107 protein-coding genes and 1 pseudogene (1 of these 108 cut by a window edge) are annotated in these 115,343 nt (G+C 59.5%); 53 read left to right on the forward strand and 55 right to left on the reverse strand.

Features of this window, described 5'->3' with window-relative positions; all coding sequences use genetic code 11:
* Positions 1–338: 338 nt before the first annotated feature.
* The 7 genes from F8N62_RS06065 (at position 339) to F8N62_RS06095 (ending at position 8,001) form a co-directional block, all read left to right on the forward strand.
* Entirely contained in the window at positions 339–1,463 is a 1,125-nt protein-coding gene (locus tag F8N62_RS06065; protein WP_150710092.1) for a colicin E3/pyocin S6 family cytotoxin, read from the forward strand.
* 15 nt (positions 1,464–1,478) lie between these two features.
* Positions 1,479–1,718: a pyocin S6 family toxin immunity protein gene (locus tag F8N62_RS06070; RefSeq protein ID WP_150710093.1), complete on the forward strand. Its 240-nt coding sequence runs from the start codon at positions 1,479–1,481 to the stop codon at positions 1,716–1,718.
* Positions 1,719–2,147: 429 nt separating this feature from the next.
* Positions 2,148–2,540: a hypothetical protein gene (locus tag F8N62_RS31735; protein ID WP_224791341.1), complete on the forward strand. Its 393-nt coding sequence runs from the start codon at positions 2,148–2,150 to the stop codon at positions 2,538–2,540.
* 328 nt (positions 2,541–2,868) lie between these two features.
* Complete coding sequence (locus tag F8N62_RS06080; RefSeq protein WP_150710094.1) at positions 2,869–3,345, forward strand: formate dehydrogenase subunit gamma; 477 nt, start codon at positions 2,869–2,871, stop codon at positions 3,343–3,345.
* Complete coding sequence (locus F8N62_RS06085; RefSeq protein ID WP_191632349.1) at positions 3,342–4,904, forward strand: formate dehydrogenase beta subunit; 1,563 nt, start codon at positions 3,342–3,344, stop codon at positions 4,902–4,904. Before F8N62_RS06080 ends, F8N62_RS06085 begins: the two co-directional genes overlap by 4 nt.
* Positions 4,901–7,783 carry a formate dehydrogenase subunit alpha gene (fdhF, locus tag F8N62_RS06090; RefSeq protein WP_150710095.1) on the forward strand — a complete coding sequence of 961 codons (2,883 nt, stop codon included), beginning with the start codon at positions 4,901–4,903 and terminating at the stop codon, positions 7,781–7,783. Before F8N62_RS06085 ends, fdhF begins: the two co-directional genes overlap by 4 nt.
* Positions 7,780–8,001 carry a formate dehydrogenase subunit delta gene (locus tag F8N62_RS06095; RefSeq protein ID WP_150710096.1) on the forward strand — a complete coding sequence of 74 codons (222 nt, stop codon included), beginning with the start codon at positions 7,780–7,782 and terminating at the stop codon, positions 7,999–8,001. Before fdhF ends, F8N62_RS06095 begins: the two co-directional genes overlap by 4 nt.
* Positions 8,002–8,135: 134 nt before the next feature.
* Here F8N62_RS06095 and F8N62_RS06100 read toward each other — a convergent pair whose 3' ends face one another.
* Positions 8,136–8,504 (reverse strand): PH domain-containing protein, encoded by a 369-nt coding sequence (locus F8N62_RS06100; protein ID WP_150710097.1) that lies wholly within the window; start codon positions 8,502–8,504, stop codon positions 8,136–8,138.
* A gap of 157 nt (positions 8,505–8,661) precedes the next feature.
* Between F8N62_RS06100 and F8N62_RS06105 the strand changes: the two genes are divergently transcribed.
* A complete protein-coding gene (locus tag F8N62_RS06105; RefSeq protein WP_150710098.1) occupies positions 8,662–10,584 on the forward strand; it encodes an alkaline phosphatase D family protein in 1,923 nt (640 codons plus the stop codon).
* Positions 10,585–10,715: 131 nt separating this feature from the next.
* Here F8N62_RS06105 and F8N62_RS06110 read toward each other — a convergent pair whose 3' ends face one another.
* Complete coding sequence (locus F8N62_RS06110) at positions 10,716–11,891, reverse strand: acetylornithine transaminase (RefSeq protein ID WP_150710099.1); 1,176 nt, start codon at positions 11,889–11,891, stop codon at positions 10,716–10,718.
* A 102-nt stretch (positions 11,892–11,993) separates the two neighbouring features.
* Between F8N62_RS06110 and F8N62_RS06115 the strand changes: the two genes are divergently transcribed.
* Together F8N62_RS06115 and F8N62_RS06120 are read left to right on the forward strand one after the other, a co-directional pair.
* Positions 11,994–12,899, forward strand: coding sequence for a LysR family transcriptional regulator (locus F8N62_RS06115; RefSeq protein WP_150710100.1), 906 nt, complete (start codon positions 11,994–11,996; stop codon positions 12,897–12,899).
* 63 nt (positions 12,900–12,962) lie between these two features.
* Positions 12,963–13,976 (forward strand): sensor domain-containing diguanylate cyclase, encoded by a 1,014-nt coding sequence (locus F8N62_RS06120; RefSeq protein WP_150710101.1) that lies wholly within the window; start codon positions 12,963–12,965, stop codon positions 13,974–13,976.
* 16 nt (positions 13,977–13,992) lie between these two features.
* On the opposite strand, the gene msrA is transcribed toward F8N62_RS06120, so the two are convergent.
* On the reverse strand, positions 13,993–14,700 hold the full coding sequence (gene msrA, locus F8N62_RS06125) for a peptide-methionine (S)-S-oxide reductase MsrA (RefSeq protein ID WP_150710102.1): 708 nt from the start codon (positions 14,698–14,700) through the stop codon (positions 13,993–13,995).
* 62 nt (positions 14,701–14,762) lie between these two features.
* On the reverse strand, positions 14,763–15,281 hold the full coding sequence (msrB, locus tag F8N62_RS06130; RefSeq protein WP_150710103.1) for a peptide-methionine (R)-S-oxide reductase MsrB: 519 nt from the start codon (positions 15,279–15,281) through the stop codon (positions 14,763–14,765).
* 150 nt (positions 15,282–15,431) lie between these two features.
* Here msrB and F8N62_RS06135 point away from each other — a divergent pair, with 150 nt between their 5' ends.
* The 4 genes from F8N62_RS06135 (at position 15,432) to F8N62_RS06150 (ending at position 20,255) form a co-directional block, all read left to right on the forward strand.
* Entirely contained in the window at positions 15,432–16,142 is a 711-nt protein-coding gene (locus F8N62_RS06135) for a response regulator transcription factor (RefSeq protein ID WP_150710104.1), read from the forward strand.
* A 2-nt stretch (positions 16,143–16,144) separates the two neighbouring features.
* Positions 16,145–17,617: a sensor histidine kinase gene (locus tag F8N62_RS06140; RefSeq protein WP_150710105.1), complete on the forward strand. Its 1,473-nt coding sequence runs from the start codon at positions 16,145–16,147 to the stop codon at positions 17,615–17,617.
* A 141-nt stretch (positions 17,618–17,758) separates the two neighbouring features.
* Positions 17,759–18,463, forward strand: a complete 705-nt coding sequence (locus F8N62_RS06145) for a hypothetical protein (protein WP_150710106.1) — start codon at positions 17,759–17,761, stop codon at positions 18,461–18,463.
* A 367-nt stretch (positions 18,464–18,830) separates the two neighbouring features.
* Positions 18,831–20,255 carry a PLP-dependent aminotransferase family protein gene (locus F8N62_RS06150; RefSeq protein WP_150710107.1) on the forward strand — a complete coding sequence of 475 codons (1,425 nt, stop codon included), beginning with the start codon at positions 18,831–18,833 and terminating at the stop codon, positions 20,253–20,255.
* A 106-nt stretch (positions 20,256–20,361) separates the two neighbouring features.
* Here F8N62_RS06150 and F8N62_RS06155 read toward each other — a convergent pair whose 3' ends face one another.
* From F8N62_RS06155 to F8N62_RS06200, 10 genes are all read right to left on the reverse strand, one after another.
* Complete coding sequence (locus tag F8N62_RS06155; RefSeq protein ID WP_150710108.1) at positions 20,362–21,162, reverse strand: N-acyl homoserine lactonase family protein; 801 nt, start codon at positions 21,160–21,162, stop codon at positions 20,362–20,364.
* A gap of 13 nt (positions 21,163–21,175) precedes the next feature.
* Positions 21,176–22,135 carry a diiron oxygenase gene (locus F8N62_RS06160; RefSeq protein ID WP_150710109.1) on the reverse strand — a complete coding sequence of 320 codons (960 nt, stop codon included), beginning with the start codon at positions 22,133–22,135 and terminating at the stop codon, positions 21,176–21,178.
* Positions 22,136–22,200: 65 nt separating this feature from the next.
* Positions 22,201–22,959 carry a TauD/TfdA family dioxygenase gene (locus F8N62_RS06165; protein WP_150710110.1) on the reverse strand — a complete coding sequence of 253 codons (759 nt, stop codon included), beginning with the start codon at positions 22,957–22,959 and terminating at the stop codon, positions 22,201–22,203.
* A 21-nt stretch (positions 22,960–22,980) separates the two neighbouring features.
* A complete protein-coding gene (locus F8N62_RS06170; RefSeq protein ID WP_150710111.1) occupies positions 22,981–23,853 on the reverse strand; it encodes a branched-chain amino acid aminotransferase in 873 nt (290 codons plus the stop codon).
* 24 nt (positions 23,854–23,877) lie between these two features.
* Positions 23,878–25,218, reverse strand: a complete 1,341-nt coding sequence (locus tag F8N62_RS06175; protein WP_150710112.1) for a KamA family radical SAM protein — start codon at positions 25,216–25,218, stop codon at positions 23,878–23,880.
* A gap of 33 nt (positions 25,219–25,251) precedes the next feature.
* Entirely contained in the window at positions 25,252–25,908 is a 657-nt protein-coding gene (gene yfcF / locus F8N62_RS06180; protein WP_150710113.1) for a glutathione transferase, read from the reverse strand.
* 203 nt (positions 25,909–26,111) lie between these two features.
* Positions 26,112–26,579: a cupin domain-containing protein gene (locus tag F8N62_RS06185; RefSeq protein WP_150710114.1), complete on the reverse strand. Its 468-nt coding sequence runs from the start codon at positions 26,577–26,579 to the stop codon at positions 26,112–26,114.
* 82 nt (positions 26,580–26,661) lie between these two features.
* Positions 26,662–27,159: a RidA family protein gene (locus F8N62_RS06190; RefSeq protein WP_191632350.1), complete on the reverse strand. Its 498-nt coding sequence runs from the start codon at positions 27,157–27,159 to the stop codon at positions 26,662–26,664.
* Between the two features lie 49 nt (positions 27,160–27,208).
* Positions 27,209–28,489 carry a biotin carboxylase gene (locus tag F8N62_RS06195; RefSeq protein WP_150710115.1) on the reverse strand — a complete coding sequence of 427 codons (1,281 nt, stop codon included), beginning with the start codon at positions 28,487–28,489 and terminating at the stop codon, positions 27,209–27,211.
* A gap of 42 nt (positions 28,490–28,531) precedes the next feature.
* Positions 28,532–29,632, reverse strand: coding sequence for an MFS transporter (locus F8N62_RS06200; RefSeq protein WP_150710116.1), 1,101 nt, complete (start codon positions 29,630–29,632; stop codon positions 28,532–28,534).
* 148 nt (positions 29,633–29,780) lie between these two features.
* Between F8N62_RS06200 and F8N62_RS06205 the strand changes: the two genes are divergently transcribed.
* Positions 29,781–31,190 (forward strand): PLP-dependent aminotransferase family protein, encoded by a 1,410-nt coding sequence (locus F8N62_RS06205; protein ID WP_150710117.1) that lies wholly within the window; start codon positions 29,781–29,783, stop codon positions 31,188–31,190.
* Positions 31,191–31,457: 267 nt separating this feature from the next.
* On the opposite strand, the gene cyoE is transcribed toward F8N62_RS06205, so the two are convergent.
* The 14 genes from cyoE to F8N62_RS06275 all read right to left on the reverse strand — a co-directional run bounded on the left by cyoE (position 31,458) and on the right by F8N62_RS06275 (position 44,524).
* Positions 31,458–32,345 (reverse strand): heme o synthase, encoded by an 888-nt coding sequence (gene cyoE / locus F8N62_RS06210; protein ID WP_150710118.1) that lies wholly within the window; start codon positions 32,343–32,345, stop codon positions 31,458–31,460.
* An 11-nt stretch (positions 32,346–32,356) separates the two neighbouring features.
* Positions 32,357–32,692 (reverse strand): cytochrome o ubiquinol oxidase subunit IV, encoded by a 336-nt coding sequence (gene cyoD / locus F8N62_RS06215; RefSeq protein WP_150710119.1) that lies wholly within the window; start codon positions 32,690–32,692, stop codon positions 32,357–32,359.
* Positions 32,693–33,319 (reverse strand): cytochrome o ubiquinol oxidase subunit III, encoded by a 627-nt coding sequence (locus F8N62_RS06220; RefSeq protein ID WP_150710120.1) that lies wholly within the window; start codon positions 33,317–33,319, stop codon positions 32,693–32,695. It abuts the gene before it with no gap.
* Between the two features lie 3 nt (positions 33,320–33,322).
* Entirely contained in the window at positions 33,323–35,353 is a 2,031-nt protein-coding gene (gene cyoB, locus F8N62_RS06225) for a cytochrome o ubiquinol oxidase subunit I (RefSeq protein WP_150710121.1), read from the reverse strand.
* Positions 35,354–35,356: 3 nt separating this feature from the next.
* The gene (gene cyoA / locus F8N62_RS06230; RefSeq protein ID WP_150710122.1) at positions 35,357–36,301 is read right to left on the reverse strand and encodes a ubiquinol oxidase subunit II; all 945 of its coding nucleotides are present in this window, start codon (positions 36,299–36,301) and stop codon (positions 35,357–35,359) included.
* Positions 36,302–37,128: 827 nt separating this feature from the next.
* Positions 37,129–37,638, reverse strand: a complete 510-nt coding sequence (locus tag F8N62_RS06240) for a disulfide bond formation protein B (RefSeq protein ID WP_150710123.1) — start codon at positions 37,636–37,638, stop codon at positions 37,129–37,131.
* Positions 37,639–37,919: 281 nt separating this feature from the next.
* On the reverse strand, positions 37,920–38,696 hold the full coding sequence (locus F8N62_RS06245; protein WP_150710124.1) for an ABC transporter substrate-binding protein: 777 nt from the start codon (positions 38,694–38,696) through the stop codon (positions 37,920–37,922).
* A gap of 308 nt (positions 38,697–39,004) precedes the next feature.
* Entirely contained in the window at positions 39,005–39,841 is an 837-nt protein-coding gene (locus F8N62_RS06250) for an IS3 family transposase (protein ID WP_224791344.1), read from the reverse strand.
* Positions 39,838–40,140 (reverse strand): transposase, encoded by a 303-nt coding sequence (locus F8N62_RS31740; RefSeq protein ID WP_224791342.1) that lies wholly within the window; start codon positions 40,138–40,140, stop codon positions 39,838–39,840. The genes F8N62_RS06250 and F8N62_RS31740 overlap by 4 nt, the downstream gene beginning before the upstream one ends.
* A gap of 109 nt (positions 40,141–40,249) precedes the next feature.
* Positions 40,250–40,702 (reverse strand): molybdopterin synthase catalytic subunit MoaE, encoded by a 453-nt coding sequence (moaE, locus tag F8N62_RS06255; RefSeq protein WP_150710125.1) that lies wholly within the window; start codon positions 40,700–40,702, stop codon positions 40,250–40,252.
* A gap of 3 nt (positions 40,703–40,705) precedes the next feature.
* On the reverse strand, positions 40,706–40,948 hold the full coding sequence (locus F8N62_RS06260) for a MoaD/ThiS family protein (protein WP_150710126.1): 243 nt from the start codon (positions 40,946–40,948) through the stop codon (positions 40,706–40,708).
* A complete protein-coding gene (gene moaC / locus F8N62_RS06265; protein WP_150710127.1) occupies positions 40,945–41,418 on the reverse strand; it encodes a cyclic pyranopterin monophosphate synthase MoaC in 474 nt (157 codons plus the stop codon). The genes F8N62_RS06260 and moaC overlap by 4 nt, the downstream gene beginning before the upstream one ends.
* 237 nt (positions 41,419–41,655) lie before the next feature.
* Positions 41,656–43,050, reverse strand: a complete 1,395-nt coding sequence (locus F8N62_RS06270) for a PhoH family protein (protein ID WP_150710128.1) — start codon at positions 43,048–43,050, stop codon at positions 41,656–41,658.
* A 349-nt stretch (positions 43,051–43,399) separates the two neighbouring features.
* Complete coding sequence (locus F8N62_RS06275) at positions 43,400–44,524, reverse strand: polysaccharide deacetylase family protein (RefSeq protein WP_150710129.1); 1,125 nt, start codon at positions 44,522–44,524, stop codon at positions 43,400–43,402.
* Positions 44,525–44,779: 255 nt separating this feature from the next.
* Between F8N62_RS06275 and yaaA the strand changes: the two genes are divergently transcribed.
* From yaaA to F8N62_RS06360, 16 genes are all read left to right on the forward strand, one after another.
* The gene (gene yaaA, locus F8N62_RS06280) at positions 44,780–45,559 is read left to right on the forward strand and encodes a peroxide stress protein YaaA (protein ID WP_150710130.1); all 780 of its coding nucleotides are present in this window, start codon (positions 44,780–44,782) and stop codon (positions 45,557–45,559) included.
* An 821-nt stretch (positions 45,560–46,380) separates the two neighbouring features.
* Positions 46,381–47,697, forward strand: coding sequence for a nucleotide sugar dehydrogenase (locus F8N62_RS06285; protein WP_150710131.1), 1,317 nt, complete (start codon positions 46,381–46,383; stop codon positions 47,695–47,697).
* A 254-nt stretch (positions 47,698–47,951) separates the two neighbouring features.
* A complete protein-coding gene (gene alg8 / locus F8N62_RS06290; RefSeq protein ID WP_412071965.1) occupies positions 47,952–49,433 on the forward strand; it encodes a mannuronan synthase in 1,482 nt (493 codons plus the stop codon).
* 36 nt (positions 49,434–49,469) lie between these two features.
* Positions 49,470–50,639, forward strand: coding sequence for an alginate biosynthesis protein Alg44 (locus F8N62_RS06295; protein ID WP_150710133.1), 1,170 nt, complete (start codon positions 49,470–49,472; stop codon positions 50,637–50,639).
* A 9-nt stretch (positions 50,640–50,648) separates the two neighbouring features.
* A complete protein-coding gene (algK, locus tag F8N62_RS06300) occupies positions 50,649–52,160 on the forward strand; it encodes an alginate biosynthesis TPR repeat lipoprotein AlgK (RefSeq protein WP_150710134.1) in 1,512 nt (503 codons plus the stop codon).
* Positions 52,157–53,641 (forward strand): alginate export family protein, encoded by a 1,485-nt coding sequence (locus tag F8N62_RS06305; RefSeq protein ID WP_150710135.1) that lies wholly within the window; start codon positions 52,157–52,159, stop codon positions 53,639–53,641. The genes algK and F8N62_RS06305 overlap by 4 nt, the downstream gene beginning before the upstream one ends.
* Positions 53,642–53,667: 26 nt before the next feature.
* The gene (gene algG, locus F8N62_RS06310; protein ID WP_150710136.1) at positions 53,668–55,242 is read left to right on the forward strand and encodes a mannuronan 5-epimerase AlgG; all 1,575 of its coding nucleotides are present in this window, start codon (positions 53,668–53,670) and stop codon (positions 55,240–55,242) included.
* Between the two features lie 10 nt (positions 55,243–55,252).
* Positions 55,253–56,701, forward strand: coding sequence for an alginate O-acetyltransferase (locus F8N62_RS06315; RefSeq protein ID WP_150710137.1), 1,449 nt, complete (start codon positions 55,253–55,255; stop codon positions 56,699–56,701).
* Between the two features lie 7 nt (positions 56,702–56,708).
* Complete coding sequence (locus F8N62_RS06320; RefSeq protein ID WP_150710138.1) at positions 56,709–57,830, forward strand: mannuronate-specific alginate lyase; 1,122 nt, start codon at positions 56,709–56,711, stop codon at positions 57,828–57,830.
* A gap of 205 nt (positions 57,831–58,035) precedes the next feature.
* Positions 58,036–59,601 (forward strand): MBOAT family O-acyltransferase, encoded by a 1,566-nt coding sequence (locus F8N62_RS06330; RefSeq protein ID WP_150710139.1) that lies wholly within the window; start codon positions 58,036–58,038, stop codon positions 59,599–59,601.
* An 11-nt stretch (positions 59,602–59,612) separates the two neighbouring features.
* Positions 59,613–60,788 carry an alginate O-acetyltransferase gene (locus tag F8N62_RS06335; RefSeq protein ID WP_150710140.1) on the forward strand — a complete coding sequence of 392 codons (1,176 nt, stop codon included), beginning with the start codon at positions 59,613–59,615 and terminating at the stop codon, positions 60,786–60,788.
* Positions 60,789–60,802: 14 nt separating this feature from the next.
* Positions 60,803–61,468, forward strand: coding sequence for an alginate O-acetyltransferase AlgF (locus F8N62_RS06340; protein ID WP_150710141.1), 666 nt, complete (start codon positions 60,803–60,805; stop codon positions 61,466–61,468).
* A 240-nt stretch (positions 61,469–61,708) separates the two neighbouring features.
* Positions 61,709–63,160 carry a mannose-1-phosphate guanylyltransferase/mannose-6-phosphate isomerase gene (locus F8N62_RS06345; protein WP_150710142.1) on the forward strand — a complete coding sequence of 484 codons (1,452 nt, stop codon included), beginning with the start codon at positions 61,709–61,711 and terminating at the stop codon, positions 63,158–63,160.
* A gap of 235 nt (positions 63,161–63,395) precedes the next feature.
* Complete coding sequence (locus F8N62_RS06350; protein WP_150710143.1) at positions 63,396–63,860, forward strand: multidrug transporter; 465 nt, start codon at positions 63,396–63,398, stop codon at positions 63,858–63,860.
* Positions 63,861–63,893: 33 nt separating this feature from the next.
* Complete coding sequence (locus F8N62_RS06355; protein WP_150710144.1) at positions 63,894–64,718, forward strand: SDR family oxidoreductase; 825 nt, start codon at positions 63,894–63,896, stop codon at positions 64,716–64,718.
* Positions 64,719–64,855: 137 nt separating this feature from the next.
* Entirely contained in the window at positions 64,856–65,251 is a 396-nt protein-coding gene (locus F8N62_RS06360; protein ID WP_150710145.1) for a DUF4440 domain-containing protein, read from the forward strand.
* A 144-nt stretch (positions 65,252–65,395) separates the two neighbouring features.
* Here the strand turns inward: F8N62_RS06360 and F8N62_RS06365 are convergent, their stop codons facing one another.
* The 4 genes from F8N62_RS06365 to F8N62_RS06380 all read right to left on the reverse strand — a co-directional run bounded on the left by F8N62_RS06365 (position 65,396) and on the right by F8N62_RS06380 (position 70,378).
* Positions 65,396–66,244, reverse strand: a complete 849-nt coding sequence (locus F8N62_RS06365) for an HlyD family secretion protein (RefSeq protein WP_150710146.1) — start codon at positions 66,242–66,244, stop codon at positions 65,396–65,398.
* A 10-nt stretch (positions 66,245–66,254) separates the two neighbouring features.
* Positions 66,255–66,455, reverse strand: a complete 201-nt coding sequence (locus F8N62_RS06370) for a DUF1656 domain-containing protein (protein WP_008010624.1) — start codon at positions 66,453–66,455, stop codon at positions 66,255–66,257.
* Entirely contained in the window at positions 66,445–68,637 is a 2,193-nt protein-coding gene (locus tag F8N62_RS06375) for an FUSC family protein (protein WP_150710147.1), read from the reverse strand. The genes F8N62_RS06370 and F8N62_RS06375 overlap by 11 nt, the downstream gene beginning before the upstream one ends.
* 229 nt (positions 68,638–68,866) lie before the next feature.
* On the reverse strand, positions 68,867–70,378 hold the full coding sequence (locus F8N62_RS06380; RefSeq protein ID WP_150710148.1) for an efflux transporter outer membrane subunit: 1,512 nt from the start codon (positions 70,376–70,378) through the stop codon (positions 68,867–68,869).
* Positions 70,379–70,645: 267 nt separating this feature from the next.
* Between F8N62_RS06380 and F8N62_RS06385 the strand changes: the two genes are divergently transcribed.
* The 3 genes from F8N62_RS06385 (at position 70,646) to F8N62_RS06395 (ending at position 73,504) form a co-directional block, all read left to right on the forward strand.
* Positions 70,646–71,614 carry a LysR family transcriptional regulator gene (locus F8N62_RS06385; protein ID WP_150710149.1) on the forward strand — a complete coding sequence of 323 codons (969 nt, stop codon included), beginning with the start codon at positions 70,646–70,648 and terminating at the stop codon, positions 71,612–71,614.
* A gap of 225 nt (positions 71,615–71,839) precedes the next feature.
* Complete coding sequence (locus F8N62_RS06390) at positions 71,840–72,814, forward strand: 2-hydroxyacid dehydrogenase (RefSeq protein ID WP_150710150.1); 975 nt, start codon at positions 71,840–71,842, stop codon at positions 72,812–72,814.
* Positions 72,815–72,994: 180 nt separating this feature from the next.
* Positions 72,995–73,504 carry a DUF2165 family protein gene (locus F8N62_RS06395; RefSeq protein ID WP_150710151.1) on the forward strand — a complete coding sequence of 170 codons (510 nt, stop codon included), beginning with the start codon at positions 72,995–72,997 and terminating at the stop codon, positions 73,502–73,504.
* A 28-nt stretch (positions 73,505–73,532) separates the two neighbouring features.
* Here F8N62_RS06395 and F8N62_RS06400 read toward each other — a convergent pair whose 3' ends face one another.
* Complete coding sequence (locus F8N62_RS06400) at positions 73,533–74,435, reverse strand: DMT family transporter (protein WP_150710152.1); 903 nt, start codon at positions 74,433–74,435, stop codon at positions 73,533–73,535.
* Between the two features lie 136 nt (positions 74,436–74,571).
* On the opposite strand from F8N62_RS06400, the gene F8N62_RS06405 reads away from it, so the two are divergent.
* Entirely contained in the window at positions 74,572–75,447 is an 876-nt protein-coding gene (locus tag F8N62_RS06405; RefSeq protein WP_150710153.1) for a helix-turn-helix domain-containing protein, read from the forward strand.
* Between the two features lie 111 nt (positions 75,448–75,558).
* Here the strand turns inward: F8N62_RS06405 and F8N62_RS06410 are convergent, their stop codons facing one another.
* The 8 genes from F8N62_RS06410 to F8N62_RS06445 form a co-directional block, all read right to left on the reverse strand.
* The gene (locus tag F8N62_RS06410; RefSeq protein ID WP_150710154.1) at positions 75,559–77,988 is read right to left on the reverse strand and encodes a TonB-dependent siderophore receptor; all 2,430 of its coding nucleotides are present in this window, start codon (positions 77,986–77,988) and stop codon (positions 75,559–75,561) included.
* A gap of 193 nt (positions 77,989–78,181) precedes the next feature.
* A complete protein-coding gene (locus F8N62_RS06415) occupies positions 78,182–79,168 on the reverse strand; it encodes a FecR family protein (protein ID WP_150710155.1) in 987 nt (328 codons plus the stop codon).
* Entirely contained in the window at positions 79,165–79,728 is a 564-nt protein-coding gene (locus tag F8N62_RS06420; RefSeq protein ID WP_150710156.1) for an RNA polymerase sigma factor, read from the reverse strand. Before F8N62_RS06420 ends, F8N62_RS06415 begins: the two co-directional genes overlap by 4 nt.
* Before the next feature lie 4 nt (positions 79,729–79,732).
* The gene (locus F8N62_RS06425) at positions 79,733–80,059 is read right to left on the reverse strand and encodes a DUF3325 domain-containing protein (RefSeq protein ID WP_150710157.1); all 327 of its coding nucleotides are present in this window, start codon (positions 80,057–80,059) and stop codon (positions 79,733–79,735) included.
* Positions 80,060–81,640 carry a PepSY-associated TM helix domain-containing protein gene (locus tag F8N62_RS06430; RefSeq protein WP_150710158.1) on the reverse strand — a complete coding sequence of 527 codons (1,581 nt, stop codon included), beginning with the start codon at positions 81,638–81,640 and terminating at the stop codon, positions 80,060–80,062. It abuts the gene before it with no gap.
* Complete coding sequence (locus F8N62_RS06435; protein ID WP_150710159.1) at positions 81,637–81,930, reverse strand: DUF3649 domain-containing protein; 294 nt, start codon at positions 81,928–81,930, stop codon at positions 81,637–81,639. Before F8N62_RS06435 ends, F8N62_RS06430 begins: the two co-directional genes overlap by 4 nt.
* 359 nt (positions 81,931–82,289) lie before the next feature.
* The gene (locus F8N62_RS06440) at positions 82,290–82,697 is read right to left on the reverse strand and encodes an HPF/RaiA family ribosome-associated protein (RefSeq protein WP_150710160.1); all 408 of its coding nucleotides are present in this window, start codon (positions 82,695–82,697) and stop codon (positions 82,290–82,292) included.
* Positions 82,698–82,910: 213 nt separating this feature from the next.
* A complete protein-coding gene (locus F8N62_RS06445) occupies positions 82,911–83,858 on the reverse strand; it encodes a LysR substrate-binding domain-containing protein (RefSeq protein ID WP_150710161.1) in 948 nt (315 codons plus the stop codon).
* Between the two features lie 135 nt (positions 83,859–83,993).
* Here F8N62_RS06445 and F8N62_RS06450 point away from each other — a divergent pair, with 135 nt between their 5' ends.
* The 3 genes from F8N62_RS06450 (at position 83,994) to F8N62_RS06460 (ending at position 87,371) form a co-directional block, all read left to right on the forward strand.
* On the forward strand, positions 83,994–85,370 hold the full coding sequence (locus F8N62_RS06450) for an L-serine ammonia-lyase (RefSeq protein ID WP_150710162.1): 1,377 nt from the start codon (positions 83,994–83,996) through the stop codon (positions 85,368–85,370).
* A 63-nt stretch (positions 85,371–85,433) separates the two neighbouring features.
* A complete protein-coding gene (locus tag F8N62_RS06455) occupies positions 85,434–86,735 on the forward strand; it encodes a serine/threonine transporter (RefSeq protein WP_150710163.1) in 1,302 nt (433 codons plus the stop codon).
* Between the two features lie 318 nt (positions 86,736–87,053).
* Positions 87,054–87,371, forward strand: coding sequence for a DUF3509 domain-containing protein (locus tag F8N62_RS06460; protein WP_150710164.1), 318 nt, complete (start codon positions 87,054–87,056; stop codon positions 87,369–87,371).
* Here the strand turns inward: F8N62_RS06460 and F8N62_RS06465 are convergent.
* The gene (locus F8N62_RS06465) at positions 87,368–87,868 is read right to left on the reverse strand and encodes a phosphate-starvation-inducible protein PsiE (protein WP_150710165.1); all 501 of its coding nucleotides are present in this window, start codon (positions 87,866–87,868) and stop codon (positions 87,368–87,370) included. The two genes, F8N62_RS06460 and F8N62_RS06465, sit on opposite strands and share 4 nt — an antisense overlap.
* Before the next feature lie 359 nt (positions 87,869–88,227).
* Here F8N62_RS06465 and F8N62_RS06470 point away from each other — a divergent pair.
* Positions 88,228–88,482: pseudogene (locus F8N62_RS06470) on the forward strand (YebG family protein); the annotation flags it as partial.
* Positions 88,483–88,743: 261 nt separating this feature from the next.
* Here F8N62_RS06470 and F8N62_RS06480 read toward each other — a convergent pair.
* Positions 88,744–89,763 (reverse strand): Glu/Leu/Phe/Val dehydrogenase family protein, encoded by a 1,020-nt coding sequence (locus tag F8N62_RS06480; RefSeq protein ID WP_150710167.1) that lies wholly within the window; start codon positions 89,761–89,763, stop codon positions 88,744–88,746.
* 173 nt (positions 89,764–89,936) lie between these two features.
* On the opposite strand from F8N62_RS06480, the gene F8N62_RS06485 reads away from it, so the two are divergent.
* Complete coding sequence (locus tag F8N62_RS06485) at positions 89,937–90,740, forward strand: SirB1 family protein (RefSeq protein ID WP_150710168.1); 804 nt, start codon at positions 89,937–89,939, stop codon at positions 90,738–90,740.
* 112 nt (positions 90,741–90,852) lie between these two features.
* On the opposite strand, the gene maiA is transcribed toward F8N62_RS06485, so the two are convergent.
* From maiA to hmgA, 3 genes are read right to left on the reverse strand one after another with little or no spacing between them, the layout of a single operon-like run.
* Positions 90,853–91,488 (reverse strand): maleylacetoacetate isomerase, encoded by a 636-nt coding sequence (gene maiA / locus F8N62_RS06490; RefSeq protein WP_150710169.1) that lies wholly within the window; start codon positions 91,486–91,488, stop codon positions 90,853–90,855.
* A gap of 12 nt (positions 91,489–91,500) precedes the next feature.
* Positions 91,501–92,805, reverse strand: a complete 1,305-nt coding sequence (gene fahA / locus F8N62_RS06495) for a fumarylacetoacetase (protein WP_150710170.1) — start codon at positions 92,803–92,805, stop codon at positions 91,501–91,503.
* Between the two features lie 3 nt (positions 92,806–92,808).
* Positions 92,809–94,113, reverse strand: a complete 1,305-nt coding sequence (hmgA, locus tag F8N62_RS06500; protein ID WP_150710171.1) for a homogentisate 1,2-dioxygenase — start codon at positions 94,111–94,113, stop codon at positions 92,809–92,811.
* A gap of 165 nt (positions 94,114–94,278) precedes the next feature.
* On the opposite strand from hmgA, the gene F8N62_RS06505 reads away from it, so the two are divergent.
* Positions 94,279–95,073 carry an IclR family transcriptional regulator gene (locus F8N62_RS06505; protein WP_150710172.1) on the forward strand — a complete coding sequence of 265 codons (795 nt, stop codon included), beginning with the start codon at positions 94,279–94,281 and terminating at the stop codon, positions 95,071–95,073.
* Between the two features lie 67 nt (positions 95,074–95,140).
* On the opposite strand, the gene F8N62_RS06510 is transcribed toward F8N62_RS06505, so the two are convergent.
* From F8N62_RS06510 to F8N62_RS06550, 8 genes are all read right to left on the reverse strand, one after another.
* Positions 95,141–95,467, reverse strand: coding sequence for a hypothetical protein (locus tag F8N62_RS06510; protein WP_150710173.1), 327 nt, complete (start codon positions 95,465–95,467; stop codon positions 95,141–95,143).
* A gap of 148 nt (positions 95,468–95,615) precedes the next feature.
* The gene (locus tag F8N62_RS06515) at positions 95,616–98,171 is read right to left on the reverse strand and encodes a helix-turn-helix transcriptional regulator (RefSeq protein ID WP_150710174.1); all 2,556 of its coding nucleotides are present in this window, start codon (positions 98,169–98,171) and stop codon (positions 95,616–95,618) included.
* Positions 98,172–98,311: 140 nt separating this feature from the next.
* Complete coding sequence (locus F8N62_RS06520) at positions 98,312–99,679, reverse strand: DUF1329 domain-containing protein (RefSeq protein WP_150710175.1); 1,368 nt, start codon at positions 99,677–99,679, stop codon at positions 98,312–98,314.
* Between the two features lie 23 nt (positions 99,680–99,702).
* Complete coding sequence (locus tag F8N62_RS06525) at positions 99,703–101,496, reverse strand: DUF1302 domain-containing protein (protein WP_150710176.1); 1,794 nt, start codon at positions 101,494–101,496, stop codon at positions 99,703–99,705.
* A gap of 508 nt (positions 101,497–102,004) precedes the next feature.
* The gene (locus F8N62_RS06530) at positions 102,005–102,916 is read right to left on the reverse strand and encodes an SDR family oxidoreductase (protein ID WP_150710177.1); all 912 of its coding nucleotides are present in this window, start codon (positions 102,914–102,916) and stop codon (positions 102,005–102,007) included.
* Between the two features lie 314 nt (positions 102,917–103,230).
* Entirely contained in the window at positions 103,231–104,133 is a 903-nt protein-coding gene (locus F8N62_RS06540) for an alpha/beta fold hydrolase (protein ID WP_150710179.1), read from the reverse strand.
* Complete coding sequence (locus F8N62_RS06545) at positions 104,133–104,915, reverse strand: class II aldolase/adducin family protein (protein ID WP_150710180.1); 783 nt, start codon at positions 104,913–104,915, stop codon at positions 104,133–104,135. Before F8N62_RS06545 ends, F8N62_RS06540 begins: the two co-directional genes overlap by 1 nt.
* 103 nt (positions 104,916–105,018) lie before the next feature.
* Positions 105,019–105,474, reverse strand: a complete 456-nt coding sequence (locus F8N62_RS06550) for a flavodoxin (RefSeq protein ID WP_150710181.1) — start codon at positions 105,472–105,474, stop codon at positions 105,019–105,021.
* Between the two features lie 102 nt (positions 105,475–105,576).
* On the opposite strand from F8N62_RS06550, the gene F8N62_RS06555 reads away from it, so the two are divergent.
* Both F8N62_RS06555 and F8N62_RS06560 read left to right on the forward strand, forming a co-directional pair.
* Positions 105,577–106,035, forward strand: a complete 459-nt coding sequence (locus F8N62_RS06555; RefSeq protein WP_150710182.1) for a PAS domain-containing protein — start codon at positions 105,577–105,579, stop codon at positions 106,033–106,035.
* 72 nt (positions 106,036–106,107) lie between these two features.
* Positions 106,108–106,713 (forward strand): hypothetical protein, encoded by a 606-nt coding sequence (locus F8N62_RS06560; RefSeq protein WP_150710183.1) that lies wholly within the window; start codon positions 106,108–106,110, stop codon positions 106,711–106,713.
* Here the strand turns inward: F8N62_RS06560 and F8N62_RS06565 are convergent, their stop codons facing one another.
* Positions 106,714–107,673: a MerR family transcriptional regulator gene (locus F8N62_RS06565; protein WP_150710184.1), complete on the reverse strand. Its 960-nt coding sequence runs from the start codon at positions 107,671–107,673 to the stop codon at positions 106,714–106,716.
* Between the two features lie 210 nt (positions 107,674–107,883).
* Here F8N62_RS06565 and F8N62_RS06570 point away from each other — a divergent pair, with 210 nt between their 5' ends.
* The 10 genes from F8N62_RS06570 to F8N62_RS06615 all read left to right on the forward strand — a co-directional run.
* On the forward strand, positions 107,884–108,453 hold the full coding sequence (locus F8N62_RS06570) for an antibiotic biosynthesis monooxygenase (RefSeq protein WP_150710185.1): 570 nt from the start codon (positions 107,884–107,886) through the stop codon (positions 108,451–108,453).
* Positions 108,454–108,590: 137 nt separating this feature from the next.
* Positions 108,591–109,301, forward strand: coding sequence for a dihydromonapterin reductase (gene folM, locus F8N62_RS06575; protein ID WP_150710186.1), 711 nt, complete (start codon positions 108,591–108,593; stop codon positions 109,299–109,301).
* Positions 109,302–109,321: 20 nt separating this feature from the next.
* Entirely contained in the window at positions 109,322–109,897 is a 576-nt protein-coding gene (gene folE, locus F8N62_RS06580) for a GTP cyclohydrolase I FolE (protein ID WP_150710187.1), read from the forward strand.
* Positions 109,898–109,899: 2 nt separating this feature from the next.
* Positions 109,900–110,271, forward strand: a complete 372-nt coding sequence (folX, locus tag F8N62_RS06585) for a dihydroneopterin triphosphate 2'-epimerase (RefSeq protein WP_150710188.1) — start codon at positions 109,900–109,902, stop codon at positions 110,269–110,271.
* 68 nt (positions 110,272–110,339) lie between these two features.
* Positions 110,340–110,636 (forward strand): DUF1244 domain-containing protein, encoded by a 297-nt coding sequence (locus tag F8N62_RS06590; protein ID WP_150710189.1) that lies wholly within the window; start codon positions 110,340–110,342, stop codon positions 110,634–110,636.
* Entirely contained in the window at positions 110,629–110,967 is a 339-nt protein-coding gene (locus F8N62_RS06595; protein ID WP_150710190.1) for a HopJ type III effector protein, read from the forward strand. Before F8N62_RS06590 ends, F8N62_RS06595 begins: the two co-directional genes overlap by 8 nt.
* Before the next feature lie 425 nt (positions 110,968–111,392).
* Positions 111,393–112,643: an aspartate aminotransferase family protein gene (locus F8N62_RS06600; protein ID WP_150710191.1), complete on the forward strand. Its 1,251-nt coding sequence runs from the start codon at positions 111,393–111,395 to the stop codon at positions 112,641–112,643.
* 234 nt (positions 112,644–112,877) lie between these two features.
* Positions 112,878–113,852 carry an amino acid ABC transporter permease gene (locus F8N62_RS06605; protein ID WP_150710192.1) on the forward strand — a complete coding sequence of 325 codons (975 nt, stop codon included), beginning with the start codon at positions 112,878–112,880 and terminating at the stop codon, positions 113,850–113,852.
* 65 nt (positions 113,853–113,917) lie between these two features.
* On the forward strand, positions 113,918–114,646 hold the full coding sequence (locus F8N62_RS06610) for an amino acid ABC transporter ATP-binding protein (RefSeq protein WP_150710276.1): 729 nt from the start codon (positions 113,918–113,920) through the stop codon (positions 114,644–114,646).
* Positions 114,647–114,693: 47 nt separating this feature from the next.
* Positions 114,694–115,343: the 5' portion of a transporter substrate-binding domain-containing protein gene (locus tag F8N62_RS06615; RefSeq protein WP_150710193.1), read on the forward strand. The gene runs 184 nt beyond the window's last position; 650 of the gene's 834 nt are visible here — the first part of the coding sequence; the start codon lies at positions 114,694–114,696; the stop codon falls past the right edge of the window.

A 115,343-nucleotide genomic window follows, 5' to 3' on the forward strand; every position in this document is an offset into this window, starting at 1 on the left:
ACCCGGTAGGAGCTAGCTTGCTCGCGATGATAGTAGCCATTCAGCGGGAATGGTGGCTGCCTTGCGTTTTTCGCGAGCGAGCTCGCTCATACATGGGGTTGTGTTTGGATTCGGGGTTTTGGGTTAGCTGGTCTGGCGCTTGCGTGAGCAGGCTCGCTCCCTCAGAGAGACGATGATGGCCTTCATGATTATCGGTTTTAACTTGGTGCGTTTCACAGCACGCTGCGGATCTTACGTTTCTCGTAGAGTTTGAAACTTCAGGTTACCTAGTCAAATTGACTGGAAAGCGAGCTGACCGACAATCTCCTGTCTCGAGACGAAGTCACACAGGGATTGTTATGACCGAGGAAAAACGAAAAAAGGATCCTTTTGACGACATTTGGAGCCGGAACCGTCCGAATGGTGGTGGCTCGTGGGCCGCCTGGAATCCGCCCCCTGAGCCAGTGAGGGAATACATCCCCAAAGATGAATGGCCAATTCCCAAGGAACATTCAGATCCAGTGTTTGCCAAGTGCTGCACACCTGAGAACTGGGGGAGCACTCACCCCGGCAGCCACTCGATGCCCGCCTCAGAATTTGGCAAGGTCATGCTGGCTGGGTCGATGCTTGTCCCGTCGGCGGCACAAGCTGCCGGACTCGCACTAGGCTTCGACGCTGTACTGGGGCGCATAGCGGGTGGCGGCATCATGCAACAAGGGTTCACCTGGGCATTGCGCGGAAGCCCTGCCGGCGTGTTTGTGCTGGGCATGCTCCCAACCAAAATGGGCGACGGCACGCTCTATACCGACGATCAGCTACGCAACCTGACCCGCGCTCCCACCCGCGTACGCTTTCAGTTTCGCCGCGATGTTGAAGGCGTGTTGCAGGTTTACGGCATCCATACCGGCCCGTCAGGGGATGACACTGTGCGAACGGTGCAGGCCAAGTGGAACGACACCAAGACCGCGATAGAAGCCGAGCTAAATAGCGCCGTTATCCTGTGGACACCTCGAGGACGATCAGGCATACCGCCAATGGTCCATCCTGACGCCATCAACAGCCAAGGCACCATCCTCGTACACCCGATTCCGGAAGGAACAGATTCCCAGATCGAAGGCTATCCGGCAGGGGACGACATAGAAACCGAGGACTACATTCTTGTATTTCCGGCAGACTCCGGCCTGAGTTCGCTGTACCTAGTGTTTTCGCGACCTATTGGCGGTGGCGATATCCAATACCACAAGCCGCCATTGGGGTTGCCAGCATTCCCGGATACGTTCCCTGTTAAATCCAAAAGCAGCGTCCAGGGTGGTGGGGGTAAACGTAGCCGTTGGAAAGATCGAAAGGGCCGGATATATGAGTGGGATAGTCAACACGGCGCGGTTGAAATGTACGACTCACAGGGGAAACATCTTGGAGAATTCAATCCAGAAACGGGTGAACAAACCAAGCCTGCAAAGCCAGGCAGAACCACGCCAAAATAGGATATGAGGTGAATTATGTTTTTATGGATTAGCGGTTTTTTAAAAGGTGACGATGAGGATGACTCGCTGAAATACGACCACACCGTCCTGCCAGAGTTTGAAGCGGCTGTAATGGAGGTTCTTGGCTGGGACAGCCTTGTTGGGAGCCCCGATGGGGAATGGTTACTTACCAGCAATCAAGTGGAGAAGATTGCCTTATTGATCAATGAGCCCTTGCCGACCGCGCTAGACCTGTTCATTGGTGTGCGGGCGTAGCCAACTTGCGGGCAACCTCATAGTAAGCCTGTCTAGATGAATTGGTGGCACGACCACGATGCCCGTCAGGTAGGACCAGGAATACGCCCAAGTTGAACACGCGCCTGAAATTGGCGAACCGATAGCCACATCACTCCGATTTAATTCGGAGAAATGCACATCAAGCTACGCAGGGCACTTGTAGAAGCGAGCTTTCTCGCGAAGATTGCGGCCATTCAGCGGGGCAGTGGCGGCTTAAGTTTTTCGCGAGCGAGCTCGCTCCTACAGGGGGTGGTTGGAACGGTTTTGGAGGAGTTGGCTTAGGCAACTTCCATGTTCCATAAACAAGAAGGCCCGAATGTAATGCCGGACTAAGCCAGCACCAGAGGATCGGGCGCGATTGGGGTTGATGGTGTCGAAGCCTGATGACCACGTCAATGCCGACATCACATGAAATGCTGGTTTGTGCCGATACGCTTTCGCGAGCAGGCTCGCTCCCACAGGGTTGGTGCCTTGGTTGGGATTTGGGGTGACGATCAGCTCAGCGCGAATGCAGAAAGTTCGACGACGAAACTGGTGTTGGAACAAACCAGCAGACCCAACAAGGAAAGTAGCACCATGAAACACGTGATTATGGGAGTTCCCGAAGGTGAAGATTTCGCTACCTATGAAATGGAGATATTGGTTTCCGTCGCGGACCTGACGCCAATCATGGGCTGGGCGAAGGACGATGACTGCGTATATGACTACCACCTTACCGCAGACCAAATCAGCGCAATCGAGCAGCTCTGCGCCCTAAAATTACCCACCCATCTGATGCTGTTTCTGACCTGCAGCGCCTGATATACATCACCCATCGACAAGCCCTTCGGGCATTAGGCCAGTGAGCAAACGCCCCGCGCCCCACTCATCTAGACTTAATGGATAGTCGTAGGCAGAACCGAACACGTCGCTTTGGTGCAGTTAAACCATAAGCGCCGTGGCAAGCTGCCCTTTATGCCCGGTAGAGGTGCGGCGAAGACCGCATCGGGTACAACAAGATGCCCGCCAAGGGTGCCCTGGCCAACGGCCTGAAAATGCCACGATTCCGTGACGTGGTGTGAGTGCCGCAGCCGACACTTTCGGACGACCGACAACCATCTGGTTTGTCCGTGACCGTGAGGATTGCTGTATGCCTGATGAGATGTTGCACCTGCCGATGGTCAGCGGTGTGCTGGAGCGCCATAAGGGCTTGCCCGGCGCGTTGTTGCCTATTCTTCATGAGATTCAGGCGGGCCTCGGTTACATCCCCGATTCCGCTGTTCCCGAGATTGCTCACGCCCTGAACCAGAGTCAGGCCGAGGTTCGCGGGGTGATCAGTTTTTACCATGACTTCCGTACCGCGCCGCCGGCCCGACACATTCTGCGTTTGTGTCGGGCGGAGTCGTGCAAGAGTCGCGGCGCCGAGCAGTTGGCGGCGCAGTTGCGCGAGCGTCTGCAACTGGACGATCACGGCAGTAGCGCCGATGGCAGCATCAGTTTGCGCCCGGTGTATTGCCTTGGCGCCTGCGCCTGTTCGCCCGCTCTGGAGCTGGATGGCCGGGTGCATGCGCGGCTGAGTGCCGAGCGGCTGGATGCGTTGCTTGATGCTTGTCGGGAGGACGCATGATGCCGTGCTTCTATTTGTCCGCTGATTCGCTTGCCTGTGCCGTCGGTGCTGATGACGTGGCGCTGGCGTTTGCCGCCCAGGCCGAGGAGCGCAAGCTGCCACTGGATTTTCAACGCACCAGTTCTCGCGGCCTGTATTGGCTGGAACCGCTGCTGGAGGTGGACACGCCGCAAGGCCGCATCGGCTTCGGGCCGTTGACCGTCGCCGATGTGCCGTCCTTGCTGGACGCGCTGCAAAGCGAGCCTTCCGCTCATCCACTGGCCTTGGGTCTGGTGGAAGAGTTGCCTTATCTCAAGTCTCAACAACGCCTGCTGTTCGCCCGCGCCGGGATTACCCGGCCGCTGTCGCTGGACGATTACCGGGCCCACGGCGGTTTTGAAGGTTTGCAACGGGCCATCGCCATTGGCGGCGAGCAGACCGCGACTGCGGTGTTCGATTCAGGCCTGCGTGGCCGTGGCGGCGCGGCGTTTCCGGCCGGCATCAAATGGCGCACGGTGCGCGCCACCCAGGCGGCGCAGAAGTACATCGTGTGCAACGCTGACGAAGGCGACTCCGGCACCTTCGCCGACCGCATGTTGATGGAAGGCGACCCCTTCCTGCTGATCGAAGGCATGGCGATTGCCGGCATTACCGTCGGCGCCACCTTCGGCTACATCTATGTCCGCTCGGAATACCCAGATGCCGTGGCCACCCTGCGTGCAGCGCTGAACATCGCCCGTGAAGCAGGTTACCTCGGCGCCAACGTCGGCGGCAGCGGTCAAGCCTTCGATATGGAAGTGCGCGTCGGGGCCGGCGCTTACATCTGCGGCGAGGAAACCGCGCTGCTGGATTCACTCGAAGGCAAGCGCGGGATCGTTCGCGCCAAGCCGCCAATTCCCGCGTTGAAGGGGCTGTTCGGCCTGCCGACGCTGGTACACAACGTGCTGACCCTGGCCTCGGTGCCGCTGATTCTGGCCAAGGGTGCGCAGTTTTATCGCGATTACGGTATGGGCCGTTCCCTGGGCACCATGCCCTTCCAACTGGCGGGCAATATTCGTCATGGCGGTCTGGTGGAACGGGCTTTTGGCCTGACCCTGCGCGAACTGGTGGAAGACTACGGTGGCGGTACCGCCAGTGGTCGGCCGCTGAAGGCTGCGCAGGTTGGTGGGCCGCTCGGCGCCTGGGTGCCACCGTCGCAGTTCGACACGCCGCTGGATTACGAGGCGTTTGCCGCCATCGGCGCGATGCTCGGTCACGGTGGTGTGGTGGTGGCGGACGACAGTCTGGACATGGCGCACATGGCACGCTTTGCCATGCAGTTCTGCGCCGAGGAATCCTGTGGCAAATGCACGCCCTGCCGCATTGGTTCGACCCGCGGCGTGGAGGTGATCGACCGGCTGCTGGCCGCGCCAGATCAGGCCGGTCGTGATCAGCAGGTGGTCATCCTCAAGGACCTGTGCGACACCCTGCAATACGGTTCGCTCTGCGCGTTGGGCGGGATGGTCTCCTTTCCGGTCGCCAGCGCCCTTAAGCACTTCCCCGCCGACTTCGGCTTGCAAGCCTCGGAGGCCGATCAATGATCACTCTCTTCGATCCGAAAACCGATATCGATCTGGGCACGCCGGCCCGCGACAGTCAGGTGCAAGTGACCCTGAACATTGATGGCCGCAGCATCAGCGTGCCCGAAGGCACCTCGGTGATGCGCGCCGCGGCGCTGATGGGCACCACCATTCCCAAACTGTGTGCCACCGACAGCCTGGAAGCCTTCGGCTCCTGCCGCATGTGCCTGGTGGAGATCGACGGCATGCGCGGCTATCCCGCGTCTTGCACCACGCCGGTCACTGAAGGCATGACCGTGCACACCCAGACGCCGAAGCTCGCAACGCTGCGGCGCAACGTCATGGAGTTGTACATCTCCGATCACCCGCTGGATTGCCTGACCTGTTCGGCCAACGGCAACTGCGAGCTGCAAACCGTTGCCGGCCAGGTCGGCCTGCGCGAGGTGCGTTACGGCTATGAAGGCGACAACCATCTGGCCGACGTGAAAGACACGTCCAATCCCTATTTCGACTACGACCCGAGCAAGTGCATCGTCTGCAACCGCTGCGTGCGCGCCTGCGAAGAAACCCAGGGCACCTTTGCCCTGACCATCACCGGGCGCGGTTTTGAATCGCGGATCGCGGCGGCCGGCGGCGAGAACTTCCTCGATTCCGAATGCGTGTCCTGCGGCGCCTGTGTGCAGGCGTGCCCGACCGCGACGCTGATGGAGAAAAGCGTTGTGGAACTCGGGCAACCGGAACGCAGCGTGATCACCACGTGCGCCTATTGCGGCGTGGGCTGCTCGTTCCGCGCCGAGATGAAAGGCGACCAATTGGTGCGCATGGTTCCGGACAAGAACGGCCAGGCCAACCACGGCCACTCTTGCGTCAAAGGGCGCTTTGCCTGGGGTTACGCGACGCACCCGGATCGCATCACCACACCGATGATCCGCAAACACATCAGCGACCCGTGGCAGGAAGTCAGCTGGGATGAGGCGGTGACCTACGCCGCCAGCGAATTCCGTCGGTTGCAGCAAACATACGGCCGCGATTCGATTGGTGGCATCACCTCCAGCCGCTGCACCAACGAAGAAACCTATCTGGTGCAGAAACTGGTGCGTGCTGCGTTCGGCAACAACAACGTCGACACCTGTGCGCGGGTCTGCCACTCGCCGACCGGCTATGGCCTGAAACAAACCCTCGGCGAGTCCGCCGGCACCCAGAGTTTCGATTCGGTGATGAAGGCCGACGTGATTCTGGTGATGGGCGCCAACCCGAGCGACGCCCACCCGGTGTTCGCCTCGCAGCTCAAGCGCCGTCTGCGTGAAGGTGCGCGGCTGATCGTCATCGATCCACGACGCATCGATCTGGTGGACTCGGTGCACGCCCGCGCCGAACTGCATCTGGCCCTGCGTCCGGGCACCAACGTCGCCATGCTCAACGCCTTGGCCCATGTGATCGTCACAGAAGGTTTGCTCAATCAGGCCTTTATCGACGCCCGTTGCGAAGGCGCCGATTTCACCCGCTGGAGCGAGCTGGTCAGCCGTGCGGAAAACTCGCCGGAAGTCATTGGCCCCCTCTGCGGCGTAGAACCTGCCGACATCCGCGCAGCGGCTCGTCTGTATGCCACTGGCGGCAACGCGGCGATTTATTACGGCCTGGGCGTGACCGAGCACAGCCAGGGCAGCACCGCGGTGATGGGCATCGCCAACCTGGCCATGGCCACCGGCAACATCGGCCGCGAAGGCGTGGGCGTGAACCCGCTGCGTGGGCAGAATAACGTTCAGGGTTCCTGCGACATGGGCTCCTTCCCCCACGAGTTGCCCGGTTACCGGCACATCTCCAACGAAGTGGTGCGGGCGCAGTTCGAGCAGGCGTGGAACGTGACATTGCAACCCGACCCGGGCCTGCGTATTCCGAACATGTTCGAGGCAGCGCTGGGCGGCAGTTTCAAAGGCTTGTATTGCCAGGGCGAAGACATCGCCCAGAGCGACCCAAATACCCAACACGTCACTGCGGCCCTGTCGGCCATGGAATGCGTGGTGGTGCAGGACATTTTCCTCAACGAAACAGCGAAATTCGCCCACGTGTTCCTGCCGGGCAGTTCGTTTTTGGAAAAAGACGGCACCTTCACCAACGCCGAACGGCGCATCTCACGAGTGCGCAAGGTCATGGAACCGCTGGGGGGCAAGGCTGACTGGGAAGGCACGGTAGCGCTGGCCAATGCACTGGGCTACCCGATGAACTACACCCACCCGTCGCAAATCATGGATGAAATCGCCAGCCTGACGCCGACGTTCACCAACGTCAGCTACGCCGAACTGGAACGCCACGGCAGCCTGCAATGGCCGTGCAACGCTGCGGCACCGGACGGCACGCCAACCATGCACATCGAGGAGTTCGTGCGCGGCAAGGGCCGATTCATGCTCACCGGCTACGTGCCCACTGAGGAAAAGGTCAATAACCGCTACCCACTGCTGCTGACCACCGGGCGCATTCTCAGCCAGTACAACGTCGGCGCCCAGACCCGGCGCACCGAGAACGTCGCCTGGCACGACGAAGATCGTCTGGAAATCCATCCCACCGACGCCGAAAGCCGTGGCATCAACGAAGGTGACTGGGTCGGCATCGGCAGCCGCGCCGGGCAGACCGTGCTGCGTGCGCGGGTTACCGAACGGGTCGCGCCGGGCGTGGTGTACACCACCTTCCACTTCCCTGAATCGGGGGCGAACGTGATCACCACCGACAACTCCGACTGGGCCACCAACTGTCCGGAGTACAAGGTCACCGCCGTGGAAGTCAGCCGCGTCTACCACCCTTCCGAGTGGCAAAAACGCTACCAGGCATTCAGTGACGAACAGGACCGTTTGCTCAAGGATCGCCGTCAGGCCCGTGGCGCCAAAGCGGAGGTGCGCCGATGAGCACGGCCAATCTGATCAAAATGGTAAACCAGATCGCCCAATACTTCGCCAATGAGCCAGACCAGCAACAGGCCGTGCTCGGCGTGCGCAATCATCTGCAGATGTACTGGACGCCCGGCATGCGCAAGGAATTGCTGGCCTGGCAGACGGAGCATCAAGGGGCAGACTTGCACCCATTGGCGCAGGCGGCGGTCAGCGGGGCGGGTTGGGAGGCTTAGACTCCACAATCTTGCTCATGGCTGAAAAACCTGTGGGAGCGAGCTTGCTCGCGATAGCGTCAGTTCAGTCAGCACTCATGCTGAATGTACTGCCCTCATCGCGAGCAAGCTCGCTCCCACAGGGGTCTGCGTGTTCAGAGCAGATGCTGAGAGATCAGCTTTGAAATTTCCACCATCGACGTTCTGCCGGTGAATTCAAACTTCACCCTCCCCAACGACGAAAAATAAATCTCCAACTCCGAATCCAGGTCAAAAGTCCCCGACGTTTCCACCGAGTACGCCACGATGTTTTTGTACGGCAACGAAGTGAAGTCTTTCTTGCTGCCGGTCAGGCCCTGCACGTTGACGGCGATGATGCGTTTGTTGGTAAACACCACCCCGTCGCGCATGGATTTGTAGGAGTCGATGACCTTTTCTCCCTCCAACAGCAGTGCGGTGACGCGTTCTGCGTATTCGTCGTTTTGCTTGAGTTTGAAGAAGCCTTTGTTGTTGAAGTCGATCATTTGCCGTTCCATTCCTGAATGTTAGGTACTGTAGCCTGCATTGCCAATTCAGCAGTTGACCACTTCTTCAACCACCCGCGCCACACATTGCACGGCAGGCATCGGCAGCCACCTGCGTTATGATCGGCGACCTGTGCGCCAAGAGTCTCGAACCTGGATGTCCGAATCATCGCTGCTGCCTGAAAATGTCGCCCCACTGCCACCGGTCCTGGCCGGCCCGATTTTGCGGCGGCTCGAACCTGCCCGCCTGGTACTGTGGCTCGCAGGATCACGGGAATTGTCCCTGACCCTGCGTCTGCAAGATCGCGACGACATCCGCCTGGATGCCGGGCAATGCACGATCATCCAGATCGGCACTCACGCGTTCATCCATTTGATCGATGTGCCGCTGGACACTGCCCTGCCCTGCGACACGTTGATCGAATACGACGTGCTGATTGATGACGCCGAGATGGGGATCGCCGAATGGGCACCGCATCTGCTGTATGGCGACGCACGCTGTCCGAATTTTGTTTTGCGCTCGCGAATTGATCAGTTGCTGCATGGCTCCTGTCGCAAACCGCACCATCCCGCCACCGACGGACTGCTCTGCGTTGATCGCTTGCTGGCTTCGCAACATGAGCCTGCGCAACGGCCGGCATTGTTAATGATGAGCGGCGATCAGGTTTACGCCGACGATGTCGCGGGGCCGATGTTGCGGGCGATTCATTCCTTGATCGAGCGGTTGGGATTGTTCGGCGAGTATCTGGAAGGCGCCGTGGTCAGCGACAGCGCCAAGCTCTACGCGCACGAGGCCAGCTATTACCATCGTGCGGATTTGTTACCGGCGCTACAGAGCAATGAAACCCTGCGTGAGCGATTTTTCGGCGGCGCGCGTAAGCCGATTTTCACCAGCAGCAGTGCCGATAATCATCTGGTGACCTTCGCCGAAGTCATGGCGATGTACATGCTGGTGTGGTCGCCGACACCCTGGACGCTGATCGCACCGAAACCGCCGAAGCTGATTCCCGAACGCCGCGAGCGTTATGCGCTGGAGCAGACGCGCATCGATGGCTTCAAGGCGGGGCTTGGCGGTGTCGCCCGTGCCTTCGCGCATCTGCCGTGCCTGATGATTTTCGATGACCACGACATTACCGATGACTGGAATCTCTCCGCGCAATGGGAGGAAACAGCCTACGGCCATCCGTTCTCAAAGCGCATCATTGGCAACGCGCTGACTGCTTATATGTTGTGCCAGGGCTGGGGCAACAATCCGGATGCGTTTGGTGCATTGCTGGAGAAAACCGCCGGATTGATTTCGACCGGGGACGACCAGTATCTCGACAGCCCGGTGCAGGACGGCCTGATTGACGAGCTGTTGAAATTCCAGCGCTGGCATTACGTGCTGCCGACCAGCCCGGCGATGGTGGTGCTGGACACCCGCACCCGGCGTTGGCGGAGTGAGATGACCCTCAAGCAACCTTCGGGTCTGCTGGACTGGGAAGCTCTCAGCGAGCTGCAACAGGAACTGCTCGATCACCCGTCGGCGATCATTGTGTCGCCGGCGCCAGTGTTCGGGGTCAAGCTGATCGAGACCGTGCAAAAGGTCTTCAGCTGGTTCGGGTATCCGCTACTGGTGGACGCCGAAAACTGGATGGCCCACCGCGGTGCGGCGCAGGTAATCCTGAACATTTTCCGACACTCGCGTACACCGGGGAACTACGTGGTGCTGTCCGGGGATGTGCATTATTCCTTCGTCTACGAAGTGCTGATCCGCCATCGCAAGGCCGGGCCGCGGATCTGGCAGATCACCAGCAGCGGCATCAAGAACGAATTCCCGCCTGCGCTGCTGGAATGGTTCGACCGCCTCAACCGCTGGCTCTACTCGCCGCGCTCACCGCTGAACTGGCTCACCAAGCGCCGACGGATGCGCATCGTGCCACATGTTCCGGAGCATGCCGAGGCGGGTGAACGGCTGTGGAATTCGGCGGGGATCGGGCAGGTGTTCTTTAATGAAAAAGGGCAACCGCAGGCAATATTTCAGCACAACTCGAATGGTTCGCCGAAGACGCGGATGGTTGCGCCTGAGGTTGACGGCTAAGACAGAGCGTTGGAACGATCCCGTAGGAGCTGCCGAAGGCTGCGATCTTTTGATCTTGATTTTGACGGAGGCGATGAAAGATCAAGTTCAAAAGATCGCAGCCTTCGGCAGCTCCTACAAGGGCGATGGTGTCAGGTCGCACTTACCGCCCGACAAACCCCTCTGACAATCATCTCCACTTCCCGCTCATCAATCGTCAGCGGCGGCAACAGGCGGATGGTTTTGCCCCGTGTCACGTTGATCAGCAATCCGTGGTCCCGGGCGGCAATCAAGGTCAGGTCGCGAATCGGTTGCTTGAGTTCGATGCCGATCATCAAGCCCTGTCCGCGTATCGCCAGCACGTTCGGGTTATCCGCCAATTCACTGCGCAATCTGGCCATTAAGCGTTCGCCCTGTACTCGGGCGTTTTCCAGCAGGTCTTGTTCTTCGATGATGTCCAACACGGTGCAACCGACGCGGCAGGCCAACGGGTTACCGCCGAAAGTGCTGCCGTGGCTGCCGGGGGTGAAGAGTTCGGCGGCTTTGCCCCGAGCGAGGCAGGCGCCGATGGGAATGCCGTTGCCGAGGCCTTTGGCCAGGGTCATGACGTCGGGAACGATGCCTTCGTGCTGAAACGCAAACCATTGGCCAGTGCGACCGATGCCCGTCTGGATTTCGTCGAGCATCAGCAACCATCCACGCCGGTTGCACAGATCACGCACCGCTTTGAGGTAACCCGAGGGCGCCGGTTGCACACCGCTTTCACCCTGAATCGGCTCCAGCAGAATCGCCACGATGCGCAGGCCGTAAGCCTGCTGCACCTTGTCCAGTGCCTTTAGGTCGCCGAACGGGACTTTGACGAAATCCCCCGGTAACTCGTTGAAACCCAGGCGAACAGCCGGGCCATCGCTGGCGGACAGCGTGCCGAGCGTTCGCCCATGAAAAGCATTCTCCATGACCACCACTAAGGGTTTCTCGACACCTTTGCGCCAGCCATACAGCCGCGCCAGCTTCAGCGCGGTCTCGTTCGCTTCGGCGCCGGAGTTGTTAAAGAACGCCCGCTCCATGCCCGCCAACCGGGTCAATTTCTGCGCCAGCCGTTGTTGCCAGTCGATGCTGTAGAGGTTGGACGTGTGCAGCAAAAGGCCGGCCTGTTCACTGATCGCTGCGACAATTTTTGGGTGGCAGTGACCGACATTGGTCACGGCCACGCCCGACACCGCGTCGAGGTATTCACGACCGGCCTGATCCCACAGGCGCGTGCCCAGGCCTTTGCTGAAACTCAGCGCCAAGGGTTGGTAAGTGTTCATCAGGCAGGCGGCGGTCATGACATCCAGCTCCATCAATAGTCGGTGTTTTTGCAGTATGGTTAGCCACCTGAGCTGGATAAACGCTGCAACACTTCAATCATTTTAAAGTCGAGCTTGATAATGGATTTGTTCCAGGCAATGACCGTTTACGTCAGAGTGGTGGAATCCGGCAGCATGACGGCGGCCGCTTTTCAGTGCGAAATGTCCACCACCATGGTGGGAAATCATCTGCGGGCACTCGAGCAACGCTTGGGTGTGCGCTTGATCAACCGAACAACGCGACGCCAGCGGCTGACGGAATTTGGCACTGCGTATTATCAACGCTGCCTCGAAGTGCTGGGGCTGGTGGCCGAGTCCGAGCGCCTCGCCGAACAAGCCCTCGACGAACCGAGCGGCACCCTTCGCATCACCGCCCCCCTCACCTTTGGCACGGAAAAACTGGCGCCGGCGCTGAGCGAATTCGCTCTGCTGTGTCCGCGCGTGAAACTGGACGTGGTCCTCACGAACCGACGCCCGGACCTGCTCGAACACGGGTTCGACGTGGCGTTCCGCCTGGGCAACATGGAACAGACCAACCTGATCGCCCGTCCACTGGTCGATTACACCCTGACCATGTGCGCCTCGCCGCATTACCTGATGCGCCGGGGCAACCCGCAAACACCGGAGGACCTGCGTCACCACGACTGCCTGTCTTTTGCCTATCCGGAGGGCGATGACTGGCACTCGGTGGAAAAAGAATGGCGCCTGAGCGGCCCAGAAGGCGAGGTCTCGGTGGCGGTCAGCGGCTCGATGTTGATCAACAGCTCAGCGGGATTGCATCAAGCGGCACGCACCGGCATGGGCATCGTGTTATTGCCTGATGCTTTGGTGGAGCAAGACCTGGCGGACGGAAAACTGGTGGCGTTAATGCCTGATTACTTGCCACCGAGTCGACCAATGAGCCTGATGTACGCTCAGGATCGCTACCGTTTGCCAAAACTACGCAGTTTCGTCGGCTTCGCCATACGGATGTGGGGCAAACACTAGCCGGCTGAGCATGGCATCGACTAATCTCCCGACAGCAGGTCACTTTGGTCAGGGAGAGCAGAGATGGGTGGGGCCTCGGATATTGAAGCGGTGAAGTTCAATCTGTCGGATTTGAACGAAGATATGCTGCACACCATTCTGGAACTGGTCAGTGACGGCATCTGGGACTGGAACGCCAATACCGGATTTGTGTACCGCAACCCGGGCTGGTACGAAATGCTCGGCTATACGCCTCACTCCCTCGACAACACGGTGTTCACCTGGGAATCAGTCATACACCCCGATGATTACCCGCGGGTGATGGCCGTATTTGACGACTACCTGAACCAGCGAGCTCCCGGTTATCAAGCCGAGTATCGCTGCCGCACGCAGGATGGCGGTTATACCTGGATTGAAGATCGTGGCTACGTGCTGGCGCGCAATGCCGACGGTTCGGTGGCGCGGATGGTTGGCGCGCACCGCAGCATCGATGACAAGAAGCGCCTGTTCGAAACGCTTGAGCTCAGGAATCAATCCCTCGAAGCCATCGTCGAAGAACGCACTCGCGAATTATCCCGGGTCAATCAGCAGTTGCAGATTCAACTCGAAGAAAACCGCAAACTGGCGGAAACCGACGCACTGACCGCCATCGCCAATCGATACCGTCTGAGCAAAGCCCTGCCTCAAGCCTGCGAACGCGCTCAACGTTTCCGAGAGCCGTTGTCGCTGATTGCCATGGACATCGACGACTTCAAGAACATCAACGATCACTACGGCCATGCCCTCGGTGATGCCGCGTTGGTGCGAGTGGTCGAGAGCGTGAGGCGCTGTGTACGCGACGGCGATTTGCTGGCGCGTTGGGGCGGTGACGAGTTCGTCATGCTCCTGCCCAATACCCCATTGGCCGACGCCAGAATCCTCGCGCAGAAAATCCGCGATAGCCTCGCCAGCGTGCCGCCGGTGGGTGATTTTCGACTGACCCTCAGCTTTGGCGTGGTCCAGCGCTTCGAGGAAGAACAACAGACCGGGTTGCTGGCGCGGGCGGATCAGGCGCTGTATCGGTCGAAAGTGGCGGGCAAAAATGTGATATCGGCGTAACGGCCTTCACCGTCACTCACAGGCCCGCCTTCACCAATACCGGTTTCTCTTGATACCGCTCCGGATACAGCTGCTTCAACTGCGCCACCTTCGGCAAGTCGTTGATCACGATGTACGGATAAGTCGGGTGCTCGGTCAGAAAATCCTGATGCTCCTCTTCCGCCGGGTAGAAGCCGTTGTAGGTCTCCAGTTTGGTGACGATGGGTTTGTTGAATGACTTAGCGGCATCCAGCTGGGCAATGTAGGCCTGAGCGATACGCTGTTGCTCGCTGTTCTCCGGAAAAATCGCCGACCGGTACTGAGTACCGCGGTCTGGCCCCTGGCGGTTGAGTTCGGTCGGGTTGTGAGCCACTGAGAAGTAGATTTGCAGCAACGTGCCGTAACTGACCTGGGTCGGGTCGTAGGTGACCTCGACGGCTTCCGCGTGACCGGTATCACCGCCACTCACGCGCTCGTATTGAGCGGTGTTGGCCGTACCACCCGCGTATCCGGAAACGGCGTTCTTCACGCCTTTGACATGCTGAAACACGCCTTGCACGCCCCAGAAGCAACCGCCGGCAAAAACCGCGGTTTCGCTACTGGCCCGGGTGGTTTGGTCGAGGGTCGGTGCGGGAAGGATGACCGCGTCTTCGGCGGCACCGAAAGAGAGCGCCGAGCATTGGCCGATAACGCCAGCGGCGGCCAGCCCCAACAGGGTGCGACGCCAGTTGGACGGGATTTTCATGAGGCTGACTCCTGGATGAGTAAAGCGGCTGTCGGTCGAGCGTCGTATGTTGGAACAGGCAATCAAACCGCCTGCGGTTTGAAGGTCATTGCCAAACCGTTCATGCAGTAACGCAGTCCGGTGGGCTTGGGTCCGTCGTCGAAGACATGCCCCAGATGGCCGCCGCAGCGTCGACAATGAACCTCTTCGCGCAGCACGCCGAAGGATCGGTCCTGACGGGTCGCCACGGCCTTGTCCAGCGGCGCCCAGAAACTCGGCCAACCGGTACGGCTGTCGAACTTGGTGTCGGAGGAGAACAACGGCAAATCGCATCCGGCACAGGCAAAGCTGCCGCTGCGGTGTTCGTTGTTCAGCGCGCTGCTGTAGGCCCGTTCGGTGCCCTCCTCACGCAGGATTTCGTACTGCTCGTCACTCAGCAGGGCACGCCATTCGCCGTCGCTGTGCGTCACCTCGAAAACTTCCTCGGCACTGGCCTCGCTGACCAGTGCGGTACTGGCGGAAAATTTTGGCAATACACCGATGACCATCGCTGCAGCCCCCAGCCCGCCGCTCGCTAACAGAAATTGTCGCCGTGAAAACATGGCCGTCTCCAAAATCCAAAGTGCCTTTCATGGAACACAGCCTAGGCTTTGGTTGATCGCCAAATCCTCACGGGAAGTTAAACAATTCGTGATAACTCTGGCCCTGAAAAACCCGCACAATGCGCTCATTGCGCCGAAGGATTGAGCTTGATGGAACAGACCAAACGCGTCCTCGTGGTCGAGGACGACCTGCATATCGCCGACCTTATCTGCCTGCATCTACGTGATGAGCAGTTCGAGGTGGTGCACTGCGCCGATGGCGATGAAGGCATGCGCTTGCTGCAGCAAGGAAGCTGGGATGCACTGATCCTCGATCTGATGCTGCCGGGTGTCGACGGCCTGGAAATCTGCCGCCGCGCCCGCGCCATGGCCCGCTACACGCCGATCATCATTACCAGTGCGCGCTCCAGCGAAGTGCACCGGATATTGGGCCTGGAACTCGGTGCCGACGATTACCTGGCCAAACCTTTCTCCATGCTGGAGCTGGTCGCCCGGGTCAAAGCGCTGCTGCGCCGGGTCGATGCCATGGCGCGCAACCTGAAAATGGACGCTGGCGGTCTGATCATCGACGGGCTTTCCATCGACCCGATCACCCGCGATGTAGCCCTCGACGGCAAGCGCCTCGACCTCACGCCCCGGGAGTTCGATCTGTTGTATTTCTTCGCCCGGCAGCCCGGCAAGGTGTTCTCGCGCATGGACCTGCTGAATGCCGTGTGGGGTTACAGCCATGAAGGCTACGAGCACACGGTCAATACCCACATCAACCGCCTGCGCGCCAAGATCGAGACCGATCCGGCGCAACCGGTGCGCATCCTCACGCTGTGGGGCCGTGGCTACAAATTCGCGTCCAGGGAGGAATAGTGATGAGGCTGACCCTGACTCAGCGGCTGTCGTTGGTGTTTGCCGTGTTGCTGCTGGTGTGCTGCGGCACGTCAGCCTGGATGCAGGTGCGCTCCAACAAGATGCATGAGCAGGAAGTGGTGCAGGGATTGTCGCGGGATCTGGCGCAACACATCGCCCGGGACACCGTGCTGATGGACACCCAGGGCCTGATGCCCGAGGCGGTGCGCGACCTGTTCAGCAAACTGATGCTGGTCAATCCCAGTGTCGAGGTCTACCTGCTCGACACCGAGGGCAAGATCGTCGGCAGCGCGGCGCCCGAAGGCCGGATTCACCGGGAACGGGTCGATCTCGCACCGATTCGACAATTGCTCAAGGGCGATACCTTGCCGATTCTCGGTGACGACCCGCGCAGCGTTGACGCTCGCAAGGTGTTCAGCGCCGCGCCGCTGAAGGTCGACGGCAAGCCGGCCGGTTATCTGTACGTGGTTTTGCTCGGTGAAGACCACGATCGCCTGGCTGAACGGGGCGCCACCAGCGCAGCGCTCAACACTGCCCTGCTGTCTATCGGGTTGGTCGCATTGCTGTGTTTGATAGCCGGCCTCACGGCATTCGCGCTGATCACCCGACCCTTGCGCCGCCTGACCGAAACCGTCAGCCGGTTCGACATTGACGGCGTCCCCGCCACACCACTGCCACCAGCGCCGGCGGAAACCACCGCCGACCACGATGAAATCGCCATCCTCGACACGACTTTCCGGCAGATGCAGGCGCGACTCAGCGAGCAATGGCGTTCATTGACCCGCCAGGACCAGGAACGCCGCGAACTGGTGGCGAACATTTCCCACGACCTGCGGACACCCTTGGCCTCGCTGCACGGTTATCTGGAAACTTTGTCGCTCAAGGACGCCACGCTGTCCCCCGCCGACCGTCGCCGCTACCTCGGCATCGCCCTGGATCAAAGCCGCAAGGTCGGCGGTCTGGCGCAATCGCTGCTGGAACTGGTGCGCCTGGAACATGGTTTCGTGCAGCCGGTGCTGGAGCGCTTTTCCCTGACCGACCTGGTGCAGGACATCTTTCAGAAATTCGAGCTCACTGCCGAGTCGCGTCAGGTCGAACTGAAGGCCGATTTTGCCCCCGGCGTTGCGGCCGCCTGCGCCGACCTCGGTTTGATCGAACGCGTACTCACCAACCTGTTCGACAACGCCCTGCGCCATACCCCGCAAGGAGGAGAAATCGAACTCAGCCTGCGTCCGCAGGGACAATTTGTTGAAGTCACCGTCAGCGACACCGGCCCCGGTATCGCGCCCGAACTGCGCGAAGGGCTATTCCTGCGCCCGTTCACCATTGGCGGTGCCCGGCGTGATGGCGGGCTCGGACTGCGAATCGTGCATCGGATCCTGCAACTGCACGGTCGCGACATCCAGCTGATCGACGTGCCCGGACGGGGCGCGACCTTTCGCTTCACCCTGCCGGTGGACCCATACACCGCGTAGGAGCTGCCGAAGGCTGCGATCTTTTGATCTCTGTGTCGACAGCCCCGTGACAACGCCGCCCCGGTCCAATAGATTAGGCGGCCTAAAAAGGCCCAGTGCTTTCTCGCCTCAACTCAAGTTAAAAGAAGTAGTGAAATTTCAATGTCCGATTCCAATACCGCTGAATCCGTAGTCACCTTGTCGTCCAAAGCGGAATACGAAAACTCCATCAATCTTTCACAGCACCTGCCCCAGGCAAAAACCATCAGCGAGATGGTTCTGGACGCGTTCCAGTCCACTCGGGAAAGCGACCAGATTCGCGAGCTGCGCGCCGCGATTCGCCAGGCTCATGACCGCTTCGATGACGATAAAGCCTATGAACTGATGGGCGAACTCAAGCAACTCAAGGACGCCGAAGCCGCCGATATCGCGGCGCTTGAAGACCTGAGCAGCAAATTTTCCATCGGGCGGATTCTCTCCAGCTTCAAGGACGATCCGGCGTTTCAGGAGATCGTTTACGGTCTGGCGTTGAAAGTGCTGAACCAGACCCATCAAGCCATCAGCAACCCGAGCAGTGGCAAGAGCAAAACCGCGCGCGCCAAGAAAGATGTCGAGGTGTTCACCATCAGCAAGGACGGCGTCAGTGTCACGCTGCCGCTGCGCACGCCGCGCTCGCGACTGAACGTTGACCGTGAAGCGCTGGAGTTCCTCGGCTTTACCTTCGTCGGTGAAGGCGATGAAGCCGAGCTGGAAAGCGAAACGTTCCTGGACAGCGCCGGCACCGAACACGCGGTCAACCGCAAGAACATCATTGCCGCGCTTCAACAGCAAATCGCGTTCGATGGGTACAGCATCGCTGCGCAGTAACACCCATGATGCTGCTTATCTGTGGCGAGGGGATTTATCCCCGTTGGGCGGCGCAGCCGCGCCACCCGGGTCGCTCGTGTTTGTTAAGTAAACCGCATTCACCGGATTCACGACGGCTGCGCCGCCGAACGGGGATAAATCCCCTCGCCACAGGTAACGCATTTGCTCACCTGAAAACACAACATTAAGCCCCGCCGTAGAGCGGGGCTTTTTATTGCCCGCGATTCCGGCAAAAGCACGATTACTCTCTGTGTATCGACGCCAGACAAACACTTCCCTTCACCCTTGAGCACCACGGGTCCGCCTGCGGGGAACGTCAACTCACTTTCCAGCCCAAGACTTCAGTGGTGCAATTGCTGAGGTCATCATGCACCCGACTCCCTTGTACCGTCAGTTAGCCAACCACTACCTCGACGCGATCCGCAGCGGCACCTTGAAAACCGGTGAACGCTTTCCCTCCATTCGGCTGATGATGGAGAAACACGCGGTGAGCCTGTCGACCGCTGTGCAGGTGTGCCGGGAACTCGAAGAATGCGGCGTCCTCGAAGCGCGGCCGCGCTCCGGCAACTACATTCGCCAGCCCGACACCCTGCCCAAAGCGGTCGCTCACCCCCCGCCTCTCGACACCGGGATGTATGTCGGCATTCACGAACAGATTTCATCAGTGCTCAGCGCCAGCCAGCGAGCGGCAATCAGGGTCAATTTCGCCAGCGCCTGCTGCCCTCCGGAACTCTATCCGTTGAAAGTCCTGCAAGATCACATGATCAAAGCGCTGCGTCAGGATCAAAGGTTGCTCGGTGTGCCAGGCCCGACCTGCGGCAGTCTGGTGTTGCGCAATATCCTCGCGCGACGGGCACTGACAACGAAGGCCCACCTGAGCGCAGAAAAAATGGTGATCACCTGCGGCGCCACCGAAGCGCTCAACCTGGCGTTGCGTGCGGTCACTCAACCCGGTGACACCGTGGCGGTGGAGTCACCGACCTGTTTCGGCCTGCTGCAAATCCTTGCAAGCCTGAACCTGCACGTGCTGGAAGTCCCTGCGACGGCCCACGCCGGCATCAATCTGCTGGCGCTCGAACAACTGTTGCAAGGGCCGCAACGGGTTCAAGCGCTGATCGTCATGCCCAACCTGCAAAACCCGCTCGGCAGCGTCATGCCTGACGCCAACAAGGCCCGACTCGTGCAACTGTGTGCCGAGCACGGCACAGTGCTGATCGAGGACGACACCTACGGCGACCTGGTGGATACCGAGCAGCCGTTATCGACGCTCAAACACTGGGACCGCAACGACAACGTGATCTATTGCGCCTCGCTGAACAAAACCCTGGCACCCGGCATTCGTCTGGGCTGGATCAGCGCCGGGCGCTGGCACGATCGCGTGGCAATGCTCAAACATGCGCAGTCCCGAGGTTGTGAAGCGCTGTCGCAACTGGCGGTCATTGCATTCATGGGAACGCCCTCTTACGAGCGCTACTTACGTCGTTTGAGGAAAATCCTCACACGACAACGACAACAAATGAGTGCGGCGATTACTCGCCACTTCCCACCGGGCACCTGCGTGACCACCCCTCGTGGCGGAACGCTACTGTGGGTGGAGTTGCCTCGGCATTTTTCTTCCATGGCGTTATTTCATGAGGCGCTCAAGGTCGGCATCCAGATTTCACCTGGGGATATCTTTTCCAATACCCGGCGCTTCGACCATTTTGTGCGCATTGGTTGCGGGGCGCCGTATTCGCCGAAGATCGAGGAGGCGATAGCAACCCTTGGCCTACTCCTCCATAACCAGGGTTAACCACATTCCCCGTAGGAGCTGCCGAAGGCTGCGATCTTTTGATCTTGATTTCCATGTTAAAGGTCAAAAGATCGCAGCCTTCGGCAGCTCCTACGGGGGGCCGTCATCAAGCCGGGGGTTGGTGCAGGCAGATGATGTGTGGATCGTCATTCCAGTGCGGGAAGCGTTCGGCGATCAGTGGATCGTGGCCAGGGATTACGTGGTCTTCGCTGTCGGCCAAACGGTCGATTTCGATGAACGCCTCAAGCGTCTGCGCCAGATCATCCAGAATCGGAAACGGACTGCGCTCGCGAATGTTCGCCCACAAATGCGCCGCATCCGACGCGAGGACAATCCACCCGCGCCCGGTATTCACGCGCACCACCTGGCTTCCAGGCGTGTGCCCGCCCACCGGGTGCAAGGTCACACCGGGAATCACCTCGACAGAGCCGTTGTGCAAACGCATCCGGCCATCGAACAGCGGTGGCAGCGCCGACATCACATCCTCGACCTCGTAGGTTTTATTCACCGTACGATGGGCCATTTTCGGCCCGGTGCAGAAGCGCAGCTCCGCTTCCTGCAAATGCACCGTGGCTTTTGGAAACAAGCCCAGATTACCGGCGTGATCCCAGTGCAAATGGGTCAGGATCAGGTTCTCGACATGCGCCGGATCGATGTCCAATTGACGTAGGGATTCTTCCGGCAGGCGATACATCTGACGGTTGCGCCGATGGGCCGTGGCCGGTTGAAAACAAGTGTCGACCACAATAACCTGCTGTTCATTGCGAATGACCCAGAAGTAGTAGTCCAGAGGCATCGGTGCGTTCGGATCACCGCAGCACGCGTCGTACAGAAAGTTCTCCCGGGCAGTGCGCTGGGCATTGGCGCCGACACGGATGGCGAACACTTCGTACACGGGAATCGACATATTCACCTCCCGATCAGGCCACTGCTGCGGCGTTAAGGGTTGGACGGAAGTCGAAATCGATCTGGTCGCTAATCCCCAGATCCTGCGCCAACCGGTGCAGGCCACTGTAGTCACGCATGATCGTCGCGTTCTTGTTGCTCTCGCGGGTGTCGGCAATGATCAACGCGGCGTCTTCGACCCCAAGCTGCGTCAGAATCGCCTCCCACATCGAGTAGTCCTGGGCGACAAAAGCACTCAGCGCCACCGACAATGTCTGTGCGAAAAATGCCCGCTGAGGCGGTTGCATGTTGGCGTACATGACCTTCGCCACTTCAGCGAGAATCTTGCTGTGGGCGTATTCGTCGCGGTTATGCAGTTCGGCCACACGGCGGTTTTGCGGCTGAATGCTCTGGTCGTCTGCGAGCAGATCCAGATAGGCGTTGACGCTGATCTCGGCCACCACCGCAAAGGTGATCGCCGCAAGATCGCGTTGCCACTGCTCGGGCAGTTCTTCGCGCAACGCCACAAGACGCAGATAGGTCACCGACGGCGGCAAATCCAGGTCCTGATCCAGCGCCCGCTCTTCCTTGGTTCGCTCGATGGCACGCAGGTGCATGAGCGTGTGGTAGTGCTCGTCGATCAGCGTCTGCTGCATCGCTTCGCGAAAATGCCAGTCGTTTTTGCCCAGGTACTGGTTGGCGATGACGCTCAGCGCAGGGTTCACCACGTGCTCTTCAGCCGTGACCGTACGCAGGTTGTAGCCGATCCAGCCCCAGGTCAGCACGCTGCTTTTGAGCTCATCGCTCAGCGCCTGGAATGTCGGGTGATGAAAAAACGGCACCATGCACTCCGGATAATCCGGGCGTGTCGGATCGAACTCTTCGCTGACCGCAGCCTTGTCCGGCGCGCACACCGTGGCTCTTTTGGTCCAGGCCTGATTGAGCCGTACGACCAGTTGATGATCGACCCTGGCGATCTCGATTGCTGTTTGCATGACGCGTACCTGTAGGACGCGTACCCGCCGAGGGGTACGCCGATTAAATGGTGGTGACGGATGATTCAGGCCAGCCAGTAGCGGGTCAGGTTGCGCGCGGGGTCAGTGTATCGACTGCGGGCGTGGATCATTCGCCAGTTGTCCCAGATCAGCATGCACCCGTCGGGAATCAGCACGGGCGTGTTGTGCTGCACGAAATAGTCCTCACCGAGTACCGCGAACCTGGCAAGGGGCGATGAGTTGTTCGCCACTTTCGAGTGTTCCAGATCCTCCTTGGAAGGATTCACATCGCCGTAGTGAAACTGGTTATAGCTGAAGCGGAAAATATCCCCGCCCTCTGTAGGCGTGAGGATGTACTCCTTGACCCGCCGCTGCCCCGCTTCACCGGGTTTGGCGGTCGCCACGAATTCCACGGGAGTGTCGTCGATCCATTCGCGCAACTCGGGCTCGGTGCGCTCTAGAAATGCCAGAAACTCAACCCCGTCGACCAAGCCGGTATGGCCACCGCCACACGTTGCCTGGTGATGGCAATGCAGCGCCAGATAGCGCGGCGGTGGCCCATAGACCGGCGCTTCAGTGTGCGGGCCAATGCCGTTCATGCTCTGGGAGTACGGCAAATCTTCGTACCCCGGTTTGCGGGTGATGGCAAAAGCGGTCTGCCCATTGAATTGCGGAATGATCTGACCGAACTCCTGCAACGTGCCGACGACATCGTAGGCAAATTCAGCGGGCGTCAGCACCGTCCAGCCCCGTGACGACAATTCGTCATGGCGATGGCCCAGTGAAACGTACGGTGTGGACGCAACAATCCCTTGATCTGACATGGTGGTGTTCCTGGCGGTTGATCAGGCGTTAACGGTTGAGGTGTAAGCGGCAATGAAGTCGCGGCAGGCGCTGCCCGGTCGATAGCGGTGCTCGTCGATGCTCTGCACGGGGGTGATTTCAGCGGCCGTGCCCGTCAGAAAACACTCATCGAAATCGCCAAGCTCCGTAGGAAGCAGGGTGCGTTGGAGCACTTGGTAATCCAGCGCCGCGGCCAGTTCGATGACGGTCTGGCGGGTGATGCCATTGAGAAAGCAATCGGGCAGTGGCGTGTGCAGCGTGCGGTCTTTGATGAAGAACACGTTGGCGCTGGTGGATTCGGCGACGTGCCCACGCCAGTCGAGCATCAGCGCATCGTGATAACCGTTGTTTTCGGCGTCGTGCTTGCTCAGTGTGGCGATCTGATAGTGACCCGACGCCTTGGCTTCAAACGGGCTGCTGCTCGGCGGTGGACGTCGCCACTGCGCAGTCTTCAAACGGATGCCGGCCATGTGTCCCGCCGGGTCGAAATAACTGGGCCATTGCCAACAGGCAATCGCCACGTGCACGCGGTTGAAGCGCGCCGAGGTAGAAATCATTTCGCTGCCGCGCCACGCCACCGGCCGCAGATAACCGTCGACCACTTTGTTGCGTTGCAGCAGTTCATGGCTGGCCGCCTCCAGTTCGGCCAGTGCGTAAGGAATCGCGAAATCCATCAATTGCGCCGAGCGGTACAGGCGCTCGCTGTGTTCGCGCAGTTTGAAAATCTTGCCGTTATAGACGCGTTCCCCTTCATACACCGTGCTCGCGTAATGCAGGCCGTGGCTCAGCACGTGAATGCGCGCCTGGGACCACTCGACGAACTCACCGTCGAGCCAGATAACTCCCTCTCGCTGATCAAACGGGATCACACTCATATCCATATCTCCAGATGAATCGTCCTACGCCGTTTCGAGCAGGACCGGTATCAATTCGGGCACTGCAACAGGCTCCGGCTGAAAGAAAAACGCACGTTCCCCGAAGGCCGGACGCAACTCGTCGAACCAGGTTGCCTGCGGATCGAAACGCGCATAGAAGGTGCGCAGCACCCATTGCGGGTCGCGTGCTTGAAGAAATTGCAGCACGAAGACTTTTTCCCCGGCGACCGTCTCGATGCCATTGATCAGCACCTTGCCGTAGAAGGTGCTCATGGACGGCCCGCGCACGGTGCGCGCCAGCCCGGAGACCGTTCGATACGCCGCCTGAAAAATCTCGAACGCTCGCGCCAACGGCATCGCGAAGTAATGCGAAGGCCCGGTATCGCGCTCGACAAACATGTAATAAGGCACCGCGCCGAGCCGCACACCTTCGGTCCAGAGTTCGGCCCAATCAGCGGGGTTTTCGTTGATGTGCCGAATCACCGGCGCCTGCAGGCGCAAGGTTGCACCGGTGGAGCGAATGCGTTCGACGGCCTGACGGGCGATGTCCTGTCGGATCTCTACCGGATGGTTGTAGTGCCCCATGACCGACAGGTTTTTCCCCGCCGCGACGACTCGCTTAAACAGCTCCAGCAGCTCGGGCGCATCCTTGTCGCTGACAAACCGCTGCGGCCAATACGCCACCGATTTGGTGCCGATACGAATGCTCTTGAGGTGTGGCAGTTGCAGCAGCGGCTCGATGTAACCGGCCAGCGAACGGGTGTTCATGATCATCGGATCGCCACCGGTGATCAGCACGTCCGTGACTTCGGTGTGCACCCGCAAGTAATTGACCAACTCCTGGGATTCACGCGCATTGAACTTGAGTTCTTCCTCGCCGATGAACTGCGCCCAGCGGAAACAGAAGGTGCAGTAGGCATGACACGTCTGACCGGCACCGGGGAAAAACAGCACGGTTTCGCGGTACTTGTGCTGAATGCCCGGCAGGACTTTTCCGTCAAGCATCGCGCCGTTGTGTGTCAGCTGCCCGGCCGGATGCGGGTTCATGCGCAGCCAGATCGCCTCGATCCGACGCTTGATCGCCACCGTGTCATCTCGTTCGATCAATAGCTTGAGCGACGCGTACTCGTCCGGCAGCAGCATGTCCTTGTGGGGAAAGGTCATGCGGAAAATCGGGTCGTCCGGGATGTTGTTCCAGTCGATCAGTGTGCCCAGCACATATTCATTGGTGCGAAACGGCATGACCCGGGCCACGACATTCATGGCTTCTTGCAGCGCTGGCGTCAGTTTCTGCCAGTACGGCGTGTCGCGAATGGTCCGTGAGTTGTAGGGTTTGTATCTTTCCTGCTCCGACAGTCCCTGCATGGCAACGCTCCTGATGATTGCCTGGCGGTGGCCTTACACGTTCAAAGGCGCGAGGGCCGGCGCTACGCGCTCGATGTCCATCCATGCCCGAACGCTGTCGCGGTCCCACTGCCGACGGACATACGCCGCCAGGCGCGCAGGCACCTGATCACCATTGGCCAGCAACCGGTTGAGCATGATTGCCAGGTCGGTGTCGGCGATGCTCCAGTCACCGAACAGGTGATCGGCACCCTCCTCCAGTACCCGCTCGGCCACGAAGAACAGTCGCTCGACAGCAGCCAGCGCCTCGTCGGTCAGTGGATTGTCTTTCTTGCCGAAGTAGATGAGGTCCGCCGGGCGCTCTTTGCGGATCACCAGCAAGTCGCTGCGCAGCCAGGCCTGGAGTTGACGGGCGCGAGCGCGTTGTTTGATGTCCCGGGGGAACAGCGGGTGATGCCCCGGCGCAAGCTCTTCCAGGTACTCGGCAATGGCCGAGGATTCCGAGAGCGCGAAATCTTGATGAACCAGTGTGGGAATCTTGCAAGTCAACGAACGATCACGATAACTCGCCTGATAGTTCTGACGCGTCTTCAAATCCAGCGTGACCAGTTCAAACGAAAGTTGCTTTTCCTTCAACGCCACAAATGCCGACATTGCAAAAGCACTGACATAATCTGCGCCGACATAAAGTTTCAGCTTCGTACTTTCCATAGAACGCTCCCTTGCATTAACGACATTAATCCGTTGCATTGGGGTCGATCGTAGTAAGTTGATTCCGCGCTGAACAGATACAGAAATTATCTGTTTATACGGATACAGACATTTGCAAAAGAACATCGTGAGAAAAGAAAAAGGGAGTCAGCGAACGCAGACTCCCTGATGTGCAACAGACGGGAATTTACAGGTTGAGCGTGTCAGACCGTGACGTCTGCGGCGTTGGCGAGCAGCGTCATTTGCGGCATGTTGCTCATGTTCAGCATGGCCAGCGGCTCAGTGGCGCTGGTGTTGACGAAGCCATGCCGGGTCCAGGCGGGCACCAGCAATACATCGCCGGGACTGACGGCCACCGCATCGGCATCGCCCAGGGTTAACGTGCCGCTGCCGGACTGAATGATGAACAGGTGCCACCACGAATGGGCATGGCCATTCAGCGCCGTGCCGGGTTTCAACCATTGCATGGACACCGCCATCCCTGGCGTCAGCTTGCAACCTTCAGTGCTGTCGTCATGAGCCAGCGCGACGATATCGACCTCGCTGGCCTCGAGGCTTTGGCGCATGGCCGCCAGTTCGCCCCCTTTCCACACCCTCGCACTGACGGGTGGGCGATTCAGACTCTGGCGAAAGTCCTTATATGAAAAGTATCCACCTTGAATGTTATTCATCCGCGTGCGCTCACGTATTAGTGACTTAAGTAACACGACACTAGGCGAACAACTTGCCACTGTAAAGCCGAGCCACTAACACTCACAACACTGAAGGCCGTAGCGCCACTATCATGTCAACTTCCACAGCGGCGTTCTTTGGCAACTGATAGACGCCTACCGTGGTTCGAGTATGTTTGCCCGCCTCCCCGAGAACATGGCTGAAGACATCCGATGCGCCGTTGGCGACTTCACTGAGGTCCACAAAGTCCGCCGTGCACTTCACGTAAACCGTGACCCGGATCAGCGACTTTATTTTGTCCAGCGAGCCGATGGCATCAACGATCAACGCCAGCCCGCGCATGGCGCTGATACTGGCGGCCGCTTGGGCATCCGTCAGGCTGAGCTCCAGTCCCACCCTGCCCGGGTACTGCATTTTTCCGCTCATGCGCGGCACCAGCCCACTGACGTAGATTTCATCGTGATGCCGCACCAGCGGCGCGTAATGCCCGCCCACGGTCTGATCGCCGTAGATGTCATAGCCCAGCTCTTTCGCCAGGACGATGAAGCGTTCATCACAGGACGATTTTTGCTCAATCATTTACCCATTCCTCATCAATCAAAAATGCTCACGCGCAGCCCCTGACAACTCAACCCACGGCTCTCGCCGGTGGTGCTACGCAGGTGACCTCGACGCGTGATTCGATCTCTTCTGCCAGACGCAGCAGGTTGTTACCGAGTTGTTGGTAGTCCTCGTCGAACAACACGATGTGGCCAATGAACGACGTGTTGTCCTGCACCAATGCCGTGACCGAATCACTGAGGCGCTTGGCATACACCGCTTCCACCAGTGCTATGTTCAGCTCCCGGGCAAGGGACTCGATGTCCGGCAAGCTGCGTAACAGGCCACCGGCGGGCGCACGCAACAGGCGTATGCCGCAATAGCCCCGCGCGACGGGATCGTGATGACTTGTTGTGCCTTCCACCGCCCACCTGACCCAGCGTTCCCACGGATTGAAATCGACGAACGCCAGACGGGCCAGGTCCCAGATGTGCATACCACCGGGGCGCATGTTGGTTTCCACTGCGGAGGTCAAGCCGTCGCTGCGCAGGAATACTTCGTTGTGATACGCGCCGTTATCCAGCGAGACCAACCCGGACATGTGTCGACCGGCAGCCGCCAGTCGCGCCTGCACGTCAACGCTCAGGGGAGCCGGCACCACCTGCTGGATTTCCGCGCGATAGGCGCCCTCGGTGGTGGTTTTCTCGGTGACCCAGGTGCTGCCGGCGACGTAATCCCAGCTGTATTCCCGGGCGTTCTGAATCAATTCTTCAAGGACGATGCCGCCTTCGCGATACGGCTTGAGCGCCTGCCATGCCTCGTCGCATTCGCACGGATGCTGGATCACCCGGCAACCCCGGCTCGCGCCTTCGCACGCGGGTTTGATGAAGGCTTTGCCGCCCAGTTCGACCACTCGCTGGCGCAACTCGGCAAGGCTTTCGATGCGAGTGGAAAACACCGGGCGGTAATTTTCGGGCGATGTGCTGGAAGCCGCTTCAAGTGTGCGAAAAATCTGTTTATCCAGCCCCGCGCGGGCCTCGTCGGGCGTAATGCCGGGCAGGCCAAAATGCAGGGCCAGCGCTGCACCGAGCAGTACGCCACGGTCGGAAAACGGCAGCACCCCGATCAGTTTCCAGCAATCGGCACTCAGGCAACCCGCCACCAGTTCGAGGGAGCTCGCCACGTCCTCCGGCGCCAGCGAGGCGCTGCACACGTGATCGGCGACCTGATCGTCATCGGCTTGAATCCGCTCGACCACCAGGATGAGCCGGGCGTTGTAGAGGGTCTTGCAGAGGTCGCGCAGCTTCTGGATATCGTTGACACGATTGCCGTTGTACCCGACCACTACTACGCATGACGTCGTTTTCATAAAGCACCCGACCTGTGAGGAAACAAAAGCAGACGCTGTGATTCAGTCGTGCAATGACGCATTGGATTTACGGTTGAGCCAGTACCAGGCCAGGATTCCGCCTGCGCCGATGGCGGCCAGCAACAGGGCGTTGTAGGGCGCAGGCACGACCCGCATGATCAGCACGGTCAGACCGGCGCCGACGCCGAGGGACACTTCCTTGACGAACATGTTGTTTTGCTTGACGGAGAAGTAGTCGAGGTAGCTGAACGCGCACTCGGCAATCGACAGCAACGCCACCCAGATCAGCGCGCCGACGAGGGTTTCGACGCGGAACGCCGCCGGCGACGAGAGCACCGCAAAGCCGCCGACAATGATCCCGATCACCGCGAGCACTTTGAAGCGCCCGGTGCGCTCGATCAGCTTCATAACCGGCACTTGGGCGAACACCACCACGGCGCTGTTGAGGATCAGCATCAAGCCGTACCAGGCCGGCAGTTCACCGGTCTTGAGCAGGATGGCCTGGGGCAGGATCGAAAACACGCCGAACAACTTGATGCCCATAATGAGGCCGGCGATCACCCACGGCAGTTTGTTGCGCCAGCCGCTGCCATCCTGAGTGACCGGACTTGCGACCACCGGTTGCGTGGTGAAGGTGGCGCCCATGGCGATGGGCAGGCACAGCAGGACGAAACCGGCCGCGCCAAGGAAAAACAGGGTTGGGGTCAGATAGGGTGACAGCAAGATCAGCCCCGCCACCAGGCTGCCCATGTTCATCGCGACACGGTTGTAGGCCGCGCCCTCCTTGGTTTGGGCGGCTTCGCTCTTGATCAGGTAACCGGCAATCGCAATGCCGTAGGCAAACAACGCGGCGGCGAACATCACCATGCCCTGGTTGCTGGTCACCGCCAGCAGCACCAGCCCGAGGGCAGCGCACATCAGCGTGACGCTCAGGGAGCGGCGACCAAGCACCAGCAATGTCAGCGGCAGCAACAAAAGCAAAGCCCGATACCCGAGGGCGAGGATGCTGTTGGTGGCGGTGTCGAGCCAGACGTTGGCCTTGCCCAGTACCGCGAACAGCGACACGGCGGTGATGATCCGGATCGTGAACAGGCGAATGTTGATCACCGGTTTGGCGACGGCGACCGTTGTTTGAACACTCATGCAACACCTCTGGAACCAGCGATTGTTCAGGCATTAGCCGCCAACAATCAGGAAAGTCTTTAAGGCGATGGTAGAGAGAGACGCTTGTTTTCATCAGAGCAAGTTCGTATAGAATCAAACGAACTTTACTGCCGGAGAGACCAGTAAAATGCAGGTTCAACGCGCAGTGATCGCCGCTTTCGAGTTCCAGCCGGGTGTGCCGCTGGTTCAGCAGATCGTCGATCAGTTGTCGGTGGCGATCAGCCAGGGCGGCTTGCCTCACGGCTCGCGGCTGCCGCCGATTCGCGAACTCTCCGAGTTGTTAAACGTCGGCAAGTCGACGGTGGTGGATGCGCTGGACCGCTTGCGGGCCAAGGGTCTGGTGGTTTCACGCCAGGGTTCGGGGCACTACGTGCACCGTTCGAGCACCCCGATCAAGATGGATGCCGGCCCGGACCTGCAACCTCAGGACACCCTGAGTGTGGTCCGCCGCGCGGTGCTGCTGGACAACGGCGCGCTGCGCCCCGGCGCCGGTTTCCTGCCTTCCTCGTGGCTGCCGGCTGAAGAGCTTTTAAAAGCCGTGCGCGGCACCCTGCGCGCCACCTCCCTGCGCATGGGCGAGTACGGCGTCGCCGCCGGTTACGTGCCGCTGCGTGAGGCGTTACGGGTCAAGCTGTCCGCCTTGGGTATCGAAGTGCCGGTCGAACAGATCATCACCACGGCCAACACCGTACAGGCCATCGACATGCTGATGCGCCTGCTGGTCAAACCCGGCGACACGGTGCTGCTCGATGATCCGTGTTACTTCACCATGCACACCAATCTGGCGCTGCATGGCGCCAAGGTCATCACCATTCACCGGGGGACCGACGGGATGGACCTGGACGCCTTCGAGCGATTGTTGATTGCTCATCGTCCAGTGCTGTACATGACCAATAACGTCCTGCATAACCCCACCGGGCATTCATTCGCCCCGGCGCAAGTGTATCGTTTGCTGGAGTTGAGTCACCGCTACGGCTTCCACATCCTCGAAGACGATTTGTATTGCGACCTGCAACAGCGAAGCACGCCGCGACTCGCTGCGGGCGGCCTGGACAATGTCAGTTATGTGTCCGGCTTTTCCAAAACCCTGACGGCAAACAGCCGCGTGAGCTACGCCGTGCTTTCACCGCAACTGGCCGCGCGCATGACCACCCTGAAAATGGCCTGCGGCGGCATGACCTCGGAACTGGCCGAGCAGATTATCTGCACGATGCTCAGCGATGGCAGCTACGCCAAACACACCCGGCGCACGGTGGACCGGCTTTACGAATCGAGCAGTCGGGTGACGAGCTGGCTGCTGGAGGCGGGTTGTTCGCTGTCCTCGCTGCCCCATGAAGGGTTGTTTCTCTGGACGCGACTGCCCGAAGGGCTGCATGCCGAAACGCTGGCGAGGAAGGGCCTGGACATCGACCTGGTGCTGACGCCCGGCACCTTGCTCAGCAAAGCAGCGGATGCCAGCCAGTTCCTGCGTTTCAACGTGGCGCACAGCGATAACAGCCAGGTGCGGGAACGGTTTTTTCGGTTGCTGGATAGCTGACGATCTTCATCCCGTAGGAGCTGCCGCAGGCTGCGATCTTGTGATCTTGATTTTTGTCGAGGTCGGGATTGCTGAAGATCAAAAGATCGCAGCCTTCGGCAGCTCCTACCGGGGGGTCAGCGTTGCGCCAAAAATGAGTGGCACTCCGATCCATTGTGGGAGCGAGCCTGCTCGCGAAAGGGTCAACACGGTCCACCCGAAAATCCCCAATAAAAAACCCCGCGCCTTCTCTCGAAGGGCGGGGTTTTTCTTTACAGCATCCGACGCTTAAGGCGCGTACGTCAGCAGCAACTCGCTCGGCACTTTGAAGTCCAGGGACATCATCACGCTCAACGCGGTAATGGTGAAGATCGAGAACACGAACAACTTGCGTGCCCAGACCGTGTCATCCACTGCCTTGTAGCCGGTCCAGGCCATGTACAACCAGTACATGCCCATGGCGGCAGCGACGGCGAGGTAGCTCATGCCGGCGTAGCCGCTAAAGGTCAACATCAAGGTCGCCACGAGGAAGGCCAGGATGTAGATCAGGATGTGCTTCTTCGCCACTTTGATCCCGCGCTTCACCGGCAGCACCGGAATCGATGCGGCCAGGTAATCGTTGAAGCGGAAGATCGCGATGGCATAGGAATGCGGCATCTGCCACAGGCTGAACATCACCAGCAGCGTCAGCGCGGCCATGTCGAAGCTGTTGGTCACAGCCACATAGCCAATCACCGGCGGCATCGCCCCCGACAGACTGCCCACCAGCGTGCCGTGCACCGACTTGCGCTTGAGGTACAGGCTGTAGAAGCCGACGTAGATGACAAAACCGATCACCGCGAACAGCGCCGCCAACGGGTTAGCCACTTTGTACAACAACGCCACGCCTGCAACGCCGAGGACGGTCGCGAAGATCAGGGCCAGTTTCAGGGAGATCAAGCCCTGCACCAGCACCCGGTTTTTCGTGCGTTCCATCTTCAGGTCAATGTCGCGGTCGATGCAGTTGTTGAACACGCAACCGGAAGCCACCACCAGGGACGTGCCGATCATGGCGGCCAGGAAAATGGCCAGATCGACATGCCCTTTCGAGGCCAGGAAAAATCCGCCTGCCACTGAAAGCACGTTACCGAAAATGATCCCCGGTTTGGTGATTTGGATAAAGTGCTTCAAGGACATCCGGATTTACCTCAGTGCGCCATCATGTTGGTGTGGATGCTGAACATGATCCACAACGACAGGCCAACCAGCAGGACGATCACCAGCGCAGCGAAGACAAACGCGATCACGTTGTTACGCTGGGCGGCTGAACGGTCCAGGTGGAGGAAGTACACCAGGTGCACCAGCACCTGGATCACGGCAAAGGCCAGTACGATCCACAGGGTCATGGCTTTGGGCAGCGACGGGTACATCACCAGGCCGAAAGGAATGACGGTCAGGATCACCGACAGGATGAAACCGATGGCGTAGGACTTGACGCTGCCGTGGCCGGCGTCATGACCATCGTGGGAATGAGCGTTAGCCATTTACATAGTCCCCATCAGATAAACAACGGTGAATACGCAGATCCACACCACGTCGAGGAAGTGCCAGAACAGGCTCAGGCAGCTCAGACGGGTCTTGTTGGTCGCCGTCAGGCCGTTTTTCTGCACCTGATACATCATGATCGCCATCCAGATCAGACCGCTGGTCACGTGCAGACCGTGGGTGCCGACCAGGGTGAAGAACCCGGACAGGAAGCCTGAGCGGCTAGGACCGAAGCCCTCGGAAATCAGAACGTGGAATTCGTTGATTTCCATGCCGATGAAGCCGGCGCCGAACAGGAAGGTCATGCCCAGCCAGCCCAGTACCTGGTTCTTTTTGCCCTTGAACAACGCCAGCATGGCGAAGCCGTAGGTGATCGAGCTGAACAGCAGCAGAGCGGTTTCGCCCAGTACGTAAGGCAGCTCGAAGATGTCGGCGCCCGACGGGCCACCGGCTACGTTGTTAACCAGTACCGCGTACACCGCAAAGATCGACGCAAACAGAATGCAGTCGGTCATCAGGTAGAGCCAGAAACCGAATACGGTCATCTCGCCCGAGTCGTGGTGATGGTCATCGTGCCCATGTCCATCGACATGGGTGTGTCCAGCATTGGTCACTAAGTTCGACATGGTTTAAGCCTGTTCCAACGAGGTTTCAACACGGGTGGCACTGGCTGGGACTTTCCCGGCCGCTACCAGACGCTTGTGCTGCTCGGCTTCGATGCGCTCGATCACGTCGACCGGCACCATATAGCCCTGATCATCACGTGCTGCGTGGATCACGAAGTACACCACGGTGCCGATCAGGCCGAAGGCCGCCAACCACCAGATGTGCCAGATCATCGCGAAACCGAACACCGTCAACAGAGCACCCATGACCACACCGGTCGCGGTGTTGTTTGGCATGTGGATCGGCTCGTACTTGGCCGGAGCCTGGTACGCGGTGCCGTTTTCCTTGGCTTCGGTGAACGGGTCGATGCTTTCCGCTTTTGGCAGCACAGCGAAGTTGTAGAACGGGGGTGGCGACGAAGTCGACCATTCCAGGGTATGGGCATTCCACGGGTCGCCGTGTTCGCACATGTTTTCTGGCTTGTTGCGGTCACGCACGCTGACGTACAGCTGGATCAACTGGCAGGCGATACCGACTGCGATCATCACCGCACCGAACATGGCGACGTACAGGTACGGCACCCACTCAGGGTTGGTGGTGGCGTTCAGACGACGGGTCATGCCCATGAAGCCCAGTACATAGAGCGGCATGAACGCGACGAAGAAGCCGGTGATCCAGAACCAGAACGCTGCCTTGCCCCAACCTTCGTGCAGCTTGAAGCCGAACGCTTTAGGGAAGTAGAACGCAAAGCCTGCGATGTAACCGAATACCGCGCCGCCGATGATCACGTTGTGGAAGTGAGCGATCACGAACAGGCTGTTGTGCAGCACGAAGTCAGCACCCGGAATGGCCAGCAATACGCCGGTCATGCCGCCGATGGCGAAGGTCACCATGAAGCCCAGGGTCCACAAAACCTGACTGGTGAAACGCAGACGGCCCTGGTAAATGGTGAACAGCCAGTTGAATAGCTTCACCCCCGTCGGGATCGAAATCAGCATCGTCGCCAGACCGAAGAAGGCGTTGACGCTGGCACCCGAACCCATGGTGAAGAAGTGGTGCAGCCAGACCATGAAGCCCAGGATCGAGATCGCGCCGGAGGCGTAGATCATCGAGTGGTGGCCGAACAGACGCTTGCCGGTGAAGGTCGAGATGACTTCGGAGAAGATCCCGAACGCCGGCAGAATCAGGATGTAAACCTCGGGGTGACCCCAGGCCCAGAACAGGTTGACGTACATCATCGGATTGCCACCAAGTTCATTGGTGAAAATGTGGAAATCCATGTAACGGTCAAGCGTCAGCAAAGCCAGGGTAGCGGTCAGGATCGGGAACGAAGCCACGATCAGGACGTTGGCCCAGGTGCAGGTCCAGGTGAAGATCGGCATGTCCATCAGCTTCATGCCAGGGGTACGCATTTTCAGCACGGTGGCCAGGAAGTTGACCCCCGTCAGCGTCGTCCCGAGCCCGGATAGCTGTAGCGCCCAGATGTAGTAATCCATCCCCACGCCCGGACTGTACTGCAGGCCCGACAGCGGCGGATAGGCAACCCAACCGGTCTTGGCGAATTCGCCGACGCCCAGGGACAGGTTGATCAGGACTACGCCAGACACCAGCAGCCAGAAGCTCAGGGAGTTCAGGAACGGGTAGGCCACGTCACGCGCGCCGATCTGCAGCGGCACTGCAAGGTTCATCAGGCCGGTGAAGAATGGCATCGCCATGAAGATGATCATGATCACACCGTGGGCGGTGAAGATCTGGTCATAGTGTTCAGGCGGCAGGTAGCCAGGCGAACCCTCGGTGGCCATGGCCAGCTGGGTACGCATCATGATGGCGTCGGCAAAGCCGCGCAGCAGCATGACCATGGCGACAATGATGTACATCACGCCGATTTTCTTGTGGTCGACCGACGTCAGCCACTCGGTCCACAGGTAGGTCCACTTCTTGAAGTAGGTGATACCCGCGAACAGTGCCAGACCACCGAGCGCGATCATGGCGATGGTAATCATCACGATCGGTTCGTGGAACGGGACCGCTTCCCAACTTAATTTACCAAACATCGTTTACTCCTCTGCCCCGGCAGCTGAATGCGAACTCATGTCCATCCCTTCCATATGGGCCACTTCTTTCTCTTTCTTCTCGTGGTGCATCGGCTTGCCCGGTTTCATGCCTTCGTACTTGTCGACGATGAACTGGAACAGGTTTGGCGTCACCGAGGAGTAGAGCTCGACTGGGTTGTTCTGGCTTGGTTTGGTAAGGGCTTCGTATTCAGCTTTTTCCAGCTGTTTAGGTGCCTTTTTGACTTCGCTTACCCAGGCGTCGAAATTCTCCTGAGAAGTTGAGATCGCTTTGAATTTCATGCCGGTGAAACCTGCGCCGCTGTAGTTGGCAGAGATGCCTTCCATTTCAGCGTCACGGTTGGCAATCAGGTGCAACTTGGTCTGCATGCCGGCCATCGCGTAGATCTGGCCGCCCAGGCCCGGAATGAAGAACGAGTTCATGACCGAGTCCGACGTCACCTTGAAGTTGACCGGGGTATTCGTCGGGAACACGATCTTGTTGACCGTGGCGATACCCTGCTCCGGGTAGATGAACACCCACTTCCAGTCCAGCGAGACCACTTCAATGGTGATCGGCTTGACGTCGGATTCCAGCGGCTTGTAAGGGTCCAGTGCATGGGTCGACACGTAGGTGACGTAACCCAGGGCAATGATGATCAGCACTGGAACAGCCCACACCGCGATTTCGATCTTGGTGGAGTGCGACCACTTCGGCGTGTACACGGCGTCAGTGTTGGTCGCGCGGTATTTCCAGGCGAACAGGAAGGTCATGACGATGACCGGGACCACGACCAACAGCATCAGCAACGTTGCGGTGATGATCAGGTTGCGCTGCTCCAGGCCAACCTGGCCCGTTGGATTGAGCAAGGTCATGTTGCAGCCTGACAGCAGCAACGTGCCGATCAGCGGCAATAAGCCTAGTAGTCTGGGGTACCTGTTTTTACTCATCTCACGACCTCTAAAGCAGCTTGCGCAATGCAGTTGGGTTTTGATCGCCAACACTTCACCCTGCCAAGGGTTGGCATTTTTCTTGGATTGAATAAGGGCTGCCCGTCGCGCGTCAGACGCTGTTCGACAAATCCTGGGCCAGCGGTGAGTTCTTATTCGAATTCGTGGTCAAAGGCCTTGTTACAGCCCAATTCCATTTGGAGCGGATAGTTGGAAGGCACCGGCATCCGGGCGTCGCATGAAACCCTCTGGCCTCTCGACGCCCTGTTGCTGCCCGATCATCTGATGAAGGTGAGCAGCGCCGGGAATTCAGTGCGGGCGATTGTAGATATGTAACGATTCATAAACCATGTCTCATCCCGAAATAATTTTTATCCGTTTCAGCAACAATCATTGACGATTTTTGTAAAAGTGCGACATCTTATCGAAATTGATTCTCAACAAAAACACCAAAAATAGTAGGCCTACCACGCGCAGTTCAGACAGTATCGACGGCTCTGCCTCCCCCCTCAGCGTTGCCCCAGCCCCCACCAAGCAAGGGCTCTGGCAAATCGCCGGGGCCTGTTAAAAGTGCCTGCTTGGGGTTGAGGGGCAAAAGTCGGGAGGCCGATTTGAACGACGCATTTCATTGCATCGATGCGCTCCAATCCGCACCCTTGAAATGCCTTGCGACACTCGCGCTGTGACAACATGTCGCACATGTGCAGCACCCGTTCTTGTCGCGCATCAAGGTCTTTTCGCCTGTCCTCTGAAATGCAAAACGCCCCGGTCCTCTGAACGAGGACCGGGGCGTTTTTTATGCGTTACCCAGAGAAGCGGCGTGTGACCTAGCGCAGTGGCCTGCGGTTACGCAAAGTCAGCAACGGCACCAACACCACCACCAGCACAAAAGCGATCAACGCCCATTGCGCAAGCGACAGGCCAAGAATTGGCGGGTACGGCGTTGAGCAGAAACCGTCGACCTGGAAGCCCAGTGGGAAGATCTTCGCCAGTGGCAGGCCATCGACAATCGGTTGCAGCACATCGATGCCACAGCTGACCGCCGGGTAAAACTGCGTGTAAACGTGATGCCCGGCGACGCCGACGCCCGCGAGGGCGCAGACCACCACCAGGGTTTCGAGCACCGTGATGCTGCGGCGGGTGCGCATTGCCGCGCCGATGAACGCAAAGATCGCGATCAGCAGCAAGGCATAGCGTTGCAGGATGCACAGCGGACACGGCGCTTCTCCGAGCGCGATTTGCATGTACAGCGCGCCCCCGATCAGTGCCAGGCAGATGATGCCCAACAGCACCAGATAACGCCGCTCTCGGCCCAACCGCATCGTTTCCTCGCTCATTACCTTTCCCTTCTGAATATCGATTGACCGGAAGTCTACACGCTGGCCCGGACCTTGGAGAGCCGGGGCGCATGGAATAGATGTCGGGGAATAAACGATAAGGTGGTTAAGAAGGGATTAACTGGCAACGCTCCAGTCCCATTGTAGGAGCGAGCTTGCTCGCGAAAAGCGCGAACGATAACGCGGGCATTCTGGATGCACGTGTTGACCGAACGTTTTTCGCGAGCAAGCTCGCTCCTACAGTTGGAATGGATGTCGAGGTGGCTCGCGAAGGGGTTGGTTCAGTCGCCGTAGATATCAGACTTGAAGTACTTGTCGGAAATCTTCTGGTACTCACCACTGGCGCGAATGCCGTCGATAGCGCTGTTCAACTGGCTTACCAGCTCGGTGTTGCCCTTGCGCACCGCGATCCCGGCGCCCTCGCCCACGTATTTCGGGTCCTTGAGCTCTGGCCCGACAAAGGCGTAACCCTTGCCACGCGGCATCGACAGGAAGTCATTCAGCGGGATGGTGTCGGCGAAAATCGCGTCGAGGCGACCGGCCGCCAGGTCCATGTAGATTTCTTCGTTGTTGCTGTAGCGCTTGACGTTGACGCCCTTAGGCTCGAACACCTCGGTGGCGAAGCGGTCGGTGGTGGTCGCCCGTTGCACGCCGACATTCTTGCCCTTGAGGCTGGCGTACTGGTCATCCACGGTTGCGCCTTCTTTCATCACCAGACGCGAGGAGGTGAAGTAGTACTTGTGGGTAAAATCCACCGACTTCTTGCGGTCTTCGTTGATGGTCATGGACGACAGCGCCATGTCGATTTTCTTCACTTTGAGGGAAGGAATCAGACCGTCGAACTCACCTTCGACCCAGACACATTTGACCTTCATCTGCGCGCACAGGGCATTGCCGATGTCGTAGTCGAAACCGACGATCTCACCCTTGTCAGTCTTCGACGCAAAGGGCGGGTACGCCGCTTCAATGCCGATGCGCAAGGTTTTCTCGGCGGCAAACAAAGTGCTGCACGCCAACAGGCTCAGGGCCAGACCGGTGATGAGGGGAAATTTCTTCATGTTCGTTCTCTCGCGGGTTGTTGTTGGTTTGGCAAGACAGAAGAAGAGCAGAAACGGGGAAGGCTTTTTTGTACTTATAATTCCATACTGGACTTTTATGTATTAATCGTCAATTGGAGGAAATGAAGATGTACGGGCCGGTGGTCGGGTGGTGGGTCAGGAAGGTATTGGGTGACGCGAATGACCCCATCGCGAGCAAGCTCGCTCCCACAGTTGATCTTCATGAACACAAATGCTGTGTAGGACGAAGATCTCCTGTGGGAGCGAGCTTGAACTGGTCAAGTAATTCTGGACACCAGTTACGGTTTTCATGCCGCCAATCTCTCCATAGCTACCGGCGACCGGTAATCGTTGTAGCTGTGGAGCCTGACGTTGTTGTAACGCATCACATAACGCTGAACATCCACGCGGGCTTCATGCTCCGAGCGGTAGCCGTCTTCGGGCACCCACTCTGACTTCAGGCTCCCAAAGAAACGCTCCATCGGGGCGTTGTCCCAGCACTCACCTTTACGACTCATGCTTTGCACAAGTCCATGCTTGCGCATCTCACTTCTGAATTTGTGGCTGGTGTATTGGCAGCCTTGATCGGAATGAAACAGCACCTCTTTCGGCCGGCCTCGCAATTCGACCGCCATTCGCAACGCTTCACAGGTCAGCGTGGCATCGGAAATCATTGAAAACGACCAGCCTACGATCCGGCGAGCAAACAGATCCAGAACCGCCGCGAAATACATCCAGCGCTTGCCGACCCTGATGTACGTCACATCGCCACACCACACCTGATTCATCGCCGTGACATCGAACTTGCGCTTGAGCACATGCGGCGCCACCAGCGCTTCTACGCCGGAAGATTTGTACTTGTGCCGCCTGCGTTGATGGCTGGCGACTCCGGCTTCGCGCATCAAGCTGCGAGCCATATGCCGCCCAACACGATGCCCCTTTGCTTGCAGCTCCTTGGAAAGGGTGCGACACCCAGCCGACGCTCTGGATTCCTTGTGATGCTCGACTAGCACGGCTTTAAGTTTCTCCCGCTCAGGCTTCACCTTACCTTGGCGCTGACGCCAGGCATAAAAGCTGCTGCGGTTGACTCCAAACGCCCGACAGCAATTGTTAACGCCGTACTGCTCGTCCAGCTCGTTGATCAGCGAAAATGATCTTTGGAGTCCAAAAGCAGGAGAGCACTGGCCTTTTTTAGGATTTCAATATCCAGGTCTTTCTGCCTGAGCAACGCCTTAAGCTGCTGAATCTCTCGCTGATCCGCGGTAATCGCCTTAGCGCCCTGCGGGGTCGAACCCAGGCGCTCTTTGCGAACCTGATCGACCCAACGGCGCAAGGCGGTAGGGCCGATATCCAGACTGGCACAGACTTCGGGAACTGACTGGCCCTCGTCCAGCACCATGCTGGCAGCCTTGAGCTTGAACTCACTGGAATAAGATTTACGCATATTCAAACACCTCAGATTTGGGCGCCATCATAACGCCCGATTGAAGTGTCCAAAATCATTAGGCCAGTTCAGCTTGCTCGCGAAGGCGTACTTGAATGCGCCACAGGAATTACGGCTTCCAGCGATCCGCCGCCGCATGATCACTGTCGCGCCCTTCCACCCAGCGCGCGCCGTCAGGGGTATTTTCCTTCTTCCAGAACGGCGCCCGGGTTTTCAGGTAATCCATCACAAACGCGCAGGCATCGAATGCCGCCTGGCGGTGGGCGCTGGCGGCGGCGACAAAGACGATCGGCTCGCCCGGCTCCAGGGCGCCAATGCGATGCAGCACTTCCAGTTTAAGTAGCGGCCAGCGCTGTTCGGCCTCTGCGGCGATTTTGCCGAGGGCTTTTTCGGTCATGCCCGGATAGTGTTCGAGGAACATACCGGCGACATCCTGCCCGTCATTGAAGTCGCGCACGTAGCCGACAAAACTCACCACCGCACCGACGCCGACGTTGGCGGCGTGCATGGCGTTGACTTCAGCGCCCGGATCGAACGCCGAGGCCTGCACACGAATCGCCATGGCTCAGCCCCCGGTTACGGTCGGAAAGAACGCCACTTCATCGCCGTCGCTCACTGGCTCGTCGAGTTGGCAGAGGTCTTCGTTGCGGGCGCACATCAGGTTCTGCTCGCTCAACACCTCGGCACCGTCACGCGCAGCCAACAGTGCCCGAACGTCATCGATGGTGGCGAAGTCGCCCTCGACCTTGACCGAATCCACGCCCAGCGCTTCTCGATAACGAGCGAAAAACCTCACGGTCAGGTTCATGACGGGTCCGCCTGATAATGGCCGCTCTTGCCACCGAGCTTCTCCAGCAGTCGCACGCTTTCGATGACCATGCCGCGATCCACAGCCTTGCACATGTCATAGATCGTCAGCGCCGCGACACTGGCAGCGGTGAGCGCTTCCATCTCGACGCCGGTCTGCCCCGACAGCTTGCAGCGCGCGACGATTCGGACCGAGTCATCGCCTTCGGCGCTCAGTTCGACTTTGACGCCGGTGAGCAACAGCGGGTGGCACAAGGGAATCAGGTCGCTGGTTTTCTTCGCCGCCTGAATGCCGGCGATACGCGCCACGGCGAACACATCACCTTTGGGATGGCCGCCACTGACGATCATCTGCAGGGTTTCGGGCAGCATGCGCACCAGCGCTTGAGCCGTCGCTTCACGGAAGGTCACGTCTTTTTCAGTGACGTCGACCATATTGGCGCGGCCTTGGGAATCGAGATGAGTCAGCACAGGTTTACTCCTGATCAAGAGCCTCGATTGTAAACCTGTGGGTCAAATTTCCGCACGTTTGATTTAAGCGCTGCCGCCCGCCTTTGTAGGAGCTGCCGAAGGCTGCGATCTTTTGATCTTCGACCTGAGCAACACGATCAAAAGATCAAAAGATCGCAGCCTTCGGCAGCTCCTACGGGGATTTGTGTGGGCATAAAAAAACGGGCGCCTTTTGGGCGCCCGATTTTAGTGAAGTGCTTACAAATGCGATTCGGCGTATTCGGCCAGGATCGAACGCGGCACCCCTTGCAGGGTGATGTGTACACCGTTAGGGAAATCCTTGAAGCGTTCAGTCAGGTAAGTCAGCCCGGAACTGGTCGCGGACAGGTAAGGGGTGTCGATCTGCGCCAGGTTGCCCAGGCACACCACTTTGGAACCGGCGCCGGCACGGGTGATGATGGTTTTCATCTGGTGCGGCGTGAGGTTCTGGCATTCATCGATCAAAATCAGGCTTTGCTGGAAGCTGCGACCTCGAATGTAATTGAGGGATTTGAACTGCAACGGCACTTTGCTGAGGATGTAATCGACGCTGCCATGGGTGTTTTCGTCATCCATGTGCAAGGCTTCGAGGTTGTCGGTAATGGCGCCCAGCCAAGGCTCCATTTTTTCCGCTTCGGTGCCGGGCAGGAAACCGATTTCCTGATCCAGGCCCTGCACGCTGCGCGTCGCAATGATCCGGCGATAACGTTTGCTGACCATGGTCTGCTCGATCGCCGCCGCCAGGGCGAGGATGGTTTTACCCGAACCGGCGGCACCGGTCAGATTGACCAGGTGGATATCCGGATCCAGCAAGGCGTACAGCGCCAGGCTCTGATAGATGTCACGTGGTTTCAGGCCCCAGGCTTCCTGGTGCAGCAGGGGTTCCTGATGCAGGTCGAGAATCAGCAGCTTGTCGTCCTCGATCTCCTTGATCCAGCCGACAAAGCCCTGCTCGTCGATGATGAACTCGTTGATGTGCACCGCTGGCAGGTTGTCGATCAGCTTCACCTGATGCCAGGTGCGGCCGTGATCCTGACGGGTATCGACATTGCTCACACGGTCCCAGAAGGAACCGTCCATGTTGTGATAACCGTTGGGCAGCAGCGAAACGTCATCAACCAGTTGATCGGTGCTGTAGTCCTCGGCCGCAATCCCGCACGCCCGGGCTTTGAGGCGCATGTTGATGTCTTTGGTGACCAGTACGACAGGCAGCTTGGGCTCGCGCGCATGCAGATCAATCAACTGATTGATGATGATGTTGTCGTTCAAGTGCTCGGGAAGAATGATGTTCGGCTCGGCACGCTTGCTCATCAGAATTGACAGCAAACCCTTGGGCCCACTTTTGCCACGCTGGATCGGCACACCCAGTTCAACGTCTTCAGGGCTGGCATCGCCCAGGGTTTTGTCGATCAGGCGAATCGCCTGACGGCATTCCGCAGCCACGCTGTGATGCCCGCTCTTGAGCTTGTCCAGCTCCTCAAGCACGGTCATCGGGATCGCGACGTGGTGTTCTTCGAAGTTAAGCAAGGCGTTTGGATCGTGAATCAATACGTTGGTATCGAGTACATAAAGGATTGGCTGGTTGGAGGAAGAACTACGTCCGTGATCATCCATACTCGGTCACCTTTGTGGGAGCCAGGCGACGCAATACCTTGACAGTGCTGCGCCTCGAAGTGACTGCCGAATTCACCCCGCACTACCAACAAAAAGCGCAATGCAAGTGAACTGCACACAAGGGGTCTTGGGAGACGCCACCTGTGTTGCAGGTTTCGGCGGTCTGTCTTCGTAATACTCCAAAACCCATGACAGAAAAAAGCACTTTGACGCTTTTTTGAAGTTTATTTTTCAGAGTGACGAATAGCCCTTGGCGTGCAGGCAATGTGCCGTTAAAGTCGGAAGTCCGCCTGCATCGAATTTCCTTCCAGAATCGCCCCGAACCCAATGTTTACGGGGTTTCCCGGGTTCAGCGAAACCCGTCCTGACAGTCTTCCCAACCGATCCCGCTGGCCGCCGTTTGCGTGATCAGCCAAGGCATCGCTGTTTTCACCGTCTCCTGCTTGATGTTGAAATTGATCACCCCGTGGCGCCATAACAGCATCAGGGTCAGCACCCGCTGCGCGCTCTGATTGCCCTTGAGCTTGCCGGCGCCGTCCTGGGCATCGATTTCCCACAGGGCGACCTGCAAGCCTTGTGAGCTGAAGAAGCCTTGCGCGTCCGCGCGACGCTGACCGTCTGGCGGGCGGAACAGCGGCACGTAGTTCTCCGGCAGTTTGCTTTTGACCAGTTCGGTGCTGCGTCGCACCGAGTCTTGCCAGTCTTGCCAGTGGCTGTGGGAGCGGAATTCCCAGCCTTGCACGCCGATGCACTGCGTGGAGTAAGTCGCCTGCAGGCTGGCCACCGAGCGCTCGCTCAAACGCGCCTGAATGTCCTTGCCGAGAACAAAAAAAGTGCCGGTCATGTTCGCCTTGCGCAGGTAATCAGTGACCCACTCAGTGTTGTCCGGCGCGGCATTGGCGGCACTGTCGAAGGTCAACAGAAACAGCCGGTCATGCATCGGCTCGCCGTTGCGCTCATAGTCGCCAAAACGATCGATTTCGCTGCTGGTTTGCGGAAACAGCGCGGCCTTGCGCAGTTGCTCGTCGAGGTATTGCGCGTGGAACAATCGGCTCGGCTCGGCCCACTTGACGTAGTAGCTGTCGTCGCTGACCTGGAACTTGGCGGCTTGCTGGCGCAGGGTGTCCATGTCCTCGACGAGAAAACAGAAAGAGGCATCCTGATCGCAGCTCTGCTGGGCGAAGTTGTAGTTGCTCAGCAAGCGCTGCCACATGCGTTGGCGCAACCGGTTGACCGACTCCAGGTTGATCGTGCGCAGGCCCAGTCGCTGGGCCAGGCCCGCTTCGTCCAGCGACTCGCTGGCCAGCAGGACACGGCTGAACATCAGAATCTCCGCCCGCGAGGCGACGTCGAACAGCGTCGGGGTGCCGAGCTGTTCTGGCCAGGTACTGCGATCGAGCGTGGCGACATCGCCCGGCGCCGCCATGGCACCCAGGCTCAACAGCCAGGCCGATAAAAGAAAAACGATACGCAATGGGATGTCTCCATAACAAAACCCGGGCGGCACTATATCGCGGGAAGATCAAAAGATCGCAGCCTCGCTTCGCTCGACAGCTCCTACCACCCGAATCCTCGCGATCTTGGCGCCAACCCCATCCCGTAGGAGCTGACGAGCGAAGCGAGGCTGCGATCTTGTTCCATGACACCACCGATCACCTATGACACCCATAGCTGGAGTCAACAAGAACAACCCCCTAGAATCGCCCCCACGATTAAAGGAGACGACTTCATGCTGATGGTGATTTCACCCGCCAAGACCCTCGATTACGAAACACCGCCGGCGACCCAGCGCTTCACCCAGCCGCAGTACCTCGACCATTCCCAGGAGCTGATCCAGCAATTGCGCGACCTGACGCCGGCGCAGATCAGCGAGCTGATGCACGTCTCCGACAAGATCGGCGGGCTAAACGCCGCGCGTTTCGGCAGCTGGACGCCCGCGTTCACCCCGGACAACGCCAAGCAGGCCCTGCTGGCTTTCAAAGGTGACGTCTATACCGGGCTGAATGCTCAAACCTTCAGCGAAGCGGACTTCGATTACGCCCAGCAGCACCTGCGCATGCTCTCCGGCCTTTATGGACTGCTGCGCCCACTGGACCTGATGCAACCCTATCGCCTGGAAATGGGCACCAAACTGCCCAACGCACGCGGCAAGGATTTGTATGCGTTCTGGGGTACGCGGATCAGTGAATGGCTGAACGAAGCCCTCGCCGATCAAGGCGATGACGTGCTGCTGAACCTGGCGTCCAACGAATATTTCTCGGCAGTGAAACGCAGCGCCCTGAATGCACGCATCATCAATACCGATTTCAAGGACCTGAAGAACGGCCAATACAAAATCATCAGCTTCTACGCGAAAAAGGCCCGCGGCATGATGAGCCGCTTTGTCATCGAAGAGCGCATCAACGACCCGGCCGCGCTCAAGCAGTTCGATGTTCAGGGCTATCGTTACAGCGCCGAGCAGTCAAAACCGGACAACCTGGTGTTCCTCCGCGACCACGCCCCGGAATAACGCACCGGTCTGGCGCACGACGTTGAATTGCCCGTCGTGCGCCCACGTCCGATCGTCCAACAATCCCCGCCCCAATCGCCAAGCTCTTGGCGTCAACAATTCAACAGTCATTTACCTAACTTTAGTTTCACTCGACTGCGATCATTTTTTTCAGTAGTGGCACTTAAAAATTTTCTCAGTAGTGGCACAAAACTATCTCGCTTGCTTATAACCCCGTGTATCAAGGGTGAAACAGCAAGTGCCATCAAATTGAAAGCAGTGCCATCTTTTTCAATATTTCAAGAAATTTCAAGAATCGCGATGGGCGGACAGGAACTATGTCCAAATGCGTAGCTCATACCACCGGTAACGATTATCTCTGAACATGTACGAGATAACTTACGCAGAGAAGTGATCCACCAAGCGAAGTTGTCACATTAACTTTGGCTAAATGATCCCTGATTTGGGCGATACCGGAAGGACAGGAGATAACGCACCATTACTTATCCCTACATGGCCAAGGCTGCGCCCCTATAAACGTGCTCTCCCGAGCACCCAACCGCTTGATTTACGGGCTATTGCCTGGCATTGAGCGCGCAAGACCCTTGCACGAATGACCTCTCACCAGAGGACTCGGCTGCATAACGGGGCACATCATAATAATAAGGCCTGGTTACGCACACCTTGAGTGCACTTATTTAGACACTCGGAACTTTGTATGCCTGCACGCGGTATTGCGGCGCCTGCCAGCTGCACTTCCGAATGCACTACGACTGCTGAACACCCTTAACTCCGGCCATGTAATGGCTGAATACAGTTTTGATTAACGAGAGGTAAATGCGATGCGCATCAGCATATTTGGTTTGGGTTACGTCGGTGCAGTCTGTGCCGGTTGCCTGTCTGCACGGGGCCATGACGTCGTTGGCGTCGATGTCGCCAAAGACAAGATCGACATGATCAATTCCGGCAAGTCGCCGATCGTTGAACCGGGTCTGGGCGAGCTTCTGGCCAAGGGTATCGAGACCGGCAAATTGCGCGGTACGACCAACTTCGCCGAAGCGATTCGCGACACCGACCTGTCGATGATCTGCGTCGGTACGCCGAGCAAGAAGAACGGCGATCTGGAACTCAACTACATCGAAGCGGTGTGCCGCGAGATTGGTTTTGTTCTGCGTGACAAGACCACCCGCCACACCATCGTAGTGCGCAGCACCGTTTTGCCGGGCACGGTCGCAAACGTTGTCATCCCGATTCTCGAAGACTGCTCCGGCAAGAAAGCCGGCGTTGACTTCGGTGTTGCGGTCAACCCTGAGTTCCTGCGTGAAAGCACCGCGATCGCCGACTACGACCTGCCTCCGATGACCGTCATCGGCGAATTCGACAAGGCCTCCGGTGATGTTCTGCAATCGCTGTACGAAGAACTCGACGCACCGATCATCCGCAAGGACATCGCCGTTGCCGAAATGATCAAGTACACCTGCAACGTGTGGCACGCCACCAAGGTGACCTTCGCCAACGAGATCGGCAACATCGCCAAGGCGTGCGGCGTCGATGGTCGCGAAGTGATGGAAGTGGTTTGCCAGGACAAGACCCTGAACCTGTCCCAGTACTACATGCGCCCAGGCTTCGCGTTCGGCGGCTCGTGCCTGCCGAAAGACGTTCGCGCCCTGACCTACCGCGCTGGCGCCCTGGACGTGGAATCGCCGCTGCTGAACTCGCTGATGCGCAGCAACGAATCCCAGGTGCAGAACGCCTTCGACATCGTTTCCAGCCACGACAAACGCAAAGTCGCCCTGCTGGGCCTGAGCTTCAAGGCCGGCACCGATGACCTGCGCGAAAGCCCGCTGGTTGATCTGGCAGAAATGCTGATCGGCAAAGGCTACGACCTGAGCATCTACGACGCCAACGTCGAATACGCCCGCGTCCACGGCGCGAATAAGGATTACATCGAGTCGAAGATTCCTCACGTCTCGTCCTTGCTCAACTCCAACTTCGACGAAGTGATCAACAACTCCGACGTGATCATCCTCGGCAACCGTGACGAGAAATTCCGCGCCTTGGCGCAGAACGCTCCGCACGGCAAGCAAGTGATCGACCTGGTGGGCTTCATGTCCAAAGCCACCAGCGTCAGCGGCCGCACCGAAGGCATCTGCTGGTAACACAGGAGCTGTGCGTCGCCGCGCTGTAACTGCGCGGCGACGCATTGCAACTGTGTGAACACGACGTAGGAGCTGCCGAGAGAAACGAGGCTGCGATCTTTCCGGGCTCAGTTGAATCCCAAGCGAAAGATCAAAAGATCGCAGCCTTCGGCAGCTCCTACAGGTTCACCGGTGACATTACGGTGTTTGTAAGCCTGCCTTAACCCCATCGGGCCACCCCACAGGCTCGCCCGAGATCGAGACGGATGCAGATTATGCACAGGCTAAAGCACGGCCTACTTCAGGCCGCCGGTTGGCTGTTTTACCTGATTTTATTGATGGGCCTCGCCATGGCGCTGCCTACGTCCACATTCGACGCCGAGTCGAAGGACTTTATTTTTCTGATCGGTTTCGTCGGTATCTGGCGTTACTCGATGGGTGCCACGCACTTTCTGCGCGGCATGCTGTTTCTGTACGTGGTCTACCCGCACCTGCGGCGCAAAGTGCGCAAGCTGGGTAAAGCGGCAGACCCGTCCCACGTGTTCCTGATGGTCACCAGTTTCCGCATCGACGCGCTGACCACCGCACAGGTCTACAGCTCGGTAATTCGCGAAGCGATCGACTGCGGCCTGCCGACCACTGTGGTCTGCTCGATCGTGGAAATGTCCGATGAACTGCTGGTGAAAAGCCTCTGGTCGCGGATGAATCCACCGGAGCGCGTCAAGCTCGACTTCGTGCGCATTCCCGGCACCGGCAAACGCGATGGCCTGGCTTATGGCTTCCGCGCGATCTCGCGGCACATGCCGGATGACCGTGCAGTGGTCGCCGTAGTCGATGGCGACACCGTGCTCGCCGAAGGCGTGGTACTCAAGACCGTGCCGTGGTTCCAGCTGTTCAGCAACGTCGGCGGCCTGACCACCAACGAGTTCTGCGAAGTGCGCGGCGGCTACATCATGAGCGAGTGGCACAAACTGCGCTTCGCCCAGCGCCACATCAACATGTGCTCGATGGCGTTGTCCAAGCGCGTATTGACCATGACCGGCCGCATGTCGGTGTTCCGCGCCACCGTGGTCACCGACCCGGACTTCATCGCCGACGTCGAAAGCGACTCGCTGCAACACTGGCGCCTGGGTCGCTTCAAGTTCCTGACCGGTGATGACAAGTCGAGCTGGTTCAGCCTGATGCGCCTGGGCTACGACACGTTCTACGTGCCGGACGCGGCGATCCACACCGTGGAACACCCGCCGGAAAAAAGCTTCATCAAGGCCAGTCGCAAACTGATGTTCCGCTGGTACGGCAACAACCTGCGCCAGAACGCTCGGGCACTGGGCCTGGGGATGAAACGCCTCGGTTTGTTCACCTCGGTGGTGCTGTTCGATCAGCGCGTGTCGATGTGGACATCACTGCTGGGCCTGACCGTGGCGATCATCGCGTCGTTCAAGTACGGCACCGCGTTCATCCTGGTTTACCTGCTGTGGATCGGCATCACCCGCCTGATCCTGACGCTGCTGCTGTCCTGCTCCGGTCACAAGATCGGCCCGGCCTACCCGGCGATTCTTTATTACAACCAGATCGTCGGCGCGCTGGTGAAGATCTACGTGTTCTTCCGCCTCGACCAACAATCCTGGACTCGCCAGGACACCAAACTGACCCGTGATCTCGCCAGCTTTCAACGTTGGTTCAACACTTGGTCGTCTCGGACCATGACCTTCTCCGCCGGCAGCATTTTTGTCGCCGTGCTGCTGATGATGGTCTGACCGCCCCCTTATTGAATTAACCAGGAAATCGCCCTTATGAATACCGCCGTCAACGCCAACGTAGTGCATGAATCTGAAGCCCAGCGCCAACACGCCCGAGTGAAAATCCCGGCCAAGCTGCGCTTCTTCGGTCCTGACCGGACCCCGGTTGAAGCCCGGGTACTCGACCTCTCCGCTGGCGGCCTGGCGTTCAACGCCGGTCAGCTGCCGCTGAAGGTCGGCGACGTACACAAGGCTCGCCTGCAATTCGTCATCGACAACCTCGGCTTGGCCATGGACGTGGAGCTGCAAGTGCGCTCCATCGACCGCCCGACCGGTCGTATCGGTTGCCAGTTCCAGAACCTGGAACCCCAAGACATTTCCACCCTGCGTCACCTGATCACCTCTCACCTGGCCGGCGACATCGTCAGCATGGGTGAAGTGCTGGCGACCCTGCAGCGCGACAACTTCACCAAGGCACGCAAGATGAAGGACGGCGGCCACGGCATGACCCCGTTCGGTCGTCTGCGTGCAGTGACGTTCAGCCTGGCGATTTTCCTCGTCGGCCTGGCGGCGTTCGGTTTCATTTTCAAGTCGGTGTACGGCATGTACTTCGTCAGCCACGCACAGGCCGGTCTGGTCAGCGTGCCGGGCATGAACATCACCATGCCGCGTGACGGCACCGTGCAGAGCCTGGTGAAAGCCGACGGCATCGCGGCCAAAGGCGCCCCGCTGGCGACCTTCAGCACCAGCATGCTCGACGTGCTCAAGGGTCATCTGGACGAAGACCAGTTGCAACCGGCCAAGGTTGAAGAACTGTTCGGCAAGCAAATGACCGGCACCCTGACCTCGCCGTGCGATTGCACCGTGGCGCAGCAAATGGTTGGCGACGGTCAGTACGCCAGCAAAGGCGACGTGATCTTCCAGCTGGTGCCGCGTAACAGCGAAGCCAACGTCGAAGCGCGCTTCACCTATCGCCAGTTCGCTGACGTGCTGCCAGGCAGTTCGGTGCGCTTCCAGATCGCCGGTGAAGACAAATCCCGCACCGGCAAGATCGTCAGCAGCACCAGCCTGAAAAGCGCCGACCTGTCGTCCGACATTCGCGTGCTGATCCAGCCTGACGAGCCGCTGGACAGCAAGTACGCCGGTCGCCCGGTTGAAGTGAACAGCGACCGTGGCCCGAACCTGAACTGGCTGATCGACAAAGCCATGGCTTCCGGTCTTTAAGCAGAGGACATGCCCGTGACCATTATCAGTCTCCTGAAAACGCCACGAACCCTGTGGGAGCGGGCTTGCCCGCGATGGGATCACTGCGGTGTTTCTGATAAACCGCATCAAGCGAATCGCTGGCAAGCCAGCTCCCACAGGGGTCATGTGGTGTGCGCACTGGCGTTGGCTATCAGCCTCAGCGGTTGCGTCGGCCTGCCCGACCAGCGTCTGGCCAATGAAGCGCTCAAGCGCGGCGACACCGCGCTGGCGCAGCAGAATTACAAGCAACTGGCCGACCTCGGTTACAGCGAAGCGCAAGTGGGCCTCGCCGATATCCAGGTCGACAGCCGCGACCCGGCGCAGGTCAAGCAGGCCGAGGCGACTTATCGCGCCGCGGCCGACGTCTCGCCGCGAGCGCAGGCTCGTCTGGGTCGCCTGTTGGTGGCCAAACCCGGCGCCACCGAAGCGGAACACCACGAAGCCGAAGGCCTGTTGAAAAAAGCCTCGGCCAATGGCGAAGGCAACACGCTGATCCCGCTGGCCATGCTGTACCTGCAATACCCGCACAGTTTCCCCAACGTCAACGCGCAACAGCAAATCAGCCAATGGCGCGCCGAAGGCAAACCGGAAGCCGGTCTGGCCCAGGTGCTGCTGTATCGCACCCAAGGCACTTACGACCAGCACCTGGACGAAGTCGAAACCATCTGCAAAGCCGCGCTGAACACCACCGACATCTGCTACGTCGAGCTGGCCACGGTTTATCAGAAACAAGCCAAACCAGAGCAGCAAGCCGAGCTGATCAAGCAGATGCAAGCGGCACACAGCCGCGGCACCGTTTCCGCTCAGCGCGTGGACAGTGTGGCGCGCGTACTCGGCGATGCAAGCCTGGGCAAGACCGACGAGAAAACCGCTCAGTCGCTGCTCGAAGACATCGCTCCGGGCTACCCCGCTTCGTGGGTCAGCCTCGCGCAATTGCTCTACGACTTCCCGGAACTCGGCGACGTCGACACGATGATGAAGTATCTCGACAACGGTCGCGCCGCTGACCAGCCGCGTGCCGAACTGTTGCTCGGCAAGCTGTACTACGAAGGCAAAATGGTGCCGGCCGACGCCAAGGCCGCTGAGGAACATTTCCAGAAAGCCGTCGGCAGAGAAGTCGCCGCCGATTACTACCTCGGCCAGATCTACCGCCGTGGTTACCTGGGCAAGGTTTACTCGCAGAAAGCCCTGGATCACTTGCTGACCGCTGCGCGCAACGGCCAGAACAGCGCCGACTTCGCCATCGCCCAGCTGTTTTCCCAAGGCAAGGGCACCAAGCCCAATCCGCTGAACGCCTACGTGTTCAGCCAATTGGCCAAGGCCCAGAACACTCCGCAAGCCACCGAGCTTGCACAAACACTTGAAGCCCAACTGCCGCCTGCCCAGCTCGCCGAGGCCCAACGCCTGTTGAAACAAGAACAGGCCGTTCGAGGTGCCTTGAGCCAGAACACGCTGGAACTGCACGCCCTGCAAGAAGAAGACGGCGAGGAATCCCTATGAAGCTCAATCCATTTGTGCAGGCCGGCATTGGTCTGACGTTCGCTTTGCTGTGGTCTTGCCCGACGCTGGCGGCATTGACCGACACCAAGAACTACGGTCTGGACGTGAAAATCACCGGCCAGTCCGAAGACGACCGTGACCTCGGCACCGCCAGTGGCGGCGACGTCAGCGGCGTCGGTCTCGACCTGCGTCCATGGGTCTATGGCGAGCGCGGCGCGTGGAGCGCCTACGCCATGGGTCAGGCCGTGACGGCCACCGACATCATCGAAACCGACACCTTGCAGCAGTCCGACAACGACCCGAATCAGACCACCGAAAACAGTGATCGCAAGACCAAGAAAAACTACCTGGCGATGCGTGAATTCTGGGTTGGCTACAGCGGCCTCACGCCGTACCCGGGCGAGCAGTTGAAGCTGGGCCGTCAACGTCTGCGCAATGACGACGGCCAATGGCGCGACACCAACATCGAAGCCCTGAACTGGACCTTCGACACCACCCTGCTGCGCGCCAACGTCGGTGTCGCCGAACGTTTCAGCGAATACCGCACCGACCTGAAAGAACTGGCGCCGAAGGACAAGGATCGCCTGCACGCCTACGCCGATGCGGCGTATCAGTGGACCCCGGGCAACTGGGTTGGCGTTCGCGGTCACCACACCCACGACGATGGCAAGCTCGATTATCCGGTGCCGGGCGAGCTCGGCGATTCCCTGGACAAGAAACAGAACGGTGACATCAGCTGGCTCGGCCTCACCGCTGACAGCGATGCGTATAACTATCGCAACACCAACACCGTCAACTACTGGGGCAGCATCACCGGTATGAGCGGCGACACCGACAAGGTGAATAACCTCAAGGCCGACGGCACCGCTCCCGATGAAGCCAAGCGCGGCGAAGACCTCAACGGCTGGGCCACCGATATCGGTGTGCGCCTGCGCCTCGATCCGCAATGGCAAGTCGGTGCCGCCTATGCCCGTGCCAGCGCCGACTACCAACAGAACGGCCTGGAAAGCAACCGTTCGAACTACACCGGTACCCGCTCGCGAGTGCATCGTTTCGGTGAAGCGTTCCGCGGTGAAACGAGCAACATGCAAACCGCTACGTTGTTCGGTTCGTGGATGCTCAACGACGAATACGACGCCAGTTTGATCTACCACAAATTCTGGCGCGTCGACAGCAACAAGCCGGTCGGCAGCAATGGCATCAATGCCGTCGATAACGAAACCGACGCCAACGACAACATCATCTCCAGCACCTCTCTGCAGCTGGAAGATGGCAAAAAAGACCTCGGTCAGGAAATGGACCTCGTGGTCACCAAATACTTCAAGCAAGGCCTGTTGCCTGCCGCGCTGAGCCAATCGATCGATGAGCCTTCGGCCCTCGTGCGTTTGCGTGGCGGTGTATTCAAGCCGGGCGATGCCTACGGCAAAGAAGTCGATTCGTACATGCACCGCGCGTTTGTCGACGTGATCTGGCGCTTCTGATGCGAACCGCGAAGGGAGTGCCCGACATGAAGAATCCGAAGCGAGGTTCGATCACCTTGCTCGCCGGCGCGATGCTGCTGGCCAGCTCGGCCGCCTTCGCCAACGTCGAGCCGGCGGCCAAGCCGGTGACCACGGCCAAGGAACTGCAAGAGGCCAAGACCTACACCGTCAGCAGTGCGCCGACCGCGCCGCTGGAGCTGGAAAAGCCGAAACTGCCGGACACCTCCGGCTACACGGCCGAAGCCATCGCCGCGAAAATCGTGCGCACCAAGGCCGGCAAGGTCAGCGTGCGCCGGATGATGCAGGAAAACGCCTTGAAGGATTTCATCGGCGGCGATAACAAGATGGCTGAATGGGTGGTGCGTCAGCACGGTATCCCGCAGGCGATCTTCATCGACGACGGCTACATGAACCTCAAGGATCTGGCGAAGAAACTGCCCAAGCAATACTTCAGCGAAACCTCGCCGGGCGTGTACCTGGCGAAGTTGCCGATTGTGGTCGGTGAGAAAGGCATCCTCGAAATCGACAAGCAGACCCAGGAATTGCGCCTGTCCCAGGAGGCCGGTTCGTTCCTGGTCAACGACGGCCAGCTGTTCGTGCGTGATACCAAAATCACCGGCTGGCGCGAGAAGGACAACGGCCCGGCGACCTTCAAGTCGGCGAAGGAATTCCGCCCGTTCCTGCTGGCCTGGGGCGGCACCCAGACTTACATCGCCAACAGCAAGATGGCCAGCTTCGGCTACGCCAACAGTAAGTCCTACGGCGTGAGTATTTCCCAGTACACGCCGAACATGGCCAAGGTGCTCAAGCGTCCCGAGCCGAGCGGCTGGATCATCGGTTCCGAGTTCTCGGACATGTGGTATGGCTTCTACTGCTATGAAACCCGCGACTTCGTGGTCAAGGGCAACACCTACAAAGACAACATCGTCTACGGCATTGACCCGCATGACCGTTCACACGGTCTGATCATTGCCGACAACACGGTGCACGGGACCAAGAAGAAGCACGGGATCATTATTTCCCGTGAGGTCAACGACAGCTTCATCTTCAATAACCGCAGCTACGACAACAAGTTGTCGGGCCTGGTGATCGACCGTAACAGCGTCAACAACATCATCGCCTACAACGAGATCTACCAAAACCACACCGACGGCATCACCCTCTACGAGAGTGCCGACAATCTGTTGTGGGCCAACAAGGTGATCAGCAACCGTCGCCACGGCATTCGTATTCGTAACAGCGTGAACATCCGCCTCTACGAAAACCTCGCGATGGCCAACGGTCTGACCGGTGTCTACGGCCACATCAAAGACCTGAGCGACACCGACCGCGACATCAAGCTCGATCCGTTCGACGCCCAGGTGTCGTTGATCATCGTCGGCGGCGAACTTGCCGGTAACGGCAGTGGCCCGCTGTCGATCGACTCGCCGCTGAGCGTCGAGTTGTATCGCGTGTCCATGCTCGCCCCGACCAAATCCAGCGGCATCAGCTTCAACGGGATTCTTGGCGAGCGCCAGGATGAAATTCTCGACCTGCTGGTGCGCCAGCAGAAAGCCGTGCTGATCGACCCTGTCGAACGCCAGACCGAAATGCAGGACTGAGGATAATTTTATGCACTCACACTTGATCAAATTACTCAGCCTGTCGGCCCTGACCGCCGGCATTCTCGCGGCCAGCGGCGGCGTTCGTGCAGACGAGATCCAGGCGCCAAAATTCGACGCCGAGCCGTGCTGCAACCTGTGCCCCGAAGCCCACGACGCGAAGAACTACACCACGCGTTATCAGCAGAACTTCACCACGCTGGTGCAGGCTCAGGGCGACTGGCTGTTCCGTACGCAAGAAGACTTGCGCACCGAATTCGACACCACACCCGCCGGCTACAAACGCATGAAAGAACTGCACGATGCGTTCAAAAGCAAAGGCGTTGAACTGGTCGTGGTTTATCAGCCGACCCGTGGCCTGGTGAACCGCAACAAGCTCAATCCGGAAGACAAGGCTAAATTCGATTTCGACAAGGCGTTGAAAAACTACAAGACCATGCTCGGGCGTTTCGCCGCCATGGGCTACGTCGTGCCGGACCTGTCGCCGCTGACCAACGAGTCGCTGCCCGACACCCTGCCCGCCCACGATTTCTACTTCCGCGGCGACCAACACTGGACGCCGTATGGTGCCCAGCGCACAGCGAAAATCGTCGGTGAAAAAATCAAGCAGCTGCCTGAGTTTGCCGGTATTCCCAAGCGCGAATTCGAGAGCCATAAGTCGGGTCGCATGGGCAAGACCGGAACATTACACAACATGGCCGGTCAACTCTGTGGCACTAGCTACGCGGTCCAGTACATGGATCAATTCACCACCGAGCCAAAGGGCGAAGCGGCCGATGGCGACCTGTTCAGTGATGCCGGCAATCCGGAAATTACCTTGGTCGGCACCAGCCACAGTGGCAAGAACTACAACTTCGCCGGTTTCCTCGAAGAGGCCATCGGCGCTGACATTCTCAACGTGGCGTTCCCCGGCGGTGGCCTGGAAGGTTCGATGCTGCAGTACCTGGGCAGCGAAGAGTTCCAGACCAAACCACCGAAGATTCTGATCTGGGAATTCTCGCCGCTTTACCGCCTCGACCAGGAAACCATCTACCGCCAGATGATGGCGCTGCTGGACAACGGTTGCGAAGGCAAGGATGCACAGATGTCCGGCAGCAAAACATTGAAGCCGGGCAAGAACGAATTGATGGTCAACAGCAAAAACCTGAACCTGCAAAACAGCAGTCACCAGGTCGACATCCGCTTCGCCGATCCGTCGGTGAAAACTCTGCAAGCCACCCTCTGGTACATGAACGGTCGCCACGAGGACATCAAGATCGAGAAACCGGAAACCTCCGACACCGACGGGCGTTTCGCTTTCGAGTTGCGCACGGACGAAGACTGGGCCTCGCAGAATCTGCTGGCCGTCGAAATCCAGGGCCCTGAAGCAGGCGCCGCGCCACAGAAAGTCGAAGCGAAAATCTGCAAACGCAACGTATTCCCGGGCGCTGGGCTGAACACTGCTCAAGCCGGGCAATGAGGCAACTATGCAAACCCGAACTTTGAAAAGATTTCTCGCGCCGTCCCTGCTGACGCTGGCGATGTTCGCCGGCGCCACCCAGGCCGCCGCGCCGCTGCGTCCGCCACAGGGCTACTTCGCGCCGATTGAGAAAGTCAAAACCGGCGACAGCAAAGATGGCTGTGACGCGATGCCGACGCCGTATACCGGCTCGCTGCAATTTCGCAGCAAATACGAAGGCTCTGACAAGGCCCGTTCGACCCTGAACGAGGTCTCGGAAAAAGCCTTCCGCGAAACCACCGCCGACATCACCAAGATCGAGCGCGGCACCAGCAAGCGCGTGATGCAGTTCATGCGTGACGGTCGCCCGGAACAACTCGAATGCACGCTGAACTGGTTGACCGCGTGGGCCAAGGCTGACGCCTTGATGTCCAAGGACTTCAACCACACCGGCAAGTCCATGCGCAAATGGGCATTGGGCAGCATGGCGTCTTCCTACATTCGCCTGAAGTTCTCCGACTCGCATCCGTTGGCTAACCATCAACAGGAATCGCAGTTGATTGAAGCCTGGTTCAGCAAAATGGCCGATCAGGTGGTCAGCGACTGGGACAACCTGCCGCTGGAAAAAACCAACAACCATTCGTACTGGGCTGCGTGGTCGGTGATGGCAACGTCCGTCGCCACCAACCGCCGCGACCTGTTTGACTGGGCCGTGAAGGAATACAAGGTCGGCGTGAATCAGGTCGACGCCGAGGGTTTCCTGCCGAACGAGCTGAAGCGCCAGCAACGTGCCCTCGCCTATCACAACTACGCCCTGCCACCACTGGCGATGATCGCCAGTTTTGCGCAGGTCAACGGTGTGGATTTGCGCCAGGAAAACAACGGCGCGCTCAAACGCCTGGGTGATCGCGTGCTCGCCGGGGTTGAAGACCCGGACGAATTCGAGAACAAGAACGGCAAGGAACAGGACATGACCGACTTGAAAGTCGACTCGAAATTCGCCTGGCTCGAACCGTTCTGCACGCTCTACACCTGCTCGCCGGAGGTGCTTGAGAAGAAGCACGAGATGCAGCCGTTCAAGACCTTCCGCCTCGGGGGTGACCTGACCAAGGTCTACGACCCGGCCAGCGAGAAAGGCAAAGGTTCGTAGGGCCAGAACCACCCTGTAGGAGCTGCCGAAGGCTGCGATCTTTTGATCCTGATCTTTATTACAAAGATCAAAAGATCGCAGCCTTCGGCAGCTCCTACGGGGTCAGTGTCAAGTTGGGAATTTGTGTGATGCCTCCCCGGTTTTCGTGGGGGGGGTTTGGGGGGGCTGCGGCCCTTGACTGTTGGTTAAACATGGAGAGATCCGGATGGTATTTTCATCCAACGTATTCCTGTTTCTGTTCCTGCCGATCTTTCTCGGCATGTACTACCTGAGCGGAATACGCTATCGCAACCTGCTGCTGCTGCTTGCCAGCTATGTGTTCTATGCCTGGTGGCGTGTCGACTTCCTCGCGCTGTTCGCCGCCGTCACGCTGTGGAACTACTGGATTGGCCTCAAGGTCGGTGCCGCCGGCGTCCGGACCAAACCCGCCCAGCGCTGGCTGCTGCTCGGCGTGGGCGTCGACCTGTGCATCCTCGGCTACTTCAAGTACGCCAACTTCGGCGTCGACAGCATCAACGCGATGATGACCTCGGTCGGTCTGTCACCGTTCATCCTGACCCACGTGCTGTTGCCGATCGGTATCTCGTTCTACATCTTCGAGTCCATCAGCTACATCATCGACGTCTACCGCGGTGACACCCCGGCCACACGCAACCTGATCGACTTTGCCGCGTTCGTGGCGATCTTCCCGCACCTGATCGCCGGCCCGGTGTTGCGTTTCCGCGACCTCGCCGACCAGTTCAACAACCGCACGCACACCCTCGACAAGTTCTCCGAAGGTGCCACGCGGTTCATGCAGGGTTTCATCAAGAAGGTGTTCATCGCCGACACCCTCGCGGTGGTGGCCGATCATTGCTTCGCCTTGCAGAACCCGACCACGGGCGATGCCTGGCTCGGTGCGCTGGCCTACACCGCGCAACTGTATTTCGACTTCTCCGGTTACAGCGACATGGCCATCGGCCTGGGCTTGATGATGGGTTTTCGCTTCATGGAAAACTTCAAGCAGCCGTACATCAGCCAGTCGATCACCGAGTTCTGGCGGCGCTGGCACATCAGCCTGTCCACCTGGCTGCGTGACTACCTGTACATCACGCTGGGCGGTAACCGCAAAGGCACGTTGATGACCTATCGCAACCTGTTCCTGACCATGCTGCTCGGTGGTCTGTGGCACGGCGCGAACATCACCTACATCGTGTGGGGTGCGTGGCACGGCATGTGGCTGGCAATCGAAAAAGCCCTGGGCCTGAACACCTCGCCGCGCAGCATCAATCCGATCCGCTGGGCGCTGACCTTCCTGCTGGTGGTGATGGGCTGGGTGATCTTCCGCGCGGAAAACCTGCACGTTGCCGGCCGTATGTATGGCGCGATGTTCAGCTTCGGCGAATGGTCGCTGTCGGAACTCAACCAGGCCAGCCTCACCGGTTTGCAAATCGCAACGCTGGTGGTGGCTTACATGACCCTGGCGTTCTTCGGCATCCGTGATTTCTACAGCAACCTGCCACCGGAAAAGACCAAGCCTGCGGTCAACGTCGAGGCCGATGGCCCTGCCGCTGCGACCCCGGGAATGATCAAAGCCGTACCGGGCGACAACCCGGCCAGCATCCACGAACCGGGCTACACCGTTGGCGTTGAAGCCACCGTGCAACCGGCTTACTGGACGGCGGACTGGTCGCGTTACGTGATGCGCACGCTGGTACTGGTGCTGTTCATCGCCTCGATTTTCAAACTCTCGGCGCAAAGCTTCTCGCCGTTCCTTTACTTCCAGTTCTGAGGGATCTGACCATGACCCGCTCATTACGCATCTTCTACATCGCCCTGTTCCTGGTGACCCTGCTGGTCCTGGGCCTGTGGTCGACGCGCAGCTTCTTCGGCTTCAGCACCAACGCCGATGCGACCGTGCTCAACGGCCGCTGGGCCAAGGCTGTCGAAACGCACTACGACGACGAGTTCCCGATCAAACGCCTGGGCACCAACCTCTGGGCCGCGCTGGACTTCAAACTGTTCAACGAAGGTCGTCCGGGCGTGGTGCTCGGTCGCGATCAGTGGTTGTACAGCGATGAAGAATTCAACCCGATCGTCAACGAAGAATTGAACCTGCAAGGCAACTACGCGCTCGTAGAAGGCGTGCGTCAGGAATTGAAAAACAAAGGCGTGAAACTGGTGATGGCGATTGTGCCGGCCAAGACTCGCCTGTATCCGGAACACTTGGGTGACGTGAAGCCTTCGAGCATTCACGCCAACCTTTATGAAGACTTCCACGCTCGCGTGGCGGCCAACAAGATCATCGCGCCTGACCTGCTGATCCCGATGCAAAAAGCCAAGCTCGACGGTCAGCAAGTGTTCCTGCGCACCGACACGCACTGGACCCCGGAAGGCGCGCAAATCGCCGCCGAGACCCTGGCCAAAACCATTGCCGACAAAACCCCGCTCAGCGGCGAGCCTCAGCGCTTCGTCACCGAGCAGGCAGAGACAGTGACGCACAAGGGTGACTTGCGCCTGTTCCTGCCGCTGGATCCGCTGTTTGAAAACCTGATGCCGGCCACCGAGCCGTTGCAGAAGCGCAACACCGTCGTCGCTGACGATCAGGCCGCGGGTGACGACGCATTGTTCGCCAACACGGAAGTGCCGGTGGCCCTGATCGGCACCAGCTACAGCGCCAACCCTAACTGGAACTTCGTCGGTGCGCTCAAAGAAGCGCTGCGCAGCGACGTGGTCAATTACGCCGAAGACGGCCACGGCCCGATCCTGCCAATGCTCAGCTACCTGAAAAGCGATGCTTTCAAGAACAGCCCGCCACAGGTGCTGATCTGGGAGTTTCCTGAACGTTATCTGCCTGTGAACAACGAAATCGGCGACGCCGACCCGCAGTGGGTCGCAGAGCTCAAAGAAGCTGGCGCCCGCCAACAAAACGTAGCCGCAAACACCAAATCCGAGACGCCCGACCGGGCGCAAAACTGAAAGAGAGGTACACCATGACTTTCACTACAACTCCTCGCCGTCTCGCCGCTCGCTCCTTAAAAGCAGTCGCACTCGTTGCAGGCATGAGCGTATTGTCGATGTCCGCCTTCGCTGGCGACGCCGCACTCTACGGCCCGACCGCACCGAAAGGTTCAAGCTTTGTACGTGTCTATAACGCCGGTAACGCTGAAGTCAGCGCCACCGTCGGCAGCACCAACCTGGCCGAAGTCGCGCCGCTGTCCAGCACCGACTTCAGCTTCATGCCGGGCGGCGACTACAGTGCCAAGGTCGGCAGCCAGACCCTGCCGGTGAAACTGGCCGGTGATCACTATTACACCCTGGTCAACAACGCCAGCGGCGCGCCGCAACTGATCGAAGAGCCGCCGTTCAAGAACAAGCAGAAGTCCCTGGTTCGCGTACAGAACCTGAGCGACAAGGCCCTGACCCTGAAAACCGCTGACGGCAAGACCGAAGTGGTGCCGTCCGTGGCGGCCAAAGGCCGTGGCGAGCGTGAAATCAACCCGGTCAAAGTCAGCCTGGCGCTATACGATGGCGCAACGAAAGTCGGCGACGTGAAACCGGTTGCCCTGGAACGCGGTGAAGCCGCGGTGCTGTACGTCACCGGCAAAGGCAGCAGCCTGTCGCCAGTCTGGGTAAAACGCCCGGTTTCGACGCGCTAAACAATTTTTCTGAAGGCTCAATCCACAGGACTGTGATGGTGAACACACGGTCCCTGTAGGAGCTGCCGCAGGCTGCGATCTTTTGATCTTTATCGATTTCAAGAACGCAAAGATCAAAAGATCGCAGCCTTCGGCAGCTCCTACGGGAGAGATAACCAGCCTTTGGACACGGAACAAGAACAAGAGTGAAACGACAGAACGCAGTAGCTCTGACCCATACGATTTTCAAGGAGTAACAACATGATTCCGGTGATCTTGTCAGGTGGTAGTGGCTCACGTCTTTGGCCGCTTTCGCGTAAGCAATTCCCCAAGCAATTCCTCGCCCTGACCGGCGAACACACGCTGTTCCAGCAAACCCTGGAACGCCTGGTGTTCGAAGGCATGGACACCCCGATCGTGGTCTGCAACAAAGACCACCGCTTCATCGTCAACGAGCAGTTGGCTAACCGTAAACTGGAAACCCAGCGCATCCTGATGGAACCGTTCGGCCGCAACACGGCGCCGGCCGTGGCCCTGACCGCGATGATGCTGGTCAATGAAGGTCGCGACGAGTTGATGCTGGTGCTGCCGGCCGACCACGTGCTGGAAGACCAGAAAGCCCTGCAACGCGCCCTGGCCTTGGCCACCGTGGCTGCCGAAAACGGCGAAATGGTGCTGTTCGGCGTGCCGGCGACCAAGCCGGAAACCGGCTACGGCTACATCAAGTCGACCAACGACTCGCTGCTGCCGGAAGGCGTCAGCCGCGTCTCGCACTTCGTCGAGAAACCGGACGTGAAACGCGCCACCGAGTTCGTCCAGTCCGGCGGCTACTTCTGGAACAGCGGCATGTTCCTGTTCCGCGCCAGCCGCTTCCTTGAAGAGCTGAAAAAGCACGATCCGGACATCTACGACACCTGCCTGCTGACCCTTGAGCGCAGCGAGCAAGACGCCGACACCGTGACGATCGACGAAGCCACTTTCGCCTGCTGCCCGGACAATTCCATCGACTACTCGGTGATGGAAAAAACCCAGCGCGCCTGCGTCGTACCGCTGACCGCCGGCTGGAGCGATGTCGGTTGCTGGGCGTCGCTGTGGGAAGTGAACGACAAAGACGCCAACGGTAACGTCACCAAAGGCGACGTGGTCATTCAGGACAGTAAAAACTGCATGATCCACGGCAACGGCAAACTGGTGTCGGTGATCGGCCTGGAAAACATCGTGGTGGTCGAAACCAAGGACGCCATGATGATCGCCCACAAGGACTCGGTCCAAGGCGTCAAACAGATGGTCAACACCCTCAACGAACAGGGCCGCAGCGAAACCCAGAACCACTGCGAAGTCTATCGTCCGTGGGGCTCCTACGACTCGGTGGACATGGGCGGCCGCTTCCAGGTCAAGCACATCTCGGTCAAACCGGGCGCGTGCCTGTCCCTGCAAATGCACCACCACCGCGCCGAACACTGGATCGTGGTCAGCGGCACCGCCGAAGTGACCTGCGACGACAACGTGTTCCTGCTGTGTGAGAACCAGTCGACTTACATTCCGATTGCTTCGGTTCACCGCTTGCGTAACCCGGGCAAGATTCCACTTGAGATCATTGAAGTGCAATCGGGCAGTTATCTGGGTGAGGACGATATCGAGCGGTTTGAAGATATCTATGGTCGGTCGACGCCGATCGAGCGTGGCGTGTCGGTGAAAACCATCGCGCAGTAAGCGTTCCTTAGAACAAGAAGCCCCCGTCCAGCCCGCTGCGTTCCCTATCCGCAGCGGGTTGGGCGGGGGCTTTTTTTGAGATCAAAAGATCGCAGCCTTCGGCAGCTCCTACAGGGTTTTGTTTACACCGGCAGGAGCTGCCGAAGGCTGCGATCTTTTGACTTTGCTCTTCCCATCGCCAACCTCACCCACGCTTAGGTAGGATGACCTTCTCCCCTCCCCGAGGTTGTAGGTCATGTTCATCGGCGTTCTGCTGGTCATCACCTGGTTGATCCTGTTGCTTCGACACCCGGCCAAGGCCCTGCCCGTCTCTGTCGCGGCCGCCATTGGCCTGGGCCTGGTAGCGACGTGGGTGATCTGGATGGACAACCGCGAGGTCAAGCAACTGGCACGTCTTGAATTGCGTATCGCCTATGCGCCGGAGCACTGCCCGGCGGATCGCCCCTTGAAGCTGACCATGAACAACGGCAACGATGTGCCACTGACCGAATTGCGCTGGCGTGTCGCTGCTTACGCGCCGGGCGATACAGTCAATCTGGCCGACAATCAATACGCCGCACCGCGCTATCGTGGGCCCGGTGAATTGCAGGCCGGGGCGAATTGGGAAGATTGCTTGCCGATACCGCCGCTGCGTCCCGGTTACCGTCCGCAAACCCTGGAGTTTCGCGCCGAGCGTTTGCAGGGTAGTTTCTCCGACTGATCCCCCTTCTCTTTTTTGCACAAGGACCGCGCCATGCCTGTTGCGTTGATTACCGGTTGTTCCAGCGGCATTGGCCGCGCCTTGGCCGATGCCTTTAAAAGTGCCGGCTACGAAGTCTGGGCCAGCGCGCGCAAGGCTGAGGATGTGGCTGTGTTAGCCGCCGCCGGTTTCACCGCCGTGCAACTGGACGTCAACGACGGCGTGGCACTTGAACAGCTGAGCGCGCAAATCAACCAGCGGCATGGCAGCCTCGATGTACTGATCAACAACGCCGGTTATGGCGCGATGGGACCGCTGCTGGACGGGGGGGTGCCGGCCATGCAGCGTCAATTCGAAACCAACGTGTTCGCCATCGTCGGCGTGACGCGTGCACTGTTTCCGCTGCTGCGCCGGGCCAAAGGGATTGTGGTGAATATCGGCAGCGTCTCGGGTGTGTTGGTCACGCCTTTTGCGGGCGCCTATTGCGCGTCGAAGGCCGCGGTGCATGCATTGAGCGATGCGTTGCGCATGGAGCTGGCGCCTTTTGGCGTGCGGGTCATGGAAGTGCAGCCCGGCGCTATCGCTTCCAGTTTTGCCAGGAATGCCGGCGCAGAGGCGGAGCAATTGATCAGCGAACAGTCACCGTGGTTTCCGTTGCGCGAAGGCATTCGGGCAAGGGCCAAGGCGTCTCAGGACAACCCGACGCCGGCCAGTGAATTCGCCGCCGGGTTGCTCAAGGCTGTGCAGCAGGACAAACCGCCGCGGCTGGTTCGTCTGGGCAATGGCAGCCGGGCGTTGCCGCTGTTGGCGGGGTTGCTGCCTAAAGGACTGCTGGAGTCGGGGTTGATGAAGCGATTTGGGTTGAACGGGCAGCTTTGAAACCGCGGCGGCCCCCATCGCGGGCAAGCCCGCTCCCACAGGATCTCCGCGTTTTTGAAATCAACGCTCAACCTGTGGGAGCGGGCTTGCACGCGAAGGCGCCAGTCCAGACACTACAAAATTTCCAGGGAACAACCATGACCGATTACACCAAATACTTCGACGAAGTCATCCAGGCCCACGTCGCCATTGAACAATGGCTGGCCGAGGAACGGGACGCGTCCGAGCTCGAGCAACTGCTGGCGCGCTTTTCGGCGCAATTTACCATGGTCTCGCCGCTGGGTCGGGTACTGGATTTTGCCGCGTTGAACGAGTTGTTCACAATGGCGGGCGGCAAGAAACTGGGGTTTCGGATCGAGCTGTCCGAGTTGCGTGGCATCGCCTTGCATGACGCGGGTGCAACCGTCAGTTATCGCGAACAACAGACTGATGCGACCGGATTGCACTCGGATCGGCGCTCGACCGTGGTGTTTGAGAAGGTGGATGGCAAGATTCTCTGGCGGCATCTGCATGAGACGTTTTGCAAGGAGTGATTTTTTACCGGTCCAATGACCGAGTCGCCCTCATCGCGGGCAAGCCCGCTCCCACAAGGTTCTCTGGGTGGCCTGGATAGCATTCACACCAAAAATCCCTGTGGGAGCGGGCTTGCCCGCGATGAGGGCGACTCGGTCTGAGGTTTATTTAACGACGACGGTGCAGGTTATCCCCGCTGCCAACAGCACCCCTTCCGGCACTTCATCAATGTGAATCCGCACCGGCACCCGCTGGGCCAGGCGTACCCAGTTGAAGGTCGGGTTCACATCCGCAATCAGCTCGCGACTTTCAGGGTTATCCCGGTCGTAAATCCCGCGAGAAATACTCTCGACGTGTCCCTTCAGCACTTCCCCACTCATCAATTGCATGTCGGCCTGATCGCCAACCCGCACATGCGGCAGTTTGGTTTCCTCAAAAAAGCCGTAAACCCAAAACGAGTTCATATCGACCACGGCCATTTTCGCTTCGCCGATGCGTGCGTAATCACCGCGATGCACGTTGAGGTTGGTCACGTAACCGTCCACCGCCGCTCGCACTTCGGTGCGTTTGAGGTTGAGTTCGGCTGCTTCCAGTTGCGCCTGGGCGTGCTGGTAATCGGCGAGGGCCGAGTCGGCGATGTTGCTCGCGTCGTCGCGGTTTTCTTTGGAGATCACCAGTGCATCCAGGTCGGCGCGGCGATGGGCGTTGACCTTGCGCATCGCCCAGGTTGCCTTGCGCGAAGCCACCAGCGACTGCGCCTGTTTGACCGCAATGCGGTAATGCTCGGGGTCGATGCGCATCAGCAGATCGCCCTTTTTCACCAACTGGTTGTCGCGCACCGGCACGTCCACCACTTCACCGGTGACGTCGGCGGCGACGTTGATGATGTCGGCGCGCACCCGGCCGTCGCGAGTCCACGGCGTGTCCATGTAATGCACCCACAGGGTCCGACCGATCCATATCGCAAGAGCCAGCACCAGCAAAGTCGCGAGCAGGCTGAAGAGCTTTTTCATCGTGGTGTTCTCAACGGTAGACAGTCAGCGCCAGCGCGCCGAACAGACAGGTAAACAGACTCAGGCGCAGCAGCGCCGGGTGCCAGAAAAAGCGGTACAGGTCGAACCCGGACAGGCATCGGTCCAGCGCCCAGGCCAGTGCCGCAGCAATGAAAAACATCAGCGTCATGGTCGGCATGTACACGCCGTGGAAGGCGATTTCACGTGGCATGTTCAAGTCTCTGGGACGTGGTTGTTGCATAGGCCGCGAGTGGCGATTGCGGGTCGAGCAATGAGGTGCGGATGAAGTGCAGATAGCTCTTCACTCGGCGCAATGCCGAGGTATCGAAGTGCGGGGCGAAGGGTTCGTCAGTGGCTTGCACACGGCTGATCGCGTGATCGACCGCGATCAGCCCGCGCTCCAGATTGCTCTGGCTCGGTTGCAGAAACAGCCGCATCAGCGAGCGGCCCATCACGCGGATGGCCTGGCGCCACGGCTGCGATTCGGCGTAGGCCGGATGCACCGGCAGAATCGCCTGCTCCTTGCGCAATTCAATGATCGCGTGGCCGACTTCCAGCACCACGAACATCCAGCGCAGCAGGTCCCGTTGCACCTGCGGCTGACCCGCTGCAAGGCCATAAGCCTGGTGCAGCAGATCCCGCGTGCGACTTTCAAAACGCGAGGCCAGCCCCTTGAGTTTGCCGCTGATCGCATACACCACTTGCCCGCGCAGATCCTGCTCGAGCCGACGCCATAACCAGCGACTGTTAGGCGGCAGAATGATCGCGCCTGCGGCGGCGCAGACCAACATGCCGAGCACCATGGCAATGTAGTCGTTGATGAAGGTGTAGGGGTTGTAGACGGTGAGGTTGTCCGGCACTGAACCGGTGCTGAAAAAGATCAGCAGACCGAGGCCAACACCGGCGTATTGCGGGCGCGAGCTCAGGAACGAGCCGAGCACAATTACGGGCGCGAGCATCACGCACAGCAACGGGAAACCATCGATCCACGGGAAGATGAAAAACATCTCGACGAAACCGATCAACGCCCCGAGGAATGTGCCGCAGGCCATCTGGAAGGCCATGCGTTTTGGATTCGGCGTCGCGGCTGAGAGGCCCACGGTCGCAGCGGCAATCAGGGTCATGGTCGCCCCGCTCGGCCAGGCGGTGGCGACCCAATAGCTGCCCAACACCACCAGAATGAACGCCGCGCGAATCCCCGATGCAGCCGAGGCCATCCAGTTGGTTTGCGGCGTGAACGGCTCGTCCCATTGCTCGCGCGCATGGCTGTGATCGGCCAGCGAAGCATGGGTCTGTGCATAACTGTGCAGGTCGTCGACGAAGCGATAAAGCAGTTCGTAAGCGGTGTGGAAATCGAGCTGCTCGGCGTCACTCGGGTCATTCTCCTGGAAGGTTGCCCGCAAGCTGCGAACCCGTGTCGGCAGCCCTTCCTTGTAGACGCTGAGCGCCGTCACCAAACGTGCCGCGTCGGGGCTGGTCAACGCGCGACCGCTGAAACCGTCGAGCACTTCGGCGAGGTCCTGCAAACCCGGTTTGATCGCCGCCACCACGTGATCGGCGCCGCTGCTGCGCAAGCGCTCAAGCAATTGGTGCAAGGCGTTGAACCGCGTGGTGATGCCCATGAACTCGCTGTTCAGACGACTCAGCCGACCGTTGCGCCGGCGCATGTGCGGGTCTTCGAACACGGTGACGCTGCGCAGCCCTTCGAGCCCGACGGCCTCGGCGATAAAGCGCACGTTGCTCGCTTCGAACGCCTCGCGTTGGCTGCGACCGCGCAAGCCGTCGGTGACGAACAGGGCAAACACGCCGAAGCGCTGATACAAAGCGTTGCGCATCGCCGCGCTGGCGGTTTGCGGCAGGATCGCGGCGCTGACCACGGTGGCGCAGACAATCCCGAGGGAGATTTCCAGCACACGCCAGACTGCGGCCATGAAGGCGCCGTCCGGATGCGCCAGGGCCGGCAAGCCGACCATCGCCGCGGTGTAACCGGCCAGCACAAAACCGTACGCCCGGAAGTTGCGGTAACGCGCCGCCCCCGCCGAACAAATGCCGACCCAGATCGCCAGCGAGCCGAGGAACAGCTCGGTGTTTTGAGCGAACAGGGCAATCAGCGCGACCATCACCGCCGAGCCGGCCAAGGTGCCGAGAAAACGATAGAAGCTCTTGGCGAACACCTGACCGCTTTGCGGTTGCATGACGATGAACACGGTGATCATCGCCGTGCGCGGTTGCGGCAATTCCAGGCGCATCGCCAGCCACAAGGTCAGGAAGGCGGCGAACAGCACTTTGAAAATGTACACCCAGGTCACGCCGTCACTGCGCGCCCAGTCGAAGAACCCCCGGCGCCATTCCAGGGAATACAGCCAGCGCAAAGGTGCGGGCAAGGGAGTCATGGAATCCTGCTCAGTGATCTGAGATTTTGGAGAGAGAGGGCAATGCACATTCATCGAGACAAATTGTTTGTGGTGAGGGGATTTATCCCCGTTCGGTTGCGCAGCAGCCGTTGAATCCTTTCATACGATGCGCCTGATGCACTGTGGTTGCAGGTTATGGGGCCGCTTCGCGACCCAGCGGGGATAAATCCCCTCGCCACATTCAACCCAATGGCCACAGGTTTTGTGTTCAATTCGAGAGGCTCTTCAGGAGAGCCGGGGTTTTCGGTGCGGCGGTCTTGCCGTCTTCCGGCACATCGTCGCCCGCACCCAGGCCGCCGCCGAGCGCCGTCACCAGTTCGGCGTGCGCACTTAGCCGCGCCGCCTGAACCTGCTGCTGAATCTGCTGCTGCTTGAACAGCAAGGTCTGGGCGTTGAGCACGTTGAGGTATTCGGTGAGGCCGCGCTGCCAGGCGATCATCGCGATGTCATACGTCTTCTGCGCCGTGGCGACCGACTCGGCGGCGAAGGTCTGTTGCTTGTCCATGGACGCGCGGCGGATCAACTGATCGGAGATATTTTTCAGCGCAGTGACCAGCGTCTGGTTGTACCTGGCCACCGCCATGTCGTACCCGGCAGAGGCTTCACCCAGCTCGGCACGCAAACGACCGCCATCGAAGATCGGCAGCGAGATCGCCGGGCCTACGCTGTAGTTGAGCTTCTTGCCGGTCAGAAACTCCAGCGCCCCGCCGCCGGTGGCCATGTAACCGAGGCTGCCGACCAGATCGACGTTGGGGTAAAAACCGGCGTGAGCGACATCGATGCCCCGCGCTTGCGCCGCCACTTGCCAGCGACTGGCGACCACGTCGGGACGCTGCCCGAGCAATTGCGCGGGCAACGACGACGGCAGTTTCAGCGCTGTGCCCAATGCCAGTGTCGGCCGCTGCAACTGCGCGCCGTCGCCCGGGCCTTTGCCTGCGAGAGCCGCGAGCTGATTGCGGCTCAGGGCGATTTTTTCGTCGAGCGCATCGAGCTGGCGGTGGGTTTCCGGCAGCGGTGTTTCGGCCTGGCTGACTTCAAAATGGGTGCCGATACCGCCGTTCAAACGTTTCTGGGCGAGGTCGAGAATTTGCTGTTGCTGTGCCAGGGTCGCGGCGACGATGTCCCGCTGCGCGTAATGCAGCGAGAGTTCGATGTAGGCGCGCACGAAGTTGTTCTGCAATTCGAGCTGGGCCAGGCGCGCTTCGGCGGCACTCATGTGCGCCATGTCCACGGCGCGCTCGGTGGCGTTGCTTTCGCGGCCCCAGAGGTCGAGGGCGTAGCTGAAACCCAGCGCGGCGTTGTTATCCCATGTCGTCGTGTTCGCCAGTTCGCCTGGCCCGTAGAACTGATCGGTGGGCCAGTTGTGGCGCTTGAGGGTGGATTCGCCGTTGATCTGCAGCGACTCGGCGGATTCGGCGAGGCCGGCCAGGGCTTTGGCCTGGCGCACACGCGCGGCCGCCATGGCCATGCTCGGGCTGCCTTGCAGCGCGAGGTCGATCCAGTGGTTCAGTTGCGGGTCGCCATAAGCTTGCCACCATTGGGCGGCGGGCCAGTGAGCGTCCTGCGCGGCGCTCTGGATGGCGGCGTCGGTGGCCAGGGAATCGGCCTCCAGGGCCTTGCCCTGCGGGGAAATACCTGCGGTTCCGATGCAGCCGCTGATTGCCAGGGTTAAAGCCAAAACACTGAGCGTCTGAAGCGCTCTGTTGATGCGACGCGGCACTGCGGCGATTTCCTGAAAGGGGAAGAGGCCCCGCGTAGGAGCTGCCGCAGGCTGCGATCTTTTGATCTTTGCTGTTAAACCAAAATCAAAAGATCGCAGCCTGCGGCAGCTCCTACCGGGATCGGCGCAATTCTAGGGGGCGTCCGGAAGCGCGATAAGTCGGGAATCCTGTGAATCTTTGTTACCGTTAGCGCGATAATCCGTAAGTCGGGGTCTCAGACCTTGAAACTTCGTGTCACAATTTGACATCGCACCCGAGAGCACCCCATGGACACTTTGCAAAACATGCGCGCCTTCAGCTACGTGGCCGAGGCCGGCAGCTTCACCGCCGCCGCCGTGCAACTCGACACCACCACGGCCAACGTCTCGCGCGCGGTCTCCAATCTGGAAGCCCACCTGCAAACCCGCCTGCTCAACCGCACCACGCGGCGCATCGCCCTGACCGAGGCCGGCAAGCGCTATCTGTTGCGTTGCGAGCAGATCCTGGCTTACGTGGAAGAAGCCGAAGCCGAAGCCAGCGATGCCCACGCCCGCCCCGCCGGGCAGCTCAAAGTGCACACCATGACCGGCATCGGTCAGCATTTTGTGATCGACGCCATCGCCCGCTATCGCAAGACGCACCCCGACGTGACCTTCGACCTGACCATGGCCAATCGCGTGCCGGATTTGCTCGACGAGGGTTATGACGTCTCCATCGTGCTGGCCAGCGAACTGCCGGACTCGGGTTTTGTGTCTCAGCGTCTGGGCATCACCTACAGCATCGTTTGCGCCTCGCCGGCCTATGTGAAAGCCAACGGTTGCGCGCAGAAACCGAGCGATTTGCTCAACCACGCGTGCCTGCGCCTGGTGAGCCCGGTGATTCCGCTGGAGAAATGGACCTTCGACGGGCCGGAAGGTCAGGAAATGGTGACCATCCACAGCTCGCCGTTCCTGGTGAACTCGGCGGACGCAATGAAGACTGCAATCACCAGCGGCATGGGTGTCGGCGTGTTGCCGGTGTACGCGGCGATTGAAGGGTTGCGCAACGGCTCGCTGGTGCGGGTGATGCCCAATTATCGGTCGCAGGAGTTGAACCTGTACGCGATCTACCCGTCTCGCCAGTACCTGGATGCGAAGATCAAAACCTGGGTCGAGTACCTGCGCGGATCGTTGCCGGAGATTCTGGCGGCGCATCAGGCGGAACTGGCGGCGTATGAACTGAGCGGCAGCCTGGGTGGGGCACGCTTGGCAAACTGACGCGAAGAGCATCGACGTGCCGGCGTACCTGCCACACCGTTGATCCCTGTGGGAGCGAGCTTGCTCGCGATAGCGGTGTGTCATCCGACATCAATGTTGAATGTTAATCCGCTATCGCGAGCAAGCTCGCTCCCACAGGTTTAGCGTTTGCCCGGGCACTCGCACAAAACCCGGGAAGAATGTTAGCGTGCTTGGCATTCTCCACGCCCGACGAGCCCTACTCCGATGAAAAAGACCGTCCTCGCCTTCAGCCGCATCACGCCCGAGATGATCGAACGCCTCAAGCAGGATTTCGACGTCATCGTGCCGAACCCGAAAAACGGCGACATCAACGCCCAGTTCAACGAAGCCCTGCCCCACGCCCATGGCTTGATCGGCGTTGGGCGCAAACTCGGACGGGCGCAACTGGAGAACGCCAGCAATCTGCAAGTGGTGTCCAGCGTTTCAGTCGGCTACGACAACTACGACGTCGGCTACTTCAACGAACGCGGGATCATGCTGACCAACACCCCGGATGTCCTCACCGAAAGCACCGCCGACCTGGCATTTTCCTTGCTCATGAGCAGCGCCCGGCGCGTCGCCGAGCTGGACGCCTGGACCAAGGCCGGCCAATGGCAAGCCACCGTTGGCGCGCCGCTGTTCGGCACCGATGTCTACGGCAAGACGCTGGGCATCGTCGGCATGGGTAACATCGGCGCGGCCATCGCCCGTCGGGGTCGGCTCGGGTTCAACATGCCGATTATCTACAGTGGCAACAGCCGCAAGACCGGGCTGGAGCAAGAGCTCGGCGCGCAGTTGCGCAGCCTCGACGAGTTGCTGGCCGAGGCCGATTTCGTCTGCCTGGTCGTGCCGCTCAGCGAAAAGACCAAACACCTGATCAGCCGTCGCGAACTGGCGCTGATGAAGCCGGGCGCGATTCTGGTCAACATCTCCCGCGGCCCGGTTGTGGACGAGCCGGCGCTGATTGAAGCCCTGCAAAACAACCAGATCCGTGGCGCCGGACTGGATGTCTACGAGAAAGAACCGTTGGCCGAATCGCCGCTGTTCCAACTGAAAAACGCAGTGACCTTGCCGCACATCGGCTCGGCGACCCACGAAACCCGTGAAGCGATGGCCAACCGCGCCCTGGCCAACCTGCGCAGTGCCTTACTGGGCGAGCGACCGCAGGATCTGGTAAACCCGCAGGTCTGGAAAGGCTGATTGAGAGGGGCAGGCGTACAAAACGTCTGTCCCGCCTCCCGGCATTCGATATTTTCTTAGACCCGCCAATACTACTGATACACACTTTGCAACTCAGTCAAACACGCAACAGACAAACCAACTTATAAACTCTCCTTACTTACCCGACATTGTCGGGAATCCGATTTGGAGAACTTTAAATTGAGCCATCTTACAACCGATAAAACTGTCCGATTCAGCAAAGCAACGCTCATGCTGTTCACGAGCTTTTTTGGAGTACTGATGCTGTACAGCAACTTCACTGACTACTCAACAAACTATGAATACATCGCTCACGTCCTGAGTATGGACACCACCCGCGAAGGCTCAAGATACCGAGATCGTGCGCTCACCTCAGCCATCGCTCACCACAGGGTCTATTGGCTAATCATTACGCTTGAAGTGCTGTTCACTGTTTTTTGCTTGATAGGCACCTACTATCTTTATAAAAATATAAACACTCCCGCAAAACAATTTCACGAGTCAAAAAAATTTGCAGTCATTGGATTGATGATTGCCATTTTTATTTATTACGTGGGCTTCCAGGTTATTGGAACCGAATGGTTCAACATGGACGAATCGCCTCAATGGAACTATAAGGATTGGGCTCGGCATATTGTCGACTTCATGATGCCGCTATTGATTTATGTGGTCATCCGGATCGAGCGCTAGTTGCTCACGCACCGATCCGAAAAATCCTTCAAGCCAGCTTTCCGTTGCCATGTACCGTCGGCGCCTTGGGTTTACGAAATACCAGCACGTTGCCCAGCATCACCAGCACCAGCCCGACCAGCGCCGGCGTGGTCCATTGGTAACCCTCGGCAAATGCCGACACATTGAGCGCCACCACCGGAAACAGCACGGTGCAATAGGCGGCGCGCTCGGGGCCCATACGCCCGACCAGCGTCAGGTAGGCGGTGAAGCCGATCACCGAGCCCGGAATGACCAGATACAGCAGCGAGCCGATGTAACGCGCATTCCATTCCATGTCGAACGGGATACCTTTGACCAGGCACCACACCGTCAGCATCGCCGCGCCGTAGGCCATGCCCCAGGCGTTGGTCGTCAGCGGTCTGAGACCGGCCTTCTGTTGCAGGCTCGACAGCATATTGCCGGCGGAAAAACACAGCGTGCCGAGTAGCGCCAGACCCAGGCCGAGCAAGGTTTGCGGGCTGGCGGTATGGCCGGCCAGCTCAGGCCAGAACAGCAGGCCTAACCCTAGCAAGCCCAGCGCCCCGCCCGCCAAAACGTTGCGAGCAATTTTCTGGCCGAAGAACACCCGCGCATTCAAGGCGTTCCACAGGGTGGCGGTGGAAAACACCACCGCGACCAGGCCGCTGGGAATCCACTGACTGGCCGTCAGGAAGCACATGAAGTTGATGCAAAACAGGCACACGCCCTGGGCCAGGCAAATCAGATGCCCACGCCGATTCATCACTTGCAGCTTGCGGCTGAGCAACAGCATCACGAACAGCACCAGCGCAGCGAGGCCGAAGCGATAGACAATCGATACCGGAATCGCCACCACCCCCAATTGCCATTTCAAGGCAATCCAGGTGGTGCCCCAGATCAGCACGGTGAGCAAGTACAAGGAAAGGTTCATGGCAAAGACTCCTGAATAGGAGCTCAGTGTCCTGCGCCGAATTGTTTTTCACTTGCATAAACTTGCGCTTTTGTCGGCGCAGAGGCTGGCAGGTCAATGTCTACGGAGTAGGATGCAAGGCGTTGGAGAAACGATCATGCCCGCACTGGAATCACTGCAAGTCTTTCAAGCCCTCAACCGCTCGCCCAATGCTCGCCTGGAGCACAGCGCCGAGCTCGGTGACGGCATGGCTGCAGCCTTGTGGAGCAATCATCACGATGCCCAGGACTATGAAGCGCCGAGCCATCACACGCTGTCGTGCTACATCGCCGGCGGCACCGGCACCTTTCGCCGCGACCAGCCCGGCACCAAGGGCGGCCCGGACAAGCTGTGCGTCCTGCCCGCCGACCATCAGTCAGGCTGGGTGATCAACGGCGATATCCGCCTCGCCCATCTTTATTTCAGCCCTGAACAGTTCGCCCTCGGCTGCGTCACCTTGCTGGACCGCGAGCCGCGGGAACTGCAATTGCGCGAAGCGACTTTTCTCGACGACCCACAGCAAGCCCGGCGCTTTCGCCAGATGCTCACCCTCAATTGGGAAGAGCCCGGCGAACGCGTGCTCACCAGCAGCCTGGCTCATGAAATGCTCAGCCATGCGTTACTCAGCCAGGTCGGGATGCGCGAAGGCTTGCGACTCAAGGGTGGATTGGCAGCGCATCAGCGACGGCAGTTAGTGGAATTCATCGACAGTCAGTTGGCCGAGCCCATTAGTCTCGGGCAATTGGCGGGGTTGTGCGCGCTGTCGGAGTATCACTTTGCGCGGATGTTCAGAGAGAGTTTCGGCTTGCCGCCGCATCAGTATGTATTGGCGCGGCGACTGAGCCGGGCGCGGGAGTTGTTGCGGTCGACGTCGCAGCCGTTGGGGGAGATTGCGCTGGCGTGCGGATTTGCCAGTGCGAGTCATTTTACCAACAGGTTTCGGCAGGCTTTGGGTGGAACGCCCGGGGAGTATCGGCAGGCGTTTTTGCGCTGACTCGGAGGACGCCATCGCTGGCAAGCCAGCTCCCACAGGTTTTTGTGTCGATTGCATATTCCGCTAACGACACAAACCCTGTGGGAGCTGGCTTGCCAGCGATGAACGATGTCAGAACTCCAGGGTGCTGGACAATGAGATCTGCCGCGAATCCCCCATCGACACAAAGAACCGGCTCGCCGCCGACGTGTAGTACGTTCGATCAAACAGGTTCTTCACGTTGAGCTGAAACTTGACCTTTTGCCCTTCAACCCTGGTGTCGTAGGTGGCAAACGCATCGGCCACGGTATAGCTCGGCAGGTCGAAATCATTCACCGCGTTCCCCGCCCGCTCACCCACATACCGCGCCCCCGCGCCAACCCGCAGCTGATCGCCACCGACGACAGTGCCAAAGTCGTAGACCGCCGACAGCGAGCCGCTGTTCTTCGCCACGTTCTGCAGTTTTTTACCTTTATAAGTCGGGTCCTCGGTCACTTCGGCATCGGTGTAGGCATAGCTGCCGATCAGGCTCCAGCGATCACTGAGCTGACCGCTCACATCCAGTTCCAGGCCCCGGGAACGTACTTCGCCGGCAGCGCTGTAGAGCGTCACCGGTCCTTCGGAGTTGGCCACCAGCACGTTGCGCTTCTTGATATCGAACAGCGCGACGTTGCCGGTTACTCGCCCTGGAATATCCAGCTTGGCCCCGACTTCCCAGGATTTGGCTTCTTCCGGCGCAATGCTGCCGTCGAGCACGGTGCTGCTGCCGCTGAGCGGCGCAATGGTCGAGTTGGGCTTGAACGATTCGGTGTAGCTGCCGTAGAACGACAGCGCGTCGGTGTACTTGTAGACCAGGCCGGCACGCGGTACCCACTTCTGGCCATTGCTGTCGGTATTGGCCTTGAACGGCACGCCTTTGCCGGCGTACTGGTCGTACTCCTGGAAACGTGCGCCGGCCACCAGAATCCACTGGTCGGTGAGGTGGATCGAGTCCTGCAGAAACAGCGAATCACTGCGCAGGATATCGGTCTGCGCACTGTCGGCCGGGCTGACCGTGGTGCCAGCGACTTCGCGACCGTAGACCGGGTTGAGATAGCTGAAGGTGGTCAGGCTTTTCTGGCGGAACAGGTCTGCCCGGTAGATCTTGCGGTACTCATCATCGACGCCAAACACCAAGTCATGCTGCAGGCCCAGCACATTGACCTTGCCTTCGAGGCTGGCCGTGGTGAAACGGTCGGTGCTGATCGCGTTTTGCGTGCCGTCCATGCTGCGGGTCAGGGTGCCCTTCGACGTGTCGATGGCCGTCACGCGCACCTGGCTGGCGTCGTAGGTTTCACGGTTCCAGCTGTAGCCGAAGTGGGCTTTCCAGTTGTCGTTGAGTTCGTGGTCAGCCTCGAAGTGATACAGGTCCGAGCGCCCCTCCATGTTGTTGAACGGCTCGTCGAGGCGACGCTCGCGGGAGATGTCCAGCGGATGGTTGTCACGCGGATCGATCAGCGTGCCGCGGTCAAACGGGGTCAGGAATTCACGGTGTTCGTAAGCGAACAACAGCGTCGTGCTTTCGCCGAACCAGGCCAGCGACGGCGCCACCAGCGTCTCGCGGTGCGTGCCGAAATTACGCCAGTAGTCTTCGTCTTCGTGGTCCAGCACCATGCGATAGGCCAGCCCGGAATCACCGAGGGCGCCAGTGCTGTCGAGGCCGCCACCGCTGCCGTTTTTGCCGTCACCGTAAGTCGAGCCGCGCAGGGTCAAGGCGTTGTATTGCGCCAGTTCGGGTTTCTTGCTGACCATGTTGACCACGCCGCCCGGGTCCTGGATGCCGTAGAGCAAAGAGGCCGGCCCCTTGAGCACTTCGACCCGCTCCACCGTGGCGTTGAGGCCCCGGCCCTGTATCACCGGCATGCCGTCGCGCATGATCGAGCCGTTGCGGTTGTCCCCGAAGCCGCGGGTCATCACCGAATCCTGGGTGCTGCCCAGCGTGTTGCCCTGGGTAATGCCGCTGACGTTGGCCAGCGCATCGTCGAGATTGCGCGGCGCCTGGTCGCGAATGACCTGGGCCGCAATGACGTTGACGGTCTGCGGGATTTCCTGGAGCAACGCCGATGAGCGCATCACCGAACTGGTGGGCGGTGGCTGATAACTCAGGGTTTGATCCATCACCGAAGTGATGGTGGTGGCGTCCAGGTTCAAGGTGCCTTCGGTGGGCAGCGGCTCCAGCGCCAGGGTGCGCGCATCGGTACGGCGAAAGGTGAAACCGGAGCCGCCGAGCAGACGCTGGATCGCCTGTTCGGCGCTCATCTGCCCGTTGAGCGCTGGCGCCTGAATGCCGTAGGGCGCTTCATCGGTGTAGACCACGCTGAGGCCGGTGATCCGGCTGAAGTCGCTCAAGGCCTGGGGCAGCGGTTTGGCGGCGATGTTGAAGCTGAACGGCGCAGGCTGCTGCGCCGTGCCTGCTCCAGCGGCCGATGCCACGCAAAACGGCTGCAACGTCATCGCCGACATACTCAGCGCCGAGGCACCCAACCACTGTTTGACCGAACCCGATTTTGCCCTGGACTTCATTGCTCATGACCTGTGTAGAACCGCTACGGATGCGAATGACTCGCAGTTTCAGTCACTACACGGATGGGGGTCGGGTTTACCTCACCAGAATTTTGAAAATAGTTGAAAAGATCAAAGGATCGCAGCCTTCGGCAGCTCCTACGGGGGGAACGCATGTAGGAGCTGCCGAAGGCTGCGATCTTTTGATCTTGCCTCAACGCAAAATAATCAGCCGCCCCACGGTGTGCTGCTCAAACCCCATCACCCCCTGCAACGAATTCAACACCGCCTGCGGATCCTTGCCCGGAAAACTGCCACTGACCCGCCGCGCCGCCAGTTCATCATCGAGCAGCACAATCCGTCCCGGGTAATAGCGCCGCAAATCCTGCACCACATCGGCCAGGGTCGCTTTGTAGTAATTGAGCCAGCCCTGACGCCACGCCAGCTGCGCCTCACTGTCCACGGCGTGCAGTTTTTCCGCAGCTCCTTCGGCGTACGCCACTTGCTGGCCGGCACTCAGAATCTGCTGTTCGGCGTGCTTGCCTGCCGTCACGCCGACTCGACCGGACAACACCGTAACCTGCGCCCCGCGAGGTTGCAGACGCACTTCAAACTGCGTACCCAGCACGCGCGTCTGACCCTTTTCGGCGTCGACCACAAACGTTTCGCCCGTGTGCGTCACGCTGAAAAAACCGGCGCCGCGCCGCAGTTCAACGTGCCGCTCGCCGCCCCTGAAATCCACGGCGATGGCGCTGTCGGCGTCCAGGGTGACTTGAGTTTGATCGGCCAGCGTGACGGTGCGGATTTCCCCCGGCGCCGACACATAATCAGCACCCAGGTCATCGACCCAGCGCAACGGCTGCCAGCCTGATCCCAGGCTGATCATCAACACCAGACACGCCGCCATCGCCAGCGCACCGGACCAACGCCGAACGCTGCCGCGGCGCGAGAGATTCATGGCATTCAAATAACCCTGCAAGGCCAACGCGTCTTCGCTGGCCAGCGTGCGCGCCGGTGCTTCACTCAACTCCCACACCACTTGCGCCTGGGCATACGCCTCGGCATGCGCGGGGTCGGCTTGCAGCCACTGGCTGAACGTGGCCTGGTCGCCGCTGCTCGGCTGATCGTGCAACAGGCTCAGCCAGGCGAACGCGTCCTGTTCCTGGGCGGGCGTCGGTGTGACAGGTTCGATGGGCTTCACGGTGCTTTCCCTGGCGTGCGCGGTTCGGGGTCCCGCAGGCTGGCCTTGCAGGCCTCGAGGGCGCGCATCATATGTTTTTCCACAGCGCTTTGGGACAACCCCATCGCCTTGGCGATCTCGGCGTACTTGCGCCCATGGATGCGATTGAGCAGAAAGATCTGCCGCGTGCGCTCGGGCAATGCGCGCAACGCCGCTTCGACGTGACGCAAATCGTTGCCGGCCTCCAGCGCAGCTTGCGGTTCGCTGCCGTGACTGTCCGGTTGATCCGGTTGCCAACCTTCGTTGACCCGCACCCGCGTGCCTTCGCTGCGCAGATGATCAATGGCGATGTTGCCGGCGCAGCGCAACAGGTAGGTGCTGAGCTCTTCGACCTGCACCAGCGGTCGGCGCCAGAAGCGTAGAAACAAATCCTGCACCAGGTCCGCCGCCGTCGCCCGACATCCCACGCGACGGTTGACCAGCGCTTCCATTTGCGAGCGCTGGGACAAGAACACCTGGAGGAAATGCGCGCGGGCGCCGCGAGGTTCGTCGTCCCGGGAGTCCGGAGGGCGGGCGATCATCGGTTCAGTACAGCGCAAACGCGGCGACGGGGCTGATGAGCAGGCTCACAGCCGCCAGTGACAAGGCCAGGCGCGGGCGATAGGGCATCAACAACACCAGCAGCAACGCACTGAGCATCAACACCGCAAACCACTCGACCAACCCGAGTCCCCAACCGGTCGCAGACACCGCCGCCCACAGTGACAATACCAGCAGCAACCCGCCAGCGAGCTTCAGGAGTTGGCGATGATGCGCCGTTGGCTTGCGGCGCAACAGCTCGGCGTGATGCCGCTCCATCGATAAGCACAGCGCGGTGAAACCTGCGTAACAGAGCAACAAGGCCAGCAACATTCAGTTAGCCCCTTGCTCAAGGTTGATCGGTTGCACAGGTCGGCGACCCATGATTTCAGCCTGTCCCGCACGTTGCATCTTCCATGCGGCCCAGGCGAAAAACACCCCGCTGCCCAGGCATGTCATGTCGAAGCCGGCCATCGCCCAATCGCCCTGCGCCAGCGTCACGCCCAAGTGATACGGCGTGGTCAACGCGTTCAACAGCGGCACCGCGGCAAACAGCAACGCCGCCAGCAGCAACTGTTCAACCCATGCCGCCCGGCCACGGCGGAGCATGGCGTGCAGCGCACTCAGCCCCCAAACGATAAAGAAGCAGTTCACCTCCCAATCCGCGCGCCCGGCGATGCCCATCGGCAACAATCGATTGGCCCAGAAAAACGCCGCCACCGCGACCATCAGCCCGGACATGCTGGCAATGTTCAGCACTTGCACCAGCCGCAACTCGAACGGCATCACCGCGCTTTTGACGTGTTTGAGCTGGCGCTTGCCCAGCCAGATCACCAGACCGGTGCCGATCATCGCCGTGCCGGCCAACCCGCAAATAAAATACAACCAACGCAACACCGGGCCAGCGAAATGGCCCATGTGCAAGCCGTAGAAACTGCCGGCAATCGCCCTCGGCAGCGATTGCTCCGGGGTCGTGCCGAGCAACTGGCCGGTCACGCCATTGAAAGTCACGGCGCTGCCGAAGTCATGGACCACACGATCGGCGCCGTCGCGCACCAGCACCACCGAAGCATTCGCATCACCCGGGTTGTTCACCGTGAGGCGCCCGACCCGCCCGCCCGACCACTGTTCGCGAGCCTTTTCCAGCAAGGGTGCGAGCGGCGCCAAGTGCGCCGCTTTACCCGCCAGTTCAGGCGCAGTGGAAGCCGGAAATACCTCATCGTAAAACGCCCGGACATTGCCGTTGTACGAAGCGAGAATGCTCGCCGGCATCACCATCGACATGAAAATCACCAGGCTGCTGTAGGTGATCATCAGGTGAAACGGCAGCACCAGCACGCCCACCGCGTTATGCCCGTCGAGCCAGGAACGCTGGCCCTTGCGCGGACGGAAAGTGAAGAAGTCCTTGAAGATTTTCTTGTGGGTGATGATTCCGCTGATCAGCGCAACAAACATCACCATGGCGGCGATGGTCGACAGCCAGCGGCCCCACGGGTGCGGCATCTGCAACTGAAAATGGAAGCGGTAGAAGAATTCGCCACCCATGGTTTCCCGGCCCTGCACTTCGGCGCCAGTTTGCGGGTCGAGCAGTTTTTCCGTGAACTGGCCACGCTGGCCGCGCGTGGCCGGGGTTTGCTGCCAGCGAACCGACAAGCCGGGTTCGCGGGCATCCGGCAAGTCGATGAGCCAGCGCGACGCGCCGGCGGCGTGTTGCTGAAGGTAGTTTTGCGCCTGGGCCAGGCTGGCCTCGGAGGTTACAGAACGCGCAGGAATTTCCGGCTGCATCCAGTGACTGATCTCATCCTTGAAATAGGCGAGCGTGCCGGTCAGGAAAATCGCGAACAGCAACCAGCCGAAGATCAGCCCGGCCCAGGTGTGCAGCCAGGCCATCGCCTGCCGAAAGCCCTCTTTCATAAGCGAGCCGCCCAAACCGCCAGCCCCGACACCGCCGCCAGCACCAGGCCAGGCACCATTAACCCGAGCCAGGCCCGCCACGCGCTACGGCAGGCAAAGCACCAGATCACTGCGCCGAGGTAGGCCAGAAACGAGGTCATCATCCCGGTGACCACGGCATCGGCACGGGCCATCGGCACCCACAGACTCAGGCTGACGCTGGCCAGCGCCGCGAGAATATAGCCGCCAAGCACCGCCGCCAGCACCCGGGAGGTGACGGCCAATCGATAGGAATGGGGGAGTGCTTTCATGGTTCGACCTTGAAACGGGTAAGGCAGCGTGAAAGTCACGGCGCCAACAAGGTCGCAATATTAATGATAAATATTCTCATACGCAAAGAGATCGATAAGCGCCATTGGATGACTGAGGATCTCTCGGGGGCAGGATTTCATTGTGGCGAGGGGATTTATCCCCGTTGGGCTGCGAAGCGGCCCCGAGACTGCAACCATAAAACATCAGATACACCGCGTGGATGATACGACTGCTTCGCATCCGAACGGGGATAAATCCCCTCGCCACAGGAATTCATTTTTACCCATCCTTGAAACAAGAACGGGCCTGCATAAGCAGGCCCGTTTCAGTGGTGGAAAGGTAAATATTGATTCAGACGTCAGCCGTTTTGTGCAGCCTGTTCGTTCTCGAGAAACTCGTCTTCCAGCAGCGCGTCGGCTGCTACTCGTTCGAACGGCACCACGGCGGCACGTGGTTTGCCCCGCAGCTTACCGAACAGATGCTCCAGCGCATGTTCGAGTTTTTCCGCCGCACCGTCGATCGCTTGCTCCAGGGTGTCGGCTTTATGGGTGACAGAAATCGGTTGATGGCCTTTTGGCCGCGCTTCCAGCTGGCAGCGCAAATCGTGGGGACCGGGCTTGTCGCCATTCTCGTCCCGCAGGTGAACCTCGACGCGTGTCAGGTCCTCTTCATAACGTTCGAGCGTGCTCTCAATGGTAGTACGTACCCACTCCTCCAGTCGGATGCTGCTTTGAATATGGTTATCACTGTTGACTTGGATTTGCATAGTTCATCCCTTATTTCAGCTAGCTCGCGAGAGGCCCTTCGGCTGGCCCTTGGGCGTCATCACCGTGACCTCTTACTTACACAATCGGTCTGCGCGCCGAACATTTCAACCCCTGGAAAAAGATAAATTTTCGTAGGCAAAAAAAGCCGGACAAGGAGCAAAAGCGCTGTTAAGGTCGGGAGTTGGGTCGCCTCGCTTGTTTGTCATAATTGCTCACATCTGCCGCTGCGCCAGCGGATGCAGGCTGCGGAAAATTCCCGCCTCTTCTACCAGCCAGTCATGCACCGCACGCACACCCGGATGGCTCAGCGCACCCGGCGCATACAGCAGCACGTAACGTTTGTGATTCGGCACCGCCAGCCCGAACGGCACAATCAACGTGCCCCGCTCGAGTTCATCGTTCAATAGCGTTCGCCGCGCAATCGCCACGCCCATGCCGGCAATCGCCGCCTCTATGGTCAGGTGGTTGCGATTGAACGTATGCCCGCGCCGCACGTCGGCGCCTTCAAAACCGATGGCGTTGAGATAGAACTCCCATTCCGCGTATTCATAGCTGCCGCGCCAGGCGGTGATGTCGTGCAGCAAGGGAAAATGCGACAGGTCGGCCGGTCCGTGCAGTGGCGGCCGCCCGCGCAACAGGCTCGGCGCACACACCGGGAAAATCTGCTCATCGAGCAAGGTGGTGGATAAAAGGCCAGGGTAGCTGCCGTCATTCAGGTCGATGGCCAGGTCGAAGTCACCCTCGTGCAACGCCACGCTGCTGTCTTCCGCCACCAAGCGCAATTGAATGTCCGGAAAGCGCTGCTGCAAACGCGGCAGACGCGGGGTCAGCCATTTGCTCAGGAACGACGGAATAGAGCGCAGGCGCAGGATTCCGCTGATCATGCCCGCGTCCAGTCGTCGCAATTCTGCGTCAATGCTGCCGTAAGCCTCGTTGACCGTAATGGCCAGGCGCTGGCCTTCTGCGCTCAATTCCACACCCCGGGCACGCCGGTGGAACAGTCGAAAACCCAGGCGCTCTTCGAGTTGGCGAATTTGCTGACTGACTGCACCCGGCGTGATGTGCAGCTCTTCGGCACAACGGGTAAACGACAGGTGCCGCGCGGCACAGGAGAACACGTGCAGCCAGACATAAGTCTGGGCGTGCAATTGGCGACTCATTGTTTAGTCCTGCTAAAGGCTGTCTTAGGAAGTTTCGTTGGTCACGTAGGACCGAGGTAGGCAGTATCGCCGACATTGCGCTTGTCCTACAAAAATGGCAGCGATTTCTCTCCCATTGCTTGTATAGGCTTTAGCATGGCTATCAGTGTTTTCGATCTTTTCAAAGTTGGCATCGGCCCGTCCAGCTCCCACACCGTCGGCCCGATGCGCGCCGCCGCGACCTTTGCCCAGGCACTGATGCAGCAGAATTTGCTGGACGCCGTGCGTCGGGTAGAGATCCGTCTTTACGGCTCTCTTTCCGCCACCGGCGTCGGCCACGCCACCGACCGCGCCTGTGTCATGGGCTTGATGGGCGAATGGCCGGACACGATCGATCCGACGAGCATCGACAGCCGCATCAACACCTTGCTCGAGACCGGCGAACTGCACCTCGCCGGAAAAACCACTATCGGTTTCAACTGGCAACGCGATCTCCTGCTGCTGGATGAGAGCCTGCCCTACCACCCCAATGCGATGTCTCTGACAGCCTTCGGTGAAACCGGAGAGCTGGCGGAGCAAACGTACTACTCGGTTGGCGGTGGTTTCATCATCGAAGCGGCCGAAGCCGAGTCAGGCATCGCGCCGACCAGTGACGTGGTGCTGCCCTACGATTTCTCCAGCGCCGCCGAACTGCTCAAGCTCTGCAACCAGCATGGCCTGCGTGTGTCCGAGTTGATGATGGCCAACGAACGGGCCTGGCGCAGCGAAGCCGAAATCCGTCAGGGTTTGCTGCACATCTGGTCGGTGATGCGCGAGTGTGTCGAGCAGGGCATGCGCCACGAAGGGATCCTGCCCGGCGGTCTGAATGTTCCACGTCGCGCAGCGAAATTGCACCGTGCCCTGTTGGAAATCGGTAAGCCGAACGTCATCACCTCGACCCTGTCGGCGATGGAATGGGTCAACCTGTTCGCCCTCGCCGTCAACGAAGAAAACGCGGCGGGCGGGCGCATGGTCACAGCGCCCACCAACGGCGCGGCAGGGATCATCCCGGCCGTCCTGCACTACTACATGAAATTCAACCCGGACGCGTCGGACGATGACGTCGTCGCGTTCTTTTTGGGCGCGGCGGCGGTCGGCATTCTCTGCAAGAAAAACGCCTCGATCTCCGGCGCCGAAGTCGGCTGCCAGGGCGAAGTCGGTTCGGCCTGCGCGATGGCGGCTGCCGGTCTGGCCGACGTGCTCGGAGCCACGCCCGAGCAACTGGAAAACGCCGCCGAAATCGGCCTGGAACATAACCTCGGCCTGACCTGCGATCCGGTTGGCGGGCTGGTGCAAGTGCCGTGTATCGAGCGCAATGCAATTGCCGCCGTGAAGGCCATCAACGCCACACAAATGGCCCTGCGCGGCGACGGTAAACACTTCATTTCCCTGGACCGGGTGATCCGCACCATGCGCGACACCGGCGCCGACATGCATGACAAATACAAAGAGACTTCACGGGGCGGTTTGGCTGTCAGCTGGGTGGAGTGCTGAGGAGCATTCCCTTACCGCCCGTAACCGTGAGCCCGAGCAAGAATAATAACGAGGCCAAAAACGATGACCGATGTACGTACACCCGCTGCCGACAATCCCGCTGTAGACCTGACACGCAATAAAGAAATTGCCCACAAGGGCTGGAGCAAACACGACACCACCTGGATGCTTGGCCTCTATGGCACGGCCATTGGCGCAGGCACGCTGTTTCTGCCGATCAATGCCGGTGTGGGCGGTTTCTGGCCGCTGTTGATCCTCGCGGTGCTGGCGTTCCCGATGACGTTTTTCGCGCACCGGGGCCTGACCCGCTTCGTGCTGTCGGGGCGTTCCGGGGACATCACCGAAGTGGTGGAAGAACACTTCGGCGTCGGTGCCGGCAAGCTGATCACCTTGCTGTACTTCTTCGCCATCTTCCCGATTCTGCTGGTGTACAGCGTGGCGCTGACCAACACCCTGAGCAGTTTCATGGAACATCAGTTGCACATCGCCCCGCCGCCTCGGGCGATTCTGTCGCTGGGGCTGATCCTCGGGTTGATGGCGATCGTCCGTTGCGGCCAGGGCGTCATCGTCAAATGCATGAGCGTGCTGGTTTACCCGTTCGTCGCAGCCCTGCTGCTGCTCGGCCTGAGCCTGATTCCAAACTGGAACGGCGCGTTTTTCGCCACCGCCAGCGAAGGCATGCCGATGCCGTTGTTCTTCAAAACCCTGTGGCTGGCGATCCCGGTGATGGTGTTCTCGTTCAACCATTCGCCGATCATCTCCGCGTTCGCCGTCGATCAGAAACAGCGTTACGGCGAACAGGCCGAGCGCAAGAGCAGCGGCATCCTCGCCATCGCCCACGGGATGATGGTGGTGACGGTGATGTTCTTCTGCTTCAGCTGCGTGCTGGCCCTGTCGCCCGCTGATTTAGCGGCGGCAAAGGCGCAGAACATCTCGATCCTGTCGTATCTGGCCAACCACTTCCAGACCCCGGTGATCGCTTACGCCGCGCCGTTGATTGCGCTGGTGGCCATCACCAAATCCTTCCTCGGCCATTACATTGGTGCCAGTGAAGGGTTTCAGGGGTTGATCGTGAAAAGCCTGCGCGGCCGTGGCCGGGTGATGTCCGCCAGCTGGCTGAACCGCGTGACGGCGCTGTTCATGATCCTCAGCTGCTGGGCCGTGGCAACGTTCAATCCGAGCATTCTCGGCATGATTGAAACCCTCGGTGGACCGATCATCGCCTGCCTGCTGTTCCTGATGCCGATGTACGCCATCCGCCGCGTGCCAGCCCTGCGCCAGTATTCGGGTCAGGCGTCGAACGTGTTCGTGGTGCTGATCGGTCTGATTGCACTGTCAGCGATCATTTACTCGTTCATGCCCTGAAACGGGCAGATGCCCCCTGCAGGAGCGAGCTCGCTCGCGATGAACCAGAGAGCGCCGCGTTTACCCGGTAAACACGGGTTAACGTTGGCGTCCATCGCGAGCAAGCTCGCTCCTACAGGGGCCGATGATTGTTCGACAATCTTTCCGGCATGCCCCTTGCTACATCCGTGTAGGAGCTGCCGAACGCGGCCCGAGCCTTCGGCAGCTCCTACAAAGCGATGACGGTATATGGCTGTGGAATGCCGATGGTCTGGAGTTGCGAACCAACCCGATCATGGCCGGTCAACAACTGCACGTTCAATCAGGCGGTGACGCAACATGGACAACCCCTTTCAGCTCATTACCGATGCCTTCGCACCGGACTATCAGATCAACCTGAGCATTCAGGGTCTGGACGGCAGCATCATGCTGACCCTGTCCAACAGCGGCCACGTCGTGGCCAAGCGGATGATCAGCGCCGAACAACGCAATGACCCCAAGCGCCTCAAACGCCTGGTGCAAAGCATCCAGTTCGGCATTGCCATCGAGCAGGGCCACAGCGCCATGTCTATCCTTGAAGCCATGACCGACGGCGACAACTGCAACCTGCCGCCGCCGTCCGTCAAAGATCAGCCGCGGCTGGCCATGCGGCTTTAGATTTCGCCCTTCTCCACCTCGGGATGCTCACCGGAACCCGCACCGACCTTGCGTTGCGGGTGTTCGATCTTCACCGAAGGGAATTGCGATGAAGCGTAACGCACCACCAGAATCGCAAACGCCAGCAGCAGAATGCCGCCGCACAGGTAAATGATGCCCAGATCAGGCGGATTGTGGTGCGAGACGTTGGAGATCAGCAGTCGCGTCAGCGCCGTGATTGCCACATAGATCAGGAAACGCACCGGCATGTGGTTGGTCTTGAAATAAATCCCGACCATCGCCCCCAGTTCGAGATAGATGAACAGCAGCAAGATGTCATCGATCTTGATATGCCCCTGCTCCAGCATTCCCAAAAATTCCATTACCGCCGCCCAGGCGGTCACCGCACCGATGGCGAACAGCGCCAGGTAGTGGAAGGTCTCGACGAACAGATTGCCCAGGGACTCGGCGAGTTGGTGCACATTCTGCCGCAGGTTCTCGGCCCAGTTGATTTTCACGATGATTCTTCCTTAGCCCGGTTCGAGCGGATGATGCGGGTTGGACGTGACGGTTGATCTGCATGCAGAAAAAAGGCCAGATACTGTTGGGTGAGATGATGGCTGCGTGATATGAGACACGTTGGCGGTGGTTGGACGGACGCCATCGCGGGCAAGCCCGCTCCCACAGGGTTCAGCGGTGATCCTTGTGGGAGCGGGCTTGCCCGCGAAAGGCGCAACACAATCAACCTGACATACCCCGATTTCGGTCTACATTGAAAAGCCACTACCCAAAGCGCAGGGATTCGCTTATCCTTTTCGCTGTATATAAATACAGTGGTCGAAACAGACAACTATCGTGAAGGCATGTGAGGTGGTGAATGGCCGTCGAAGTGGTATACCGCAGCAGCCGAGATCTGGAGCGTTTGTTCATGGATAAAGCCGAAGCTGACCGTCATGACAAAATGCTCGAACTGGCCGAACTGCTGGCTGAAGTGTTGCAAAAAGCCGTTCCGTCCCTGAGCGAGCAGCAAGTGGAAGAAGCCGGAATCTACATGGCGAAGAACCGTGATGTGTTCGCCAAGGCGTTCAAGAGCCAGCCGGATGCGTTGACTGAATTGCTCAATGCACCCGCTGAAATCGTAGAAAAGGTGGCGACGATTGTTGAAGAGGTTGAGCCGACCAAGCCAGCCAAAGCAGCCAAGGCACCCAAGTAAGAAATGCCCGAATTGAATAGGCCCTGAGTCGAATGGCTCAGGGCCTTTTTCATGTCCGGGTCAGTGTAGGAGCGAGCTCGCTCGCGATGGTCGTGAACGATGACGCTGGGTGCCTGACTGCCCGTGGTGGCCTCAGGTTTTTCGCGAGCGAGCTCGCTCCTACAAGGGAATGCGGTGTGCCTATCGGTACAACACCTTCTCCGCCAACTCGTCCGCCACCCGCGCCGGCGAACGTTTTTCCGCTTGGGCGTGGGCAAAGACTTCGGTCAGCCGTGAGCTGATCTTCGACAGGTGCGCAGTGATGGTCGTCAGCTCTTCGCCGCGATGTTTGAGTGACACGTAGATCAGCCCGCCGGAATTGATCACGTAGTCCGGTGCATACAGAATGCCGCGCCGCTCCAGTTGATCGGCAACGTCCAGATGCGTCAGTTGATTATTCGCCGAACCGGCGACCGCCGAGCAACGCAGTTGCGCCACGCTGTGGCTGTTGAGCACTCCGCCAAGACCGCATGGCGCGAGAATATCGCAGGGCGTGCTGAGCAGCGCATCGTTGGCGATTGGGTGAGCACCGAGTTGCTCCATCGCCAGTTGCACCTTACCGTGATCAATGTCGCTGACCAGCAACTCGGCACCGGCGGCGTGCAGCTGTTCGGCCAAGGCAAACCCCACATTACCCAAACCCTGGATGGCCACGCGCAGGCCTTCGAGATTGTCGCTGCCCAGTCGCGCCATGGCCGTGGCACGAATGCCAGCGAACACGCCCATTGCCGCGTGAGGCGCCGGGTCACCTGCCGAGGTGGTGCTGGTGACGTGTTGGGTCTGCTGGGCGATGCAATCCATGTCCGCTACCGAAGTGCCACTGTCGATGGCGGTGATGTAACGTCCGTCGAGCTGATTGATGCAGCGGCCGAACGCCTCGAACAGCGCGGCGCGGTTTTCCACATGGACCGGTCGCACGATCACCGCCACCCCGCCACCCTGCGCCAGGCCGGCCAGCGCTGCCTTGTAACTCATGCCTTGCGCGAGGCGAATGGCATCCTCGACCGCAGATTCGTCGTCGGGGTAGGAAAGGTAACGACAACCGCCCAGGGCAGGCCCGAGCCGGCTGTTATGAATGGCAATGACCGCCTTCAACCCGGTGACCGGGTCGACGCTCAGATGCAGCGATTCAAGGCGAGTGCTTTGCATGAGAGCGAACATCGTAGGGGCTCCCGAATCACTTCTTGTAGTCGCCAGTATAGGCTCGCGCCCAAAATTTGCAGAAGCACACCGGAATAAGCGCCGTTGCCATTCAGGCTTTCGGACATAACCTGGCGTGGCACTGGACGAACACCGCAGACGAGGCTAAAACGAGGCATGACCCGGAGATTTTGATGACGCCGCGCCAACGCTTCTTTGACTGTCTGCAACGATCACCGCCCGCGCTGTTCGAAGCCGCGCTGTGGATTGCCGTCGAGCACGATAACGCAGTGAATCCGCAGGCGGTTCTGGCGAACTTCAAGGACCTGCAACAGCGCGTCAGTCATGGTCTGCCGATGCTGCCAGTGAGCGAACTGGCCCAGCCAATGCTGCGCCGCCTCAATGATCTGGGCTTCGCCCAGGACGACTTCACCCCCTTGCGCCCGCAAGTGGCGTTGCTCGACAAAGTGCTGGAGCGCCGGCGCGGACAACCGTTGGCGCTGGGTCTGATTGCCCTGGAGCTGGCCAGAGGCCTGGAAATCCCGTTGGTCGGGGTCAACTTTCCCGGGCATTTTCTGTTACGGGTTCCGGGGGCCGATCACTTGCTGGATCCTTGCGGCGGTCGTCGCTTGTACCCCAACGATTGCCGGGAACTGCTGCATCGCCAGTACGGCCCGAACATGAAGCTCAGTGCCGAGCATTTGCTGACAGCTGAGCCGGTGCAAATGCTCCAGCGACTGTCGCGCAACCTGCGTCAGTTGCACCTTTCCCATGATGACTACATCGGCGCGCTGATCGACGCCGAGCGCGTGCTGGAAATGGGCAACGCCAGCGCCTCCGATTACCTGGCCCGGGCCAGCCTCTACCAGCGGCTGGACTGCCCGAATGCCGAACGCTTTGACCTGGAGCATGCGCTGCTGCTCAGCGACGACCCGATCCAGAGGATTCGCCTGACCGAACGCCTCGGGCACCTGCCGCCGAACTCTATCGTCCATTAAAAGATCGCAGCCTGCGGCAGCTCCTACGGGGTATACACCAATCCAATGTAGGAGCTGCCGCAGGCTGCGATCTTTTGACCTCAAGTCTCATCAGCAAATAAGCGTCAGATCGTCAGGGAGTGTCTGGCTGATTCGCCGGGTGCGCTTTGATAAACGCCGGATGTGTCGCCGCCAGCACTGCCACCCGACGAATCCGCGGGTACGCCTCAAGCGAAACACTGAAGCGCTCAGCCGCGTACAGCTGCGGGATCAGATACACATCCGCCAATCCCGGCTCGGCGCCAAAGCAAAAACCTTCATTGCCAATCAACTGCTCGACCGTCGCCAGCCCCTGGCTGATCCAGTGCCCGATCCACTCGACCACCTGCGCTTCATCGTGCCCCAACTGCCGAAGCTTATTGAGCACACTGACGTTGTGCAGCGGATGAACATCGCAGCCGATCACAGCCGCGACACCCCGCTCACGCGCGCGGGCGGCGAGGTCTTTGGACAGCAGCGGCGCCTGTGGATAACGTTCTTCCAGGTACTCGATGATCGCCGGTGACTGGATCAGCAGTTCGCCTTCGTCGGTGCGCAAGGCCGGCACCCGGCCTTGCGGATTAACGGCAAGATAAGGCGGCTGGCGATGCTCGCCGCCCGGTGGGGCGATCAAGTTGATCGGCAGCGCCTGATAATCCAGGCCCTTCAACGCCAGCGCGATGCGCACTCGATACGACGAGGTCGAACGGTAGTAGGTATAGAGCTCCATGACCCGATCCTCTTAACGCGCCGGCAGTACTTTGCCGCGGCACTCACCGAAACCGATGGAGGCAAATCCGTCGCGACTGCAACGGGCGCGCAAGATGATTTCGTCGCCGTCTTCGAGGAATTTCCGCACCTCGCCGGAGGCCAGTTCAATCGGCTTTTTGCCGCCCTCGGTGATTTCCAACAGGCTGCCGAACTGAGTGTTTTCCGGCCCTGACAAGGTGCCCGAACCAAACAGGTCACCGGCCTGCAACTGGCAACCGTTGACGCTGTGATGCGCAACCATTTGCGCCACGGTCCAGTACATGTGTTGGGTGTTGCTCAGCGTCAGGCGATGGGCCGGCAGGTTCTGTTCGCGCATGGCTTCGGTGAGCAGCAGCACTTCCAGTTCGATGTCGAAAGCGCCAGCGGCTTGATCGCGTTTATCGAGCAGGTACGGCAGCGGCTGTGGATCACCTTCCGGGCGCGCCGGTTGCGCACGACGGAACGGTTCCAGCGCTTCGGCAGTCACCACCCACGGCGAAATGCTGGTGATGAAACTCTTCGACAGGAACGGTCCCAGTGGCTGGTATTCCCACGCTTGAATATCCCGCGCCGACCAGTCGTTGAGCAAACAGAAACCAGCGATGTGATCAGCCGCGTCACCGATGGCAATCGAGTCGCCGATGTCGTTGCCCTGGCCGATCCAGATGCCCAGTTCCAGTTCGTAATCCAGACGTGCGCACGGGCCGAAGGTTGGCTCGGTCTGACCGGCCGGCAAGGTCTGGCCTTTAGGGCGACGAACATCGGTGCCGGAGGGGCGAATGGTCGACGCGCGACCGTGATAGCCGATTGGCACATACTTGTAATTCGGTAGCAGGGGGTTGTCCGGGCGGAACAATTTGCCGACGTTTTGCGCGTGCTCGATGCCGACGTAAAAGTCGGTGTAGTCGTTGATTTTTGCCGGCAGGTGCATCTCGCAATTCGCCGCCAGCGGCAGCAGTTTTGCACCTTGGGCTTCGATTTTGCCGTGCAGGGTGCTGCCTTCCTGCAGCAACTCGATCAGGCGTTCGCGCAGGGCAACGCGAGCCTCACGGCCCAGTTCGAAAAACCCGTTGAGCTGACCGCCACGGGTGGCTTCAACCGCAGTTTTAGCAACGCCCTCGAACAGGCCGGCCGCCAGCGCCGCCTCCAGATCAAAGATGTGCTCGCCAATCGCCACGCCGCTGCGCGCAGCAGAACCCTTCACGCTGAACACGCCCAGCGGCAGGTTTTGCAGCGGGAAATCGGCATGGCCGTTGGCGGAGGCAACCCAGCTACGAGTAATGGAAGTCTGAGTCATGGGTTATCTCCGGGTCGGGTCGAAAGTGGCGGGCAGCGTGGCCCAGCAGGCGTCATAACTGGTTTGCAGTTGCGGGCAGTCGAGGGCGAAACGGCTCGGACGCAGCACCTGGCTGGTCTCGAACATGAAGGCCATGGTGTTGTCGATTTTCGCCGGCGCCAGCTCCGCGTTGATCGCCCGCGTGCAGGTCTCGCCGTCCGGACCGTGAGCGCTCATGCAGCTGTGCAACGACGCTCCGCCGGGCACGAAGCCTTCGGCCTTGGCGTCGTACTCGCCCTTGATCAGGCCCATGAATTCATTCATCAGGTTGCGGTGGAACCACGGTGGCCGGAAGGTGTTCTCGGCCACCATCCAGCGTGGCGGGAAGATCACGAAGTCCAGATTGGCCAGACCGTGAACGCTGGTCGGCGAAGTCAGGACGGTGAAAATCGATGGATCAGGATGATCGAAGCTGACCGTGCCAATGGTGTTGAAGCGGCGCAGGTCATATTTATACGGCACGTTATTGCCGTGCCAGGCGACCACGTTGAGCGGCGAATGATCGAGCTCACAGCCCCACAACTGACCGAGGAATTTCTGCACCATCGTGGTCGGTTGCTTGAGGTTTTCGTAGTGTGCCACCGGGGTCAGGAAGTCCCGCGGATTGGCCAGGCCGTTGCTGCCAATCGGCCCCAGGTCGGGCAGACGCAGCGGCGCGCCGTGGTTCTCGGCAACGTAGCCGCGGGCTTGCGGGTCGAGCAATTCGACGCGGAATTTCAGACCGCGCGGTAGCACGGCGATCTCCAGCGGTTCGAGTTCGAGTACGCCCAGCTCGGTGGCGATACGCAGGCGCCCCAGTTCAGGCACCAGCAACAGTTCGCCGTCAGCATTGAAGAACACGCGTTCCATGGAGCGGTTGGCGCGGTAGTTGTAAATGCTGATCCCGGCCGGTTTATCCGCGCCGGAGTTGGCGGCCATGCTCACCAGGCCGTCAATGAAATCAGTGGGCTCGGAGGGCATGTCCAGCGGGTTCCAGCGCAGGCGATTGGGGGTGACTTCACCCAACGGGCCGCCCGCCAGTTGCCGCTCCAGTTTGACGAACGCCGGGTGATTGGCCGACGGCTGAATACGATACATCCAGGTACGGCGCGCTTCACTGCGGGCCATGGTGAACGCCGTGCCGGAAAACAGTTCGGTGTAAAGACCGTAGGGCGCTTTCTGCGGGGAGTTCTGGCCGACGGGCAGTGCGCCGGGCAACGCTTCGCTGCTGAATTCGTTGCCGAAGCCGGACTGATAAGCCAGCGCGGGCGCCGTTGAATCGAGGTTCATGGAGCCTCCTGAACGGGGAACAGGCAATGGCCTTTCGCTCTGTTGCAGAGGTCACGGCACGCCCGGGTTATTTTTATCGTAATTTGATTACGCATAACGTAATTTGATTGGTAATGACCGTCAAGCTATAAAGACGCCCACTCGTCCCGGATCAGACCGCCTCCCATGGAAACGCCGCGCAACAACGACAAACAGAAAGTCCGCTCGGCCGAGGTCGGCACCGACATCCTCAAGGCACTGGCCGAGTTGTCGCCATCGACGTCTTTGTCACGGCTGGCCGAACACGTACAGATGCCGGCAAGCAAGGTTCACCGCTATTTGCAGGCGTTGATTGCCAGCGGTTTTGCCGAACAGAACACCGCGACCAACCACTATGGCCTGGGTCGCGAAGCCTTGCGCGTGGGGCTGGCCGCACTCAACAGTATGGACGTGCTGAAGGTCGCCGCCCTGCCCTTGGCCGAACTGCGCGATGAATTGAATGAAACCTGTTTTCTGGCGGTGTGGGGCAATCAGGGCGCGACCGTGGTGCATATCGAACCGGCGGTGCGTGCGGTCACGGTCGTCACACAATTGGGCTCGGTATTGCCCTTGCTCAGTTCATCCACCGGCCTCGTGTTTGGCGCCTACCTGCCAAAGCGCGAAACCGTGGACCTGCGCGAACAGGAGCTGCAAAACGCAGCGGCCCATGCGCTGGCCAGTGATCAGGCGTATGAAGCGTTGTGCGCACAGATTCGCGGCCGCGGCCTGCACCATGTGCATGGTTTGTTGATGCCGGGGGTCGATGCGTTGTCGGCCCCGGTGTTGAATGCGGTCGGGAACGTGGCGGCGGTCATGACTATCGTCGGTCCGGCGTCATTGTTCCACGCCGACGAAAACGGCCCGGCGGCCCAGCGATTGCTGGCGGCGACGCGGGCCGTGAGTTGGCGCATGGGCTATGAGGCGAGCGCAGTCTCCCTGTAGCCGGGATTACGCCAGCGTCGTTTTTTCGCTGGACTCAGGCTCGGCGGCTGCCTCCTTGACTCACTCATTACCTGTTGCGAAAGGACTCGACCACTTCGCAGCCGAATAACCTGACCTGCTCAACACTCAACCCGGGAACCCTATAATCCGGCTCGAATGTCCAGCGCTCGGCAAAAACGCCAGCGTAGTCATCGCTGAATTCCGGTAGTTCATCCGCCTGAACTTTTTCCATGACCGCCCAACTCAGACTTTCCGAATAATCCACGACCTGCTTGCCCTGATCATTGATAACCACGGAAGTTAGATAAGTATCATCCACATCGATCGTATAACCCACATCTTCAACTATCCTGGCCAGCCTCTGACTGACTTTTTCGAGCAAAGCGATATCCATAATTGTTTCCTTTCAATAATTGATATGCCGACCAATACACACTCAAATAGAAATACCCAATGACCGGGTCGACGCAAAACTTATAAACAGCTCGACATTCGAAGTACAGCCCACAACTTGTATGCATTCGTAAACGATTACAAGCACATCAATTTACCAGACCCAGGAATTTTGCCTTGGCCACCGCCTGGGTTCTACGTTCTACGCCCAACTTTCCGTTAATTCGCCGCGCATGGGTTTTTACCGTATGCAACGATATAAATAACTGATCGGCTATTTGTTGATTGGAATTACCCAGCGCAACTAACTCGAGAACTTCTATTTCACGCTGACTCAACCCATTCTTCAGTGATGCCATCGGCAGGGGAGAATGAGCCGGCTCGGCACACCCGGTGACGCCCGGCAAATGCGGCTGGCGTAGCTGAAGATCGCGCAAGGTTTGCTGCAGGTTACAGCGCTTGATCAGTGCCAATCCTTGCTGCAATGCCAGCCCAGCCATCTGCGTATCCCCGGTCAGCCAGGCAACTTCGGCCAGCGCCAGGTGCAATTGCGCTTGCAATCCCGACATCCCCCGCTGACTGGCCCATTGCAGGCGGGACTCAAGCTGTTGCACGGGGGTTTGCGCCTGTTTCAAATGGACCTCGGTCAGTACCAGCAGGTATTCAAGGCCGGGGATCAATTCCAGCGTGGCCGGCGGCGCCTGTCGTGCATGGGGTCCGTGATAATGGCGCAGCACCCGGGTCAGGGCCTCATGCGCCAGTTCCGGCCGCCCCTGCTGTAACCAGAAATGGCTGCTGATGTGCAGCAGGACCCCGCGGTAGACCGTGTCTGGAATTCGCCGCTGCTGCATCAGCCGCTCGGCGTCACGCAGCAGCACGAAAGCCTGATCGTAGTCGAGACGATTGGCGGCCAATTGCGCCAGACCCAAGTACCCGTAAAGCACCCGCTTGTCCTGGCTGCGCAGGCAGATGTGCAGACCGCTTTCGAAATACTCGGCGGCTTGGGCATCTTGCCCCTGGCAGAGGCTCAAACGCCCCCGCTGCAGGGCAATCCGTCCCAATAAGGGTTGTGCCAGCGGTTGCTCCTGGACAAGCAAGGCGTGCATGTTGGCCAGCAGATGCCCGGCCCTGCCGGGTGCCCCCCGCTGCTCGAGCAATTGCGCGTGATCGAGCTCCAGCAGGCCTTCAAACACCAGCGAGCCTTGTGCACGCGCCAGGCACAGCGCCTCACGGTTGATGGCCTGCGCCACGTCAAGTTCGCCTCGCAGCAGGGCTTGCTGGGTCAGGCCGGACAGACACATCAGTCGGGCGGTCCAGAGTTCCGGACCCAGTTGGTCGAGCGCCGCCAGCAAATGCGCCCGCGACGGCTCCATGCGTCCCTGCAAATGCAACAGCCAACCCTGCAGAGCCTGCCAACGCGCGATCAGTTGCCGTTGCTGTAACGCCGAAGGCTGAGGGACAAAGCGCGATAAATGCTCAATGCATTCGCCTGCCTGCTCGAACCGCCCGGCAAATAACAAGGCCGCGGTGATCAGCCCCACCAATTGCGGCGAGCCCAACATCAGCGCGTCACCCTGCTGTTCATGCAGGCGCAACAAGAGCACCACCGTTTGTTCCTCGAAAAGTTGCTCGAAACTGAAATGCTGAAGCAGACTGACCGCGACCTCGAACTCTTCGGCCAGCAAGGCTTGCTCGAACGCGGCTTTCCAGTCTTGTTCCGCAGCGAACCACTGACAGGCGCGACGATGCCAGGATCGTCCCGCCGGCCATTGCTCCTCGCGCATCAACTGCGTAAGGGGTGCAAAAATCTGCGACCAGTCGGTCGAGTCCTGCCAAGGCTCGACAAAACAGCCCAACGTCTGGAACGTGCTCAGGTACTGCGCACCCTCGCCTGCGCCGAACAAGTGATCGCACAGCCGGGCATTGAACCGCGGCAGATGCGCCAGCACCCGCCAGGCCTCCGTCAGCTCCGGGGTCAGCATGCCGAACAGTTCGTGGTCGAGGTAATCGTGCAAGGTGTCCGGGCGGCCGTGCAGCTGCTCGTTGCGCGACCCATCGCACTTTTGCAGCAGCGCAATCCGCACGCCCGCGCACCAGCCTCCGGTCAGTTCGACAATTCTGCTGGCACGTTTCGCCGCCTGTTCCGGCTCCAGGTGATGCAACAGCTGCGCAACTTCAGCTTCGTTGAATGCCAGCGTGGAGCGCTCGCCGTCGTACAACTCATCGGCGAGTAACAGGCGTGGCCAATTGCATTGCGGACGGCGCCGCCCGCTCAGCCACCACGTGACCGTCGGGCTACTGACGGCCAGTAGCCGGTCGAGCAACTGGTCGAGCTCCGGGTTGGGCGTACGGCAGTAATCGTCGAGGCACAACCAGGTCGGCGTTTGCAGCTGCGCCAGAGCGGCCAGCAGTGCGGATTCGTCCGCCGAACCCAAGCACAACGCGTGGGCCAACCGCTGCCGGAATTCGGCCGCCGTCATTGCCATTCCCGCCAACGGCAGCCAACCGATCTGACACTCATCGGGCGCCTGAGACAGGCACTCGATGAGCAGCGCGCTTTTGCCACTGCCGGCCGGCGCACAGAGCAATTTCACCCGCGCGGTCGAAGTCAGCAATGGACTGATCAACCGTTCGCGAAACAGGTGATGGCAAGACAAACGGGGCAAGAGTCCAGGACGGTCCAGACACGGGGTCATGGCAGTCATAGTGGTGCGCCTTTTTATAATTGTGGCGCCACCCTAGCCCTCTCTACACGGCTTGTTGAAGAAGTATTCAGCGTACTGATTGGCGTCTATAAAAAAGGTGACCTGAGGGTCACCTTTTTGTGTAGGAGCCTGTAGGACGGTTACCTAACCCCTGTACTCCGCAAGGCTGCCGGCGTGTAGTCCCCCGCTTTTGCATCGATTCCGAATTCGAAGCTGCGCTTCTCCTCGTTCTTCATCCCCAGTGCGATATATCGACCGGCGATCAAGTCATACAGCGCCTCGACCGTATAAGCCGGCACCTGGTGATCGTAGTAGAACTGCGCGTGACCTTCGGCGACACGCCAGAGCTGACCGCGACCGTCATAGTGATCGGCCAGTGCCACCTGCCAACTGTCTTCGTCGATGTACATGTGACGCTTGGCGTACACGTGACGCTCGTTGGGCTTGACCGTGGCGACGACTTCCCAGACCCGGTGCAACTCGTAACGCGTCAGGTCCTGGTTGATATGACCGGCCTTGATCACGTCGGTGTACTTGAGGTTGGGCGAGTCGAGCTTGTAACTGTTGTAAGGAATGTACATTTCCTTCTTGCCGATCAGCTTCCAGTCATAGCGATCCGGCGCGCCGGAGAACATGTCGAAGTTGTCGGTGGTGCGCAGGCCATCGGACGACGTGCCGACACCGTCATAGGCCACTTGCGGCGCACGCCGCACGCGGCGCTGGCCGGCGTTGTAGATCCACGCCTTGCGTGGCTCCTTGACCTGGTCGAGCGTCTCGTGAACCAGCAGCACGTTGCCCGCCAATCGCGCTGGCGCGGTCACTTCCTGCTTGAAGTAGCTGAGGACGTTTTCGTCGCTGCCCGGTTTCAAATCCCCCAGCAGCGAAGGCACCGCGACCTCATCCTTGAAGCGAATCACCGTGAAGTCACCGTTGGACTGCGGGGTGGCCTGGGTGATGGTGCGACGCAAATTGCCGCCGTGATAACGGGTGACGTGGTTCCAGATCACTTCGACGCCGTTCTTCGGAATCGGGAAAGCGTAGTAGCGATTGCCGGTGAAATTGGCCAGGCCATTGCCATCGTTGATCGGCGTCACGTTCAGCGCGCTGCGCTTGGCCGATTCGTAAATGTCCGCGGGCAAGGCCACCGTGCGATGGGTCGGGTAGACCGGGATCTTGTAGGTCTCGGGGTAGCGTTTGAACATCGCGATCTGACCGTCGGAAAGCTTGTCCTTGTACTTGTCGACGGTCGCCGCGGTGATGGTGAACAGCGGTTTTTCATTGGCGAACGGATCGGCCAGGAAACCTTTGCTGTCCACCGCCCCGGCGTTGGTCGGGATGCCGCCGGTCCAGGCCGGAATCGAGCCGTCGGCATTGCCGGCCTTTTCGGCGCCTACCGGCGTCAGGCTGGTGCCGAGTTTGTTCGCTTCTTCCGGCGACACCGCGGCCATCACGTTGACGGCCAGCAGGCTCAAGGCCAGAACACCACATTGCAGAATCATCTTGCGCATTGAAATCATCCTTCTCAGCCAGATCAGAAGTTCACGCCAAAGCTCAACGCCAGGAAGTCGCGATCTTCCAGGGTGTTGTAGTCACCACCGAAGAAGTCGGTGTAACTCAAGCTCGCGGTGTAGGTGTTGCGATAGTCCGCATCGACGCCGACGCTGATCGCCTTGGCGCCTTCGTTGAACAGCCCGTTGGGGCCATAACCGGCGACGTCGTGGGACCACGACAGGTTCGGTTTGAAGTTGATCCCGGCGATCACGTTGTTGTAATCAAGGATGGCGCGGGCGCGGTAGCCCCACGAGGTCGACGTCACGAAACCGTCGGTGTCACCGCCGAAACCGTATTGGCCGTACACCGAGTCACGCCCGTAACGCAGCTCGCTTTTGTCCTCCAGCCCACCGACATGAACCACCGCCGCTTCGCCCACCAGGGTCAGACGATCTGCGCCGGCAACCTGATCGATAAAGTGCGTGAGGGTGCTTTGGACTTGCGTCACTTCCTTGCGGCGATAGCCTTTGTTGTCCGCCCCCGGCCGGGTTGCGATGGGCGACAGCGTGCCGCCGGCAATCGGGTTGAGCATGGCCAGGGTCAGGTCGGTGCTGTTGATCTGGACCGGCAAATTGGGGCGATAGCTGATCTCGCCGGTCCACGCCGTGCCAGTCGGCAACGTGGTGGAGAAACTGGCACCGTAAAGGCGAATGTCTTCAGGGTATTCAAGGTAATACTGGCCGCGACCGAGCATCACGCTTTGAGCCAGTGCCGAACCGCTGCCGGGTGCGATTGCGTTGGCGGCGGCGACGATGCCGGGGATCCGTGCCAGCGTGCCCAGTCCGGCGGTGGTGGTGCCGACGTTCGGTGTGCGGCTGTGGTAATTCATGAAGTACAGGCCGTACTCGGTGTCGTCGCCCAGCCAGCGCAATGCGGTGCCCCACTGCCCGGAATCACGGGCATCGCGGTCGCCGCCACGGGGTACGATCACGCCCTCCCGGCCAACCTGAAAGCCTTGCCCAAACGCGGCAGCAATCGGTTGCAACGGTGCGATGGCAGGACTGGCGACCGTGTAGCCCGTGGTGCAACCATCCGCCGCCACGTCACCGCCGAAGAAGGTGCCGCAGTTGTCGAGAACCGTCTGATCCCATTCCAGTTGATAGAAGCCCTCGACCGTAAGCTGCTCGGTCAGGCCTTGCGAGCCGAACAGCATGTTCACCGGGATCAGGCCTTCCTTGATCTCGGCGCCAGGGCGGCGGAACGCTGAAACGTCGACCGGGTTGATGCTGTTGATCGAGTTGCCGATGAACGTACTTTCGCCCCAGCTGACCACCTGTTTGCCCGCGCGCACGGTGCCCGGCAGGTCAGCAATGGAATAGTTGTGATAGACGAAGGCATCGAGTATCTGCGCACCGGCCGACTTGGAGCCTTCCTTGCGATTGTGGTCACTGATTGGCTTGAACTCGCGGTCTTCATCCTTCAATTCGAAGTCGTACCAATACTTGCCACGGACGAATACGCCGGTGTCGCCATACTTGAGTTCAAGGTCGTGAATGCCCTTGAAGATCTTGGAAAAGGTTTCGCCCTTCTTGAAGTTCAGGCGCCCGTCGTCACCGGTCGACGCCTGGCCGGTCCCGCCGTTGACGGTGCCGACCAGAGACTTTTCGGCATCGCGCATGCCCCAACTCGAGCCGACGGACAGCGATGAGTCAAACGTCCCCTCGATTTCCCCAATACTGAATGAAACGGCCTGCGCCTGGGCACAGCAACCCAAGGCCACCGCAGCGGCCAGCGCCTGCGGTTTGAAGATGGCGCGCATTGTTGTTTTTGTCATGCGTCTTCCCCGGTGAGTGACAGAAGGCCACACCCTACTGCCGCAGGTCGGGGGCGATAAGCGCACGAAGGAGGTATTTGTGGTGTAGCTCTAAAGGATGAATGGCCGCTCAGCGCGAAGGTTTGCGCGGAGTATGGATGGGCTGGATAGCTGACCATCAGCCGTGCGCATGGCCGACGCCCCCAATCAGGGCCCACTGTTACTCATGCTGCAACAGTTCATGTCACTAATCGCTATTTTTCCTTACGGTTCAAGCAGTTATTCTGCCCGTGCGTTCAAGGCGAACCGTCGCAAAGCGCAAGGCAACCGGAAGTGAGTTACCCCTCCCGTTGTCGACAGATCTGGATGATTCGAGCGTTCGACTCATCGCCCCGTGTTTACTGACGTTGATTTGTTGCTCCTTGATCCAACGTCTTGCTTTGGCCGCTGCGTTTGCAGCGGCCTTTTTTATGGGCGATGGTTTTTGAGGGAGGCGAGGCTCGGACGAGCCCCGCCGACAGCGATGCAATCAGAGGGCGTACTTCTGCAAATTTCCCATCATTTCCTTCAACGCTTCAATGTTGTCCTTCGGATGCGCCGCGCCTTCGAAGTCGCAGATCTGCTGCCAGTGCGCCGCCACATCTTCTGGTGAAAACCCCACCCGAGGATCGAACCCGGCGCCGAGGCTGCGCTCCCAGCGCACCTTGCCCATCCAGCCGCCACCGACTTCAAACAGCCCGGAGGTTTCCTGGCAGTTTTCGCTGGCCAGGTACACCACCAGCGGGCTGACCAGTTCCGGCTTCAGTTGTTCGAACACTTGCGGCGGGATCAGGCCTTCGGTCATGCGGGTGCCGCCGGTGGGGGCGATGGCGTTGACGAGGATGTTGTTCTTGCGTCCTTCGATGGCCAGTGTGCGGGTCAGACCGTAGAGGCCGAGTTTGGCCATGCCGTAGTTGGACTGGCCGAAGTTGCCGTAGATGCCCGAGGTCGACGCGGTGAAGATAACGCGGCCGTAGTTTTGCTCGCGCAGGTGCGGCCAGGCGGCGCGGGTGACTTTGTAGGCGCCTTCGACGTGGACGCGGTAAACCAGGTCCCAATCGGCGTCGTCCATTTTGTGGAAGGTCTTGTCCCGCAGGATTCCGGCGTTGTTGACCACCACGTCGACACGGCCGAAAACGTCGAGGGCGTTCTGGACGATTTTGTCGCCGTCGGTGACGGAATCGTGGTTAGCCTCGGCCGTGCCGCCGGCCTCACGAATTTCCGCAACCACGCGGTCCGCCGCCGAAGCGTTGGCGCCTTCTCCTTGAGTCGAGCCGCCAAGATCGTTGACCAACACTTTGGCCCCCTGTCTGGCGAACAACAGCGCGTGGGCACGCCCGAGGCCGCCACCGGCGCCGGTGATGATCACGACTTTATCTTCGAAGCGCACAGACTCATTCATCGGGGGGGACTCCAGCAGGCCAAAGGACGATGAGTCCGAGTGTCAGGCAAGGCACTTCTGGTCACAATCAACACGGGGAAGGCTGAATGGTGTGCGATAAGGCTGGGGGATGATGAGCAGGTTGACGGGTTTACACCTGATCGCGAGCAAAACAGCTCCTACCGTAAACCGCGTATTCCTGTGGGAGCTGGCTTGCCTGCGATGGACGCCAACGATAACGCGGGTTGTCTGGATAAACGCGTTGCCTGGACGTTTTTCGCGAGCAAGCTCGCTCCTACAGGATTAGCGTAAAGCCGGAGCCAGGCCGATTTTCGCTATGAGCAGGCCACCTTGAGCGGTGTTGATACCAGCCGGTCGCGAAACGCCAGGTAATGCTTGAGCACCTGCGCCGGCGCCTCGGTTTGCGGGTAGTGGCCGATGCCGGGCAACACGACGGTGTCCGGGTTGGGAATCAGCTCCCGATAGCGCTGGACCATGTGCGCGCCGGAGATCGGATCGACCTCGCCATCAATCACCCGCAGCGGCACATCATCGCGTTGCATCGCGCGGACCCAACGATCACGCTGCACGCGTCGCTCGGGTATGTAGGCGATCAGCTTGTGCATGATTCGCGGTCCGTTATTGCTCTCGACCAGCCTCCAGAAGTCGTCCATCTCACTTTCCGTAGGACGGGTGTGCGGGCCGAAGATCTGCCGAAAACTCTTCACCAGCGCGTCACGGGAAAAGGCTCGGCCGATCATCCAGCCCAACGGGCTGAGCAACAGTTTTTGCATCAGTACCGGGCGATGGGTTTCCGGAAACAGGCCGCCATTGAGAAACACGCAACTGGCGAGGTTTATCTGCGCTTCGTAATGGCGGGCCAGCAGTTCCTGAGCGACGCTGTCGCCATAATCGTGGGCCAGTACGTGAACCGGTTGTTCGACGCCCAAATGCGCGAGCAAGGCCTGTTGCAGATCAGCCTGTTCCAGCAGGCTGTAGTCGTGATCCACCGGCTTGGCGGAATCACCGAAGCCGAGCATGTCGCAGGCGATCAGCCGATAGCGCTGGGCCAGCGGCTGCCACAGGTAATGCCAGTCCCAACTGGCGGTCGGAAAGCCGTGGATGAGCAGCAGCGGCTCACCCTGCCCCGCCGTCCAGTAACGGATCGTCTGGCCGCGAAACAGGAACGTCCGGGCGCGCTTGCGCCACACACACAGGGGGATCTCGGCGAGAAGCATTAGAGTTTATACCCCGCATCCTGTTGATCGAGTTTGCGCAGCAGCGCTGGCCAGGCCAGTGCGCCACCCATCCCTTGTGCACTTTTGGTGACACCGGCGATCATCGCCTTGGCGCCGGCCAGAATCTGCGGCTCGATAGCGATCAGTTCGGCGCCACCGTTTTGCGCCAGCACCTGGATATCGCAGGCGCGCTGGAAGGTGAACATCATCAGGAACGTGTCGGCAATCGTGCTGCCGCACGTCAGCAGGCCGTGGTTGTGCAGCATCAGGAAATTGTTGTCACCGAGGTCGGCTTGCAGTCGCGCTTTCTCTTCGTGGTTCAGCGCAACGCCCTCGTAAGCGTGATAAGCCAGGCTGGACAAAACGAACAATGACTGCTGGCTGATCGGCAAAATGCCTTGCTTCTGCGCCGACACCGCCACGCCCGCCGCCGTATGCGTGTGCAGCACGCACACCACATCGTGACGCACTTCATGCACGGCGCTGTGAATGGTGTAGCCCGCCGGATTGATTTCGTAGGGACTGTGCATCAGCTTGTTACCGGCCTGATCGACCTTGACCAGGCTCGACGCGGTGATCTCGTGAAACATCAACCCGAACGGATTGATCAGGAAGTCTTCGGTGCCCGGCACCTTGGCGGAAATATGCGTGAAGATCAGATCATCCCAGCCATGCTGGGCGACCAGACGGTAACAGGCCGCCAGATCGACGCGGGTCTGCCACTCGGCGGCGCTGACCTGGTCTTTGACAGTGTGGGGGGATTGGGCGGGGGCTACGCTCACGGCAAGGAACTCCTGTTCTTATTGTTTTGCTCACGTAAAGCAGTCTAGTCACCCCTCGCGATTCGTGGAATTGCATTGGCAGCCAGCTTGATGGCCTAGCGAGTCAGCTGCGCAGGGCGGTGATCAATTCCGCCAGCCACGGCTCGGCATCGGTTTCCGGCGTCACGCTTTCGCTGGCGTCCAGACGCAGCATTGGCAGCACTTCGCGAAGGCCCAGCTCGCCAAACAGCTCACGCATCAACTCTCCACCGCCGCAGAACGTGTCGCCGTAACTCGCGTCCCCCAGACCGATCACGGCACCCGGCAAACCACGCCAGGCAGCGGGCAACTGATCGCGAAGGGCGAAGTACAGCGGTTGCAGGTTATCCGGCAATTCGCCCATACCGGTGGTCGAGGTGACCGCCAGGAACGCTTCGGGGCCAAACGCCTGGACATCGGCGAGGCTTGCACGCGGGTTGTGAAAAATATCGAAACCCGCGGTTTTCAAAATGTCCGCAGCGTGACGGGCGACTTCTTCAGCCGTGCCGTATACCGAGCCGGAAAGGAGGGCGACTTTCATCAATCTGATCCTGAAGCTGAGTAAAAGACCGGGATATTAACAGCACAGTCTTCTTTGTTCTTTTAGAATGCAGACGGTCAATCACACAGGAAAGGACTCTCCATGATCAACGCCCAACTGCTGCAACTGGTGATCAACGCCTCCAACGACGGCATCGTGATCGCTGAAAAAGAAGGCGAGCACGACAACATTCTGATTTACGTCAACCCGGCGTTCGAACGCCTGACCGGCTACACCAGTGAAGAAATCCTCTATCAGGATTGCCGTTTCCTGCAATCCGGCGACCGTGATCAGGAACCACTGACATTGATTCGCGAGGCATTGAGCAGCGGCGGTTCCTGCCGGGAAATCCTGCGCAATTATCGCAAGGACGGCACCCCATTCTGGAATGAGCTGTCGCTTTCGACGGTGAAAAATCCGAGCGACGGTCAAACTTATTTTGTCGGGGTGCAAAAAGACGTCACGGTTCAGGTCAAGGCACAGCAGCGTGTGGCGCAGCTTGAAGCACAATTGGCAGCGCTGCAGGACGAGCTCGATCAATTAAAAGCGACGAACGGTTAAAACATTCCTGCGAATTGATTGTCATTAACTACAATCACCGATGACTTTGTAACTATTTTTTTCGAGCCGCTCATGCACCGCGACGCACTCCTGACCCAGGACGAGCTGGATTTCATCCAGACCATGCAACACAACCCGCAGCTCAATGTGCGGGATGCGACGTCGAGTCTGCTCGTTAACGGTGGTTCGCAAATCCGTGACTTGCTCACGCGCCTTGCCGCTCATGAGCAAGTCACTATTCAGGCCAACTTCGAAAATCAGCAGATGACGTTTCCGCTGCATTTGGTCGAAGACGAGTTTCATGCCCTGCATTTACGCCTCGGCGTCCCCAGCATCTATGAAGACGGGCCATTGGTCCGGCCATGGCGCCTGGTTCTCGAAGAGCCGGTGGCACTGGAAAATGCCAGCGGCCAACCCGGCACGCTGTGGGTGCACGAAGTCTCGTTCAAAGGGGTTTTGCTGGAAGTGCGCAACAAGACCAAGCCGCCCAAACACTTTGCCTTGTGGTTCAGCCCGTCAGGCTATGAGCGGATCGCGATGCGCGGCACCTTCGAGAAAGAAACCGGGAACGGTTTCTTCGCGTATCAGTTGAGTCAGAACGATAAGGACGAGACCGAGCGCCTGCGCCAGTACATCCTCCAGCAGCATCGACTGACGCACCCCGCGCTTCACCTCTGATCAGGTATCCAGGTTACCCGCCAGGAACTGTTTCAGGCGCTGCCGCATCACCATGCCCTGATTCCCCAGACAGCCAATGGACGATCCGGCCAGGCTCTCCTGCACCAGATCAGACGCGTCTCCCGCCAGCAGCAGCTGACAATCCAGGCTCATGGCCAGGCGATTCAAACGCCGCGGCAAGTCGGTTGACGGGGCATGATTGGACACCAGCACCAACGCCTGTGGCTTGACTCTTTCGCAGACCAGGGTCAGTTCGTCGAACGGCTGACCAATCGACAGCAATTGAATGGCGGAATCGATATTGCTCAGGAACAACGCCGTAAGCAGCACGTCGAGCTCACGTGTCTGATCATTCAGCGGACACACGATTACACGGCGCGGCTGCATCACTCGAACCAGCAACAACCGTTGCAACACGCGTGAACGCAAGAAACCGTCCAGAAACAGCCACTCACTGACCTGACCGAACGCCTCATGGCGTTGCAGCAATTGCTGCCACAGCGGAATCAGGATGTCCTGGAACGCCACGGTGAGGGGATAACTGGAAAATATCTGCCCATAGACCTGCTCCAGCTGAACCTCGTCAAATGCGCGGACTGCTGCGCTGACCTGTCCCTGCCATTGCACATAGTCAGCCTGAACACTCTCAGTTGGGATGATGTGCGACAGAGCTTGAAGGGGTTCGGTCTTGGCCAGGATCTTGCCGACCTTGCTGACGGCCACACCGCGCTCGATCCAGCTCAGAATGCTGTGAACCCGCTCAATATCGGTCATTGAGTACAGGCGATGCCCGCTCTCGGTGCGCAGAGGCTGGATCAAACCATACCGGCGTTCCCATGCGCGCAACGTGACCGGATTGACACCAGTCAGTCGCGCCACCTCTCGAATCGGAAACAACTCTTCCTGTTCGAGGGTCAGAACAGGCTGAGAACCAGCGACAGTGTCAGTGATGACAGGCATTTAGTAACCAACGTCCATGTATGCATTGGATCCCATTTAACGCACCTCACCCTTCATTATTCAAGACATAGATGGTGGACGATTATAAGGAACACAACCTGTAGAATCGGGAATATTCCTTGCTTGTAACAAGACGCAGCCCACCACCCCGGTGCTGTGTCTGGCGAAACTTCTATCCGGAGTAACGCGTTTGTCATACGGAGATACACAATGTCTACCTCACCCGTCACGCTGACGGTTGCGCGCCGCGTCGCCGATGGGCGCTATCAGGACCTGATGACCTGGTTGCGCGAAGGCGAACAACTGGCCACCGATTTCCAGGGTTATCTCGGCTCTGGCGTGCTCGCCCCGCCGCCCGGCGACAATGAATTCCAGATTATTTCCCGCTTCGCCAACGAGCAGACCATGCACGCCTGGGAGCACTCCGCCTCCCGTACGGCCTGGCTTTCGCGCGGCAGCGAACTGTTTGCTCATCCGACCGAGCATAGAGTCAGTGGCATCGAAGGCTGGTTCGGCGCTGCGGGACAACGTCCGCCACGCTGGAAACAGGCCGTGGCAATCTGGCTGGCGTTCTTTCCGGTGTCGTTGCTGTTCAACTACGTGCTGGGGCCGCTGCTTGGCGAAATGAGCCTGTTGCCTCGGGTATTGATCGGTACGCTGTGCCTCACGCCGTTGATGGTTTACTTCTTCATTCCGTTGTCGACCCGCCTCTTGGCCGGGTGGCTGAATACCCCGCCAGCGCGCCGATTGCCCGCCGAGCCTACTACCCAGAATCACTAAAAGATCGCAGGCTTCGCCAGCTCCTACAAAAGCACGCACGCCCGGTCCGTAGGAGCTGCCGCAGACTGCGATCTTTTCAGGGCATGGCACAAGCCGTCGCTGTTATAGTTTTGCTCTGACCGCGACGCGAGCCTTTCATGACTTCTTCCTCTGCCCCGATCCTGATCACCGGCGCCGGCCAGCGGGTCGGCCTGCATTGTGCGCAACGTCTGCTCGAAGACGGCGAGGCGCTGATCTTCACCTATCGCACCGAACGCCCCGGCGTTCAAACACTGCGTGATCTGGGGGCGACGGCGATATTCGCGGACTTCTCCACCGAAGTCGGCATCTTCGCTTTCATCAACGAACTGAAAACCCACACCGACAGCCTGCGCGCGATCATCCACAATGCTTCCGAATGGCTGGCGGAAACGCCGGACACCGACGCGGCTGCCTTCACCCGCCTGTTCAGCGTGCACATGCTCGCGCCCTACTTGGTCAACTTGCACTGCGCGGACTTGCTGCGAAGCTCGCAACCGGCCGACATCGTGCACATCAGCGATGACGTGACCCGCAAGGGCAGCAGCCGGCACATCGGCTACTGCGCCAGCAAGGCCGGGCTCGACAGCCTCACCTTGTCCTTTGCGGCGAAGTACGCCCCGGACATCAAGGTCAACGGGATTGCCCCGGCCCTGCTACTGTTCAATCCCGACGACGACGCGGCGTACCGCACCAAGGCCCTGGCCAAGTCCGCGCTGGGTATCGAACCCGGCAGTGAAGTGATCTATCAGAGCCTGCGCTATCTGCTCGACAACCCTTATGTCACCGGTACGACCCTGACGGTCAACGGCGGTCGACACCTCAAATAGATGCTCCGCGAGGATATTCCATGACGTTATCCCGGCCTCAGAACGCGCTGTCCCACAGCTATCGCGAGATCCTTATCGGTCTCGGTGAGAACCCCGACCGCGAAGGCCTGGCCGATACACCGGTGCGCGCAGCCAAGGCCATGCAGTACCTGTGTCATGGCTATGAACAAAGTGTGGAAGAAATCGTCAACGGCGCGTTGTTTGCCTCCGACAACGATGAAATGATCATCGTCGACAACATCGAGCTTTACTCACTGTGTGAACATCACCTGCTGCCCTTCATCGGCAAGGCGCATGTGGCTTATATTCCAACGGGTAAAGTGCTGGGCCTGTCGAAAATTGCGCGACTGGTGGATATGTTCGCCCGTCGCCTGCAAATCCAGGAGAACCTGACCCGGCAGATCGCCGACGCGGTGCAGGAGGTGACGGGGGCTGCAGGCGTTGCAGTCGTCATCGAAGCCCGACACATGTGCATGATGATGCGCGGCGTCGAGAAACAGAATTCGACCATGAACACCTCGGTGATGCTCGGCGCCTTCCGCGAGTCGAGCAACACCCGCCAGGAGTTCCTGCAATTGATTGGACGGAGCAAGTAGCAATGCCACAACTTCAACCAGGAATGGCACGTATCCGGGTCAAGGACCTGTGCCTGCGCACGTTCATCGGGATCAACGAGGATGAGATCCTCAACAAGCAGGATGTGCTGATCAACCTGACCATCCTGTACGCGGCTCAGGAAGCGGTGCGTGACAACGACATTGATCACGCACTGAACTACCGCACCATCACCAAGGCAATCATCGCTCACGTGGAAGGCAATCGCTTTGCCCTGCTCGAGCGCCTGACCCAGGAAATTCTCGATCTGGTGATGACGAATGAGTCGGTGCTGTATGCCGAGGTCGAGGTCGACAAACCCCACGCGTTGCGATTTGCCGAGTCGGTGTCGATTACGCTGGCGGCGAGCCGCTGAGCGCGTCTGGCGCATTGGTCGCCAGGCTTTTATCATCCGCGCCACGATTCGATTGCACAGAGCCCGCCATGAACGATCAACAACGTCTGGAACTTGAAGCCGCCGCCTTCCGCCGGCTGGTCGCGCACCTGGACAGCCGCAAGGATGTGCAGAACATCGACCTGATGAACCTTTCCGGTTTCTGCCGCAATTGCCTGTCCAAGTGGTACAAGGCAGCGGCCGATGAGCGCCAGATCGACGTCAGCCTCGATGACGCCCGCGAAGTCGTCTACGGCATGCCGTATGCCGAGTGGAAAGCCCAATACCAGCAAGAAGCCAGCGCCGAACAACACGCGGCGTTTGCCAAAGGAAAGCCCAATGAATGATTTGAACACCCTGCGCGCGAGCCTGAAAAGCGGCGAACATGCCTTTGCCGACACCCTGGCATTCATCGCCGCCGGTTACGACTACCAGCCACAGGCGTTCAACAACGGCGGTGTGGAAAACGCCGCCGGGCAGAACGAAGGTTCGTGCAAGACGTTGGGCCTGGCGCTGCTGGAAGGCCTGAGCGATGAAGAGGCGTTGTTGGCCTTTGGCGAGCATTACCGCTCGGTGGTGGCGACGCCTGAAGGCAGCGATCATGGCAATATTCGTGCGTTGATTGCGCATGGTTTGGCCGGTGTGAAATTCAGCCAACAGCCGCTGACCCGGCGCTGATTCAAGAGCAAAAGATCGCAGCCTGCGGCAGCTCCTACACCGATCGCGTGTTCCGTAGGAGCTAGCGCAGCCTGCGATCTTTTGATGTTCGCCCCCCACTCAACCGCTGATTCAAGATCAAAAGATCGCAGCCTGCGGCAGCTCCTACACGGATCGCGTGGTTCCGTAGGAGCTGGCGCAGCCTGCGATCTTTTGATGTTGGCCTCCCCACTCAGCCGCTGATCAAAAGATCGCAGCCTGCGGCAGCTCCTACACCGGTCGCGTGTTCCGTAGGAGCTGGCGCAGCCTGCGATCTTTTGATGTTCGCCCTCTACACACCACATCCCGACTTTTAAGATTGACCCGGCGACTTTATTTCGTTTGCCGGGCACGTCCGCTCGCGGCTTAGATAAAAGGAAGCCTCCCTTCTTCTGAGTCGGTCATCCATGAGCAGCGAATCCATCAGCCGGTCGATCAACATCGTGCACCCCGTCACCCTCAGCCACGGCAAAAACGCCGAAGTCTGGGACATCGACGGCAAGCGCTACATCGACTTCGTCGGCGGTATCGGCGTGTTAAACCTCGGCCACTGCCACCCGCGCATCGTCGAAGCCATTCGCGAACAAGCCACCCGACTCACGCACTACGCGTTCAACGCGGCCCCGCACGTGCCCTATCTCGAGTTCATGGAGCGCCTGGCCGCGTTTATCCCGGTGAATTACCCGGTCAGCGGCATGCTCACCAACAGTGGCGCGGAAGCGGCGGAAAACGCCCTGAAAATTGTCCGGGGCGCGACCGGCCGCACCGCCGTCATCGCCTTCGACGGCGCCTTCCACGGGCGCACCCTTGCCACCCTCAACCTCAACGGCAAAGTCGCGCCTTACAAACAGAAAGTCGGCGTGTTGCCTGGCCCGGTGTTCCACTTGCCCTACCCGAGCAAGGACAACGGCGTAACCTGCGCCGAGGCGCTGAAGGCGCTGGATCGACTGTTCAGCGTCGAAATCGATGTCGAAGACGTCGCCTGTTTTATCCTCGAACCGGTGCAGGGCGAAGCAGGTTTTTTGGCGATCGACGTGGAATTTGCCCAAGCGCTGCGCCGCTTCTGCGACGAAAAAGGCATCCTGCTGATCGCCGATGAAATCCAGTCTGGATTCGGCCGCACCGGCGAACGTTTTGCGTTCTCGCGACTGGGCATCGAGCCGGACTTGATCCTGCTCGGCAAAAGCATCGCCGGCGGCGTGCCACTGGGTGCGGTGGTCGGGCGCCAGGCGTTGCTCGACACCCTGCCCAAAGGCGGGCTGGGCGGCACGTACTCGGGCAATCCCATCGCGTGTGCCGCTGCAGTGGCGACGCTGGACGAAATGACCGATGCCCATCTGCACGCGTGGGGCACGCAGCAGGAAGAAGCGATCGTCAGCCGTTACGAGTCCTGGCGCGCCAAAGAGATTTCACCTTTTCTCGGGCGTCTGACCGGCGTCGGCGCCATGCGTGGCATCGAACTGGCCACCGCCGATGGCACCCCGGCCCCGGCGCAACTCACGCAATTGCTGAGCCTGGCAAGAGAGGCAGGTTTGCTGCTGATGCCCAGCGGCAAATCACGCCACATCATCCGATTGCTGGCGCCCCTGACCACCGAGGCCGCTGTGCTGGAGGAAGGCCTGGACATCCTCGAGTCCTGCCTCGCGAAGCTGTCCTGAAAAGCAAACTGCGATCCGGGACTGACGTAGCGAATTATGTTCGCTTGTCGTTGCCGATTTTGCGTCGCAATACTCGTTGCAGGAGCGAGCTCGCTCGCGATGGACGTTAACGATAACGCGTGTGTGCTGGATAAACGCGTCGCCCTGAAGTCCATCGCGAGCAAGCTCGCTCCTACAACGTCGTTAAACCTATTTTCATAGCGAGAACATCAACACCGACAAGCCGAGGCATGCATGTATCACGACAATATAATTTATAAGAAAAAGTCCAACGATCCTCAATTCCTGCTCGGCGTAGCCGTGGTGTTGTTCCTCGGCGCCTACCTAATGAACCTGGGCAACAGTGCCCTCAGCCATTTTCTGCACCCGTTGCTGGGCGATGCCCCGGACAGCCTGACCGCGCGCAACATCGCCATCGGCCTGGGCATTGCGGTATTGGGCACGCTGAACTTCCACATCCTCGGTCGTTTGAAATTCAAAGTGCAGACCACGGTGGTGTGGATCGAACTGCTGATTCTGTTCCTGGCGTTCTTCGACACCTTCGACCTCTCCTACAGTTTCATCCTCGACAAGGTCGGCTTCCTGGTCATCCAGGGTGCGGCAACCACCTTGTACATCTCCGCCGTCGCCATCGTGATTGCCTTCGTGCTGGCATTGATCGGCGCGGTAGCCAAGCTGTCGAACAATGGGCTGGCCAACGCCCTCGCTTCGTTCTACACCTCGTTCTTTCGCGGTGTGCCGCTGCTGATTCAAATCTACCTGATCTACCTGGGCCTGCCGCAACTGGGCTACGTGGTCGACGCAGTCCCCGCCGGCATCCTCGCGTTGTCACTGTGCTACGGCGCTTACATGACCGAGATTTTCCGCGCCGGCATCCAGAGCATTCCGGTCGGCCAGTGGGAAGCTTCCCGGGCGCTGAACATCAGCCCGTTCAAGACCCTTAGCCGGGTGATCATGCCCCAGGCGTTGCGGGTGATCATTCCGCCCACCGGCAATCAATTCATCGCCATGCTCAAGGACAGTTCACTGGTGTCGGTGATCGGCGTCTGGGAGCTGATGTACCTGGCCAAGACCCAGGGCCGCGCGGACTTCCGTCACCTGGAAATGCTGATTACCGCCGCGATGATTTACTGGGCGCTGTCGTTCATTCTTGAACGGGTGCAGGCGCGCATCGAAAAACGGGTCAACCGATCCACGGCAAGGGGTTGATGATGACTCGAACCAATACGGCGGAAAAAATCGACCTGGCGCCTGTTGCGCAGACCAGTCCTTCGATGATTTCGATCACCGGCCTGAACAAGTGGTACGGCAATTTTCACGCCTTGCGCGACGTCGACCTCAATGTCGCCTCGGGTGAAATTCTGGTGGTGTGCGGACCGTCGGGCTCGGGCAAGTCGACGATGATTCGCTGCATCAATCACCTGGAAAATTTCCAGAAAGGCCAGATTCAGGTCAACGGCATCACCCTCACCAGCGAAGCGGAAAGCGTCAGCGCCGTGCGCAGTGAAATCGGCATGGTGTTCCAGAGCTTCAACCTGTTCCCGCACTTGAGCGTGATCGACAACCTGACCCTCGCGCCGCAGCTGGTGCAAGGCGTGTCGGCCAGCGAAGCAAAAAAACGCGCCCAGGTGTATCTGGAGCGGGTGCGGATTGCCGAGCATGCGCACAAATATCCGTCGCAATTGTCCGGCGGCCAGCAGCAGCGCGTGGCGATTGCCCGGGCGCTGTGCATGAACCCCAAAGTGATGCTGTTCGACGAACCGACCTCCGCGCTGGACCCGGAAATGGTCCACGAAGTACTGGACGTGATGGGCGAGTTGGCCACCGATGGCATGACTATGATTTGCGTGACCCACGAAATGGGGTTCGCCAGCAAAGTCGCCGACCGCGTGCTGTTCATGGATCAGGGCCAGGTGATCGAACAAGCTACCCCCGCCGAGTTTTTCAACAACCCGCAGACCGAACGTGCGCAGAAATTCCTGTCGCAGATCATCGGTCACTGAAGACCGTTTTGCCCCCAAGAAAACAATAACGAGACATGGAGATGGACATGGTCAGAAGCAAACGCGTAATCACCCTCGCCGCCGCAATGTCGCTGTTGTTCGTCGGTGCCGCCCAGGCCGGTGCGGTGCTGGACAAGATCCAGAGCAGCAAGACGTTGACCGTCGCCACCTCGGCGACCTGGCCACCCCAGGGCTTTATCAACGACAAGAACGAAATCGACGGTTTTGATATCGACGTGTCCAAGGAGATCGCCAAGCGTCTGGGCGTCGAAGCCAAATTCATCACGCCGGACTGGGACGTGATCACCGCCGGCAAGTGGAACGGCCGCTGGGACGTGTCCGTGGGCTCGATGACGGCGACCAAGAGTCGCGCGCGAATTCTCGATTTCCCCGGCACTTATTACTACGTTCCTTACGTGTTTGCGGTGCACGACAAGTCCAAGGTTACCGACCATAAAGCGCTAAATGGCAAAACCATCGGCGTCGAAGGCGGCACCACGTCCGAGGACTATTTCAGCCAGGCGCTGGCGATTGAAACCACCGACGTGCCGCCCGTGGTCTACGACGTCAAAACCGAAAAAATGAAAACCTACGCCGGTTCCGTCGGGCCGCTCGACGACCTGCGTCTGGGCGATGGTGCCCGGCTGGATGCCATTCTCACACAACGCAGCACGTTGGACGCAGCTGTCAAAAAGGG

Source organism: Pseudomonas fluorescens, assembly GCF_902497785.1.
Taxonomy (GTDB): domain Bacteria; phylum Pseudomonadota; class Gammaproteobacteria; order Pseudomonadales; family Pseudomonadaceae; genus Aquipseudomonas; species Aquipseudomonas fluorescens_BO.

Bases quoted from the DNA above. Each gene is read 5' to 3' on its own strand.
- yaaA (WP_150710130.1), top strand. From the start codon at position 44,780: ATGCTGATGGTGATTTCACCCGCCAAGACCCTCGATTACGAAACACCG.
- msrA (WP_150710102.1), bottom strand. From the start codon at position 14,700: ATGAAAATCCCGTCCAACTGGCGTCGCACCCTGTTGGGGCTGGCCGCC.
- F8N62_RS06200 (WP_150710116.1), bottom strand. From the start codon at position 29,632: ATGAGTGTTCAAACAACGGTCGCCGTCGCCAAACCGGTGATCAACATT.
- F8N62_RS06555 (WP_150710182.1), top strand. From the start codon at position 105,577: ATGATCAACGCCCAACTGCTGCAACTGGTGATCAACGCCTCCAACGAC.
- folX (WP_150710188.1), top strand. From the start codon at position 109,900: ATGCCACAACTTCAACCAGGAATGGCACGTATCCGGGTCAAGGACCTG.
- algK (WP_150710134.1), top strand. From the start codon at position 50,649: ATGCCCGTGACCATTATCAGTCTCCTGAAAACGCCACGAACCCTGTGG.
- F8N62_RS06155 (WP_150710108.1), bottom strand. From the start codon at position 21,162: ATGTCGATTCCCGTGTACGAAGTGTTCGCCATCCGTGTCGGCGCCAAT.
- hmgA (WP_150710171.1), bottom strand. From the start codon at position 94,113: ATGAACCTCGATTCAACGGCGCCCGCGCTGGCTTATCAGTCCGGCTTC.
- F8N62_RS06370 (WP_008010624.1), bottom strand. From the start codon at position 66,455: ATGCCACGTGAAATCGCCTTCCACGGCGTGTACATGCCGACCATGACG.
- F8N62_RS06485 (WP_150710168.1), top strand. From the start codon at position 89,937: ATGACGCCGCGCCAACGCTTCTTTGACTGTCTGCAACGATCACCGCCC.
- F8N62_RS06510 (WP_150710173.1), bottom strand. From the start codon at position 95,467: ATGGATATCGCTTTGCTCGAAAAAGTCAGTCAGAGGCTGGCCAGGATA.
- F8N62_RS06260 (WP_150710126.1), bottom strand. From the start codon at position 40,948: ATGAACCTGACCGTGAGGTTTTTCGCTCGTTATCGAGAAGCGCTGGGC.
- F8N62_RS06570 (WP_150710185.1), top strand. From the start codon at position 107,884: ATGTCTACCTCACCCGTCACGCTGACGGTTGCGCGCCGCGTCGCCGAT.
- F8N62_RS06565 (WP_150710184.1), bottom strand. From the start codon at position 107,673: ATGCCTGTCATCACTGACACTGTCGCTGGTTCTCAGCCTGTTCTGACC.
- F8N62_RS06610 (WP_150710276.1), top strand. From the start codon at position 113,918: ATGATTTCGATCACCGGCCTGAACAAGTGGTACGGCAATTTTCACGCC.
- F8N62_RS06400 (WP_150710152.1), bottom strand. From the start codon at position 74,435: ATGAACCTTTCCTTGTACTTGCTCACCGTGCTGATCTGGGGCACCACC.
- F8N62_RS06245 (WP_150710124.1), bottom strand. From the start codon at position 38,696: ATGAAGAAATTTCCCCTCATCACCGGTCTGGCCCTGAGCCTGTTGGCG.
- F8N62_RS06095 (WP_150710096.1), top strand. From the start codon at position 7,780: ATGAGCACGGCCAATCTGATCAAAATGGTAAACCAGATCGCCCAATAC.
- F8N62_RS06170 (WP_150710111.1), bottom strand. From the start codon at position 23,853: ATGAGTGTGATCCCGTTTGATCAGCGAGAGGGAGTTATCTGGCTCGAC.
- F8N62_RS06420 (WP_150710156.1), bottom strand. From the start codon at position 79,728: ATGATCGCCCGCCCTCCGGACTCCCGGGACGACGAACCTCGCGGCGCC.
- F8N62_RS06350 (WP_150710143.1), top strand. From the start codon at position 63,396: ATGTTCATCGGCGTTCTGCTGGTCATCACCTGGTTGATCCTGTTGCTT.
- F8N62_RS06145 (WP_150710106.1), top strand. From the start codon at position 17,759: ATGTCCGATTCCAATACCGCTGAATCCGTAGTCACCTTGTCGTCCAAA.
- F8N62_RS06440 (WP_150710160.1), bottom strand. From the start codon at position 82,697: ATGCAAATCCAAGTCAACAGTGATAACCATATTCAAAGCAGCATCCGA.
- msrB (WP_150710103.1), bottom strand. From the start codon at position 15,281: ATGTTTTCACGGCGACAATTTCTGTTAGCGAGCGGCGGGCTGGGGGCT.
- algG (WP_150710136.1), top strand. From the start codon at position 53,668: ATGAAGAATCCGAAGCGAGGTTCGATCACCTTGCTCGCCGGCGCGATG.
- F8N62_RS06135 (WP_150710104.1), top strand. From the start codon at position 15,432: ATGGAACAGACCAAACGCGTCCTCGTGGTCGAGGACGACCTGCATATC.
- F8N62_RS06595 (WP_150710190.1), top strand. From the start codon at position 110,629: ATGAATGATTTGAACACCCTGCGCGCGAGCCTGAAAAGCGGCGAACAT.
- F8N62_RS06430 (WP_150710158.1), bottom strand. From the start codon at position 81,640: ATGAAAGAGGGCTTTCGGCAGGCGATGGCCTGGCTGCACACCTGGGCC.
- F8N62_RS06450 (WP_150710162.1), top strand. From the start codon at position 83,994: ATGGCTATCAGTGTTTTCGATCTTTTCAAAGTTGGCATCGGCCCGTCC.
- F8N62_RS06360 (WP_150710145.1), top strand. From the start codon at position 64,856: ATGACCGATTACACCAAATACTTCGACGAAGTCATCCAGGCCCACGTC.
- F8N62_RS06425 (WP_150710157.1), bottom strand. From the start codon at position 80,059: ATGTTGCTGGCCTTGTTGCTCTGTTACGCAGGTTTCACCGCGCTGTGC.
- F8N62_RS06295 (WP_150710133.1), top strand. From the start codon at position 49,470: ATGAATACCGCCGTCAACGCCAACGTAGTGCATGAATCTGAAGCCCAG.
- F8N62_RS06335 (WP_150710140.1), top strand. From the start codon at position 59,613: ATGACCCGCTCATTACGCATCTTCTACATCGCCCTGTTCCTGGTGACC.
- F8N62_RS06405 (WP_150710153.1), top strand. From the start codon at position 74,572: ATGCCCGCACTGGAATCACTGCAAGTCTTTCAAGCCCTCAACCGCTCG.
- fdhF (WP_150710095.1), top strand. From the start codon at position 4,901: ATGATCACTCTCTTCGATCCGAAAACCGATATCGATCTGGGCACGCCG.
- F8N62_RS06355 (WP_150710144.1), top strand. From the start codon at position 63,894: ATGCCTGTTGCGTTGATTACCGGTTGTTCCAGCGGCATTGGCCGCGCC.
- F8N62_RS06110 (WP_150710099.1), bottom strand. From the start codon at position 11,891: ATGACCGCCGCCTGCCTGATGAACACTTACCAACCCTTGGCGCTGAGT.
- maiA (WP_150710169.1), bottom strand. From the start codon at position 91,488: ATGGAGCTCTATACCTACTACCGTTCGACCTCGTCGTATCGAGTGCGC.
- F8N62_RS06460 (WP_150710164.1), top strand. From the start codon at position 87,054: ATGGACAACCCCTTTCAGCTCATTACCGATGCCTTCGCACCGGACTAT.
- F8N62_RS06185 (WP_150710114.1), bottom strand. From the start codon at position 26,579: ATGAATAACATTCAAGGTGGATACTTTTCATATAAGGACTTTCGCCAG.
- F8N62_RS06175 (WP_150710112.1), bottom strand. From the start codon at position 25,218: ATGCAGGGACTGTCGGAGCAGGAAAGATACAAACCCTACAACTCACGG.
- F8N62_RS06410 (WP_150710154.1), bottom strand. From the start codon at position 77,988: ATGAAGTCCAGGGCAAAATCGGGTTCGGTCAAACAGTGGTTGGGTGCC.
- F8N62_RS06190 (WP_191632350.1), bottom strand. From the start codon at position 27,159: ATGATTGAGCAAAAATCGTCCTGTGATGAACGCTTCATCGTCCTGGCG.
- F8N62_RS06195 (WP_150710115.1), bottom strand. From the start codon at position 28,489: ATGAAAACGACGTCATGCGTAGTAGTGGTCGGGTACAACGGCAATCGT.
- folM (WP_150710186.1), top strand. From the start codon at position 108,591: ATGACTTCTTCCTCTGCCCCGATCCTGATCACCGGCGCCGGCCAGCGG.
- F8N62_RS06455 (WP_150710163.1), top strand. From the start codon at position 85,434: ATGACCGATGTACGTACACCCGCTGCCGACAATCCCGCTGTAGACCTG.
- F8N62_RS06605 (WP_150710192.1), top strand. From the start codon at position 112,878: ATGTATCACGACAATATAATTTATAAGAAAAAGTCCAACGATCCTCAA.
- F8N62_RS06120 (WP_150710101.1), top strand. From the start codon at position 12,963: ATGGGTGGGGCCTCGGATATTGAAGCGGTGAAGTTCAATCTGTCGGAT.
- F8N62_RS06320 (WP_150710138.1), top strand. From the start codon at position 56,709: ATGCAAACCCGAACTTTGAAAAGATTTCTCGCGCCGTCCCTGCTGACG.
- F8N62_RS06560 (WP_150710183.1), top strand. From the start codon at position 106,108: ATGCACCGCGACGCACTCCTGACCCAGGACGAGCTGGATTTCATCCAG.
- F8N62_RS06515 (WP_150710174.1), bottom strand. From the start codon at position 98,171: ATGACTGCCATGACCCCGTGTCTGGACCGTCCTGGACTCTTGCCCCGT.
- F8N62_RS06330 (WP_150710139.1), top strand. From the start codon at position 58,036: ATGGTATTTTCATCCAACGTATTCCTGTTTCTGTTCCTGCCGATCTTT.
- F8N62_RS06270 (WP_150710128.1), bottom strand. From the start codon at position 43,050: ATGGATGATCACGGACGTAGTTCTTCCTCCAACCAGCCAATCCTTTAT.
- cyoA (WP_150710122.1), bottom strand. From the start codon at position 36,301: ATGAGTAAAAACAGGTACCCCAGACTACTAGGCTTATTGCCGCTGATC.
- F8N62_RS06525 (WP_150710176.1), bottom strand. From the start codon at position 101,496: ATGACAAAAACAACAATGCGCGCCATCTTCAAACCGCAGGCGCTGGCC.
- F8N62_RS06220 (WP_150710120.1), bottom strand. From the start codon at position 33,319: ATGTCGAACTTAGTGACCAATGCTGGACACACCCATGTCGATGGACAT.
- F8N62_RS06140 (WP_150710105.1), top strand. From the start codon at position 16,145: ATGAGGCTGACCCTGACTCAGCGGCTGTCGTTGGTGTTTGCCGTGTTG.
- F8N62_RS31735 (WP_224791341.1), top strand. From the start codon at position 2,148: ATGAAATGCTGGTTTGTGCCGATACGCTTTCGCGAGCAGGCTCGCTCC.
- F8N62_RS06100 (WP_150710097.1), bottom strand. From the start codon at position 8,504: ATGATCGACTTCAACAACAAAGGCTTCTTCAAACTCAAGCAAAACGAC.
- cyoE (WP_150710118.1), bottom strand. From the start codon at position 32,345: ATGTCCTTGAAGCACTTTATCCAAATCACCAAACCGGGGATCATTTTC.
- F8N62_RS06080 (WP_150710094.1), top strand. From the start codon at position 2,869: ATGCCTGATGAGATGTTGCACCTGCCGATGGTCAGCGGTGTGCTGGAG.
- F8N62_RS06540 (WP_150710179.1), bottom strand. From the start codon at position 104,133: ATGCTTCTCGCCGAGATCCCCCTGTGTGTGTGGCGCAAGCGCGCCCGG.
- F8N62_RS06150 (WP_150710107.1), top strand. From the start codon at position 18,831: ATGCACCCGACTCCCTTGTACCGTCAGTTAGCCAACCACTACCTCGAC.
- F8N62_RS06160 (WP_150710109.1), bottom strand. From the start codon at position 22,135: ATGCAAACAGCAATCGAGATCGCCAGGGTCGATCATCAACTGGTCGTA.
- F8N62_RS06240 (WP_150710123.1), bottom strand. From the start codon at position 37,638: ATGAGCGAGGAAACGATGCGGTTGGGCCGAGAGCGGCGTTATCTGGTG.
- fahA (WP_150710170.1), bottom strand. From the start codon at position 92,805: ATGACTCAGACTTCCATTACTCGTAGCTGGGTTGCCTCCGCCAACGGC.
- F8N62_RS06530 (WP_150710177.1), bottom strand. From the start codon at position 102,916: ATGAATGAGTCTGTGCGCTTCGAAGATAAAGTCGTGATCATCACCGGC.
- F8N62_RS06070 (WP_150710093.1), top strand. From the start codon at position 1,479: ATGTTTTTATGGATTAGCGGTTTTTTAAAAGGTGACGATGAGGATGAC.
- F8N62_RS06345 (WP_150710142.1), top strand. From the start codon at position 61,709: ATGATTCCGGTGATCTTGTCAGGTGGTAGTGGCTCACGTCTTTGGCCG.
- F8N62_RS06385 (WP_150710149.1), top strand. From the start codon at position 70,646: ATGGACACTTTGCAAAACATGCGCGCCTTCAGCTACGTGGCCGAGGCC.
- moaE (WP_150710125.1), bottom strand. From the start codon at position 40,702: ATGGCGATTCGTGTGCAGGCCTCGGCGTTCGATCCGGGCGCTGAAGTC.
- F8N62_RS06600 (WP_150710191.1), top strand. From the start codon at position 111,393: ATGAGCAGCGAATCCATCAGCCGGTCGATCAACATCGTGCACCCCGTC.
- F8N62_RS06205 (WP_150710117.1), top strand. From the start codon at position 29,781: ATGCAGGTTCAACGCGCAGTGATCGCCGCTTTCGAGTTCCAGCCGGGT.
- yfcF (WP_150710113.1), bottom strand. From the start codon at position 25,908: ATGGAAAGTACGAAGCTGAAACTTTATGTCGGCGCAGATTATGTCAGT.
- F8N62_RS06285 (WP_150710131.1), top strand. From the start codon at position 46,381: ATGCGCATCAGCATATTTGGTTTGGGTTACGTCGGTGCAGTCTGTGCC.
- F8N62_RS06550 (WP_150710181.1), bottom strand. From the start codon at position 105,474: ATGAAAGTCGCCCTCCTTTCCGGCTCGGTATACGGCACGGCTGAAGAA.
- F8N62_RS06165 (WP_150710110.1), bottom strand. From the start codon at position 22,959: ATGTCAGATCAAGGGATTGTTGCGTCCACACCGTACGTTTCACTGGGC.
- F8N62_RS06115 (WP_150710100.1), top strand. From the start codon at position 11,994: ATGGATTTGTTCCAGGCAATGACCGTTTACGTCAGAGTGGTGGAATCC.
- F8N62_RS06480 (WP_150710167.1), bottom strand. From the start codon at position 89,763: ATGTTCGCTCTCATGCAAAGCACTCGCCTTGAATCGCTGCATCTGAGC.
- F8N62_RS06105 (WP_150710098.1), top strand. From the start codon at position 8,662: ATGTCCGAATCATCGCTGCTGCCTGAAAATGTCGCCCCACTGCCACCG.
- F8N62_RS06065 (WP_150710092.1), top strand. From the start codon at position 339: ATGACCGAGGAAAAACGAAAAAAGGATCCTTTTGACGACATTTGGAGC.
- F8N62_RS06305 (WP_150710135.1), top strand. From the start codon at position 52,157: ATGAAGCTCAATCCATTTGTGCAGGCCGGCATTGGTCTGACGTTCGCT.
- F8N62_RS06365 (WP_150710146.1), bottom strand. From the start codon at position 66,244: ATGAAAAAGCTCTTCAGCCTGCTCGCGACTTTGCTGGTGCTGGCTCTT.
- cyoD (WP_150710119.1), bottom strand. From the start codon at position 32,692: ATGGCTAACGCTCATTCCCACGATGGTCATGACGCCGGCCACGGCAGC.
- F8N62_RS06340 (WP_150710141.1), top strand. From the start codon at position 60,803: ATGACTTTCACTACAACTCCTCGCCGTCTCGCCGCTCGCTCCTTAAAA.
- F8N62_RS31740 (WP_224791342.1), bottom strand. From the start codon at position 40,140: ATGCGTAAATCTTATTCCAGTGAGTTCAAGCTCAAGGCTGCCAGCATG.
- F8N62_RS06445 (WP_150710161.1), bottom strand. From the start codon at position 83,858: ATGAGTCGCCAATTGCACGCCCAGACTTATGTCTGGCTGCACGTGTTC.
- F8N62_RS06390 (WP_150710150.1), top strand. From the start codon at position 71,840: ATGAAAAAGACCGTCCTCGCCTTCAGCCGCATCACGCCCGAGATGATC.
- folE (WP_150710187.1), top strand. From the start codon at position 109,322: ATGACGTTATCCCGGCCTCAGAACGCGCTGTCCCACAGCTATCGCGAG.
- alg8 (WP_412071965.1), top strand. From the start codon at position 47,952: ATGCACAGGCTAAAGCACGGCCTACTTCAGGCCGCCGGTTGGCTGTTT.
- F8N62_RS06435 (WP_150710159.1), bottom strand. From the start codon at position 81,930: ATGAAAGCACTCCCCCATTCCTATCGATTGGCCGTCACCTCCCGGGTG.
- F8N62_RS06375 (WP_150710147.1), bottom strand. From the start codon at position 68,637: ATGACTCCCTTGCCCGCACCTTTGCGCTGGCTGTATTCCCTGGAATGG.
- F8N62_RS06315 (WP_150710137.1), top strand. From the start codon at position 55,253: ATGCACTCACACTTGATCAAATTACTCAGCCTGTCGGCCCTGACCGCC.
- F8N62_RS06085 (WP_191632349.1), top strand. From the start codon at position 3,342: ATGATGCCGTGCTTCTATTTGTCCGCTGATTCGCTTGCCTGTGCCGTC.
- F8N62_RS06590 (WP_150710189.1), top strand. From the start codon at position 110,340: ATGAACGATCAACAACGTCTGGAACTTGAAGCCGCCGCCTTCCGCCGG.
- F8N62_RS06505 (WP_150710172.1), top strand. From the start codon at position 94,279: ATGGAAACGCCGCGCAACAACGACAAACAGAAAGTCCGCTCGGCCGAG.
- F8N62_RS06520 (WP_150710175.1), bottom strand. From the start codon at position 99,679: ATGCGCAAGATGATTCTGCAATGTGGTGTTCTGGCCTTGAGCCTGCTG.
- cyoB (WP_150710121.1), bottom strand. From the start codon at position 35,353: ATGTTTGGTAAATTAAGTTGGGAAGCGGTCCCGTTCCACGAACCGATC.